Source organism: Bartonella alsatica (assembly GCF_013388295.1).
Classification (GTDB): Bacteria; Pseudomonadota; Alphaproteobacteria; order Rhizobiales; family Rhizobiaceae; genus Bartonella; species Bartonella alsatica.
Map to the genome: position 1 here is coordinate 346,030 of NZ_CP058235.1, position 115,343 is coordinate 461,372.

Here is a 115,343-nt window from a genome sequence, read left to right on the forward strand (position 1 = left end):
CCAAAGACAATACTAGCTATTATCACCATTCTCTCAATTAAACTTAAAAAACAATAATTTCTAGCGTGTGAGCGGCTTATAGTTGACACGCTTAAGATTGAGAGACTCTGCACCAAGACGAGAAACCTTATCAGCCTCATATTCGGCAAAGTTACCTTCAAACCATTCTACATGGCCATCACCTTCAAAAGCCAAAATATGCGTTGCTAACCGATCAAGAAACATACGATCGTGTGATATAATAACGGCACAACCAGCAAAATTTTCTAATGCTTCTTCCAACGCACCTAATGTTTCAGTATCAAGGTCATTTGTCGGTTCGTCAAGAAGAAGAATATTGCCTCCCTCCTTTAAAAGTTTAGCCAAATGTACGCGATTGCGCTGCCCTCCTGATAAATTTGCAACCTTCTGCTGTTGATCTGCACCCTTGAAATTAAATGCACCGCAATAAGCACGACTATTCATCTCATATTTACCCAACTTAATAATGTCATTTCCACCAGAAATTTCCTCCCAAACTGTTTTATCGCCCGCCAATGAATCACGACTCTGATCAACGTAACTCATCCGAGCTGTTTCACCGATACGTATTTGACCTGAATCTGGCTTCTCCTGCCCTATCAACATTTTAAACAAAGTAGACTTTCCCATACCATTGGCGCCAATAACTCCAACAATACCACCAGCAGGAAGCTTGAAAGAAAGAGAATCAATCAATACATGCTCGCCATATGCCTTAGAAAGATTATCAACTTCAATAACAACTTGTCCCAATCTTTCACCAATCGGTATAATGATTTGTGCTTCTCCAGGACGGCGTTCACATGCGCAGCGAACTAACTCATCATAAGCTTTAATCCGAGCTTTTGACTTTGCTTGCCGCCCTTTTGGACTAGAAGCTATCCATTCTTTCTCACGTAACAAAGCACGCTGGCGAGAAACCTCTTCACGTCCTTCCTGAGCCAAACGTTTGGCTTTCGCCTCCAAATAGGCAGAATAGTTTCCCTCATAAGGGATACCTTTACCGCGATCTAATTCTAAAATCCAACCTGTTACATTATCGAGAAAATAACGATCATGCGTAACCAAAAGCACCGCGCCGGGATATTCACGTAGATGTTTTTCAAGCCAAGCCGTAGTTTCCGCATCCAAATGGTTTGTTGGTTCATCCAAAAGTAATAAATCAGGTTTTGACAAAAGTAATTTACAAAGTGCAACACGCCGCTTCTCACCTCCTGAAAGCTTTATCACACTTTCATTGGCTGGCGGACAACCAAGAGCAACCATAGCCATGTCTACTTGACTTTCTAAATCCCAAAGGTTCTGACTATCAATAATATCTTGAAGTCGTGCACTTTCATCAGCTGTTTCCTCGCTATAATTCATCATCAACGTGTTATAACGCTCAACAATTGCCTGTTTATCCGCAACACCTTCCATCACATTGCCACGCACATCTTTGCTTGTATCAAGAAGAGGCTCTTGCGGCAAATAACCACAACGTGCTCCTTCAGAAAGCCATGCCTCTCCCGTATATTCCTTATCTAGTCCAGCCATAATACGTAAAATAGTTGATTTACCAGCACCATTTGGTCCTAAAATACCGATTTTAGCATCTGGATAAAAAGACAAATGAATATTGTCTAAAATTTTTTTATTGCCGTAAGTCTTGTTAAGTCCAGCCATATGATAAATAAATTGACGTGCCATAAATTTCCCTTTATATTTCATTACTTGAAGTGTGTTATTTTGTGCAGTATTTAAAGGTTAGGATTTTGAAAGAAATTCTTCAGCTTTTCTCTAAGCTGCGCGGCAGAAAGCGCAAATGCTATATTAAAAGCTTTCTGCTTTATATTGATATATTTTTTCTAATCTCACAAGCCCCACTACGGTTCTGAATGCAAAAAAATGCCCCTTCAAAGAGCAAAAAGCAAATCTTTTTAGCTGTACCTGAGACTTGCTATCAGACATCTTCTCTCTCTTCTATACCGCATACAACATTGTGTTCTTATCGTATTAAGCCAATTTATCAATGTAATATGATACTACCCAAAAAACCAATTCTCTATGCCCCGTCTTTTTTTGCTTTATGGGCTTTACATCATGCGGTAAAAAAACCCTTCCTTTTTTCATCAATTTTGTGTCATGGAAAACAATGGACTTCACCCCTCGCATTGTTGTGGCTCAAACTGTATTTACAAAACGACCGCCGTCTTATGGGCTCTGACGTACCAAGCTTGATGATCATGAAAGTTTTACGCCAACATGTAGCAATAAGTGACTACAGTGCTCTCCCCATTGGTACATGGTTGCATTTCGTGAAAAACTACAAAACAAATCGTAAAAACTTATCCCTCCCACTTTTTTGGCTTGATAATTACAAAAATAAGATCAATTTCCGCGAAATTATTTCAAAACTTCAAGATGAAATATAGCCTTTTCAAGATAGTATAAAAACTAAGAGTCTTCTATAGGAACATATGCATGGAAAAAAAAGCCTTAATCGTCATTGATGTTCAAAATGACTTCTTACCAGGTGGAGCACTTGCAGTGCCACAAAGCGATACCATTTTACCGGCTATCAATAATTTGATAGACCATTTTGATCATATCATTTTAACCCAAGATTGGCACCCCAGAAAACATTGTAGTTTTGCTTCTTCCTATCCTGAAAAAACACCTTATGATACAGTTGAACTTGACTATGGCACCCAAGTACTTTGGCCTGATCATTGCATACAAGGAACACACGGAGCAGAATTTCATACTTCTCTAAAAATTGAGAAGGTGCAACTCATCCTTAAAAAAGGCTATAATCAAAAAATTGATAGCTATTCCATCTTTTTTGAAAATGATCAAAAAACATCAACAGGCTTACAAGCGTATCTCAAAGAACGTGGTTTTACAAAGCTTTCTATGTGTGGCTTAGCAACCGATTTTTGTGTAGGATTTTCAGCACTTCACGCTGTCCAATGCGGCTTTAAAGTCAGCATTTTACTAAATGCTTGTGCTGGTATTGATCTAAACGGATCACTTAACACAATGCTTAAAACGATGAACGAATCAGGTATAAAGCTCTTAATGACTTCCTAAAACACCTCTTTCATCCTGTTCTTGCAACAAGATAACCCATGAAAACGTATTCGCGTATCTTTTTGAAATGTTTTCTATACACACACCTTACTCTAAAATGAGTAATCTTTTTCATTTATTACGAGAGCAACTTGAAAAGAATAAAGTTTATAGCACACAAAGCTCTCATCCAACTAAAAAAAGATGAATCCTCTTAGAAATTAACCCCTTGATCTTCTTGTATAACGTATAAAAAATTTTAATTTATTTAGACACAACATGTCTATCCGACTGGTGACGTTTAAAACGAAGAGAGGAGCAAAATGCCATTCCTATAATCCCCCCCCCTACAAGTCCTGTTAGCACTTCAGGAACCGATAGAATGGTTTGCAGATACATAATTATTGCAAGTACCAAAATCGCGTAAAAAGCACCATGCTCTAAATAACGATAATGCAACAATATCCCTGATTCGACCAATATAATTGTCATAGAACGAACGTAAAATGCACCTATCCCAAGACCAATTGCGATTATAAAAAGATTATGTGAGAAAGCAAAAGCCCCAACAACACCATCAAAAGAAAAACTGGCATCTAAAAATTCTAGATAAAGAAAAGCACCTATCCCCCCTTTGGTAACTGTAGTTAAAGTCGTTTTTGGAGTATCTAAAAGCAAACCAATGGCTTCCACAATTATAAACGCCAACAGCCCATAAAGGCTAGCAAATAAAAAAATCATTTTATCTTCTGTTATAATCTGCCCTGAAAAGAATAATATCAAAGTCAAAACAACAGCAATATCAATGCCAACAAGCGCCCCAAACTTTTGAGCTGGTTTCTCTATAAAAGTGAGCCAATGCACTTCTTTTGCAGGATCAAAAAAATACCTTAAACCAACCATCATGAGGAAAGTTCCTCCAAAAGCTGCAATTCCTACATGAGCATCCATTAAGATTGCGGTATATTGCTGTGGTTCCCATATAGCTAATTTTACCGCTGCAATTGGACTAATCCCAACAGCAACAGCAACTATCAATAACGGAAAAACAATCCGCATCCCAAATACAGCAATCAAAATACCCCATAGCAGAAAACGACGGCGCCATAACGGATCCATCTTTTCAAGAACACGAGCATTGATAATAGAATTATCAAAGGATAAAGAAATTTCTAAAATTCCTAAAACACAGCAAATAAAAAAATATTTAAGAATGCCTGTAACACTTCTCGTTTCAAACCAACCAATAGCTCCTCCCATAAAGACGCCAACAATTGTGAAAAAAAAAGCCCATCTAAAATAGCCCAACAAGGCCATGATCTTTCCTCAAAATTTATTTTCTAATATACTGCAGCACAAATCAAAAAATTGCATTTATTAAAATGCGAGAATAGATAGAATCCACACGGAGGATTTATCTGGAATTTTCTGCAAAAAAAACAAGAGAAGAACCGATAACTTTATTGTTTTTTATAAGATGAATACTAATCTTAAATAATATGCAATACAACAAATCAAAAATCACTCTCTATCCACTAAAATTAAAAAAAATAAAGCTATAAATATTGACATTACATCATGAGATATTAATACATAGTGTGCCTTTATCGGTCAAAGTCTATACCATGATGATTTACTGAGGGAGATAATTCGTGGCACGTCCTGAAACTGAATCAAAAACTATATTTGGAAAACGTTTACGTTATGTACGCCTTGCTTTAGGGGATCCATCACGTGAAGCACTAGCTAAAAGTTTTAGCATGACAAAAAACTCCATTGCTTTTTATGAGCGTGGGGAAAGGGAACCCAATCTTAGTGTCTTACAAACATACCGCACATTATACGGAGTCAATATTAATTGGCTCTTAACTGGTCAGGGAAAAATGTTTGACACTGAATATACGAAAGGTGATTTTGACTGGAACTATTTTATAAAAAAAATTGAGAAACTTGAAAAAATTCTTGCTAAAAGTGACCGTAACGAAAAACGAAATCAAGAAAAAATCGATAATTCTTATCAGAAATTGCAGAAATATTTATCAAAACAAGACCTGTCTAATAATAGTTTTAACTCAAAAGCAGCATCCTCTCTGATCGATATGAAAGCAAAAATGGCCAATTCCTATACTCTTAGCGTGTTCATTGATTTACTCATTCGTGGCGTATCGCAAAAAGAGATTATAGCTAAGCAATAAATATCCTTATCACACGAGGTAACAAAACAACTAAACTTTATCAGTACGGAAAGAAGTGTTCTTATTTTTTCCGTGCTGCTAGTCATTAATGTACCATATAAAATTTATTTATTAGTAAAACAATTAAAGATATCTATCCAATAATAATGAAAAGAATTTTTTTCTAATTTGGAATCGAATGAAGAGCATAGTTAAATTAAAAAAAACTAGTTTCATAGTATAAAATACTATTTGTAATTTATTGACAATAATATTTTCTTGTTACAAAATATATTTACCATAGAGATTATTGTTCAAAAAAATGAAAGGGAATATATTGACTACTTACTATAGAGACTTAGCTTACAGTCATATTAGTTGAGTATTTATCCTGTAAATTATCGGCTACTTTATGAGGTGGAAAGCATGTTTTTTGAAGTATTTCAAGGAGTTCATAATCAGTGGTATTGGCGTTTAATTTCAGAAGATGAACAAAAAATTGCTTTTTCTAGTAAGGGTTATCCAACAAAACAAGACATTTTGATGAATATCGAGCAGATAAAAGAAATTACGCATAAAGCTCTTATTAGAGAATTACAATTTTAACATCCTTTACCATTGAGACACAATTTCTTAATTTGAGATTGGAGTTATATCTGGAACTTCACACTACACTTCCATCACAAACAATAATAGAATGATTTCCTCTCAAAGCTAATTAAAATAAATTTTTTCTGATCTTGGCTAAACACACAAAAAAATTAAAATTTGTCTTAAATTTGGGTAAAGCATTCATTTGCGAAAAAAGCAGTAATAAACTTATCCAAGACAGTTTTCTTCTGTCTCATAAAGAGTGTAACATAAAAGAAATTAAAAAGTGAATAAGAACATGTATCAACAAAATGGATACGATGATTTCGTAAATAAAAACCTTTTTGATTAAACGCAAGAAAGCGTAGCACTATTCTACACTCAAATGGCAGATAGCCCTCATAATAGACAATCACAATACTGAAAAAAGATTTAAGATAAACAGAAAAAAATCAAAATAACAAAAGATACAGATCTCAAAGTTTCTCTAACTTCTTTATTTCATCGAATGGTGGGCCTGGAGGGACTCGAACCCCCAACCAAGCGGTTATGAGCCGCTGGCTCTAACCAATTGAGCTACAGGCCCCACATAGGCTGCTTTTCTCTAAACTAAAACGCCCTATGACACAAGAGCTGACTTGGATTATAACCCATCTTTTTCTCTTTTCTATCGTTTTTTTTTCTAATGCCCTAATTTCTTTACAAAAACTTTCAAAAATGAGAAAGTAGTAAATTGATAAATACAAAGGAATAGATATGACAAAAACAATTTTCCAACCGTTGAATCATTATAGAATTAAAATAGCTATTATGGCACTCGTACTGCTAGCTTGCTCACTTCCCATACACGCTAAAGAAAGCAAAACGAAAAATGCAACAATTACAGTCACTGCCACTGGCGAAAGCCAAGCAGCACCAGATATGGCAATTATTAATCTAGCAATTGTTACATATGACAAAACAGCCCAAAAAGCATTAACTGCTAATAATAAATCTATGAATGATATTGTAAATGCTTTTAAGAACAATGGCATTCAGACAAATGACTTACAAACATCAGGCTTATCCATTTACCAATCTAACCCCGATAAACATCACGAAAAAAAGAACAATGAGAAATTATATCATGTTACGAATTCTTTAACGGTGCGTATTCGTGACCTTGCCAATGCTGGTAAAATATTTGATCAAGCAATTGCGCTTGGAGTTAACTCAGTGAATGATATCACCTTTACCAACGCCGATATAAAACCTTTTTATCAAGAGGCACGTAAAAAAGCTATCGCTGAAGCCATTGAGAAAGCAGAAACTATAGCACAAGCAGCGAATTTAAAATTAGGGAAAATTATTGAAATCAATGAAAATGATGATGGCTATCATTCAAGGTCACACCTTAGAAGCAGAGCAGCATATGCAAGCAACGCAGATACAAATTTTTTAGGTGGTGAACTAAATTATAATGTTAGTGTTACCGTAGTATTTGCTATCGATTAAACTACGTAGTATTACCAATCACTGCATAAATGGTCTTATCACCGGCCTTCACAGAGAATACCGGTGATATGTTGGAGATAATCATCTTCAGATGATAATTCATCTTCATAAATTTCTATTTGTTCACGTGCAGAAAATTGTGTTTGATGTACCGTCTGACAATTTCCAGACACTAACGGATGCCACCATTGAAGGTCTTGTCCTTCATAAATTAGTCGATAGGCACAATTTTCTGGAAGCCAACGAGCTGTTTTAATCGTTGCAATATCCAACGATATACAGTCTGAAACAATTAATTTACGATGAACATAATCCCGACATCGGCAAGTCTTTGCATCTAAAAGACGACATGCTACACTGGTAGCATAGATATCACCAGTTTCATCATCTTGCACCTTATGCAAACAACAACGCCCACAGCCATCACAAAGACTCTCCCATTCAGAAATAGAAATTTCTTCTAATTTTTTTACTTTCCAAAAGGGAGCTTCTTCATTCATACAATCAATCTAACTTTTTCAAACAAGGAAATCTATCAAAAAGAAAAATAAACAAAATTTAATCTCTATAACTTCACACATTTTTTATCTATTTAAACACCATATATTCAGTACATTGCTTCAAGATATTTTTTAAAATCCAGCCTAATGAAAATGGAATATATCTAATGAAATTTTTCATACATCTACATGCAAATATAAGTAGCTTTTATGAATGCCTTCGCACAAAGAAAGCTTCCTTATGCTCATGAAAAAATCAACGGGCTTTATTAGACTTAAGAATCAAGAAAACTACGCAACTTTCGTGAACGACTGGGATGCTTTAACTTACGAAGCGCCTTTGCTTCAATCTGACGAATACGCTCGCGTGTAACTGAAAATTGTTGGCCAACTTCTTCCAGCGTGTGATCAGTATTCATCCCTATACCAAAACGCATCCGCAAAACGCGTTCTTCACGTGGTGTTAATGAAGCGAGCACGCGAGTTGTTGTATCACGCAGATTGGCTTGAATAGCCGCATCAATAGGCAATAATGCGTTCCTATCCTCAATAAAATCTCCTAAATGGGAATCATCCTCATCACCAACAGGTGTTTCAAGTGAAATCGGTTCCTTTGCAATTTTAAGCACTTTTCGCACTTTTTCTAGCGGCATAGAAAGTTTACTAGACAATTCCTCTGGCGTGGGTTCACGTCCAATTTCATGCAAAATCTGACGTGATGTGCGAACAATCTTATTAATTGTTTCAATCATATGAACAGGAATACGAATGGTACGAGCCTGATCAGCAATTGAGCGTGTAATTGCTTGACGAATCCACCATGTTGCATAAGTTGAAAACTTATATCCACGCCTATATTCAAACTTATCCACTGCCTTCATCAAACCGATATTGCCTTCTTGGATAAGATCAAGAAACTGCAGCCCGCGATTAGTATATTTTTTTGCAATTGAAATCACAAGACGTAAATTAGCTTCTACCATCTCTTTTTTAGCAATTGTTGATTCGCGCTCACCTTTCTGTACTTGTGTCACTATCCGACGAAATTCAGCAATCGAAATAGCTGTTTCTTGTGCAAGATTCTGTATTTCACTGCGTAAATTCTGAATTTCTTTAGCTTCACGCATCGAAAATTCTTTCCAACCGTGCCCCGACAAAGTTGCAATATAATTAATCCAATCTGCATCCAATTCACGACCTTGGTATTCTTTTAAAAAATCCTCATGATCAACACCATAATTATTTGCAATTCGCTTAAGCTTCCCCTCATTATGAATCAATCTCTTATTGATATCGTAAAGCTGTTCAACCAAGGATTCAATACGATTTTGATTCAAAGAAAGAGATTTCACGGCTTGAACCAATTCACTCTTTAATTGAATATATTTTTTCTTCTGAGAAGGCGAAAGAGCTCCCTCTCTACGCTCTGCCAAACTGCTTTCAACATGCTGATCTTGTAATTTTCGCAATTTTACATAAGTATCAGCAATAAAATCCAATGTTTCCATGACTTGAGGACAGAGTTCATTTTCCATTGCAGCAAGTGATAAATTAACGTCATCCTCCTCTTCCTCTTCCTCTTCAATGCCTATATCTCTGGCCATACACTCCAGATCAGACATGCTAGATGAAGATTTTGCCTCTTTTATTTTTTCAACTTCACTTCGTTCAATAACAGGAGCTTGCTTGGCTTCTGGACCAGCATAAGTCATTTCAAGATCGATAATCTCACGAAGAAGAATACGCTGTTCTTTCAATTCTTCACGCCAGATAATGAGAGCTTGAAAAGTTAAGGGGCTTTCACAAAGCCCTGCAATCATTGTCTCACGCCCTGCTTCAATACGCTTAGCAATGGCAATTTCACCTTCCCGCGAAAGCAGTTCAACAGCTCCCATTTCACGTAAATACATACGTACCGGATCATCAGTACGATCTATTACCTCACGCTTATTCGTTGTCGTTACAATTGCATGGCTAGAGGCCTCTACTAAATCGCCACCCTCTACCGTAACTTCTTCGTCATAATGTTCAGAATCGACTTCATCTTCATCATCCACGACATTAATACCCATCTCGGAGAGCATCACCAAGATATCTTCAATTTGTTCGGATGTAACCTCATCAGAAGGAAGAACTGCATTCAGTTCATCCATCGTCACGTAACCATTTTTTTTGGCAAGTTTAACCATTTTCTTGATGGCATCATCAGAAAAATCAAGAAGAGGACTATCCAAATTCACTTGGCTTGTTACTTCCATATTATCTTTCTGTTTAACCTTTGTTGCCATTCTATAACTCCACTTGATCACTACACAGCTTCCACGTGACCAGCTTTTTGCGTTCTCACTTAAGCGACTAATAGTTCCTCATAATATACCTCCTCTTAGAGGAAATTACTATTTGAAAGACTACATTTATATACACCCTTCATTCACACAAAAACGCGGGAAAACTCCAGAAGTTTCCCCGATACCTCTCAGCCTTTCTGAGATAATCTCTGTACCATATAGTAAGGACCAATTTCCCGCTTTTCCTTAAAATTTAGTCGCCATTCTTTATAAAAATTTCGTTCTACATAAACTTCTTCATACTAAGCCTTAGGTGACTGATTCGCATCAAAAAAGCGAATCATTTTATCGTATCTTGCTTATTCCCGTCTATTTTTTCATCCAACCGACTTCCAAATCCTTCAATTAATGCTTCCGTCGCTTGCATCTGCTCTATCTCACTTTTTATCTCACGAAGCAGATCAAAAACCTCACTCTTAGGATTTTCTATGAGTTGCTCTTCAATATCTTTTAATCTCTTATGTAGGTGGTATTCTTGAAGATGCAAGTAGACAGCCTGTTTTAATATAGCACGAGCATCTTCTATAGGAGCTCCAACAAAGACAGTACGCATACCAATATTTTGCACAAGACATCTCATACGCTCTAACAAAGCTTTGTGCCCTCTTCCTTCTAAGAGCTCAATCATTGTTTTTTTATCATGAAACTGCTGATTCCCAAGAATTTCCAACATGGTTTGATGCAAACATACCAATTGTGTGTTTTGTAATTCCAACACAGCAAGAACTTCAAAATTTTCATACCATAACTCAGGATAGTAAGCTAAAATCAATAAAATAACTGCTTCACGCAGAGGAATAGATTGAGACGAATTGCGCACTATGTCGGAATTTGCCAAAACAGAAAAAGATTGATTTTTAAATATTCTATTTTGGGAAAACTGATGATGGTATCCTGCAGATTTTTTTTTCGAAAAAAAAGGACGAAAAAAATCAAAAAGCCGTTTCTTTATATCCTGTAAATAATAACGACGTAGATCTTCATCCTTAATTGTAAAAATTTGCTGTTTCAGTTGTTTTTCCAGCGCCGCTCGCATCTCTGGAGTTTCAAAATTCTTTCCATAAGTAAAACGCCACCACAAAAGCTCAACCAATGAAATTGCTTTTTGCAAAAAAGAGGAAAAAAGTTGTGCACCACCAGCACGAATAATTTCATCTGGATCTTTACCTTGTGGCAACAAAACAAAACGAACAGATACCCCTGCCTTTAAAAGAGGCAACACACGATCAGAAATACGAAAAGCAGCCTTTAAACCAGCGTCATCTCCATCAAAACATAAAATGGGATCAGAATCTATCTGCCATAAAAGCCTAATTTGCGCTTCCGTTAATGCTGTCCCCAAAGATGCTACCACTCTCTCAAAACCAGCTTTAGTCAGCGCGATTACATCCATATAACCTTCAACCACAAGGAGTGAACGAACTTTTTCATCACTAACAGAGCGGCTATTTTTACGAGCAGCTGCTGCATTGTAAAGCATATCTCCTTTATGAAACAACACTGTTTCAGGGCTATTGAGATATTTTGCCGGTGTATCTTCCTCTAACGCACGCCCTCCAAAAGCCACAACACGACCGCGTAAATCTTCAATAGGAAATATGACACGATTTCTAAATCGATCATAGGAAGCAGCATTATTTTCACCCAATTTAAGAAGCCCACAATCTTCCATTTGTTTTATTGAAACCCCACGTGCGCTTAAAGCTTCTTTCAAAGCTGTACGTCTCATGGGAGCAAAGCCAATCCGAAAACGTTTTGCGATTTCTGGTGTTACACCACGCTCATCAAGATAACGACGCGCCTGGATACCTTCTCTATCATGCAAGCTATGTTGAAAAAAATCCGTAGCTATTTTCATAACATCATAAAGACTAGCTTTTTCCATTTGCCGTTTATGACTTTGTGAATCAAAAAGAGGTAACTTTATCCCCGCAAAATCAGCCAAACGCTCTACACTTTCTGAAAAGTGCAATCCATCAAGCTCACAAAGAAAAGTAAAAATATCGCCACTTACACCACAACCAAAGCAATAATAGCGGCCTTTATGATCATCACAATGAAAACTTGGAGTTTTTTCACCATGAAATGGGCAACAACACCAAAAATCTCCTCGCGAAGGCTTGCTTTTTTGAGGATCAAACACCACCCTTTGTCCAATAACTGTTGAAATTGGTAACCTGGTGCGAAGCTGATCAAGGAAATCAGGCGAAAAACGCATTATCTCTCACAGAGTTTTAAAATTCTTTTTTGCATATTTAACGACTTTAGAGCATAATTCCAATATTTCCTCTTAAGCGGTTAAAGATTTTACAGCCCGAACCGCATATCTTTCAGAAATGGAGAATGAAAAAGTGATCAAATTTCTTGTTCAATATCCACTGCTAGAATCTATTGTTTGGCTTATTATTCTTATCATCATTGCACTTTTAGTCAATTTTTTAGCACGACACTTCCTCTTTCACGGAGTAAAACGGCTTTCTTCTTTTCTTCCTAAAGCTACAACCATTGATATTGAACACACCATTCAATACACAGCTAATACTGTTTCAGCCTTTATTCTCTCAATCGGGATCAATGTTATTCCAACACTCCCTCATGATCTCAGCACTATTATATGCAATGTTGCGAACGCCTTCATTATTTTTTTTGTTGTTCTAGCCATCTCTTCTTTTCTTAATGTTATAAATACCCTTTATGAACAAAGACCAGCAGCACGATTAAAACCAATAAAAGGCTATATTCAAATCGCTAAAATTGCGCTTTTTACTGTAGCTGCAATTTTAATGGTAGCCACATTGATTGACCGCTCACCTCTTATTCTTTTATCCGGTCTTGGTGCAATGGCCGCTGTCCTTATGTTGATTTTTCAAGATACATTGCTTTCTCTTATTGCAGGTATCCAAATTTCATCCACCGATATGATACGTGTCGGCGATTGGATTCAAATCCCTAGCCTCGATGTAGATGGTGATGTCACTGAAATCGCGCTTCATACTGTTAAAGTACAAAATTTCGATAAAACAATCACTACCGTACCTATTCGTAAACTAGTGACTGATCCTTTTAAGAATTGGCGTGGAATGGAAGAAGCTGGTGGACGACGCATTAAACGATCCCTCTTCATTGACCAATCAAGTATCCGTTTTCACACAGAAAAAGAACAAGAATATCTTTCCCGATTTAATTTGTTAGAAAATTACTTCGCACAAAAAATACCAGAAATCAATGAATGGAATACACAATTAGATAAAAATCACGACGTATTAGCTAACACCCGCCGTTTAACCAACATTGGAACTTTCCGTGCTTATGTTTTTGCTTATCTAAAAAAGCATATCAACATCGAACAAAACATGACATTGATGGCACGACAATTACCTCCTACACCACATGGTTTACCCTTGGAAATCTATTGCTTCACCAATACAACTGTTTGGCTGGAATACGAACAAATTCAAGCTGATATTTTTGACCATCTTTATTCCATTCTTCCCAGTTTTGGTTTAAAGATTTTTCAAAATCCAAGTGGCTATGATTTTCGTCATGTATTAGAAGCGACAGAAAAGTAAAATTATAAGACTCAATTCGTCAATTTTTTAGATCAACCATATTTATAACAACAGAGAAAGAAAAAGTGTCATGAATGGTTCAGTGGTACTCCTTCATCTTGCAGGCGCTATTTCTTTACTTCTTTGGGCTACACGCATGGTGCGCACAGGCATTGAACGAGCCTATGGTGATAAGCTTAGATATAAAATGCGTCATTTCATTTCCAAACCATTGTTTGCTGTAAGTTTTGGACTTTTTTCAGCAATGATTTTACAAAGCTCTACAACAATAACGCTCCTTGTTGGTTCTTTTGTTGAGTCTGGTTTTGTCTCTGGATTAGCGGGACTCATGGCTGTACGTGGAGGAGAATTAGGATCAGCATTAGTTGTCAAAATTCTCTCCTATGATCTTACAATCGTTGTGCCACTCTGTCTTTTAATTGGTACTTGTATTTTCATGACAACTGAAAAACGTAATTGGCGTCAAATAGGACGTATTGTCATAGGTATTGGCCTTTTGATTTTATCTTTACAAATGATAAGCACAGCTACAGAACCTTTACGTGATAGCGCAATTTTACCTAGTATTATTCGTTATCTCTCAACCGATCCTGTTTCCACTTTTTTGCTAGCAGCTTCATTGACCTATCTTTTGCACTCATCCATTGCGGGAATCATTTTGCTGGTCAATTTTGCAAACTATAATCTTATCCATGCTCAACTATGTGTTGTCATGGTCCTTGGCGTTAATTTTGGTTCTTCTCTTATAGCACCACTTTTAACACGCAGCGCACCTCCTAATACTCGTCTCGTTCCCTTGGGAAATTTACTGATGCGTGGAGCCGGTTCAATCCTCGTCCTTATCTTATTTCTTTCCTTTCAACCACCAATCACATGGCTTGGTCATGAAGCCTCTGCTCAAGTTATTAACGCCCATATCATTTTCAATGTTTTCATTCTCCTTGCTGGAATCCCCCTCTCGAAATGGGTTTTAAAACTGACCACTAAAATTGTCCATACAAATACAAAAAAAACGCAAACTGATAAAATACTTAATTTATCTGATCAAACAGCTCTTGATGATAGCGTTCTTGAACGTCCAACTCTAGCACTTTCTAATGTCATGCGTGAAGTCATCCATATTTGTGATCTTGTAGATATCATGCTAGAAAAAATCATGGGACTTTATGAAAAACCTGACCCTGACATCATCTGTGAACTCAACCAGCTTAACACTATATTAGACAAAAAGCATATCGCAATCAAACTTTATCTCGCACGATTAGCCAGACAAAAATTGTCTGATGAAGAAGCCCTTCAAACCCAAGAACTTCTAGGAACTTGTATAAAATTAGATCAAGCAGGAGATATTATTATTCATAATATGCTTATGCTGGTTAAAAAGAAACAACAAAAGGGTATACAATTTAGCAACGACGAATGGAATGATCTCCTTCGTTTCCACTCCATTGTTCTCGCCAATGCGCATATCGCATTTAATGTTCTTGTCTCACATGACACACACACCGCGCATTTACTAGTGCAGAAAAAAGATCAGCTCCGAAATTTAGAGAAAGAGATGAGCTTAAAGCATTTTAAACGCCTTCGTGAAGGTGATCTTAAAAATGTAGAATCGTCTAGCCTTCATCTTGACACTGTACGCGATCTAAAACAGATTAACTCCCTTTTAACTTCAATGATCTACCCAATTTTAGAAGCACAAGGACTTCTCCAAAGTTCGCGCCTGCGCAATCCTTCTGAACAACAAACAGCTAAATCTTGACTTCGAAAATATTTGAATGATAAACGAATCATATAGACCACTAAATTGTGTATATTCAAATGTTCTGACTCAATAAATACTCTTGTAAAGGCTTTACTCCACAATATCATCATCAAGAAAAAAACGTACTATCAGAAACGCAAATACCTGTAGAATTGCAATAGATTGTATCAATGTTTGACTGTTTCAAGCTGCTCAACATTTTACAAAGCACTAAACAGAAATATTTTTTAACATCATTTCAAAAGCTATTGATATTGTATTAGCTGACTTCTTTTTAAATTTCTTGAGTATCTATTTGTTGCTTTGATTGTACATAACATTTTAGCTTTTTACAAAACTCTTAACAGGAATTAGCAAGAAATCTACTAATAAACACACTTTTATTCTCCCAAAGTACTTTGTAGAATTTTTTTCTTTTTACGTAAAATGATTGCTAACTTCAGAACTTTTTGATACTATAATAAAGAGTTATTATATTTTATTTATAGATATATACCTCACGTGTCCAATATACGTGTTAGTTGAGAAACAGAGAAACAAAAGTTGTAACGAAGTTTTCACCAGGAATATCCTCTTCTTAGGCAACAAAGCGAACCTTGACCTTTACAAAGCTTACTCTAGTTAGAACTAACAGTTTAGATTCAGGCAAAGGAGAATAGAATGGAAGACGCAAACATCGGCTGGATTGCAGCTATTATTATCGGTGGCCTTGCAGGATGTGCTGCACAGTGTCTTATGAAAAGCCAAACAGGAATGTTTCTAAACATTATTTTAGGGATTATTGGAGCAGCATTAGCCAGTTTTCTTTTTGGATTTTTAGGCGTGGGCTTTGCTGGGTGGTTTGGCTATCTTATTTCAGGTTTTATAGGAGCCTGCGTTCTTATATGGATAGGACAAAAAATTCGATCATAGAGCATTTTAAAATACCTGTTAGTGCTAAAAGAAAAAATCGAAATTTTCTGGTATAACTTTAAAAGTCGTAAAAAGGGGAATGATGGTTGAATGTTTAAATCACAATCTTTTTGCATCACCATCATTACATCATGAACCAAAAATAATGGTAAAAGCCTTTATAACTCACCACCTCCACTAATATACTCCAGCTTATTTATAGCATCAGGAACAGCGGTGTTATTTTAAGTTTAAATTGGCTTAATTTTTACCCTTTACATCAAATATCACTATTCTCAATATCTAATTAATAGCTCTTATTGCGCAAACACTTTACCGGTATTCAAAACTCTGATAAGAAACAAACTAACCGCAATTCAATCTTGCCCATCTCACGGGGACACTAATACAACCACTGTTTGTTATCATAAAAATAATAATGCTATTCCAAAGCTTTATCGCATAGCACTTAATTCCCTCACTCTTTACAAACAAGAGCGTCTTACCAGAAAAACGCACATACCCCTATTTTGTAGATAATAATAAAGAGTTCTCTCTAATATCATTAAAGTAAAAAATAGATATTACACAAATGATAGCTTACTCTGTCTTCTTTCAATTTCTTTGTCTTTATCTTCTAATTTTTATTAATTATGGATATTATTTTATCCATAACATGCTTTCATAGGACCTTTTTTATCAGCTCTCTATTAAATTTCCGGCCTAATATCTTCTTGCTTAAAATCTTGTTACCTTTGCATTTCTGCATTATAATTAGACACATTTTTTTATATCACTTAACACAACATACGGAATACGATTTTAGATGTGGAGTGCAATGACAGCTGATCCCCAAAATTCCATCTTACCGCCTCTAAAATGGCTATCTAACCAAGATCCTCCAGTACCAGAAAACATTCGTGATTGGCTCATGGAAGGAGGTTCAATGACGCTTCGATTAAAAAAACACTGTACGTGCATACGTGTTGAACCGCAACGTGAATGTTTTATTACACGGGATAAATTGCAAGAAGAAGCAGAGCATCTTCCCAAAACTACACGTTACTGGCTACGTGAAGTCATACTGATGGGAGATAATCAGCCTTGGCTTCTTGGACGCACTGTAATTCCACAAGAAACTCTCTTTGAACAAAACCAATCACTGATGCATTTGGGTACTATACCATTGGGACATTATTTATTTAACAGTGGTAAATTAACTCGCGATTACATTCACATAGGCCAACAAGGTGCTCTGTGGGCACGTCGTTCCCGTTTACGATTAACAAACAAACCATTGTTATTAACCGAACTGTTTTTAACAGCTTCACCGCTTTACACAACAAATTGTGCATAAATGGAGGTTGCTACACTCTTTTTACAATGCTTAACTTTTTGGTTTATATTGCTTTTTCAAGGTAAGAAAAATGGCTTTTTCGTCTTGTCTCAACAACATATTACGAATGAGGATTTATTTTCGAAATACTTTTTGAATCATCTCAACTCAAAAATGTTTCTACTTAAAAAAATACGTTAAAATCTCTCTTATTTCATCATAATAATTAGTGTATAATATAAACTTATCCTTGATCAGCTTTCAAGATATGCAGCATTTAAAAACATCTACATTTAAATTACCTGCAAAATAATAATCTCTTTTTTTAAATACAACAGCTCTGAATACAAAGAAACGCTCCGAAACATCCCTAAAGGCAACAACACATTCCTCTCTTCAAACTTTAAATGCGTATATCAAGCAGCTTTTTCTAAACACATTCCTCTAAAAGCTTTTGTAGAAAAATTAAAAACACTTATACACAATCCTTTTAATGGCACAAACACTGTGAACAAAAACAAGTGTATAAAAAAGAAGACTATCTTGTTTTCCTGTCAGGAAACAAAAAATACTAATTTGTTTACTCCAAAACACCTTTTCGTAATAACTTTTATAGAATTAAGTGTGCTATTAACATTTTCTTCATGCTTTTTGTACACTGGACAGACTACTAATAATAAAAATACTTTCAAATGCCCCGTGCAAATTTGTAAGATTCATTTACTGCACTTAACATCCCTCAAGCCATATCATAACCTTACCGATACAAGTAATCTCCCAGTTATTGTTTATACCAAAGCCTTACAAATCACCTATTCAATTTCTATCTCATCGAACTAATAAGGAAGGAATTCACAAATGACTCACATTTTCACTTATTTTTTCTATACCAATTCTAAGCAAAAAGACCTTTCATAAACGCGCCTCGACTTCTTACACTATTGAAGCACTTTAATGAAAACAAATAGTAACTAATGATTATACACTTCTAGAATTCCTCCACCACGATAAAAAATACCATAATCTCTAACCCTAGTATACATGAAACGAAGTGTAGTAGATTCCTACTACCCTGTAGCCTCAAAGAACTTGGAGCGTTATATCAATCCGGCACGCAACGTAAACTAACCTAAATTTATTTAAGCAGAAAAGGAACTTTTAATCAGTCTTTACAGATCTTACCAAACACGATAAAAAATAATCAATACACCTATATTAAAAAATCTCAAAACAGGACTTTACCTCTTTACAGAATGTACCTATACTTTTCATTTTAAGCGAAATATTGTAAAAATGATATACACAGTATTTGTTATGAGTTTGCTTTATACTGTTTAGAGAATGAATTGTGAACGCGTACTATGACACAAACTACCCCATCTCTTAATCCTTGGAGTATAAGCAAATCTACAGCTCTCTTAGTGTTAGCCGATGGAACAGTTATTGAAGGTAAAGGAGCAGGTGCTACAGGCGCTGCTGAAGCTGAAATATGTTTTAATACCGCCATGACAGGCTACGAAGAAATCCTTACTGATCCATCATATAAAAAACAAATCGTTAATTTCACTTTTCCTCACATCGGTAATGTAGGCACAAATAGTGAAGATATTGAAGATCTCACACCCCTCAATTGTCATGGAGCAGTTGGTGCTATTTTTAAAGCAGATATTACCCGTCCCTCCAATTACCGTGCAAATGAAAATCTTAATCAATGGCTTAAAACACGTAAAATCATTGCACTTTGTGGCATTGATACACGAGCATTAACCGCTCTTATTCGTGAACGAGGTGCACCCAACGCCATCATCGCCCATGATCCAAATGGAAACTTTGATATCAATACTCTGAAAAAACGCGCACAAAAATGCAGAGGCCTCATCAATCTTGATCTTGCAAAAGAAGTAACATCAAGGCAATTAGTAGAATGGAATGAAAAACCATGGATGTGGAATAAAGGTTACAGTACAAATGGCGCACGTAATTTTCATATTGTTGCAATTGACTATGGCATTAAGCGCAATATCCTGCGTCTTATGGCCGCGCACAGTGCACATATAACCATCGTACCAGCAGATACAACCGCAGAAGAAATTCTAGCAATGAATCCTGATGGTGTTTTTCTTTCCAATGGACCAGGAGATCCAGCAGCTACAGCTGATTATGCTGTTCCAACCATTAAAGCAATCATTGAAAGTAATATACCACTTTTTGGTATATGTCTTGGTCACCAACTTCTTGCTCTTGCAGTTGGAGCCAAAACCATAAAAATGCATCAAGGACACCATGGTGCCAACCATCCTGTTAAAGATTTTACCACCGGAAAAGTTGAAATTGTATCAATGAATCATGGATTTACTGTAGATACAACATCTCTGCCAAAACATGTTGAAGAAACACATATTTCCCTCTTTGATGGCTCAAATTGTGGTATTCAGATCATTGGAAAACCAGTTTTTTCTGTTCAATATCACCCTGAAGCTTCTCCCGGTCCACAAGATAGTCATTATCTATTTCAACGTTTTTGCAATCTTATTATGGATTATAAAAAAACAGCTTAATCGCATAGATTCCTTTCTTAAAGCTGTACACTTTTTACGCACCCCAATATTGCTTTTAAGAGCAAAATAGCCCACCCTAGTTATATAGCATGAAAAGCTATTTGCCTTTTAAAAACTGCCTTAGAAATAATATTTTTGCCATTTAGAAAAAACTAACGTACTCGTAAGGCAAAAATTATCGTTGCAATAACAAGCAGACAAAAGCCCCCTAAAAAAGGAGCACCAGAAAAATAGAACAACGCATCTTTATGATTAAACCATTCAAAGAGCAGTATATAAAAAATAGGACCAAATATTAAACTCAGTGCAATAACAGATGACATTGCTCCCTGCAATTCTCCTTGCACATTCACCGGCACTTGCGCTGAAGCAATAGCACGCATAGGCGCAAGAACAAGATACTCAAGCATTGTAAACGCAAAAACCACATAAACCATCCATCCTTGCGATGCAAATGCATAGCCAAGCATACCAAACAATGCAAATAGAAGCCCTACCATTGTAATACCCCAATCGCTCCATCTCTTAGAAAAATAAGGCAAAATGAGAGAAACCACAACAATCTGGCCTATTCCAAAAATACTATAAGACAAACCAATAGACAATGCATTCCAATCATAGCGTTCTTTAGCGATGAATGCCCAAATGCTTAACCATACAGATTCCGCCAACCAATAAAGAAAAAAAACTAATAGCACCCAAAGAACTGTTGGATATTGTCTAAGTTGCAAAAAGGTACCTAAAGGATTTGCACGTTTAATATCAAAATATCGTCTATTCCGCATAGGAAGAGTTTCTGGAAGCTTTACCCACGCAAAAATAAAGTTAAAGAATGAAAAACCGGTTGCAAAATAAAACGGAATACGTGGACCTAATTGACCTAAAAGACCGCCAATAAATGAGCCTAAAATAAACCCTAATCCGGATGCAAGTCCTAATAAAGCAAAATTGCGTGTACGTGTTCTATCATCCGATATATCAGCTAAATAAGCCGTACAGGTTACAAAACTAACTCCACTTACTCCTGACAAAAGACGTCCGATAAACAACATAGAATAGCACCATGCTATAGCACAGATGAGATTATCGATAGCAAAACTGATAATAGAGAGAAGCAAAATAGGACGACGGCCAAAACGGTCAGAAAGATTACCAATAATAGGAGCAAATAAAAATTGTACTACTGAATAAGCGACGAGTAATTTCCCTCTTTCCACAGAAGATGTACTAACATCTTTTCCAGTTAATTGAGCAAAATATTCTGGCAAAACAGGGCTAACAATTGCGATAGAAATAATGTCCAACAACAAAATAATAAAAACTAAAATAAGCCCACGATGAATGAATTTTAGATCAGGTTTTTGGTCGTTGATAGCATGCATATTACTTTCCTACTATCCTCTATACCTGCTATTAAGCAGCTATTAGGATACATTGTTTTCCCCCAATATGGTTAAAGAAAAAATCGTAAAAATACATAAATCCACACTTTGTCTGATACAGAATACTGCGTGTATTTTTGCAAAACACCATCACATTTCTAAACGATACTTCTCAATCAATTAAACAATTTGAAATTTCAGCATAACAATCCGATAAAAAATTTTACTCATACATAAAAAATTGTAAAATATAATAGACGAAAATAGCTATTTATAGCTTATCATATTTTAAAAGCATCATATATTAAGTATAATAAAAAACTTTATATAAAATATATTTTATATAATTCATCTATATTTTTACTTCACAATCATTTTACTTCATAATCATAGTAATTTACATTACAAAATAAACATATCATAGAATAAATATTTTTAATTCTGTAATTGTAGCAAATATTTACATAGTATGCAAGACGTTTAAACTTTTAAGATAATCATAGCAATATCTGTTTAGTTATGACTTGTTAGATGTTATTTATATGCTATCATCATCTCAATAACAATTTGGCTAGTACAGGAGAATATCACTTCTAATGATGATTAGCCAACGGATTATTTATTCAAAAATGGTGCATAAAATGCAAAAAATATTCCAATTCATTTTAATCTCAACATTGCTTACAGGATGTGATTTTCAGGATTCTGGAGCAAATAAAGACGTTCCAGCAAATAAAATGGAAACAAAACAAACAGAAAAAATAAACCTAGATCCATATACTTTAAATAAACTTACCACTCTTCTTGAAGAACGCTCAAAAGTTAATTACCATAATGTAGGAAAAATGATTAGCTTGCTATCTAAAGCTTTTCTAGGGACACCTTACAAAGCAAATATGTTGCAAGGCTCAGAAAATATACCAGAAAAACTGATAATTGACTTTAGAGGTTTAGATTGCTTTACTTATTTAGATTATGTTGAAGCCTTACGGAAATCAACATCACAAACAGAATTTATCAATAATCTCATACGAACGCGTTATGTTGATGGTAATGTTAATTTTTTAAATCGGAAGCATTTTTTTACCGATTGGGCTTATAAAGAATATAAACTTGCTGATGATATCACCGCACAAATCAGTTCCGATGCAGTGAACATTGAAAAATATCTCAATAAAAAAGCTGATGGTGGAAACTACCTTCCTGGACTACCGGTTGTTAAACGCAATATAACTTATATTCCAAGTAGCTTTATTAATGAAGAAGTTATAAACCGTTTACAATCCGGTGATTTGATTGGAATTTATACCAATCTCGCGGGGTTGGATGTAACTCATGTGGGCTTTTTTATCATAACAGATAATGGCCCAATGTTAAGACATGCTTCCTCACGAAAAGAAAATGAAAAAGTAATGGATTCCCCTTTTATGGATTATGTAGCAAAAACACCAGGAATTATTGTTTTAAGGATCTCTCAATAACTTATAGGGGGACAGAAATGTCCCCTACGTTATCAATATATATTCAAATAAGCACTTAAATTACCAAACTAAATATTCAAATTCGTATAATTTATTCAACTACAACATGTCTGTTTACATTTTTAATCACAGCACTCAATAAGCTTAGGCTAGATTGGTGTATTGCTAAAACAGCAAACTTAGTATCAATAATTCTTTTTTACCAATTAAACTATAATCAAGAAATAAAAAATTCTGTTCATGATTTTAATGAAATTAATTATTACAATCATCATGGAAAAAAGTGCAAAAGATTATAGTTAAAAATCTATCATGACAAATATAGAAACAATGACAAACACATTAGTATCCACTACTGCACATAAAAAATTCGACTTTACTCTATAAAATTCCATTTGCCTGTAAATAATTTTTATGCTCCTTCATTTATGGTAATCTTCAATATCCTGTCCTTGCTTTATAAATATCGTTGTCTTTAGTAAAAATCAGACTCTTGCACTCATAACTGAATAACTACATAAAGAAGATATTAATCTTAACTTCTATGAAAAAAAGCAGGGAAAAGACATTTTGATGCTTACTTTCTTTATCTATTAACCTATAGAATGATTTTGACTTCAAAGTTTAAATATTCTGCCTTCCGCAATTGCATACAAATGTTGCTATAGGAAAAAAACCATGCCGAAACGTACCGATATAAAATCTATTCTTATCATTGGAGCAGGACCTATCATTATTGGGCAAGCATGTGAATTTGACTATTCAGGTACACAAGCCTGTAAAGCATTAAAAGAAGAAGGTTATCGAATTATTCTGGTTAATTCCAATCCTGCTACTATTATGACAGATCCAGATTTAGCTGATGCAACTTATATTGAACCCATCACTCCTGATATAGTTGCACAAATCATTGCACATGAACGTCCTGACGCCCTCTTACCAACTATGGGAGGTCAAACGGCACTCAATACCGCTTTATCATTAAAGCGTATGGGAATTTTAGATCGCTATCATGTGGAAATGATAGGTGCAAATGCCGTTGCTATTGATAAAGCTGAAGATCGCGCCTTGTTTCGCAAAGCAATGGCAAAAATTGGTTTGGAAACACCACGTTCTATGTTAGCCAATGCAACCGAACTCAAAGAAAAAAATCGCCAACTACATGCAAAAACACGCGATGAACTTAAAGGTAAGCTTTCCGGTGATACACTTAACAAAGCACTGGAAAAACTTGAGCAAGATTGGCGTCATACAGAAGCAGATCGTAAACAACATTATATTGCACATGCTACTGCAAAAGCAGTTCAAGCCCTTGATATTATTGGACTTCCAGCCATTATTCGTCCTTCATTCACGCTTGGTGGAACAGGTGGCGGAATTGCTTACAATCGCTCTGAGTTTTATGAAATTATTGAACGTGGGCTTGAAGCTTCACCCACAACAGAAGTTTTAATTGAAGAAAGTGTTTTGGGGTGGAAAGAATATGAAATGGAAGTTATCCGAGATAAAAATGACAACTGTATTATCGTTTGTTCCATTGAAAACATTGATCCGATGGGTATCCACACAGGCGATTCCATCACTGTAGCTCCTGCCCTCACTTTAACTGATAAAGAATATCAACGTATGCGTAACGCTTCGATTGCTGTACTGCGTGAAATTGGCGTTGAAACTGGTGGATCCAATGTACAATTTGCCGTCAACCCTAAAAATGGCCGCCTCATTGTTATTGAAATGAATCCGCGCGTTTCCCGTTCTTCAGCGCTTGCATCAAAAGCCACAGGTTTCCCAATCGCTAAGGTAGCAGCTAAATTGGCAGTTGGCTATACACTTGATGAGTTAAAAAATGATATTACCGGTGGTGCAACACCAGCATCATTTGAGCCTTCTATTGATTATATTGTTACCAAAATTCCTCGTTTTTCCTTCGAAAAATTTCCTGATTCATCACATGTCTTAACAACTGCAATGAAATCTGTAGGAGAGGTCATGGCAATCGGTCGTACTTTTCAAGAATCATTGCAAAAAGCACTGCGTGGACTTGAAACGGGTCTTACCGGCCTTGATGAAATTGCGATCCCTGAACATGCTGAAGGCGATGAAAAAAGTTCTATACATTCTGCCATTGCTATACCAAGCCCTGATCGTTTGCGCTATATTGCCCAAGCAATGCGTATGGGCCTACCTTTAAACGAAATTCACCAAATCAGCAAAATCGATCTATGGTTCTTGGAACAAATAGCCTCCATTATTGAAATGGAACAGCACATCCACACTTATGGATTGCCCCAAGACTCAGACAATCTACGTATGTTAAAATCTATGGGCTTTTCGGATGCACGTTTAGCTACCCTTACAGGGAAAAAGCCCAATGATATTGCTTCTTTGCGTAAATCACTTAATGTTAGGCACGTTTTTAAACGAATTGATACTTGTGCAGCTGAATTTTCTTCACCTACAGCGTACATGTATTCAACATATGAGGTCCCCTTTGGAGGTATAGAACACTCGGAAGCACAAATTTCTGAACGCAAAAAAATTGCTATTTTAGGTAGCGGACCAAACCGTATCGGACAAGGTATTGAATTTGATTATTGTTGCTGCCATGCTGCCTTTGCATTGCGTGATTCAGGCTTTGAAACCATTATGATCAACTGTAATCCTGAAACAGTTTCAACCGACTATGACACATCTGATCGTCTTTATTTTGAATCTTTAACAACAGAAGATGTTTTAGCTATTTTAGAAACAGAACAGCAAAAAGGTGAATTGGTTGGAGTTATCGTCCAATTTGGTGGACAAACACCACTGAAATTGGCAAGCACACTAGAAAAACATAATATCCCCATCTTAGGCACTTCACCTGACGCCATTGATTTAGCAGAAGATAGAAATCGCTTTCAAAAACTGTTATTCGAACTTAACTTAACACAACCTCAAAACGATATTGCTCATTCAATAGAACAAGCAGGCCTCATTGCCTATAAATTAGGCTTTCCATTAGTTGTGCGTCCTTCTTATGTTTTAGGAGGACGAGCTATGCAAATTATCCGTGATGAACGCAGTTTACAAAATTATTTACTTGAAAGTATAATTGAACTGGTTCCAGAAGATATTAAAGCCCGTTATCCTAATGACAAAACGAAACAAATTAATACATTGCTTGGTCAGAATCCGCTTTTATTTGATACTTATCTAATAGAAGCCATTGAAGTTGATGTTGATTGTCTATGCGATGGAAAAGAAACACTAGTTGTTGGTATTATGGAACATGTTGAAGAAGCCGGTATCCACTCTGGCGATTCAGCATGTTCTTTGCCAGTACATACACTCTCACATAAAATAGTAGCTGAATTAGAGCGTCAAACCAAAGCATTAGCACAAGCGCTTCATGTTCGTGGCTTGATGAATGTACAATACGCCATTAAAGATAACACAATTTATGTCTTAGAGGTCAATCCCCGCGCTTCGCGTACTGTCCCATTTGTCGCAAAAACAATTGGCCTCCCCATTGCTAAAATAGCCGCACGTATTATGGTAGGAGAAACTCTCCACAGTGCTCTTCAAGCTTATAGTGGGTTACCATCTATACAACAAAAACAACATATTGCTGTCAAAGAAGCTGTCTTTCCTTTTGCTCGTTTTCCAGGTGTTGATACACTTCTTGGTCCAGAAATGCGTTCAACCGGTGAAGTTATGGGACTTGATTATGAATTTCCACTTGCTTTTGCAAAAGCCCAACTTGGAGCTGGTGTTGAGCTTCCAATGGAAGGGACTCTGTTTGTATCTGTGAGAGATGAAGACAAAAAACGTATCTTAAATCCCGTAAAATGTTTAGCCAAGCTTGGTTTTTCTATTTTAGCAACAGGTGGAACACAAAAATTTCTTTCCGAACATAACGTTAAGGCAGAAAAAATTAATAAAGTATTAGAAGGCCATCCCCATATTGAAGATGCTATTCGTAATCGACAAATTCAATTGATTTTTAATACAACAAACACTGCTAGCGCTATCTCTGATTCCAAATCATTACGCTATGCAGCACTCATGCAAAAAGTTCCCTATTATACAACAATAACTGGAGCTGAAGCCGTAACAGAAGCTATCAAAGCACTCAAAAAAAATAACCTTGAAGTGCGTTCTCTGCAAAGCTATTTTACTTGAATTTTTTGCATTGATCAAAACATACTTTCTTTAATATTCTCGCTTAACTACTTTTTTGTATAAAATACTAATTAAGGCTTGCTTTTTATTCTAAAGACTTTTATACGAAGCCTTATCGGACTTTCGGTTATGTAGCTTTCTTTCCTGTGCGACCTGCACTTCCAATGAAACTTCTCCCAGCTAAAATTTCGATCTAAAATTGTACTGAAAACTCTTGGATTTCAGTACGTGATATAATTATATATTCTAAGGAGTTTCCTATGTCTACAGGAACAGTCAAGTGGTTTAATACAACAAAAGGTTTTGGATTCATTCAGCCTAGTGATGGAAGTGCGGATGTATTTGTACACATATCCGCTGTTGAGCGCTCTGGTTTAAATAATCTTAATGAAGGACAAAAGGTTTCTTATGACGTTCTTCAAGATCGTCGTTCCGGAAAATTTGCCGCTGGAAATCTTGCAGCACTTTAATTTTTAAAATTCTGCTACATTTAATAAAAAATCTTCGCCTTCACAGGCGAGTTTTTTTTATTCTTTGTAAAAGTATAATCGATCTTTATAAAAACACTGACCTTCTAATATTCAATGAGTTAAGATGCCTTCTGCTTTTCTCCTTAAATCTTCCATAATCACTACAGACTGTCTCTCTTGTAAAATCACACAAAACAACAATACAGATTCTGTGTGCACCGCACCCTAAGCCGCAAAAACATTGAAGCATAATTCAAAATATCCCATAAAAGAAAAAGCTTTTTATTGAACCGCGAAAAAATACATTTAAATTGTTAAAGAAGCGTTTGATAGGATATTATCCTTTGTATACAATATGCTGATTTATAATAATAATTTATAATTTTATATTTAAATAATAAACTCGAATATCGTAAAATTTCTCACATCACCCCCCTCTTATATTGAAACAATCAAAATTATTCCCTTACACATCACAAACAGGGTTGCGTGTGGATAAAAATGATCTAAGAAAGGAGTAAAAATGCCTTTTATAGAACTATCCAGATGCAAGAGCTATTGCAACATTAGGAGCATGTAAAACATATTCATCAACAGTTACGCGGTATTTTTCTATTTGAGTGAGAAAGAATGACCGGAATGAGTAGAGACAAGAAGCTTCAACCATCAAAAATTCACTTTCATAATCCTTGGCAAATTCTTCTAAAACTTGATACTATCTACCTTGTCTCACATCAAAATACATAATATCTACGGATGCTATGCCACTTACTTGCAGAAAGAAGGAAATCTTACCATTAAGCTACTGTTTTTTAAAATAAATGCCTTCAACAAAACGACGAGAAAGACCCATGTCTTCACACCAACCTTAAAAGTTTTTCTCAATAATCCGTAAGCCCTTTACCAATATTTAGTCTCAATATTAAACTTCTCTGTAGTAACATTCCTGTTCCTATAAATGGAATATTACTCTTTATCCATCTTCATCACAAATCTTATTTAGGTATACAAAACCCAAGAATTTTCCTACAATTTTTTATTGCATACAACATAATCTCTTATAGAATGCTCTCAAAACAATAATTATTTGCTTATATTTATAAGGATTGAAATTATGGCTTTTATTGCCGACCGGCTCTCTCATATCAAACCTTCTGCAACAATTGCTGTTTCTCAAAAAGCACGTAATTTGAAAGCATTAGGGCGTGATATTATTGCGTTAAGTGCTGGAGAACCAGATTTTGATACACCCGACAATATCAAAAAAGCTGCCATTGAAGCTATTCGTCGCGGAGAAACTAAATATACTCCTATATCTGGCATTCCAGAATTGCGCCAAGCAATTTCTGAAAAATTTAAAAAAGAGAATAATCTTACCTATCAACCAGAACAAATTATTGTTGGTACCGGTGGCAAACAAATCCTTTTTAATGCATTGATGGCAACTTTAAATAAAGGAGATGAAGTCATTATCCCATCTCCTTATTGGGTCAGCTATCCAGAAATGGTTACCCTCAATGGTGGTACACCAGTTTTCGTAGAAACAAAAGCCGAATTTTCCTACAAGCTTCAACCGCAAGAGCTAGAAACTGCCATTACCTCAAAAACCAAGTGGTTTATCTTTAACTCTCCTTCAAATCCATCAGGTGCCGCTTATACGCATGACGAATTAAAAAAGCTAACAGATGTTTTAGTAGAACATCCTCATGTTTATATCCTCACCGATGATATATATGAGCATCTAACGTATAAAGGCTTTATCTTTGTCACTCCAGCAGAGATAGAGCCAAAGCTGTATGAGCGTACACTTACAATGAATGGTGTTTCTAAAGCCTATGCCATGACAGGTTGGCGAATCGGTTATGCAGGAGGCCCAAGAGAATTAATTAAAGCCATGGATATCATTCAGGGCCAGCAAACATCTGGTACAAGTTCTATCTCTCAATGGGCAGCTGTCGAAGCACTCAGTGGTCCACAAGACTTTATAGCTCAAAATAAAATTGTTTTCCAAAAACGCCGTGATCTCGTTGTTTCCATGTTAAACCAAGCTCCTGGCATTAACTGTCCAACACCAGAAGGCGCTTTCTACGTTTATCCTTCCTGTGCAGAACTTATCGGAAAAAAGACACCTGAAGGTAAAGTGATCGCTAATGACGAAGACTTTATAGTAGCACTTTTAGAAGCAGAATCAGTCGCTGTAGTCCATGGATCTGCTTTTGGACTTGGACCAGCTTTTCGTATTTCTTATGCAACCTCAGAAAAGTTACTTGAAGAAGCTTGCTCCCGTATTCAGCGCTTTTGTAATAGTTTACTTTAACATGCTACGATTGTCGATCGTTACAATTTTGTTGCCAATCAGCCTATTTGAGAAATTTTTAGGTGTTGGATTATAGCAAAAAATAAATGGGTTCTCGAGCGAATGTTTCGCAGGATACTGTCGAGAACAAACTCAAAAAATTAATTATCCCTCTCACGCAGGTGAAATACAAATAATTTTAAAAACGATATTTTTATAAAGTATACTTCTATCTCCTTTCTCACTCATTAAAAGTTGTATCGTTCGCTATTTTAACTCTATGATCAAAAATAATTCTTGTTGAATTTATTACTACCATCCAAAATACTTTTATGTGCTTATAAAGTGCACACTTTTTAACTAAATTTGTAATGTTAAAGAAGATTTGATACTTACAAATACCACGCTTCTCAAATAAATCTTTTTCTACTCTGAAAAGGTCATTATAATCCAAATATTCTTCAAGCTTCTCTTCACATCATGATACGTCTAAAAATGTTGGATATCCTTACAAAAATTTTGTTTTTTTATCATCTTCGCAGACATTAGCATTCTTAGATACAACACGAAAAACTTAAAAAAAAGCCGGACAAACGCCCGGCAAATTTGGAAAATTCTCAGAGATAAAATCAATCTGACGAATTTTCATAAGGGAACACTCAAGAAAATGCAATGGGAGGCAACATAATCAAGAGATAACCTTCTATCTCATTTTATAAGAAGAAGCACAATAAAGACTTAAGCGTATCTGCTATGCAATAAAGACATAGCTATTAAAAAGACCACTGACGAGCCTTTAAAAAAATATAATCTCGAAAAGCTTTCAGCTTTGCCAAATTCTTTAAAGCATAGGGATAACAAAAAAAAGTATCAAAGGAAGGAATATCAACTATTTCAGGGAAAAGGCGCACAAGTCGCTCATCGTTATTCACGATATAATCAGGAAGCACAGCAATACCAAGATCACGTATAATTGCATTCTTGATTGAAATAATATTATTGATTCGTAATACTGAAAGTCGTAAAGATCCATCACTTCTACCAGCTTTTTCCAACCAATTCAAACCAGTCAAATAAGCTGGAACTGGTTCCCCAAATGAAATAATGCGGTGTGCATCCAAGTCAGACAATGTTTCTGGTTTGCCATAATTTACAATATAATTTTCGGAAGCATAAACATGCATATGAATCGTAAATAATTTTCTTTGTATAAGATCAGGCTGCTGAGGTTGATGTAAACGAACAGCACAATCTGCGTGACGCATCGTCAGGTCCAGTTCTTTATCATCAAACAAGAGTTGAACACGTATATCTGGATAAAGACTAAGAAATTCAGGCATGCGTTCCACAAGCCAACCTGCCCCGACTCCAAAGGTCGATGTAACACGCAAATTCCCTGTTGGTTTTTCATAACTTTCACTTAATTGTGAGCGTGCACTCTCAAGCTTCATCAAAACATCATGCGTTGTACGATAAAGAATTTCACCCTGCTCTGTTAAGATTAACCCACGAGCATGACGCTGAAATAAGGACACACCAACATCCTGTTCTAAAGCTGATACTTGTCGTGAAATAGCCGATTGGGATAAATGAAGTTTTTGGGCCGCATGTGTAAAAGAACCTGCTTCTGCTGCAGCATGAAAAACCCTCAACTTATCCCAATCTAACGGTGACGTCACAATTGTACCTCTAATTTTCTTACTTTATTTAATAAATTTTACGCTTGAAGATCTAAAAAACGTTCTGCTTCTAACGCCGCCATACATCCTCTTCCTGCCGCAGTTATAGCTTGGCGGAATGTCTCATCTGTTACATCACCTGCAGCAAAAACACCAGCAATGCTTGTGGCTGTAGAATCTGGTGCTGTCCACAAGTAACCACCTCGCTTTTGTTTCAGCTGCCCTTCAAACAAAGAAACAGCAGGGTCATGCCCAATGGCAATAAATATTCCTTCGGCATTTACCTTAATTTCTTTATTGGTTTTTACATTTTTAAGACGTGCACCTGTCACGACAGCTCCTTTTGAATCTTGAGCTGGCAAACCAACAATTTCTTCGACCACATGATCCCAAAGAACACGTACATTATCACAAGCAAACAACCTATCTTGCAAAATTTTCTCCGCCCGAAAATAACCACGCCGATGAACTACACTTACACTCTTAGCCACATGCGATAAATAAAGAGCTTCCTCAACAGCTGTATTTCCTCCTCCTACAACAATGACATCCTTACCACGATAAAAAAAGCCATCACATGTAGCGCAAGCAGAAACCCCTCCCCCCATAAATGTCTGTTCACTTTCCAAGCCAAGCCAGCGAGCCTGCGCTCCCGTTGCAATAATTAGGGCATCACAACAATATTGCGTCCCTGAATCCCCATATAAGACAAAAGGATACTTCAATAAATCGGCCCTTGTAATACTATCATAGATAACTCTTGTGCCCATATTTTCAGCTTGTTTCGCCATTTGTTCCATTAACCATGGTCCTCGAATTGGATCAGAAAAACCTGGATAGTTTTCAACATCAGTTGTTATCGTTAATTGACCGCCCTGCTGCAAACCAGTAATCAAAACCGGATTGAGCATTGCTCTCGCCGCATAAATCGCCGCTGTATAACCAGCTGGACCAGAGCCAATAATAAGCAGACGTATATGCGATTGTGTCATAGAAGAGCCTTCACTTTTTCTTACTTAATTACTCTATAAATTATAACGAAATGCAGCCTTTAAAAAAACATTTTTCAACAGCCTAAGTTGTGGTGTATATGTAATTCTTTGCAAGTTTGATGAGAAAGTTCAATTTTTAATTCACCAAGGCATATTTAATATAGAGGTTAATCTATATCGTATAAAAAAAGAAACGTAAATTCTTATGAGCACAAAACCGTAAACAAAAATAGATTTAAAGATAGGAAACGGTCATTTTTCAATTTATTATCAATGTCTGTGCACGTTTTGCGTTAATCATGGGAGGAGCAATGCTTCTGCCCATTTTTGTTGGTTTGCATGACAATAACCACAATTGGGTAACATTTCTCTATTCTTTCACTATAACCACCATGTTAGCAACGCTGATTCTTTTAGCTACCAGGGGAGCTACTTGTCGTTTTTCAGCACGGCTTGGTTTTATGCTCACTGTTTGTCTTTGGCTAACAGGAAGCATTGTTGGCGCTTTACCTCTTTATCTTTCCCCTCTTCCAATTTCCCTAGCAGAAGCAATTTTTGAATCCGTCTCCGGTATTACAACCACAGGATCTACAGTACTTACTGGTCTTGACAATTTATCGCGAAGTATCTTGTTATGGCGTTCTATTATATGCTGGATTGGAGGCATTGGCTTTATCGGTTTAGCCTTATTGCTTTTGCCTTCACTGCGTGTTGGTGGAGTGCAACTTTTTCATATGGAATCATCAGATAAATCTGAAAAAATATTGCCCCGCATCAACCAAATTGCCAATGGAATTATCATAGCTTATGTTGGCTTAACATTAGCTTGTATGCTCTCCTATTTTGCTTCAGGCATGAACTTATTTGACGCGATTAATCACGCAATGAGCACAATAGCAACAGCTGGTTTCTCAACCCACGATGCCTCTTTTGGCCATTTTTCTGATAAACCAGCAATTTTAATCATTTCAACAATTTTCATGCTGCTTTCTGCACTACCCTTTGTGCTCTATGTTAAATTAGTTCTTCCTGGCCGCTCCAAACGTTTCATTGATTCGCAAGTAATCGTTTTTCTCTATATTGTTTTCCTTTTCAGCTTTGCTTTAGCAGCATGGCTACGATTTCATGATCACCGCGCTTTCCATTTGGTGTTTCTTGATGTCATTTTTCATCTTTCATCCATTATTAGCACCACTGGTTACAGCGCTGAAGATTATCAACTTTGGGGACCTTTTGCACTTGGTATTTTTTTCATTGTTTCTTTTACAGGTGGCTGTGCTGGTTCTACCTCTGGTGGAATGAAAATTAATCGCTTAATTATCCTTTGGCGTATTACACAAACAAATATAGAAAAACTCCTCTTTCCTAATGTCATTGTAAAAGCGCGCTATGACCATTCAAATATCTCGAACGACGTTGCTAAAGCAGTTTTATTTTTTGTATGTCTTTATATGTTCTGTCTTCTCATCGGCACTGCACTTTTGCTTACAACTGGTCTTGACTTTACTTCTGCTTTTACAGGCGTTTTAACTGCCCTTTCCAATATTGGTCCAGGTTTTGGAAACATTATCGGTCCTGCTGGCAATTTCTCTACAATCAATGATAATGCTTTATGGATTTTGAGCTTTCTAATGCTGGCTGGGCGTCTTGAAATTATAACTATATTCGTACTTTTTATCCCCGCTTTTTGGCGTGAACAATTTTAATGCATGACATTAATTGGATAATGATCAGAAATTAAAAGATAAACCATGTATGCATAAAATCTGATCTTAATTCAATTTATTGAAGAATCTTTAAAGAGCTTCAAACATTTAAATCATACAAGCAATATAAAGCCGGCATAAAATGAGAATTCTTATCTGCTTTTTTAGCGCTCCGACCATTTAAAATAGATGTAAGTACGAATTTTAAATGCCATTCAAGACCTTTTAAATCCATTAAAATCTTACAGCATTCTCATTTGTCAATTTCCCTTATTAAAAAGAGAACTACTTCACATAATATTCTAGTAGATTTTACCAATGGTCTCTGACTAAGAAAAAGCATAAAAAGTAAAAATATTTTTTCATTATGGTATATTTGATATGAATCTTTATTATTGAAATAATACATAATCATTCCCCCCTACAACAACCAAAACAGCTTGAACAACCCCGTCTCAAAAAAAAAGCACTACCGAAATAAAAACAATCTACCCCTTATCTGTACTTTACATCATTCTAAAAGCTACAATCTAGTTATTTTATCAAAGAGTTTTATAGTTATTGCATCACCTCAAAAATATACCTGTAATTGTATGAAATAATATTTGTATTATAAGCTGTTCACACAAAGTATTTATTCATTTAAACCTTTAAAGGTAGCGCACTCTTTCTACCTCTCAAGAAGAGATCTAATATATTTAAAGTATTTTTTCCGTAAACAATTCCTTATAAACACTTCCGATTGCTGCCGCCTCCTTTTCCAAAGGGAAATGGGTGCGAACATAAGCTAAAGCTTTTTCTCCTGCAGCCATTGTTTTTTCTAAATCAGCGAAATAATGCTCAATCGCTATCGTTAAAGCACCTCCATCTCCTGCTTTAACAACTGTTCCTGTTCCCTCCGCTACCAATTCTTTATATGCTCCTGCATCACTGGCTACAACAGCTGTCTGTGATGCCATTGCTTCCAAGGGAGTTAAACCAAAACCTTCTGTACGGGAAGGTGCTACATAAAGTAATAAACGGCGGTACCATAGAGGTGTATTAAGAACCTCACCAAGAAAAATAATACGATCACTCAAACCAGCTTCAGAAATCTTCCAGCGCAGTTTTTTTTCAAAACTATAATGTTGTGCTGTAGTACGACCAGCAATCAACGCTGTCCACTCAGGATATTGTGGCAATAATGCTATCATTGCATCCACAAACAAATCAGTGCCCTTTAAATAACGCACACGTCCAAAACACCCCACTGCATATTTTCCTGAAAGCCCAGATGAAGAAAAGCAATCATTAAGCGTTTTTGGAGGTGAAAAACGCCTAATATCTACCCCATGCATAATAACCTGATGAGGCACCTCTAAGTAAGTCCCTGTGCATGCACTGGTAGCAATAACTTTATCCATACGACGCAATAACCATTTAGTAAAAGGCTTATGGTGGCGTCGAGATGCTGATGTAAAGATGAGTTTTAGCTTCATCTGCAAAACATCGCGTAAAAAAACGCCACAAAGCATCTCAATATTACGCCGTGCATGCCAAATACGAAACGGTTTACCCTTCGGGCTTTTCCAAAGCCCGAAAAGATCCTTAAAGGTGAGAGCTGGCAAATTCTTTGGTAATCCAAATCCAAAAGTGGATATACACATTCCCTGCTTTCGCTGTAATGGAATAAGCTGAATAACCGTAGATGTCACTCCTGATAAACGCTTTTTAAAGTGAGGGGCAATAATCTCCGTTTCTTCCAAAGATACACGCATAACAATTTAGATGTATTGAACTTTAATAATTTCGTAATTATGCGCACCACCCGGTGCATTTACTTCAATTACATCCCCTTCTTGCTTACCAATGAGTGCACGTGCAATAGGCGAAGAAATGGAAATTTTACCAGTTTTTACATCAGCCTCTTGATCACCAACGATCTGATAAACCTTTTTTTCTTCAGTATCCTCATCTAAAAGCTTGATAGTGGCTCCGAATTTAATTTTATCGCCTGAAAGACGGGAAACATTAATAACTTCCGCCCGCGCAATATAATCTTCAAGCTCATTTATACGCCCCTCATTATGACTTTGTGCCTCTTTCGCGGCGTGATATTCAGCATTCTCTGATAGATCACCATGCGCACGCGCCTCAGAAATTGCTTCAATAATTCGTGGACGTTCCTTTTGTTGACGCCAACGTAACTCTTCTTTAAGACTCTCAAAACCAGCTGTAGTCATCGGAACTTTTTCCATAATCCGTCCCTTTCTGTTACCCGGAAGGTTCAATAAAATACAAAAAACGGCTTCCAAAAATCATTTCTGGAATCCGAAAACCACAATCTCCCTTATTATATAGTACAGCATTTTTGTTTTCCATATAAAAATAAAAAAGGAACCAAAGCATTCACTAATTATGTTTAAACTACCTAATATCTTGGCGTTTAAAATGCCAAACTTCGTTCTACCATTAAGAATTCTAAAGAAGTAAAGAATTGTATTTTTTTCTGTTTTACCATAATTTAGCACAAGGAGATCTTGTATGAAAAGAGAAGGAAGAAAAATTTCTAAAGGAATCCTCTACAGAAAAATGAAAAAGTTAGTAAATTTTTTTGTGTTTGGCCTTCTTTTTTTAGCTACAACAGTATCCAAAGCTGCGGATGCCTTTGTCACAAGAAATCTTAATTTTAGAACAGGACCAAGCACTCAGTATGCCCTTCGTGGTTTAATCCCCGCAGGAGAGTTAGTATTTGTTCAAACCTGTAAAGGAAACTGGTGCTCTATAAAATATAACAGCCAAACAGGTTGGGTATCATCTCGTTACCTCTCATTTAAAAATGGTAACGACCTTTATCACACATATACAATGTTTTTTGTAACAAATCACATGACATATAGTCACCCTCGATAAAGTCACGATGAATAGTATAACCAATACCCTATTAAACATTATCAAAGTGCAAAAAAAGCATACATGAAAAGTTACAAATGTCACCACACTCTCAACACCCAAAAAGCTCATTTCATATTCAAAATTTGATTAATGATCTATAAAATATTCAATCATCTGAAATAAAATTGCTCTGTAGCGTTCTTATCGTTATCGCGATTAAATTGTAAAACTTGGTATTTCCTTTAAAACCATAAGCACTTTTATATCAAAGGAAACAACAATGAAAAATGGTATGACAGCAACAGTAGAAGCTCTTTCTGCACTTATTGCCTCAGGCAATCCCCTTTTTAAAAACGGTGCATTATGGACACCCCACCGCCCTGTTCGTCCTGAAAAATCTGAAGGCGGTATTTCATTTCAACTCGCAACGCCTTTTGAACCAGCAGGTGATCAACCTAAAGCAATTAAAACTCTGGTTGAGGGAATTGAAAAGAATGAGCGTACACAAGTTCTCTTAGGTGTGACCGGTTCAGGAAAAACTTATACAATGGCTAAAATTATCGAAACACTACAGCGCCCAGCTTTAATTTTAGCACCAAATAAAACTCTAGCTGCACAACTTTACGGAGAATTTAAAAGCTTTTTCCCCTATAATGCTGTCGAATATTTTGTTTCTTATTACGACTATTATCAGCCAGAAGCCTATGTTGCACGCTCTGACACTTATATTGAAAAAGAATCCTCGATTAATGAACAAATCGACCGTATGCGCCATGCTGCGACTCGTGCTGTACTTGAACGTGACGACGTTATAATTGTTGCATCTGTGTCCTGCATTTACGGAATTGGCTCAGTAGAAACCTATACTGCTATGACTTTGCAAATAAAAAAAGGGGACACCATCAATCAACGGAAATTACTAGCTGACTTAGTCTCGCAACACTACTATCGACAGGATATTAACTTCATTCGTGGTTCTTTTCGTGTCCGCGGTGATACAATCGAAATTTTTCCTGCCCATCTTGAAGATCGTGCTTGGCGTATTTCACTCTTTGGTGATGAGGTAGAAACAATTACTGAATTTGATCCTCTCACAGGACAAAAAACGGGCGACCTTCAATTTATTAAAATCTACGCTAACTCACACTACGTAATACCGCGGCCAACATTAAATCAAGCCATGAAAGCTATTAAAATAGAACTCGTCCAACGCCTCAATGAATTGAACGCAGCTGGACGTCTTTTAGAGGCACAACGCTTAGAACAGCGTACAATTTTTGATTTAGAAATGTTAGAAACTACCGGCTCATGCGCTGGAATCGAAAATTATTCACGCTATTTAACGGGACGTAAACCTGGAGAACCACCACCAACACTGTTTGAATATATTCCATCTAATGCTCTCGTTTTTATTGATGAAAGCCATGTAACTATTCCCCAAATTGTTGGCATGTACCGAGGTGACTTTCGAAGAAAAGCAACTCTAGCAGAATATGGATTTCGCCTTCCATCCTGTATGGACAATCGTCCTTTACGCTTTGAAGAATGGGATGCTATGCGCCCGCAAACTATTGCTGTCTCTGCAACACCAGGACGCTGGGAAATAGAACAATCTCACGGCATTTTTGCCGAACAAATTATTCGCCCGACAGGACTTATTGATCCACAAACAGAAGTTCGCCCAGCTTCCAGCCAAGTCGATGATGTTTTAAACGAAATTCGTAAAACAATTCATAAAGGCTATCGTACATTGGTAACTGTCCTCACGAAACGTATGGCCGAGGATTTGACAGAATATCTTCACGAACAAGGTATCCGTGTACGCTATATGCATTCTGATATTGATACATTAGAACGCATCGAAATTCTTCGCGATTTACGACTCGGCACCTTTGATGTCTTAATCGGTATCAACTTACTACGAGAAGGCTTAGATATTCCAGAATGCGGCTTTGTTGCCATTCTAGATGCGGACAAAGAAGGTTTTTTGCGGTCTGAAACTTCACTCGTGCAGACAATTGGACGCGCTGCACGCAACGTAGATGGTCGCGTTATTCTTTATGCCGATACAATTACTGGCTCTATAGAACGCGCCTTACAGGAGACACAAAGACGTCGACAAAAACAAATAGCATATAATAAAGAACATCATATCACACCGACTAGTATCAAAAAAAATATCGACGATATTCTCAATTCAGGAGGAGAAAAATACCATACTCATACAAATGTTTTTGACATTATCAGGCAAAACAATATGGTTGGTAACAATTTAACACTCCATATTCAGCATCTTGAAAAATTAATGCGTGAAGCAGCAGCTGATCTTAACTTTGAAGAAGCTGCACGCCTTCGTGATGAAATCAAACAATTACAGAAAATAGAACTCGTAATTGCAGATGATTCCTTAAAACATCATAAAGAACAATCTATCCACGAGCCCATAATAAAATCAAATCTTTTTACCACATCAGATCTTGATCACGTAGAATCAGCCATAAATACTAGCATTTCGGAAAATCGAAAAGGAAAACAAAAATCTCGTAAAAACACTCCTAATCAAGCAATAATAAAACGAAAAAAACTCACCCAATAACGGAGCAAAAAAAACGGAGCAAAAAATCTCCAACCGTCCAAAATAATTTTTAGCTCTTCTAAAAAACTACTAAAGCTAAAAAGCAAATAGCATAGCCTTAAAATGGATAATCTCAAATATTAGAGATTCTCTAATTTATCTAAAACAATCTAAGAGAAAATATTTTTTTAAAAATACTTTAAATTTTGACTTTTCAAGAAATCGTGCTTTTTCAAACACGTTATAGAAAATCGCAAAAACTGTGAAAATACACTAATAACACTTCTAAACTCTAAACAAGCATAATAAATTGAAGAAAATGTTCCCTAAATATAAAAAAATTTCCCACATATGATTGTCTGCATACAGCAAAACCCTGATAACAAAGACTATCCAATCTTACAAAAAATAATCAAATAAGTATAATGTTCTATAGAACAAACAGATAAAATAAGACTCTATCATGATATCATAAGCCTATAATGACGAAAAGGAAGTCTTTTGTCATACAGATCAGGTATTGCAAAGAGAGAATCATTCAGAAAAGTTTATTCCCATGGTAAAAACGCGGCTATTAATATGCGCTTATAACTCAATCCGAACAGAGTATATTGTTGAAATTAAATTTTAATCACAATATTATTCCATAATTTTGTAGTATTTATTCAACTAAATAGCCCATGATGCGTTTCTATCAAAATAAAATCTAAAATCGTTCAGGCTCTATTCAGTTTGGTACGTATAAGATGTGAAAAATACGATTTATATAAGGAGTATCGCTATGCAAAAAGTGATCAGATTAGTGGTATTATTAGTAATATCAACTGCAACTGTTTTGATGCCACTAGGTACAACACTTGCCGATATAATTTCAACTCAGAAAGAATATATTAAGAGAGAAATAGATAGTATGAAGAAGAAAATGGAGACCGGTTTTTCTCCTCACAATTTTAGTATTCATTCTAATAATCATAGCTCCCATTCTATGCTCAGCACACATCACCCTTATTCTACTGAAGACTATCGCCATGTTAACCGTCAAAGCCGGAAACATAGTTATCATAATATTGAACGCAAGACACATCGCTATGTTGAGCGCAAAACGACCAAAACGACAACGCATCGCCATATCCATGAATATAGAGGAAATTCTGGAAACAGTGGTGATACTTTAGCAGCAAGTGTTCTTGGGCTCGCTGCGGGCGCAATTCTTGGTAATATTTTAAAGCAACCACAGCAACCACAAATTGTTTATCAAGTCCCACCACAAAACCGGGTAATCTATCAAGAAGTTCCGCAAAATAAAATGGTTTATCAAGTGCAGCAAACTATGGAATATCAGCCTACCAAGCAACCATGGACAACCGCTTGGCTTGAATATTGCACAAAAAAATACCGTTCATTCAACCCTAAAACAGGTACTTTTCGAGGTTATGACGGTTTAAATCACTTTTGTTATGCTCCGTTAAATTAACTTCTGTTGTACTCTATTAAACAAGTTTTAGGTAACCAAAAAAACACTTGAAAGTGTTTTTTTGGTTATATGTTGAGTTCTTGAAGAAAAGGATTACACTGACGCTCATAACCTAAGTAGCTTCCTGGTCCATGTCCACAAATAAAATGAACGTCATCGCCTAAAGGTAAAACTTTTTCTCGAATAGATTTCATCAATTCCTCATGGGAACAAAAAGGAAAGTCGGTACGTCCAATAGACCCACGAAAGAGTACATCACCCAATAAGGCAAAACGTTGTTTCTCATTGAAATAAATGACATGCCCAGGAGAATGGCCCGGTGTGTGAAAAACATTGAACACATGTCCAGCAAAATGAACACTATCACCATCTTTTAACCATTGGTCGGGAACACAAACACGCGCATCACTAATGCCGTAACTGTTTGCACTTTCTCTCACAGCATCCATCACAGGTTTATCATTGTGATGTGAACCAATAATTTTAACATTAAGTGCTTCTTTAGCTTGCATTGCAGCTCCCACATGATCAAAATGACCGTGTGTTATCCAAATAGCTTCAACGATAACACCCATCTGTCGGATCACTTCTTGAACGCGCAGCCAATCACCACCCGGATCAACTAAAACCCCCACTTTTTGTTCATTATCAAAAAGCAAAGTGCAATTTTGTAGAAAAGGTGTAACCGGAATAATATGTGTACTAAAATTACCCATGATATTCTTTTCAAAGTAAAATTCCAACCTTATAAAGAAGCATTTTCTTCTTTATAGAGTAAAATAGCCTGCTCGACAGCTTTATGCAACTTATGTAAACTTGAATTTTATAAAAATAAATTTTTTCAAGGTTTTGAAGAATGACCGATCACGTTCAAGTTTTGTGTGACGGTGCACCTCACCTTCTTGTGATTGATGATGATACCCGTATTCGCAATCTTTTATTTCAATTTCTCATTAAAAATGGATTTCGTGTTACAATTTCTGCTAATGCTGATGAAGCAAAATGGCAATTTTCAAGCTTAGATTTTGATCTTCTTATCATTGATATCATGATGCCTGGGCAAAATGGTATTGATCTCACCTACTCACTTCGTCAAACAAGAGATATTCCTATCCTTATGCTCACAGCTTTGTCAGAAATAGACAATCGCATTCACGGTTTAGAAGCAGGCGCTGATGACTATCTCACTAAACCTTTTGCCCCTCGTGAGCTTCTCCTTCGTATTAAGGCCATTTTACGTCGTGGTTTTCCAGTAAACCAACCTAAAATCGAGCAAATTGTTTTTGGACCATATATTTTTTCTATTGCACAGCGCAAACTTAAGAAAAAAGGAGAAATTATTAAATTGACAGATAAAGAACAAAAAATGATGGTTATTTTTGCCGAAAATGCAGGAGATATAATTCCACGTCATAAACTTGCAATGGATAATAAAAATATCAGTGAACGTGCCATTGATGTACAAATCAATCGCCTTCGCCATAAGATCGAAAAAAATCCAGCACTTCCTATATGGCTCCAAACCGTGCGAGGAATAGGTTATAAACTTTCAATTGAAAATTGAATAAGCATAGTATGATCAAATCCTCAAAAAAGCTGATCCGATGGTTGACAAAGAAGATGCCTAAATGGCTTTATGCCCGCTCTTTGATCATCATTATGCTCCTATGGTCCTCCTGAAAACAGTAATCGGCTACGTCTTTATGGAACGCCATTGGCAAATGGTTACCGAGCGTCTTTCAACCGCTGTTGTCCATGATATTTCAGCTATTATTGATATCATTGAAACATATCCGCAACAAGATAACTATGAAGATATCAAGCGTATTGCACAACAACGTATGGGATTAAACATTGCTATTCTGCCTCCTACTCCTCTTCCTCCTCCAGGACCAAAACCATTTTTTGCAATTCTTGATTATTTCCTAAGTGAAGAAATCACCCGCCAAATTAATCGCCCCTTTTGGATTGATACAGTAGGTGATTCTAACCTTGTCGAAATCCGCATCCACCTTGGTCACAATATCTTACGCGTTTTCGCACTGCGTAGCCAAGCCTATGCTTCTAACACTACTATTTTTTAAGCTGGATGGTAGGAACAGCTCTTGTTTTATTACTGATAGCAATTTACTTCCTACGCAACCAAATTAAACCAATTCAACAATTGGCTGAAGCAGCAGAAAGTTTTGAACGCGGTCGTCCTTTACCAGAAGGATTTTAACCACAAGGAGCTGACGAAATCCGTCGTGCTGGCATCGCTTTTTTACACATGCGTGAACGTATTGAACGTCAAATCGAACAACGCACCATGATGCTCTCAGGCGTAAGCCATGATTTAAGAACCATCCTTACCCGATTTAAACTTCAGCTAGCATTAGCAAATACTAACTGTGATGGTCCCCTTGAGCAAGATGTTCGTGATATGCAAAATATGTTAGAAGACTATCTTGCATTTGCTCGTGACGAGGGTAATGAAAATGTTAAAATCTTTGATTTAAATGCTCTTATGCAAAAATTCTCCGCCGATGCTCATCTTCACAAACGTCAATTTTCCTACACCATCGAAGGCCCAACAGAAATACAAGCACGTCCCCGTGCCTTCACCCGCCTGGTAAGTAATCTTGTGACAAATGCATTTCGTTACGCCAACACCGTAAAACTGACAGCCATATCTCAACAAGAATCTTTTATAATGACTATTGATGATGATGGACCTGGCATTGATAAAAACATGCGTACTGAAGTATTTAAACCGTTCTTTAAACTTGATAAAGCACGAAATTAAGACGCTAGTGGAACCGGTCTTGGCCTTTCTATTGCTCAAGATATAGCACGTAGCCATGGAGGTAATATTCAATTAGATGATAGTCCTCTAGGCGGCTTGCGTGCCATTATGATATCCCCCTATGAACAAAACTTCACAAACCGTCTCTAAAAAACGCTCAACAAATTTTTGTCATTTAAGCATTCCCTACAGTTTCAAACAAAGTATATTGTAATGCCTTGTAGGCACTTTCTCCACGCCAAGCAACCATCTGAAATGCAACATAATGGCTTTCACAGACTTTCAGCGCATGTGTCAACAACGTTTCAACTTGTATATGAGATGGATGCACCCCTCCAGCCAAAAGAAGCCCTTGCCTATAAATAACTGAATTATTCCCTCGCCAATAATCAAAATGTCCGAGTAACAATTTTTCATTAATTGCCAGCAACAAGCGATGCATTTCTGCTGTTTGAGCATTCTCAATAGAAAGATCAAATGCACAAGCTAAATGAAGTGCCTCCTGCTCTTCCATCCATGAAAAAGCAAGGTGGTAATTTGCCCGTTTTCCTTCTACACAAACTCTAATTTCATCTTGTGCATCCCGCTCAAACGACCAATCATATTTACAAGCAATCTGTTCGATAAAGTCAACAGGATGCTCTTCCCTTTCTGTGGCGCTAAATGCAAGCCTCATTATAATCCTCAATCATATTAAAACATTATCAACAGAACATAAACCACCCTCACTGTAACAACATTTTGCTACAATCAAAGCTTTTACACCAAACAAATACACATTAAAAACATCGACAGCACACAAGTACCCAGAACACAATCATGCTTCCTGTGGTAGCTTGATAATCATAAAAAGAATCACCAAGCTTTTTCAGTGTATTGATACAATTTCACAACACCAGCCCCCTGATTCAAAAAAAGTATTTTTTTACAAAAAACAACTCAAAAATAAGCGGATACTCTGCTCTAACAGATTCAAGATTAAGCATTTTTTAGTTTCATACATCACGTGGAAAAATTGGGGATATTTTTCTAAAATTTTCTTTTTCATAGAATTTATAGAAACTTTTTTACTTCTTTCGTGTCTGCATTTTTTCTAAATCATCAAAACGCTTTTTTAAATCAGCATTTTCGGCATGAACCTTTAGTACCATATCCTTAAAAGTTTCAAATTCTTCGCGTGAAACAAGATCAAGTTTATTTGCTATCCTTTCAGCTTGCAAACGAAAAGCCATTCCAGCTTCACGTCGTATACCTTGTGCAACATCAACAGCATCTGTTGCTAATTTTGCTAATTCATCAAGAATACGGTTTGATCCATTACGCATAACGTTTTTCCTTAAATTTTAATCATTGACATATGCATTATAGCGTATTTTCATAACATTTAGATACTGTATTTGTTCCTTTTACTCTATAGATTTTACCTATTGTACAGATTTTGCCATGCAGATTTTATTTTAAACCTTTTACACTTTTTTACCATCATAAAGTTCCAGTACTAGAATCTAGTGGAAACTTACCACTCTCCAGGCTTGACCATTGTGCATACATCTGTCATTTCTAACTATCATGTAATTAATGTAAAATGCCTAACTCATGAATGATTTTTCTTGTCCAACCATTGCTTTTCCATCTTTTCTCGATCCTGTAATTGTCCGTTTAGGTCCCGTCTCTCTCCATTGGTACGGACTTGGTTACGTGGTGGGCATTCTTTTTGCCTGGTGGTACGCACAAAAATTATTAAAAAAACAATCCCTATGGCATACAAATCACCCACCCATGAATAAAGAAAAAATAGGGGATTTTGTTGTTTGGTCTACCATCAGTATCGTTGTTGGTGGTCGTTTAGGACAAGTGCTCATATGGGATCCTATTTATTATTTTAGCCATCCAAGTGCTATCATCGCAGTATGGAATGGAGGAATGTCTTTTCATGGTGGGCTCATTGGCATCACTATTGCAATGATTTGGTTTTCCTATAAAAATGACATCAACATACGAGCAATGTTTGATCTAATTGCTGCCGGTGCTCCCATTGGTATTGGTATTGTACGAATATGCAACTTCATTAATCAAGAATTATGGGGAAATGTTACCACACAACCTTGGGCCGTTTGCTTTCCCCAAGATCCCCGATATCTACCACGCCATCCGAGCCAACTTTACGAAGCGTTCATGGAAGGATTTCTTCTCTTTGTCATCTTATTCATTCTTATTTTTTCTTTCAAAGCATTAAAACGCTCCGGCATTGTAGCAGGAACGTTTATTATAGGCTATGTAATAGCACGCAGTATTTCAGAAATTTATCGTGCTCCTCAAGAAGATCCAGAATGGTTTTCTAACCTTTTTCACTCCACTGGATTTACCTATGGCATGGCTTTATCTCTTCCCATGCTTTTTTTTGGTTTTTATCTCCTTTTCCAAGCCTTTAGACATCAATCTGTAAAATAATGGCTAGTCTTAAAGAAAAAATTAAAGAGATTATTGCACTCAATGGACCAATCACTGTCAGCCAGTATATGGCGTTGGCACTCACTGACCCTCAATTTGGCTATTATCAAACGCAAACTCCCTTTGGGCGTGCTGGTGATTTCATAACAGCGCCTGAAATAAGCCAATTATTTGGAGAGATAATTGGTATTTGGATTCTTGCAAACTGGAAAACCCATGGTTGTCCTTACCCTTTTATTCTTGCTGAAATAGGTCCAGGACGTGGCACTTTGATGAATGATATTTTGCGTACCATTCAAAAATTATCCACCACAGCATTTAATGCCGCTGAAATTTTTCTTATTGAAATAAGTCAAAAGCTCGCAAAAGAACAAGAAAAATGTCTTTCACCTTATCAGAAACAAATCCATAGCATTGAAAATTTTAATCAAATCCCTTCAAAACCTCTCATTTTAATAGCCAATGAGCTTTTAGACACACTCCCCATCAATCAATATATTAAAATCGATGGAGAATGGATGGAACGTCGCATTACAGTAAATCAAAATGGAGATTTCACCTTTATTGCTACTCCACATAAACTTCTCTCTTCTTTCTTACAATCCTATTGTTCTGAAATACCAGATGGGACAATTTTTGAACATGCACCCTCACGGTATCAATTAATGCAACAAATCAGCAACCGCTTAATACAAGTAAAAGGTTCTGCTTTGCTTATCGATTATGGTGCTTCTAATCTTGCATTTGGCGACACACTACAAGCACTCTCTAAACACAAATTCCGCGATATTTTTGATGCTCCCGGTGAACATGATTTAACTTCACATGTTGGTTTTTCATTTTTAAAAAAAATAGCTCTTGAACAAGGCTGCTTTGTTAAAATTCTAGAACAAGGAGAATTCCTTTTAAAAATGGGTTTGCTAGAACGTGCAAGACAGCTTGCAGCTAACAAAAGTGCGACATTGCAAGAAAAAATTTTCCAAGATATCGAACGACTAACCAGTCCAGATCATATGGGCACATTGTTTAAGGTTTTGCATGTGAGTGATAAAAATATACCTCTTCCCCCCTCATTTTGACCATCAATAATAACAATAAAACGATAAATATGAGTACTTCACACACTATTCTCATTTCGAAAATAACCAAGGAACTTTTATGAAGCCTATCCCTAAACTCATTCTTGCAAAAAATCTTTCTGCTTTAGATATTTATGGGGTAAAACATGGCTTTTTTACACGACACAATGCTTTTTTTAAAAGTCTTTACCAAAGCCTTAATATTGACCAAAGTTCAAATTACCAACCTAAGGATATTGCACAAAATCGCATTTTGATCGCCGATTATTTTAACGTTGAAGTGCAAAATTTAGTTACTGTCAATCAAATACATTCTTGTGAAGTTGTTGTGATTAATCAACCTTTTATTGATGAACCTCCTAAAGCTGATGCTCTCGTTACAACGACAAAAGATCTAGCAATCGGCGTTCTTACAGCAGATTGTGGACCAATTCTGTTTGCTGATCCACAAGCAGGTGTCATCGCCGCAACACATGCAGGCTGGCGGGGAAGCTTAAATGGAATTATAGAAAAAACAATTTCTGTTATGGAAAAACAAGGAGCCAAAAGACAATCAATAACAGCTGCCCTTGGACCTTGTATTGGTCCTTGCCACTACGAAGTAACAAGCGAATTTTACAACCAATTTATTGATTACAATAGTAAATTCCAAAAATATTTTCTAAAAACAGATAAAATAAATCACTTTCACTTTAATCTATGGGCTTTTATTATGAATCAACTAAAAGAAGCAGGAGTCCATGCTTCTTGTGTAGAGCTTTGCACCTATCAAGATGAACAGCGCTTTTTCTCCTATCGCCGTGCGATACACCACAACGTACCCGATTACGGACGACAAATCTCTGCTATTCTACTGGAAAATAAAAAATGAGTATCTTTTTTTTTCTAAAAAGAAATACCGAAACTACACTAAAAATTTTTTTCTAAATGAAACAATAAGCCATCTTATACTATTTTTTAGCAAAAAATGATCTCTTAACACGCAAAACATGAAAGTTTTAGCTATTATTGTTTTGAATATTCAGTAGTGAAGACTAAACATAAATTTAACATAGCTCGCCTTATAATAAAAAACTTTGCTCTAAAAGTAATAAAATTTTGGAAAAAGAAAAAACAAAATTCTTACCTCTTTAACAATGATAAATAAAATTGTAATGCTTTTGTAATTGGTTCCTTGGAATCTTGTAACAAGAAATTAAAAACTGTATCATATTTTACCATGAAGACTCAGAGGTTCTATCATGAAGCTTTTCTGCGGCAATTCTAATCCACGCCTTGCTGAAGATGTTACAAATTATTTAAATATCCCCTTAGGCAAAGCAACTGTGAAACGCTTTGCTGATCAAGAGATTTTCGTAGAATTACATGAAAATGTACGCGGACAAGATGTGTTTGTTTTACAATCTTCGTCCTATCCCGCAAACGATCATTTAATGGAATTACTCATCATGATTGACGCTCTCCGTCGTTCTTCGGCGCGTCGTATCACAGCTGTTATACCCTATTTTGGTTACGCCCGCCAAGATCGTAAGCCCGGACCACGGACCCCTATTTCTGCAAAACTCGTTGCTAATCTGATTACTGAAGCAGGAGCCCATCGTGTTTTAACATTAGATCTTCATGCAGGACAAATTCAAGGTTTTTTTGATATTCCAACGGATAATCTTTATGCTGTCCCGGTTATTTCTCGAGATGTCAAAATGCATTATTCTCTTGAAAATGTTATTGTTATTTCTCCTGATGTCGGTGGTGTGGTACGTGCACGCTCCCTAGCCAAGCGCCTAAACAGTTTGCTTGCTATTGTTGATAAACGTCGCGAACGTCCCGGTGAATCAGAAGTGATGAATATCATTGGAAATGTATCTGGAAAAGATTGTCTTTTGCTTGATGATATTGTTGATTCAGGTGGTACACTATGCAATGCAGCAAGCGCTTTACTGAAACACGGTGCCAATAGCGTTACAGCTTACATCACACACGGTGTTCTTTCCGGAAATGCTATCGAACGCATCACTAACTCAGAAATGAAAGAATTGGTTATTACGGATTCAATTATGCCAACCGAAGAAATTGAAAAGGCGCATAATATTCGTGTTTTGCCAATTGCCGACCTCATTGGAGAAGCAATTGCAAGAACAGCAGCAGAACAATCTGTCTCAAGTTTATTCGGTTAAATTAGCTCTTGGAATTTCCTGGTGCTGTTTCCACCCCAAGATCAGGGAGAGCTATAATGCACTGACCACTAAAATGTGTATGAACAATGACAAGTCCACGCTCTTCAAAATAGGTTAAAAGTTAGCGTGCACAACTCTAAAGAATGAGTTCCATAAAAACGCGCTAAAATGCATCCAATGGACGAGGTTGTCCTTTCAAAGCAGCCTGTGCCACATTCAAAAAATACCTTGTACATCATCTTCCAAACTTTCCAATATATAAAAAATGCGTTTCCAGCTTTCACTGAGAGCAATTTTTCATCAACATCAGCCTGAGCAATAGCCAATTTACGCCGAAATTGCGAAAGGTTTAAAAGATCTCCTGATATACCATGAATACGACAACGAACCCCAAAATCTTGATCAAATACTGTCATAGAACAATAAAAAGCTTCAGGATCATCAAGAATCTCCCGAATAACACATTCTACCTGGGTATCACGATTACCAACAGAAACTTCAGGAAATAAGCTTTTTTTCTTCTAGAAACTCTTTTTTATATACAACCTCTTTTAACATTCTATGAATTGATTTTTCTCTCACTAATTCTCGTGATTGTTTAAATGAAATTAAAATTTCCTCTGGTGAAACAGTAAAAACAAGTTCTTTTACATCAGCTCGCTCTGTTGGAAGAGGCATTAATTTAGGACTAGAAGAACGCGCCATTGTTTCAACAGAATCAATTATGATCCGTAAAGAACGCCTTGATAAAGCAGATCCTAGAGCTATAAGATGCCTGCGCTCAAGATCTCTAAACATTTCCGCCCGGCGACGCTCCATTCCCAAAAGATCAGTCGCGCACATCATATCAATATCTAAAAAAGTTCGCTCTATTAAAAAATTTGATGCTTTAGGAGCTACGTTTTTAGCAAGCTTAGTCAAACGTTGTGTGACAATAATACAATAATACTAACAAGACCACGTTTGCGCCCTCAACACATAAAATTAGCCATAGCACTAAATGAAATTTTATCCGCTTCATTAGAAACTTCTCCTGCCGCAGCTGGAGTAAACAATTGTGCTTCATCGACAACAACAAGCATGAGATACCAATAATCACGCTTCACATCAAACAATGCACCAAGAAAAACACCCATAGCACGCATCTGTTGTTCAATACCCAAACCTTCAAGATTAAACACCACCGAAACACAATGTTGCCAAATTCGATGAGCAATATGCGTCAGTTCTAGTTCGCTATGTTGAGCTTCAACAACAACATGACCGAATTTATCTGCCAAAGTTACAAAATCACCCTCTGAATCAATCACACAATGTTGTACCCATGAAGTACTTTATTCAAGAAGATGTTGAAAAAGATGTAACTTTCCTAAACCAAAATTGTCTTGCACAAGAAACGTGTCACCAATAATTCTTCCAAATCAACGAATGCTGATACGGATTTATGCAAAGCATTACGTTTTGCTATCTCACCCAAGGCGATCTCAACCTTCATAATATCTCCAGTATTTGCTTTTGAATATATCGGCTGTTATTTATTCACCAAATAAACTATATTCCCTTTCTTAACGCTAGAAATCATCGATTTTTCCCACAACTCTTGCATCTGCAAATGGTTTGAATTATAGAACAGACTTCTGCGTGGACACCCTTGGAGGCAACGCAGAATGGAGCAGTCGCTGCTGAACAGCGTATATCTTCATATTAATGCAAAAACTGTTGTTGGTTTTTGATAGATCTCCAATTATGTAAAAGGACTTAAATTATGAGCAAAAGCTACACTCTTAAGGCCGAAATACGTGAGCGGGTTGGTAAGGGGTCCTCCCGTGAACTTCGCCGTAACGGTCTCATTCCTGCTGTCATTTATGGTGAAAAACAACCACCTTTGGCAATCACAGTTCCCTATAAAGAGATTTTCTATAAAATTCACGCTGGTGGCTTTCGTACCACCACAGCAACCATCACAATTGGCAAAGAAAAAATTATGGTTTTACCAAAAGATTACCAATTAGACCCCGTGCGTGATTTTCCCTTACATGTAGATTTCTTACGTATTTCAGCGAAATCCGTTGTAGAAGTGAATATCCCTGTACACTTCCTCAATGAAGATACAGCTCCCGGACTCAAGAAGGGAGGCGTCCTCAATATTGTCCGTCACGAAATTGAATGTACCGCTCCAGCGAATGCTATCCCTGAAGCAATTGAAATTGATCTCTCCAGCTACTCTATTGGTGATTCTATCCATATTTCAGCGGTTCAACTGCCAAAGGATGTTACTCCAGTCATCCAAGATCGAGACTTTACCATTGCAACCATCGCAGCTCCTGCAGGCATGGATATCAGTGATGAGACTTCCGAACAAAATAATGACGAAAACAACGAAAAAAATTAATAATTTCGAACAGGCGGGAAAAATTCCCGCCCTAACTTATGAAACATTTACTAACCTATACAATTTTTTTGAAAGCGTGCATGTGGCTTATTGCTGGTCTTGGAAATCCTGGTTCAAAATATCAAAATAATCGCCATAATATCGGTTTCATGGCTATCGATGCTATTTATCAGTCCTTATCTTTTTCTCCATGGTCGAAAAAATTTCAAGCTGAAATCTCCAATGGCCTCATAAATGATGAAAAAACTTTTCTTATAAAACCACAAACTTTCATGAATTTCTCCGGCCAAGCTATTGGTGAAGTCTTGCGATTTTATAAATTAGATGTGAAGAATTTGATTATCATTTATGATGAGCTAGACTTACCACCAGGAAAAGTACGTGTAAAAATCGGTGGAGGAAATAATGGACATAATGGTATAAAATCTATCGATGCCCATTGCGGTATTGAATATTACCGTGTACGTTTAGGAATTGGACGACCTAATTCGAAGGAGTTTGTTCACCAGCACGTTCTAGGAGATTTTACAAAATCCGATCAAGAATGGTTACCTCTTGTCTTAAAGGCACTTGCAAAAAACATTGCTCTCCTTCTAAAGGGTGACAAGTGTTCTTTTATAAATGAAATCTCACAAGAAATAAAAAATAAAAAAGCTCGCGATAACAACTCTTTTCTCTAGGACACAAATAAATCATGCTGCTTTGTGCAACTCTTGTGTATAATACTTTCTTTTGAGAAGAAGATAATTGAATAGCAAATCTCAAATTATCAAATGGTGCTCTCCAAACTCACCCTCATTGGAATTTTAAAAACATTTAGATTAAGAGTAAACTGCAGCGGATCATACATATTAAATCGTTGACTAAAACCTAAATACACCTCCATTACTTTATAACACCGCCACACACAAACCAACAAGAACACAATCATAAAAATCAATAATATCTTAATTAAAATGTCTTGTATTCCTTGAATTAGAAAAATTCACTTGAATTAATGGTTGATTGCAGTGGATCATAAGCATTGGATTTTTGACTTAGAACACGAAATGTACTTGCATTATCTTGCAACACCACCACACGCGAACCAATAGGAACACGATCATAAAGATCAATAATATCTTGATTAAGTAAACGAATACACCCACTTGAAATGGCACGACCAATTGACCACGACTCATGTGAACCATGAATGCGAAAAAGTGTATCCTGCCCATTTTTGAAAAGATAAAGTGCCCGTGCACCCAATGGATTTTCGGGACCTGGTGGCATTCCTTGTCCCAAATGACCATAACGTTCTGGTTCACGAGCCATCATTGCCGCCGTAGGAGCCCAATTCGGCCATCGGCGCTTGCGTTGCACAACTCCTTCACCTTCAAACGCTAATCCTTCCTTACCAACCCCAATACCGTAACGCAAAGCTTCTCCATTTTCACCAATAAGGTAAAGAAAACACTGCTGCATATCTATAACCAATGTCCCAGGTTTATAAGATGTATAATAAATCACTCTTTGGCGCCAAAATTTTGGATCAATTGTCGAAAGATCAATAGCAGGCAATAAATAGGGCTCATTTGTTACAGGACCATACAAGGCCTGTATTTCTGCTGGAACATGCCAAGTTTGTTGAGAAGAAACAAACGACATATCTGACTGGCGCGTAGCACATCCAACCAAAGCCAAAGGTGCAGCAATTAAAAAAGAACGACGAGACAACACTCTTTTATTTTCTCCGATTAAATCTTCATGCAGATCTGCATACTATGAAAAACTTAGCACATTATTAACGTTAATTTAAAATTCCCTTACCATTTAAGGTGGAAGCCTTTTAAAAATGATAAAAAAGGCAACATTTTCTCTAGCATAAACTTTTTTCCATCTTACAGCAACAGAAGACTATACCTCTCCTCAAAATATGCTATAAAATCGTCAAAGAAGTGTTATTTTAACCATAAAATCAATAGAAAAGAAAGACTCTCATGGGTTTTAAATGTGGTATTGTGGGATTACCTAATGTTGGTAAATCCACCCTTTTTAATGCATTAACAAAAACAGCCACGGCACAAGCCGCCAATTATCCTTTTTGCACAATCGAGCCCAATACCGGTGAAGTTGCTGTTCCAGATTTGCGTATGGAAAAAATTGCATCTATCGCTGGTTCGAAAGAAATAATTCCTACACGCATCAGTTTTGTTGACATTGCCGGACTTGTACGTGGCGCTTCAAAAGGTGAAGGCTTAGGCAATAAATTCTTAGCCAACATCCGTGAAGTTGATGCTATTATTCATGTTTTACGTTGTTTTCAAGATGAAGATATCTCCCATGTAGAAGGACGCATTGACCCTATTTCTGATGCCATAACTGTTGAAACAGAACTTATGCTTGCAGATCTCGAAAGTCTTGAGCGACGCATTGTACAAATCCGTAAACGTGCAACCGGAAAAGATAAAGAAGCTCTCACAATTCTTCCTGTTATGGAAACAGCATTAAACTTACTGAACAAAGGAAATCCTGCTCGATTATTGCTCAAAGACATCTCTCCCGATGAACACCGTATTCTTGAGAATTTAAATCTTTTAACTTCCAAACCCGTTCTTTATGTTTGCAATGTTAGCGAAAGCGATGCTGCCCATGGAAATAGCTTGACTCAAACAGTTGAAAAAATGGCAATAGAGAAAAGCGCTCAAAGCATTATCATTTCTGCTTCTATCGAAGCTGAAATCGCCCAACTTAATGAAACAGAAGCCTCAGAATATCTTAATACTTTAGAGCTCTTTGAACCGAGTCTAAACCGGCTCATTCGCGCTGGTTACTCTTTGCTTGACCTCATTACTTATTTCACCTGTGGTCCTAAGGAAACACGAGCGTGGACAATCATGCGTGGCACTAAAGCCCCTCAAGCAGCTGGCGTTATCCATTCAGATTTTGAACGTGGTTTTATTCGTGCCCAAACTATAAGCTACGAGGATTATATTGCTTTAGGTGGTGAAAACGGCGCAAAAGAAGCAGGAAAAGCCCGTGATGAAGGTAAAGAATACGTTGTGCAAGATGGTGACATCATGTTGTTTAAGCATAATACCTAATATGCGCTTCGTCTTAATATTTTACACCTATTAAGAAAATAAAAAATACCTTTTATTATAAATAAAATATTATTTTATCAAGCTTTAGATATAAAACTCTCATCCCCCTCTACAATATAACAGGAATTAAGTATCCTGTTTGACATCCAAGTTTTTTTCTTTCAAACAAATCAAAATTGTTAAAAAATTTTCTATCCTCATCACAATCATTAAAATTTGACCTAAATTTACCTTTGAGTTCTCTCAAAAAACTGAAACAGCTTCTTACACAAAATTTTTGTAAAAATTCTTCAAAATGTTCTGCTTAAAAAACAGCACTCTCATATATTATTGATAGCGCTGTTTTTTCTATTAAAAAATGGAAATACAAAATTAACGTGCCCAACGTCCTTCGTATTTAAATGTTGGAGCTTCCTTTAAAGAATCCTTTGTTGCATTGGTAACAAGTTTCCACTTACCATAATCATTTGTCATCTGAATTACTTCTGGAGAAACGACTACATAACTCTCCCCTATACCAAGGAAACCACCAACAGCAATTACAAACCCCGCAATGTTATTGTCACGCAAAATAATATCTTTTACTTCCCCAATATTTTCATTCTCTAAATTGTATACATTTGCACCAATAAGGCTTGAAGCAACAAAATCCGTTGCTAAAGGTGTAACATAACGCACAGACTTATCTGACCCCACCTGTACGATTCCCATAGAAGAAATCATTTCAGATTTAGAAGGTTCTGCGAAAGACTGAGCATAAGTACTAGAAGCCATTAAAACTGATACAAGAGTAGTATACGCAATTTTTTTCATTTTAACATCTCCGTTTTTACTTTGCTTTTACTTTATAAAGTCTCAATGCATCATAAACAGATTTGTTCCCTAAACTATCTATACTATTTAAATATCAATGTCCTAACCTTTTCTCTTGTTCAGTCTTTCATCCTCTCCTTCAATTTTTCTTCTAAACCTCACCAGATACGGACTTTTAAAATATAAACAAACCGTCCTAAATGATTAAAAAATAACATGAAAACTGATTTTTTGAGTTTCCATATGAGAATCAGCAGCCCAAATCAAAAAAGCAGAAACATCGTACGCATAATGTTCAACTGTTTCTGGAGTCCCATTCTATAAGAAACAATACTTCTCAACGGAAGCACCTAAAAAATTACCCGCAATAAAAGATTACAGCAATAACCACCAGCAATCTTTGTATTGCCTTGTGCCTTCTGATATCCCATTAAAAGAACTGTAATATAATCCGGACCAACAGTATTATAACGCTCAATATACCAGGAATAACAGTAAAAAACGGCAAAAATATAACGCGTGCACGTGCCATCAATGACAAATCCAGTAGATAAGCGCCATTAAAAATAAATCCTGCTTCTTCTTCATTAGCAAAAGGAGAAGGGAAAAAAGTATCTATTGCAATCCCAGCGCGTTTAAAAAACTTCCCTTCCCGATTAGGAGCATCACTCATTTCATATTGCCCGGCAAAAGCCTTAATCTGTTTCTGATCATAACCAAGAGCCTTTAGGTCGTAAAAAGGCACATATTTTACGTGGCAACTGGCACAAACCTGTTTATAAATCTTTAATCCACGCTACAACTGCGCTTTATCATAAACCCCGATGGCGCTGAAAAGCTCCATTGCTGTTTTTAGGAGTGATAAAGGAAAAGAAACAAACTCCCCTTCCTTATCAGAAACATTACTAACCACATTCTGAAAAAAACTATCACTGCTATAATAACCAACGCAATAAAAGCATTTACCATAATTTATTTTTTTGTTTCATATCTTCAGTAATTGAAAGAAGAAAGAGGATGACTTTTTTCAAAAATAAATAGGAACGGCGAAACAATCAGAAAGATATAAAATAATAAACCGTAGCTAATTGCGTCCATAAAAGAGTGCTGCTACTTATTTCCCTTGAACTCAGCCAACCAAGAAAAATAACATCACTAATTAATGCCTAAAAGAAAATTTTATAAACAGACTGATATCTTGCGGAACATATTTTAGAATGATCTAACCATGGAACAAAAATTAAAACGAAAAGCGTACCAGCTAATAGCCCCGTTAATGAAAACGCTCCAATATTAAAAGTTATAGCACGCAGCATCGCATAAAAAGGCAAAAACACCATTCCGGTAACACATGAAGAGGCGTTTCTAAAGGATCAGCAACGCTATAATTTTCAGCTTGTCTCATATAATCTGGCATATAAAACAAAAATCAAGCAAAAAAGATCAGAAAAATAATGATAGAAAACATCAAAACGATTTAATGTCGGTTGTCCTAAGCTATAACCACAAAAAATGTCTCATGCAACACGCTCCCATCAAAAGAATCGCTTTTAAAAGATCAGAAACCGCTGAAACTACAGAAACAGACATCATCCCCCTCAAACCAGCTCATAACCAAAAACGCTATTACCATCATGGTGATACAAACGCAAATGTCCGTAACCCATACAATTTCGTACATATTTTTATAAAAACCATAATAAAATACACGCGCTAAATGAATATAAACAGCGATAAAAAAGAGCGAGAATCTCATAAAATGCCATGAACGAAGAGCTAGCGAAACTGCCCTTCATACCTAAATCGTTCACCCGTTTTAAAAACAAAATGAACATCTGGCACATAATACATAAACAATATAATACCAGTCAAAAGCTGTAATAAAATTATAACAGTTAAAATACCGCCAAATGTATAAAAATAATTAAAATTACGCAGAACAGGAAAAATAACAAATGTATTGTTAAAAAAACAGTGAAGAGGTAAACGTTTATCAAACCAACGAGCATAAAGCGCTTCTAGGAAAATAAAGAGGAAACCTAGTCATCACTTTATCCTATTTTAGCAAAGTATCAGAAAAGAACCGATAAGGTGAAATGGCTAGATTATAGTTAGAGGATTCTGAGTGCACTCTTCCAGCTGTATCATAGACAGCTCCATGACATGGATACAATCATCCACCAAATCTATCTAATTGGCCAAGTGTTACACAGCCTAGATGCGTACAAAGATTAATGATAATAAGCCAACTATTACGTCCCTCACCTGCTAAACGCGCAAAATTGGTCTCTTCTTTATCTTCAATATTAGGATTGTCAGCCTATCGATCTTTAAGAATATTCAATTTGGTAGTATGAGCTTCAGCGATTTCTTTTGCGGTGCGGTTACGAATAACAATAGGCTATCCACACCACTTAACCGTCGCTGACATGCTTTCTTCAATATCAGAAAGATCAATCTTAACAGAAGAATCTGTCAAAACATCCTCATCCCAATGCAGCTGACAGATAAAAGGCCACGCAATAGCGCCACCATAGCCACAACCCCTGTAAAACCTATTACCAAAAACAGAAAATCCCGCCTTGCCTACTTATTTATTATCTTAACTAAAGAGTGACTCCCCAATACAATTTTCACCATACCCTCGCTTATTACATAATCTTCGAGCATTCAGTTCCCTAAATCATAAAAAACACTCTAAACAAGATTTCTTATCATTTATGTGATCTACTCTCTTCTTATCTTTTCTCTCTGAACTCATTTACAAAAAATAATAGCATCCTCCTGCTACTAGCTCTCTTTAAATATTCTTTCATTTTTCTATTATTTCCATTCTCAGGCTGAAGTTTTTCTATTCAATCTGCAAGTACAGCTTCAAAATAGGATTATATCATTAAATATATTTTCTCTTGCTTCATCACTTATTGCGAATCCCCCCCAATTTATTGTACTCAAATCATATTGCAATATTTCAGTATCTAACCAATTTACTCAACACCGAAATCTTCGGCCGTTAAGAAACGATTTACACAAAGCGCTTCCAGACACCAAGCCCTACAAACAAGGTTAAATTTTGCATTCAATCTGCTTTAACCTTTCATCAAAATCATGAAATCTATACCATAGTTGACGCTGTTCAAGAAGCGATAAATGCAGATTTTATAATCAACACGACCTCACTAATCATCCTTATCAACCATCAACATCTCACTTTGTTACAAGAACTTTGCAAACAAAATAATCCTGAATACTCTTTGTGTTAAAACCTGTTCTCGTAATAACCAACAACTGTTTCAAAACTCATTGGTTAATTATCATCTTTTACGAATTATACTTTGCTCATCTTTATAATAAACTCGGATATATAATTTTTCCCCCAAAATCCGGAATAAATAACAGCCAAACGCGAAAATCATGTACTCCTCAATTATATTCTTCGAATAAGCTATAGAACTTCTTTACAAACACAAAAGAAAAATCATACTATATAAAATATGACACTTCATATTGCACTTTTTCAACCTGATATTGCTGGTAATACTGGAACCATTTTGCGTCTTAGTGCCTGTTTTGCTTTACATGTTCACATTATTGAACCTGCCGGTTTTAATCTGTCGGATCGCAACCTCAAACGAGCAAGTTTGGATTACCTCGAATATACCTCACTAGAACGACATATTGATTGGCAACATTTTGTAAGCTCCATGAGATATTTTAAGCGTCGTCTTTTGCTTTTGACCACAAAAGCAGAAACATCCTATACGCAAATATGCTATCAAAAAAACGATGTTTTACTTTTTGGTCGTGAATCAGCAGGAGTTCCCGATTATGTTCATAAAGCTGTTGACTACGCATTAAAAATTCCCATTCAGCCACATACGCGCTCTTTAAATCTTGCAATGAGTGTGGCCATAACAACAGGAGAAGCACTTCGCCAAATTGGTTATAATCAAAGGAAAGAAGCTTTATAAAGAAACTACAAAAAATCAGTAATGGATTCAGTATTTTGGCTAAAATATCTATATTCTACGTAGAGTCAACGCTTTTCAAAAGAGTAAAATCGCCACAATTCTCTAAAATTTTATAATGTCATTAAAACCTATATTTCTCAATTATGCTTCCGAAATAATCTTTTAAATTGCTTTACAAATCATCAAAAAAAATTGAATGAGCGTTGGGCATAATACTTCATCACACTATTTATGCTACCAATAACCACCTTGTATAAAACAAACAGCTATAAACAATTTTACTAAAAAAATAAGAAAAGCGTCTTTATAAAAATCCACATTATAAATCAACTTTTTCCAATAAGGCATTACGATCCATTAAAAATTGGCTTTCAATCCATATCATTTCAAGCTCTTTAAGCTTTTTTCCCAAAAGAACCCCTTTAGAAAAACCTTTTCTCATTAAATCCTTACCATTAACAGGAAAAGACGGAATCTGCCATTTTTGAGCAAGCTGATAAAGCCTGACATAATCTTCTGCTTTTTGTAAATTCTCACTTTTCTCCAGAGCACCAACATATGATGAAGCCACAGACAAAGATAATTGATCTAATACCGGCTGTCGACCATGAAAATAAATCAGTTTTTGCACAAAATAATCTGAACATTTTGAATTAATCATTTCCAACTCTGCCCATCCTTTTAACCGCACTGTTTCCTTATGAGATAAACGTAAGCGCTGCGCCATTTCATGAAGACGTACAGTATCAGGTGGGAGAAGGCTTTCTAATCGTAACAAGGGATCAACTTTCCAACCAAGAATCTGTTCTGTTTTCACCAATGCATGTATCGCATCAATGCCCCACTTTTCTGTTTCAGGAAAAATGCGTGTCAAAATTCCACTTTGACGCATCCATAAAAGAGCACGCGTTGGATCTAAAGCTGCGAGCAGTTTTTTCATTTCTCCCCAAATGCGCTCAGATGAAAGCTTGTTCAGACCATCTTTTAAACAAACACATGCTTTTAATCCTTGTACATCAGGTCGTCCTGCCCCATACCAAGCAAAAAAGCGAAAAAAACGCAAAATACGTAAATAATCTTCACGAATACGATTTTCTGCAATACCAATAAAACGTATTGTCTGGCTAGCAATATCATTCAAGCCCCCGACATCATCATAAAGACGTCCAGCAGCATCACAATAAAGTGCATTAATAGTAAAATCTCGCCGCTCAGCATCTTTTTTCCAATCACGACCAAAAACCACTTTTGCGTGACGACCATCCGTTTCAATATCAGAGCGAAGCGTTGTTACCTCATAAGAACATGACTGAGTCACTACAGTAACTGTACCAAAAGCAACACCTGTCGGAATAGCTTTAAACCCCACTTCTTCTACGCGCACTATAACCTGTTGCGGTAAACAAGTTGTAGCAATATCAATATCGCTAATAGGCTTCTCTAACAATTGATTGCGCACTGCCCCCCCCACAATACGTGCCTCTTCACCACCCATAGATAAAACGCGAAGAAGTGTTTGGATTTCACTATGCTGCAACCACTCAACCTGTTCAAAATTCTGTCTTATATTCACTCTTTAAACCTTCAAAAATTATCCTTTTTGTCTCAAACAAATATCTGCATGAGAACAATATTTCTAATATACTCTCTTCCAAACACAACACACCTCTTGGTACCAAAGAAATTACTCTGTACGTATGAATATAAAAAAACAACATATTACACTTCTCTTCTTCTCATTTTCTGTTACAAATCATAAAATGTCCATTATCATACAGAGAAAGTTACTAATTTTACGACAAATGCCTTAAGGAAAAAATATGAATCAATATGATACGTCATCTAATTCTATTAAAAAGGCCAATATCGATCATAAAGCGCAAAGAATTATTGATGATATTGATACAACACACAAAGAATTGAATATACTACAACAAGAAATTGACAAAGTTATCTTTGGGCAAAATCATATTATTGAATATGCTTTAATAGCTATCTTTGCTGGTGGACACGCTCTTCTTGTTGGTGCCCCAGGACTTGCTAAAACGCGTCTTGTTGAAACTTTGGGAACAGTATTGGGGCTTGATGAAAAACGCATTCAATTTACCCCCGATTTAATGCCATCAGATATTATCGGTTCTGAAATTATGGACTCTGACAAAAATGGTAAACGTTCTTTCCGCTACGTCCAAGGTCCAATTTTTACTCAACTCCTCATGGCTGATGAAATTAATCGTGCCTCTCCGCGCACACAATCAGCTCTATTACAAGCCATGCAAGAATATCATGTTACTGTTGCTGGTATTCGTTATGATTTGCCTCAACCTTTTCATGTTCTTGCAACCCAAAATCCTCTCGAGCAAGAAGGAACTTATCCACTTCCTGAAGCACAATTAGATCGCTTTTTGATGCAAATTGATATTGATTATCCTGATCTTACCACAGAACGACGTATCATTTTAGAAACTACAAGAGAGAAAAACCAAAAAACAAAACCGATCTTGTCAACCAAAAAACTGCAAAAAATTCAAAAGCTTGTTCGTCAAATGCCACTCTCAGAAAATGTTATAGAAGCCATTTTAAAGATTGTACGTTCAGCTCGCCCTGATAAAGGAAACATTCTTGCAAATACTTATATTGCTTGGGGACCTGGTCCACGAGCATCACAAGCACTTTCACTTTGTGTCCGCGCCCGTGCCCTTTATCATGGACGTTTAGCCCCCTCGCTTGATGATATTGAAGCATTAGCTCATCCCGTACTACAACACCGCATGGCACTTAATTTTTCTGCACGTACTGAAGGTATAACTGTAAAAGATATTATCAATGATCTTATGAAGGGCATTTTTTAAATGGCCATTGGCAAAAAAGTCTTTAAAAAGTCTCCCATGTCACTTGCTGCTAAGCTGCATGAAGATACCACTCGAATGCCATATTTTCTTTTACAAGCACATCGGATCGCTAACACACTAATAACTGGATGGCATGGACAATATAAACGGGGGAACGGAGAAAATTTTTGGCAATTTCGCCCTTATGTGGAAGGAGAATCTATTACACGCATTGACTGGCGTCGCTCAGCGCGTGATGAACACACTTACCTACGTGAACACGAATGGCAAACAACACAAACAGTCTGGCTTTGGCCTGATCAAAGTGCATCTATGCATTACTGTTCGCGCTTTTCCAAAATCTCTAAAGGTGATCATGCCATCATTCTTACTCTTGCATTGGCATCACTTCTTGCACACAGCGGCGAACATATTGCTATCCCCAACTTAATGCCCCCTACAATGACAACCAATGTACTAGAACGTATGGCACTAGCTTTAGCAAATCACCAAAATGAAAATTCATTTCCAAACTTTTCAACTGTTACGCATTTTTCACATGTTATTATAATAAGTGACTTTCTCGATGATCTTGAAAAGATTATCCAACATCTAACCATTTTATCCACAAAACAGGTCACTGCTCATCTAATTGAAATTGTTGATCCCGCAGAAGAAAATTTTCCTTACAAAGGTCGTACAGAATTTTTTGACCCTGAAACAAAAGAAAAGTATATTTTCGGAAAAGTAGAAAGGCTTCGCGAAAACTACTGCAAGCTATATCAAGAAAGACGACAAGAACTAGCAAATTTTTGCTCACGCCAAGAATGGACCTATCACGTGAGTATAACAAATCAGCCTTTCACAAAAACCATTTTGCATCTTGCAAACAAAATGGGGGCTTCTCTATCTCACAGTAGGAGGTTGCGTTGAGTTTTGCTGCTCCTTTATTATTATTAGGGCTTTTATCCTTACCAATCATTTGGTGGTTGTTACGAATAACACCTCCATCCCCAAGTAAAGAACTATTTCCTCCTTCACGATTCCTTCCAAAACCAACCAATCAGCAAGAAACTACAAACTACACACCTTGGTGGTTATTGTTATTACGATTAACTCTAGCAGCACTTATTATCATCGCTTTGGCGCAGCCCATTTGGAATCAAAAACCAATTGCACTCTCTCAATCTCAACCTCTCGCAATCATTATTGATAATGGATGGGCATCAACGAAAGAGTGGAAGAAGCGTATTTCTGTCGCTGAAACCCTTCTTGCACAAGCAGAAAAATATCAAAAAGATGTTTATTTCCTTGCGACAGCTGAAAATGATGTCTCCAATATAGGTCCCCTGCCTGCAAAGACTATAAAACAACATTTAATGTATCTGCAACCTCGCCCCTGGTCTGTCAATCGTATGCATGCACTCAAAAAACTGATTGAAATAACCAAAGGTGAACCTCTTGATATTGCTTACTTAAGCGATGGATTACAAACAAATGATGATGACCAAATTTTCACTTTAATTGAAAAGTTAAAACCCAAAACTTTCTTATGGTATTTAACTGACATTTCTGACTTAATCGCTATAACAGCCATAGAAAACAACAATGGAAATATGGCAGCACGTGTCATCCGTTCAACAACACACGGCAAACTTCAAGCCACTTTAAACCTTTACGATGCAAATAATCAACTTCTTGGCCATTTTACAACAAACTTCCTTGAAGGAGAAGCAACAACGCTTGTTCCTTTTAATGTGCCTCTTGAACTCCGTAATGACATTGCTTGGATAAAAATCAACAACCAACCCCATGCTGCTGCTACCTTCCTAGTGGGTAGCCGTAATAAAGTGAGTCGCGTTGCTCTCCTCTCGCCCAATACCAATGAAATGGTACAACCTCTGCTCTCTCCATTTTACTATATTATAAAAGCATTACAAGACCATACACAGCTTATTACTGCTGACGGGAGAGAGCTTTCTATTGATATTGATCACCTGCTTAAACAAAATCCTTCTGTTTTCATTATAGGTGATATTGTCAATATGTCAGAAGAAGTCGAAAAAAAGCTATCTGAGTTCGTAAATAAAGGTGGAACACTCATTCGCTTTGCAGGAGAAAACTTAAGTGCTGCTGAACACTCTGATAGTCTCCTTCCAGTATCACTGCATTCTGGTAAACGTTTGCTTGGAAGTATTATGTCTTGGACAAAACCGCAAAAACTTGCACCATTTGCAAAAAACAGCTTATTCTTTGATCTTCCTTTTCCAGAAGATGTTACTGTCTCACGTCAAATTTTAGCAGAACCTAGCCCAGACCTTTTTGAAAAAACGTGGCTCAGTCTTTCTGATGGAACACCTCTTATTACAGCAACTGAACGTGGAAAAGGAACTCTCATCCTTATTCATATCGCTCCTGATCCCACATGGTCAAACCTCCCTTTATCTGGCTTCTTTGCACAAATGTTACAAAAACTGATCACATTAAGTGCCTATAAAGACACAAATCTAACACACATAAAAAAAGGGACAACAATACAAAATCCCTGGCGAACAATAACCGCCGACGGACAATTACAAATACCTCCTTCTTATGTTGTTCCACTAATCCTTGGTCCTCAAGATACACCCACGCCCTCTTATCTTACTCCTCCTGGGCTTTACGGTGTAAAAAATAATTTTTATGCACTTAATCTTTTAAATCATTCATCGCACTTGATGAAACAAACGTCATTGCCACCTTCCTTAAGCGAGCGTCCTTTATCTTACGACACAAAAGAAAAATATCTCATTGGTCCACTTTTAGGATTAGCCATCTTATTATTCGCTTTTGATAATTTTCTTGTTTTATGGATAGGAGGCGCTTTTTTTCTTAACCGACAGCGCAATATGCTTCTTTTTCTCCCCCTTACAATATGTCTCATTGCCTTTTTTTCACATATACTGACAGTTCATGCACAAGATATAGAAAATCATAACGAAACCATAATACAAGCAGCTGGAGCGGCACATCTTGCTTACGTTGTAACTCATAACCATGAAATTGATACAACAAGTAAGAGTGGTTTAGAAGCACTGAGTCAATTTATCGCAGAACGTACAATGCTCTCGCCTGGCTCCGTAATAGCGCTTGATCTCGATAAAGATGAACTTGCCTTCTATCCTCTTATTTATTGGCCAATTGATGCTAACAGTCCTTTACCAACACAAAAGAGTCTTGAAAAAATAAATAGTTTTATGAAACACGGAGGCACAATTTTATTTGATACGCGTGATCAGATAAGTACCAACCTTAATCTTAAAGGAACAGCCACCCCAGCTACACAAAGATTACGGGCGATCTTAAAGGGATTAAGCATACCTACCATTGAACCAGCTTCAAATGATCATGTTATTGCGCGTTCTTTTTATATTATGCCAGATTTTCCAGGTCTCTACCGTGGTTCACCTTTGTGGGTTGAATCATCATCAACAAATAAAAAAAACAAAAGTTCTCTTATCTCCGGTGATAATGTAAGTTCTCTTCTGATCACTGCGAATAACTTTGCCGGTGCTTGGGCATTAGATGAAAAAGGCATGTGGAAATACCCACTTATTCCCAACGATCCGATGCAACGTCTATGGTCATTTCGTGCAGGATTAAATATTGTTATATATGTGCTTACAGGAAATTATAAAGCTGATCAGGTTCATGTCCCAGCACTTTTAGAACGCTTTAAAAGAGAAAGAAGGCAATGATACCATTCTTCACTTTTCAGCCTCTCTTACCTCTCTTTTGGATTCTCGTATTAGGAGGGATATCCGCCCTTTTTGTCATTATTGGCCTCGTTACCCAACGTCAAGGATCTTTATTGCGTCTTATAGCATTGACTTCACTCATCCTTGCTTTGCTTAATCCAATGATCATAAAAGAACAACGAGAACCACTTAAAAGCACGGTAGGCATTATCATTGATCGCAGCAAAAGCCAAACATTTGGCACACGTACAAATGATAGTGATAAAGCACAAGAGCAATTAATCCGTGTATTAGCACATTATCCACAATTTGAACCACGTTTTATTGAAGCTGGAAAACTTTCTGATAATCAATATGCACCCTCAACGAATTTGTTTCATGCTTTAAGACAAGCTATATCTGATGTTCCACCATCCTGTTATGCGGGCACAATTTTTATCACGGATGGTCAAGTGCATGATATTCCTCCATTCTCTGATCTTCACTATAAAGCGCCTATCAATGCTCTTATAACAGGAAGATTAGATGAATTTGACCGCCAAATTAAAATCATCTCTCCTCCCCGCTTTGCCCTTGTTAATAAACCACAAATGCTCTCTATTTTGGTAGAAGACAAAGGACAACCCCAAAAATTTCTACCAACGCAAGCAAATATTACTATAAGCGTCAATGGACAAGAAGTTGGCCATTATTCTGTAACCCCTGGTATAATTTTTCAAACTGAAATTACCCTTCCGCACGCTGAAAAAAACATCGTTCAAGTTACCACTGATGCACACAAAGGCGAATTGAGCTTTGAAAATAACCGCGCCGTAACGATTATTGAAGGAATCAGAGAAAATTTACGTGTTCTTCTTATTTCAGGTGCACCTTACAATGGTGAACGGACATGGCGTGACCTTTTGAAAGGTGACTCTAATATTGATCTTGTTCATTTTACTATTTTGCGTCCTCCCAACAAAGCAGATAATACGCCATTAAACCAATTATCACTTGTAGTTTTTCCTACAAGAAAGCTCTTTGTTGAAGAGATTGGTAATTTTGATCTCATCATCCTTGATGGCTACCAACATTCTGCAGTTCTGCCATTAATCTATTATGATTATATCGCTCAATATGTACAAAAGGGTGGTGCATTGCTGATAGTGACAGGACCGGAATTTACTCAACAAAACTCACTTGCAAAAACACCTCTAATAAGTATCCTACCCGCACTACCTAATGGTGTTGTTATTCAAAAACCATTTCGCCCCCAATTAACCAAAGAAGGTGAACGTCATCCTGTTACAAGAGGTCTTACAACACCTACTTATCCAACCTCTCAATGGGGACAATGGCTCCGACAAATTGCCATTCAAAACATATATAAAGGCACTGCTCTCATGAAAGGAGCCGATGAACAACCTCTTTTACTTCTTTCCCATTTTGGTAAAGGACGTGTAGGTATGTTGCTTTCCGACCAAAGTTGGCTTTGGGCACGAGGTTTCGAGGGTGGAGGCCCTTATGCGGCTCTGTATCGTCGAATTGCCCATTGGCTTATGAAAGAACCCGAGCTTGAAGAGGAAAAATTAAGCGCTACCAACAACCATCATAGTTTAACGATTCGCCGCCAAACGCTCAAAGATCATCCAGAACCAGCCGAAATAACTTTTCCCTCTGGGAAAAAAGAAAAAGTCAACCTTACAAAAGAGAAAGAAGGCATTTTTACAGCAGTTATTAACACTGATGAAATAGGAATTTTTACTATCCAAAATGGCGATTTAACAGCACTTTCTTCTATAGGGATGCTAGATAATCTTGAATTATATGATGTCATTTCAACGAAAGAAAAGCTAACCTCCATCAGTACACACACGGGTGGACATGTCACGCGTCTATATGTCGACAAAAAAGGAAGCATTGAGCTTCCTCCACTCAAGCTGATTCGACCACAAACAGGCCACAGACCTCCCCTTACTCCTTCAATTGTTCTGAAAGAAGCAACGCAGACCCGTTTAACTAATTCTTCCTATTTTTCAATCTTTTCTGGTTTCTTTGCACTACTTTCTTGCCTTTTCCTGTTGAGCAGCCTGTGGTATCGTGAAAGCCGTTAAAAGATTTTGAGTATGTTATGGCATAATTTCAGAATGCAGCTTACCCTTCAGAAAAATACATACCAAGAAGATAAAGGTAATATAGAGTATTATTCCCTTTTTAACCTTCAAAAACCAATGAAACAGGAATTTCCTAAAAGCTTTGCTTACATTTTCAACAAATTGTTTTTTCATTTCACAATTTTTTCTTGCCTCAAAAATGTACCGGCTTGTCTTATATTATTTTTATTGCCTAAATCGTTTTCAACGCTATGCTAACGCCTATGTTTTACCTTGCCCATATATCAGATATACATCTTGCACCACTACCACAACCTTCTTTATTTGAACTCTGTGGGAAGCGCCTTACCGGCTATCTTAATTGGCAAAAAAAACGTAAGAGCCAAATGGCAACAAACGTTTTAGAAATTTTAATGGATAACTTAAAAAAGACAAATCCTGACCATCTTGTAATTTCTGGTGATATTGTCAACCTTGCTCTCGATAAAGAATTTGAACAGGCACATAATTGGTTGCTTAACCAAGGTGAGCCTCAAAATATCTCTTTAATATTTGGCAATCATGACGCCTATGTCCGTGGAGCATTCCAAAAAGCATGTACTTTCCTTCAACCTTGGATCAAAGGTGATGTCCCTCAAGAATCTTCTCTCCCCTTTCCTTATATGCGCATCCGCAATAATGTAGCTATTATAGGTGCCTCTTCGGCTATTGCAACACCACCTTTTCAAGCTTCTGGTTATTTTGGCAAAAAGCAAGCACAAGCTTTATCACAGCTTTTAAACGAAGCAGCAGCACGCAATCTCTTTCGTGTCGTCATGATACATCATCCTCCTTTTCATCATACAACCTCTTGGCTTGAAAAATTATGGGGTATAGAGCGTTTTTTAAACGTTATCAAACATCACGGCTGTGAACTCGTTCTTCACGGGCATACTCACCTACCCACATTGAATATCATTAAAGGAAAAATGGGAAAAATTCCTATTGTTGGTGTTACTTCTGCTTCGCAAGCTTTTGGTAATAAAAAACCACCCGCAAGCTTTAACTTATTTACTATTGAAGGCTTTCGCGACCAATGGCATTGCCAATTGCAACGTTATAGTCTTATCAATCAAAAAAATGAAATAGCGTGTATTGAAACAATTAATCTTTAAACACTTTCGAAGAATAACCTCAAAGTTTCAAAAACAAATAAAAAACGAAAATATCTTTTGGTACGTAACTCTTTAAATAATTATTTTGTCTCCTCCCCAGCCAAAAGAAGAAAGATCCTTAACCACCTATTTGATAACAGAGTGGTTTCTCAAGCGCGTCTCATCCACTGATCACTTACGTGATTCACTCCACAAACTCACTGGGTAAGTTCTACTATAAATATTTCATTCAACTTTACTTTTCTACGCTTGGTCAAAGAAAAAGAAAACTAAAAATAAATATTAACAACCATTATATTTTAAACGTATATGAATGTGTCTTATATTATCAATCTGAAGTAGAATATTTTATGGTACTATAGATAATTGAGAAAAATCTCTTTATATAAAAGGAATTACTGTTGTACCTGAAGGCAATTTAGCCTCATCTTCAGGTTCAACATGAATAGAAATACGTACATTATCAAATTCTTTTTGAATAACACTTTCAATTTTATCACAAATCTGATGTGCTTCTCCTACCGACATTACAGCTGGTACGACCAAATGAAACTCTATAAAAGTAACTCTACCAGCAACACGGGTAAGCAAATCATGTACTTCAAGAGCACCCTGTGCATTTGCAGAAATAAGCTCACGAATCCGCATAGTTTCATTCAATTCAACACCAACATCCATTAATCCTTGAACGGCGCTTCTAATCACCTTCCAGCCCTGCAAAAGAATATTAACAGCAACAATTATCGCTAAAATCGGATCTAAAATACCCCATCCCCCTACAAAACCAGCAATTAAACCAATTAAAATAGCAAGCGAAGTAAAAACATCTGTTATGAAATGCATTCCATCAGCTTTAAGAGCCGGTGAACGGTGAATTTTCCCCTGTTGAATCAGGACCCAACCCCACAAATAATTTATGACACATGCAACAAGATGAATAACGAACCAGATTCCAGGTGTCTGCAATACTTTAATGGTTGAAAGAGCCATCCACGCTTCTCTTAAAATGACAATTGCTGCAATAATAATTAGGATTCCTTCAAAAATCGCAGAAAAATACTCAGCTTTATGATGTCCAAAAGGATGATCATAATCCGCCGGTTTCATACTTACTTTAACAGCCCACCATGCTACCAATGTAGCAAGTATATTGACGCTTGATTCCAATGCATCAGAATAAAGTGCAACCGAATCAGTGATGTGATATGCCCAATATTTCAAAGAAAAAACGACACAAGCAACAAAAATAGAGTACAAGGTTAAGCTTTGTATATTGATTTTTACAATCATAACTACGCCCTCTCCTCTACTTAATAAGGAATAACGCTTTCAATTCATACATCCTATAATACTTTTGATATGTCGCCAATATTTTCTCAATACCACAAAAGCTTCCCCTATAATAAACGGCTCTCATAGCTCCTCATTGTTATTCCAACAATCAGACTAAACGAATAGAGTAATAGCAGATATGACTCAAACAAGAAAAATAACTTTCTAAAAAAACAAACCTGTTATCCTCATTATAAAAAATTTCTGAAGAATTTAACGCTGCTACGAAGCTATGATCAAAAAAACTTATTCTTTTTTTTCAAACGTATCATACTTCCGTAACTTAATCTTTTTATGAGCTTGAAAGTCGTCAATTATCAGCAAAATTGTACACAACAAAAAAGATCGCTTAACATCCCATTGCAATCTTATACCTTAACTGTATCAAAAATATAACTGCTAAAACAACTCGAAAACTATTTCCCAAAAAAAGAATCTGGGCATTGGGGACCCAGATTCTTTTCCCTTAGAGATTAAGGGTATGCAGAGCTTAGGAAATAGCGGGGACCTAAGCCCATGCACCCGATACGAAAACAAAACGCATTGAACCGCATTCGGTACTTGCACTATATACCTATGGTTGTATATTGTCAACATAAATTCTACCATAAGTTTTAAAATAATAAAATCTCTTGTCTCTCTCTTCAAAATGAAGCAAATATTTAACATCTAGCAATTAAGAAAAAACACTAAAAATCCTGTATGCGTTTGAAGCGAACTACATTCTATGAAACTGATGATCCACGTCTGAAGGACTATCATATAGCCGTGAAAAAGATCTTATTGGACAATAACATCAATTTATCGCTAAAGATAAAGTAATACTAATAGTATTGCTGCCTTCAAAAAATCTGCTTTTTTACTGCTTATGATGACATCATCACACTTTATTAATTTTATAGCCCTTAAGGAAAACACAACTTACATACCCCCCCCTCTTTATTGTATCTTTAAAAAGTTATGGATAATCACCGGTCTTCATGTGCATCGTGGTATATACGGGATCGATAAACTCAAACGGTATTGTCATTATAAAAATTTTTACAAAATTCATCAAAAGATCTTTGATTCTAGTTTTATGTGGTACCTTTAACAATGATAATATGGAAGTCATTTTTCGCAACACAGCTGCTCTTTCCAATAATAGCATTCTCGTTGACAAATCTCATGTAATCCATTTTACCGTAAATCGCGATGCAGATTTTCAACTTTATGCGCTTTCTCTCTCTGCTCCATATATTCTCAAGCAAGCAAAAATAATAAAAAGGACAGCACTTATTTTAGAAATAGAAGTTGATGATTTGTTATTCCATATATTACAAAAATCAAAAATCTCATATATCTCGATTTCTCATAGCTTCGACAGCTTTAATGTTGCCACAATATCAGGTATTACACCCGTCCATTTTAGCGATTTTGATAAACCCCACTAAAATTAATAATACGAATGTTCTAAAAACTTTATATGAATATATCATATTATTTTAAGAAGCTATTGTTTTAAGTCCAGAAGTAACGTCAGCTTTTGTTTCCAGATTGCACAAAACGCGCTTCAACATCACCTCAGTATCAGCAGTACGTTCTGAATGGATTACAAACCCACCCCCAAGAACACGTGCCTCAACGTCATTTCTATCATAAAGAACACAAGCTTGCCCTGGTGCTACACCGTTTTCACGTTCCAACAAATCAACAGAAAAAACACCCTCCTGATAATGCAAGCGAGCAAGATGAGGGGAACACGTTGAACGAACTTTTACAGCAACCTCAACTCCATCAAGAGGAAAATTATCCAACGACTCATCACCAAGCCAATTTACATCACGCAGAAAAAGTTTACGTGTTTCTAACATCTCACGCGGTCCAACAATAACACGAGCATTTTCTACATCGAGATAAACCACATAAAGCGCTTCCCCTGTTGCCACACCAATACCACGACGTTGACCAACAGTATAATTAACAATTCCCGAGTGTTTTCCTAAAACCTGTCCATTAATATGCACAATAACTCCAGGATTTGCGGCTTCTGGACGCAATTTTGTGATAACATCAGAATATTTGCCTTGCGGAACAAAACAAATATCTTGGCTATCATGCTTATTGGCAACAACAAAACCCATTTCTGCTGCTATTTCACGAACACGTGCTTTCGGAAAATCACCAAGTGGAAAACGCAAATAATCAATCTGCTCTTGTGTCGTTGCAAAAAGAAAATAACTCTGATCACGATCACTATCAAGAGGACGGAAAAGCGCCCGATGCACACCATGGGGACGTGAACGAATATAATGACCTGTTGCTAAAGCATCTGCACCCAATTCGCGTGCGGTTGCTAATAAATCAGCAAATTTAACAGTCTGATTGCACGCCACACATGGCACAGGCGTCTCCCCGTGTGCATAACTTTCTGCAAAAGGATCAATCACAGTTTCGCGAAATCGTTTTTCATAATTAAGAACATAATGAGGTATCCCTAACGTCTCTGCTACGCGGCGAGCATCTTCAATATCTTGTCCAGCACAACACGCTCCTACCCGGTGTGTTGCAGCACCATGATCATAAAGCTGCAACGTAATTCCAATGACATTATATCCTTCCCTTTTCAAAAGGCCTGCAACAACTGATGAATCAACACCTCCCGACATTGCTACAACGATACGGCAATCCTCAGGTTGTCCTGGCAAATCAAGACTGTTCAAAAACATATATTTATACTCTACTTAATATGTATCCATTCGTTAATGTTCTTATGCACGCCGTTTATTGCTCTTTATGCTATTCATCATTTTCTTATATTGTTTTTTTACCTTTTCCACAACACACAGTATTATTTTCTTAAAAGAAGCCAAAAATAAAGCACTATGAAAATTCTGTCTACTTTTCTTTTAAACTAACAAAAATCCCAATAAACTATTACTTGTTTCACTTTGTGTCCTATTTTTCGCATATTGGCTTATTTTATTAATTTTTTCTTTCAGTATGATTAGCTCTTTTTTAAATTTCATATTTTATAAACGCATCCAATTCCTGATTAAAAGTAATAATGATGCAATGACGAATTTGATAAAAACACAAATGAAATATGTTATTGGACCGGATGGAAGTCCACTTACAATTGCCGATCTACCACCCAAAACAACAAAGCGTTGGGTGATCCGTCGTAAAGCTGAAGTTGTTGCAGCTGTTAAAGGTGGATTGTTAAGTCTTGATGAGGCGTGTCAACGCTATACTTTAACCGTAGAAGAATTTCTTTCATGGCAAAGTTTGATCAATGAACACGGTTTAGCTGGATTAAGAATCACTAGAACCCAACATTACAGGCACTAATCCAGTGTTAATGATTTGATAACGGCTCAAATATTTTTAAAACAGCCAAATTTTATCAAGTTTGGCTGTTTTTTGTATTTTCAGCACAGAAATACCTTAAAGTATTGTTCTTCAAACTTAGCTCTTATTACCCAGTCATTGAATTAGATTGAATTAAAACATCCTCACCATTTGCTGATGCTTTTTTCTCTTGTACTTTAAATAGCTGTGCGCGTTGCAACTCTACATTGATTTCATGAAGAGTAACCTCAGCACTTGTTTTTTGAAGCTGCAAATCACGAATCGAATTTAGAAGATTATCGCGTCTCTGCCGCGCTGCACGAGCAAAAGCAGAATACGCAAAATGGTGAACATCATTATTGCCAGATTTACGTTCTTCGTCAATAATTTGCGCTTCCAATTCTAACACCATTCGCTCAAACTCTGCAATCATCATCTCAAGCTGTGCAATTTCACGACGCTTCCCACGCATTTGAAACATCCTCAATTGCACTATACTTTCCCGTGGCTTCATACTCACTACTCCTTGATTAGGCCAGCTCAAAATTTACATTTGCACTCTTAATTGTTAACTACAATTTCTCTGACAAAAACAGTCAACTTTTTAATTTGAAACTATAATTTTTTGCTTTATCTTTAAAGCACCTACAAATATAATATGCTTTAAAAAGAAATAATCATTTCTTCACTTTTCACCTCCATTATAGAATAAAGAGATTTAAAGCACAGTAAACAAAACTTAAAATTACAAAAAAGCAATTAAAGTAATATATTATAAGTTTTTTTAAGTTCAATTTTAGTAAAAAAGTTCTTTATTTTTTCATTATATAAAAAAATATGCGATTTTTCTAAAATAATTTTCTAACCTCTTTCAAAAATAAAAATATTTTGTTAACCACTATGATAGATAGTGGGGAATTCAGTGGTGATTGTTACGCGTACTGCTGAAAATTTGTAAACACTTTCATTATTAAGTGTTTGATTTCATGAATTGTTTTTATCAACAGTGGTTTTACCAGCTGTTAAAATAAAAATGCTTCTTTTGATTCGTTAAGGAGCAAAGTGAGGGATCTAAAATGCGCGTATTATTAATTGAAGATGATAAAGCAACGACTCAGAGCATTGAACTCATGCTAAAGTCAGCAAACTTTAATGTTTATATCACTGATCTAGGTGAAGAAGGGGTGGATTTAGGAAAGCTTTATGATTACGATATCATTTTGCTTGATTTGAATCTGCCTGATATGTCAGGTTATGATGTCCTGCGAACTCTAAGATTGGCAAAAATAAAAACCCCTGTCCTTATTCTCTCCGGTATGAATGCCATTGAAGATAAGGTACGTGGTTTTGGTTTTGGTGCTGATGATTATATGACTAAACCTTTCCATAAGGATGAGCTTATTGCGCGTATTCATGCAGTTGTTCGCCGCTCGAAAGGGCATGCGCAATCAGTTATTGTTACGGGTGATCTCACTGTTAATCTTGACACAAAAACAGTCGAAGTTGCTGGCCATCCTGTTCATTTAACTGGTAAAGAGTATCAGATGCTAGAACTTCTTTCTTTGCGCAAAGGTACTACACTCACCAAAGAAATGTTTCTCAATCATCTTTACGGTGGAATGGATGAACCAGAGCTTAAAATTATCGATGTTTTTATTTGTAAACTACGGAAGAAATTGGAAACTGTCTCTTCTCGTGTAAACTACATCGATACAGTTTGGGGGCGAGGTTATGTGTTACGTGATCCAGTTGAAGAAAACGTACGTAAAACCGCTTAAGCAATGAAAATGCACATTGTAAAATCTCGGAGTGTAGCGGGCCGGGATTTTTTCTCTGTTACAATAAAAGGCTCGCACACACAAAAAAATTTTTGTATATAGCGAATTTTTAAAGCTTTAAAAATCTCAACTTTCCCATTTACGAATGCAATCTCATTGCTCCTGGATACAATCCAAGCGATATTTTTCAAATACGACTTAAGAACTTCTATCTTATTCAGAGTCTCTTCACACTTTCCAAAATAATACAATTGTCAGTTTCATCGATATCTATTTTCATATCTGTCATCTGAGCAAGTAGCATTGTGTAATAAAATTGGATGACATGAGCATCGATAAGTTCTTCCTTAATATCCCCCTTATATAACGCAATAAAATGAGAAGGAATACGTAAAGTTTTACCCAAAATTTCAAATCGAAAAGAACGTTTGTTTTCATCCTGCATAATCATAACAGTGATTTCTCCCCCACGAGAAACTGTTGCATTTGCAACCAATAACAAATTAAGCAAAAATTTAACTTCATTCTTTGGTAAAAGCAGAGCAGGAGCTTGCCATTTTAAAATTGCTTTTTCTTCCTTCATATATTGTTGAGCCACCTGCTCAGCAGAACGTATATCCATTTTTTCCGCATTTGCACCTGCAAAGCCAAAAGCCAATCGCGCAAATTGTAAACGTGCAGAAGCACTAGCGACGGACCAACGCACCAATTGCAAAGCATCTTCTTCAGCTCCTCCCTCATCATAGAGCTCCATAGCATTTTGAATAGCACCAACAGGTGAAATCAAATCATGGCAAAGACGGCTACAAAGCAAAGCAGCAAGATCCGTAGGCTTCAAAGAAACAGCTAATGTCATAATTATTGAGAACTCCCAGACTTAAAAACAAGATTTTTTTTAAAATAAAATTCTTAACATCCAATACATATACATATAAGAAACTTAAAAAATACGCGGAAATTTTTTCCGAAACAAATTCAAGAATTTAAATAACCTTACATCTTATTTTTTATTTGAATAGAATGAAAATCCTAATATTATCTTTTTGTTTATAACTAATAAAAGGAAAAAACTCTATGGCTCTCTCTCTTCTAACACACTGGTACAAAAGCACTGTATCTGTAATCTTCCTTTTATTCGTCATCATAAATACTGCTAATGCCCAACTCAAACCAATACAACAAAACGAACCTTATTATTCGCTGCAAGAAATTATCGATTCCGGTCATATTTTTTTTGGAAAAACTACCGGCGGTATAGCAGCAGCAATTCAAAATATCTTTTCACAATACGGTTATCCAAATGCCTATATTTTAGGGGAAGAAGCTTCTGGAGCCTTTTTCGCTGGATTAACCTATGGCGAAGGAGAGATTTTTACAAAAATTTACGGTCAGCAGAAAGTTTTTTGGCAAGGTCCTTCTGTAGGATGGGATTTTGGTGGCCAAGGTTCCCGTTTAATGATTTTAGTTTACGATCTTAATAATATAAATAATTTATGGGGACGCTATGGTGGTATTTCAGGTTCGGCCTATTTAATTGCAGGTGTTGGTTTTCATGTCCTGAAACGTCACAATGTCTTATTAGTTCCGATACGGACAGGTATTGGGGCACGCCTCGGCATCAATGTAGGATATTTAAAATTAACACCCAAACCAACATGGAACCCATTTTAAACAAAATCTTATTAAGAAAGAGGATTTATGCTTATCCAATCATTTCTTTTTTTCATTCTTGGAGTTGCCTCCACTTCCTGGTTACTGGTACTGTTTTCCCCTGTCATTTGGCGTAGAGCTATTCATTTTGCGCATAAATATGTTTCTGCACAAATTCCATTATCACTCACTGAAATACAAGCAAACTACGATTTTCTCTGTGCACAACATGCTGTGGTACTAGCACACAATGAACAAAAATATGAATTTTTACAAAAAAAATATGCGCAACAGAAAATACAACTTAGCCAAGTAACAGAACAGCTTTATCGATCATGTCTTCCTACACAAAATGCATCTTCCTTCCAAAAAGAAGCTACTGCAACAAAACAAAATCCTGACACAACAAACTCTTTCATAATGGAAATTAAAAATATGCGTAAAAAAATCGCACATTATCAAAAACATTTACAAAAAATTCAAATCAATGAGCTTGACACCGTAGCAAACCACCAACTCCTGGATGAACTGCGTGAAGAGACACAGGAATTAGCAGCAACCTTAGCTGCTCAAATAGCGCTACAAGAAGGTAAAACATCTCCCATCAACACATTGATCCAAAATTCTAAAAGCAAAAATGATCTAGCATCACGTATTCGTGAAAAAATAACCTGCACTAAAAAAACACCTCTTACATAAGTTGTTTTTAAAACGACCTAAGGAAACATCTGAATTGATAAATGTTAACTATATCCCCTGTGATTGAAATATTTTCGTTATCATCTTGAGATGAAAAATATAAAATATGCCTTTATATATAAGCGACTATTACTAATAGTATAACTATTAATTTTGGCTATGTTTTTAATTACAAATCAAAAAATATCTCCAAAATATAACTAAAATAAAGCCCTCTATTAAATAACTTTAAAGATAAAATATTTTCTCAAAAATGATAAAAATCTTTTATTCGCTGGATAATTATATCCTGATCATTTTGTGTCAAATAAGGATGCATCGGTAAACTTAAAACACAATTCCCTAAAGACTCAGAGACAGAAAGGGAATCTTTTACATAAGGGAAATGTTTATAAGCGGGCTGTTGATGCAATGGGGTTTTGTAATAAACCATGGTAGGAATAGAGTTTTTCTGTAAATAATCCTTTAATTTGTCACGCTCTTCTACCTTAAGAGTATATTGGGCATAGGCACAACGAACATTTTCTCCCACTTCTGGAACTGTAACAATATCTTTTAACTCATTAGAATAATATTGAGCAATTGCCCTACGCCTTTCCATTTCTTCTTCAAAGATCACAAACTTTTCTAACAAAATTGCAGCTTGAATAGTATCTAAACGTGAATTCATACCGATACGCACATTGTCATATTGTGTTTCACCCTTACCATGAAAGAGAATAGAACGTAAAATTTTTGCCAAATGATCATCATTGGTCATCATAGCGCCTCCATCGCCATAACAGCCCAATGGTTTTGCAGGATAAAAACTTGTCGCAGCCACTTCACCAAAAGCCCCACACATAATATTACCGCTTTTTCCTCCCATTGATTGAGCAGCATCTTCAATAAGAACAAGATTTTCCTTTGCTGCGACTTTAGCAAGTTGCGCATAATCAGCAGGAAGTCCAAACAAATCAACAGCAATAATTGCTTTTGGTTTAAGGCGTCCCTCTTTTTTAATCATTTCGATCGCTTCACAAAGCTTTTCGCTATCAATATTGAATGTATCGGGCAAAACATCAACAAAAACAGGTTCAGCTCCCACCAATGCAACCACTTCAGCAGTAGCGGAAAATGTAAAGCTAGGACAAAAAACAGCATCACCTAGACCAATATTTTTAGCCATAAGAGGCATCTTCAATGCATCCGTTCCATTGGCGCAAGCGACCACATGTTTAACACCAAGATAATCCGCCAATCGTTCTTCAAATTCTGTTACTTTTGGCCCCAAAACATACTTACCACTGGCGATCACATGCGCAATTGCAGAATTAATTTTGTCTTCAATACGCGCACGCTGCGCTCCAAGGTCAATGAATTGCATATTAACTCCATTGATTACCACAATAATGCAAAACGCTACTTGTCTCTTTTATCTATGATAATTGATACGAGCAGCAGTTAAAATCCGTAAAACAGCAATAGCATCATCACCATTTGTGCGAGGCAATTGACGCGTTTCAATACAATGAAGGAAATGCTGCAATTCACAAGTAAGTGGCAAATCTTCACAAACATCAATGTAATTTAACTCATCAGTGCTAAAAGCCCATTCTTTATTCTCCTTCCAAACAGTAAAACGGTGCAACGCCAATTTACGGCTCCATGGTTCCATATCATCAAAAACGAGCATAGCTTTTGTTCCAACAACCGTTAAACGCCTTTCACGATAAGGACTAAGACGTGAAGTAAAAAGATGGCTACGTACACCATTTGGAAAAGTCATATGAATATGGGCAAAATCAGAACAATAATCAATGACAGCAGCCCCTTCACTCCGAATTTCAGAAGGTTCACATCCTGTCAAAGCCAAAATCATTGAGAGATCATGAGGAGCAAGATCCCATAAAGCATCACTTTGCGTATGAAATTTTCCGAAGCCTAGCCGATGAGAATAAATATAACGCACATCCCCCAATTCTCCCTTTTCCACCAACTCATACATTTTTTCAAAAGCAGGATGAAACCGTAAAATATGGCCTACCATCAAAATCCGTTCATATTGTCTAGCAATTTGCACTTGATGTTCAGCATCTGAAACATTCAAAGCTATTGGTTTTTCAACAAGGACATCTTTACCATTTTTTATAGCCCGCAACACATTTTCTGTATGAAATTGTGGAGGTAACGCTAAAACCAGTGCATCAACCTCTTTATAAGTAAAAAGATTATCAGGCGCGATAACATCAACGCCATACATATTTGCAAAACTTGCAGCGCGAGCACTATCAATATCAGAAACTGCTGCTAAAGCTCCAAGATTTTGGAGTGTTCGTATATGATTTCCACCCCAATAACCGCATCCTAAAACCGCTACCTGTGGCACCATTTTTATGCCTCACCCTACTCATCATATAAAAAATTATATTTTACTATACTCCATATCGAGGATAAAATAGAAAGACAAGAGAAAAGCTTAAAAACGATGCTTGACATCTTATTATTCTACCTTTTATATCCGCAAAAAATAGATAAGTTGCAATTATATTTTTTATTTTGGCGGAGTAGCTCAGTAGGTTAGAGCAGAGGAATCATAATCCTTGTGTCGGGGGTTCAAATCCCTCCTCCGCTACCGTTTTATTTTATTATAGCTTGACTGTAGCTTGCCAGCAGGTTTTGTATATTTTGACACTAGGTTTTGTAACAATTTATTTTTTTTCAAAGGATTTTTAAGGGGTTCTCAAGGGGTCTTCAAAGATCTTTCAAAGGGTATTTAAATCCTCTTTTATGATCTGTTCCTAACAGCCTCTATTCTTCACTGCTTTCTTTTCCCTTGTTTGGAGCTTCGAGTATAATTTCTGTGGTGTATCCGCTTTGCTTCTCATAGCAGTGGGTGACAGTGGAAGCTTTCCATGAACCATTGATTTCGCCCCGAAACCCTTGAAGAAGCAGAGGTTGATCCGCCATGATTTCTGGACGACCCGCAAGGATCAAAGAACCACTGCCCACAGCACGACACAACCTATCCGACTCGGAAGCAGCAGCAGCTTGTGCTTCCTCCTCACAAGTGTAACAAGTGCGCAGACGGTGCACGGGACCGCTAAACCCATTGACCAAATCAACAGCCCAAGAGGAATATCTGTAACCATCATAATAAAAGCTTGAAATGATTTAATGATACCTATGTCAATAAGGGTTAAGCCTTTTTCAAGCATATAAATACAACAAAAGCGCCTATTAAAATCCTTATACTGTTAAACAAAAAACCAAACGCTAATATACTCTTCATTTATTCACCAACAACACGAACAAAGCAATGAATACATCAACTTCCTTAAAGTAATCAGTATACCACTTTATAAAATGTATAAATCCAAGAGCTTATATTTTATTACAAATATAGCAATAGCCGCTGTATTGATATTAATTAATTTTATATTTGTAAAAATCAATAAATAATGTTTTTTATATTACTTCAATTACTTATTCATAATCTATTTAAAATTGCTATCCAATAATATTTACTATCAATAAATTCATAATCACAATGAATTATATATTATAATTTTATTATAATGATCATAATAATAAAATTATAATATTAAAAATATTATGTATTTTATAAATATTTATTATTAATATTTACAATAAAATTAAAATAAGATATTCGTACGTAAAGTTATTTACATCTAAAAATGCTTATCCTTCTTATAAGCGGGGAGCTTTTAATAATTATAAGGAGAATAAATATTATGCATAAAAAATATCTTTCATTATATAAAGTTGCTACAGTTATGATGCTATCTAGCATCCCTTTTAACGCACATGCTTTTCCCACCCTTTCAGCTAAAAATGGAGAAAATATAACAGGCACCGCAAACGCAACTTATGATAAAATTTTAGTAATAGGCTCGGGTACAATCCATGGTAAAGATTTAAAAGTAGAAGGACCTTTGACTAGATGGACAGAAACGATTAGAGAAGAGAATGGTCAAGAAACAATAATTGAACATACTAGGTTGCGTGGAATCGGTGTAGAAGCATCTGCTCCTGAGAGCCAAATTTATTTAGAAAATGTAGATATTCAACGCGTGACAATTGGCCTCGATCTAACAAACTATAGCATAATCAAAATAACGAAAGGAACCATAAACGCCGGACAAAATAGTGATAGAGAAATCGCTGGCATAAAAATCAATAATCATAGTATTGCTGAGTTAAACGACATAACAGTTGATGTAATAAACGGACCAGGAGCTCAAATAACAAACGGATCTGTATTAAATATCGCTGGTGGTTCTATAACGTCTTTTAAAAGTGGTATCTCCTTTGTTAGCAGTGCGGAAAAAAACAAGCTGCAAAATGTGACAATTAATACCAAAGAAAATGGGATAATGACTGATGCAAGCACAGTTACTTTGAAAAATGTAACCGTTGAGAACGCACAAAAGGGTATATATGCAGATAATAATTCTCAAATAATAGTATCGGCTGGCTCATTCCAAGGAAAAGACCTTAAAATAGGATTATATGCAGGAAATGGCAGCAGCATTATTTTAGAAGATGGAGTTACAATTCTCTCTACTCAAAATGCAATACAAGCAGAAAAAGCGAAATCTAAAATTACAATGACCGGAGGAGTTTTGACAACAACTGGGACACAAGCTGCAGCCTATGCAAAATCCAGTGGACAAATTAACCTTACAAATGTTGTTGTAAACGCTAAAGGTAATGGACTCCTAGCAGACGATCAAGAAGCAAAAATTAAGATGACAGGAGGAACTTTGACGACAACTGGGATAGAAGCCGCAGCCTATGCAAAATCCAGTGGACAAATTAACCTTATAAATGTTGTTGTGAATGCTGAAGGTAATGGGCTGAAGGTGCAAGGTAATCAATCAAAGATCATACTAAAAGACTCAAAAGTCTTTTCCGATCTTTTATTAGTAAGTGCGGTTGATACAAAATCCCCTGGAATATCCTTCGTGACTGCAGAGAACTCTGTTCTAGAAGGTAGTGCTAAGATTTTAGCAAATGACTCCGATAAAATTAATCAAACATCTCTTAGTCTGATCAACGGTACAACATGGCTTTTAAAGATTAGTACACAAGAAAAAGATAATGCAGGCAATCTGCTTGATATTACCAAAAGATCACATTCTGAAGTTTCTGTGCTTAATCTTGATAATAGCTCTATAATTTTTGATTCACCAACGGAAGCTCATTATCAAACATTGCATATAGGAGCTGGCAAACCAGATACTGCAGCAGTCTACAATGCAACAAGAAACGCAAAAATTTACTTCAATACTGAATGGAACAATGGCACTACAATAAAAAACCAAAAAACCGATCGCCTTCTTATTCATGGTGATGTATTAGGCACCACAACAGTTTATTTTCAAAACCGTTTAGAAAAAGAAATTGTACAAGCAGAAAATTCAGGTCCTCTAAATACACTCGGTATCTCGCTGATTCAAGTTTCTGGAAAAGCAAATAAAAACTCTTTCAAACTAAAAAATGGCTATATCGCAATAAAAGGTTTGCCTTATAAATATACGCTTACAGCCTATGGAAGCGAAGCAGACTATGGCCAAGCTAATGCTAACCAAAATTTATTGGGGAGTGGTAACAATTTTTGGGATTTTCGCTTACAAAATGCATTCTTGGATCCCAATTTAAGAGTGAAAGCAGTTCTCCCACAAGTGCCTAGCTATTTTGTTATGCCAAATGCTCTCTTCTATACTGGTTTGATCGATATAGTTAAGCAGAATACACTGTTAGCTAATATGAGAACTTCTATCTTTAGAAAAGAAAAAAAGAACAGCTTCTTCTTATACACCTATGGAAGCACAGGAACCTTATTCTCTGAGAGAGCTCCTCGTAAATATGGTTATAGTGGGGCAAATTTTGGCTATACAGCTCTACAAGGAGGTGCTACCTTAGCAGAATTGGAAGAGCATAATATCACAACACATTTCGGTCTTGTAGGAACCTATGGACAGCTATCCTTCACCCCAAAAGATATGAAAGACGCCGGAAAGAGTATACTAGACAAGTGGTCACTCACAGCCTATAATAGTATGCAGCATAAAAACGGTTTCTATTTTGATACGCTTTTATCCTATGAAATCTTAAAAGGAGATATCACTAACGCCATTATTGGCAAAACTGCAAAATTGAAAAATGCAAAGATGTTGAGTATCTCCACCACTGTTGGCAAACAATTTGTAACCATTATTCAAGGAGTAACATTCGAACCACAAGCGCAAATTGCCTATCAACATTTGATGTTTGATACTCTTGCAGATGCCGACGGCTTTAAAGTTGATATGAACAATCCTCATCAATGGATGATTCGTGTTGGCGGGCGCGCAACCAAAACTTTTTCTATCACTGAAAACAGCCGTTCTATTTCCTTCTATGGAAAAGTAAATATGATCAAAACTATGGGCGATAATGAAGCAATATATATTGATAAGGATTATCCACTTGATCCTATGGGCTCTTTTCTTGAAGGCGGTGTTGGTATCAGTGCAAAATTATCACAAAATGTTTCGCTCCATGGCGATATCAGTTATCAACAAAAGCTTCAAAAAACTGGGATAACTGGGACAAATTTTTCAGGAGGAATACGCTATCAATTTTAAGACAAAACTGTAGAAATAAGCGCATTATATTCCATTCATTTCAATTAAAAGGTAGCACAACATGCTGCCTTTCCGATTTATAAAATATGTTTTTCTTTCTTTCAAAAAATAGCTTGTTTCAAAAGAACAAACCTAGCATTTCCCGATAAAAAACAAGACTTAAAATTATAAAAAAATGAGAACAAATCAAAGACAATAAAACTATATAATAATATAATCAGAGTTTTTTCCGAATAATACGGTATTATTACATAAAAATCTGTTTCTTCTTACAAACCTATAAAAAAAATAATATCAAATAAATGATATGTTCTATGGGTTAGCTTATGATTTACGATATAATAGAGCTAATAGGATAAAAATATTATAGTTAAAATTTTTTTAGCAAATTTATACTGACAAAATCCTACAATATAAAAAAAAACAAAAACTCCACGTTACAATAATGCTGCTGAATATCTCTAGAATCTCTAAAAGCTTAAAATAGAAAAAACTTTCTTTTTTCCTCTATAAAACTATCACACTCTCTCTTCTCTGTGAACAATAGGCTCAATACTGGCTTCAAAAAATATCTTTGTATAGTCATGCTGAGCGTGTAAATTACGCAAATCATCATTGCTGAGCTCTTCAAGAATAATCCCTTTATGCATAATTCCAACGCGTTCACAGATGTGTGCAACAACAGCGAGATCGTGAGATACCATTAAATAAGTAAGGTTTTTTTTCTCTCGTAATGATTTCAACAAATTTAAAATTTCAGCCTGTACAGACACATCTAATGCAGATGTTGGCTCATCGAGTAGCAAAACCTCTGGCTCAATAATCAAAGCACGTGCAAGAGCAATACGCTGACGTTGCCCTCCAGACAATTCATGAGGATAACGATAAAGAAATGAAGAATTTAAGCCAACAGAATTTAAAGTATCAAGCACTCGCTCCTTTGGATTATCCATACCATGAATTTTAAGCGACTCAGAAAGAACAGTATAGACCATCTTTCTTGGATGAAGCGAAGCATAAGGATCTTGAAAAACCATTTGAATACGGCGTAAAAAATGCTTATCCCTTTTTTTTGCTACTTCTTCTCCATCAAAAATAAAACATCCATTATAATCTCGAATAAGCCCAACCAATGTATTTAAAATGGTTGATTTTCCACAACCTGATTCACCAATCAAACCATAAGCTTCACCACGCTTAATATGAAAGTTGACATTTTTTACAACATTTACTGCTTTGTGCCCATGCCCAAAGGTTACAGATAAATTAGAAACATCAAATATACTCTTATAATTGGTCACGTGATAACTCCTTCAATACCATTAACAATTGTCGGATTATGTAACCAATTAGGATCGCGTTCAGGAACAGCTAAAATATCAACAGGATTATCAAGCCGTGGCAAACTCGCTAGCAAAGCTTTAGTATAAGGATGACAAGCGTGAGACAAATCACATGCAGGCAATTCTTCTAACACACGACCTGCATACATAACCAAAACACGATCACAAAAATCAGCAATCATATTCAAATCATGACTAATAAAAATAAGACCCGTTCCAGATCTGGTCACAAGCTCATCCAACACTGATAAAACCTGACGCCTTACTGTAATATCAAGCGCAGATGTTGGTTCATCAGCAATAATTAAATCAGGTTTCGGAATGAGCATCATGGCAATCATTACACGCTGCCCCATTCCCCCTGATATTTCATGAGGAAATAATCGCATTACATGTTCTGGATCACGAATATGAACAGATTCCAACATAGAAATTGTCCGCTCCCACGCATTAGCTTTTGAAACACGATAATGGATACGATAAGCTTCCATAATCTGTTCCCCAATCCGTATTAACGGATTAAGTGAATATTTGGGATCCTGTAGAATCATTGAAATACGCTTACCCCGGATAGTTCGCATCTGAGATTCACTTGCATTCAATAAATCAATACCATCAAAGCGCATCTTTTTAGCTTTGATAATTGCTGATCTTGGACTCAATCTGAGTATCGCACGCCCAGTCATTGATTTTCCAGATCCAGATTCGCCAACAATTCCAATTTTTTCTTTTCCCACAGAAAAGCTAACGCCGCGCACAACTTCTGCAATGCCACGCGTTGTAGGAAAAGAAATACATAAATCTTCTATCTCTAATAATTTTTTAATCATTGCGTGGATCCAATACATCACGAAGTCCATCACCCAGCAGATTAAAAGCAAGACTTACTAACAATATTGCACATCCTGGTATCACCGCTAACCACCAATTTGTCATCATAAATTCACGGCCTGTCGAAAGCATTGCTCCCCATTCAGGACTTGGAAGTTGAGCTCCCAATCCTAAAAAACCAAGACCAGCAGCTGTTAGAATAATACCAGACATATCTAATGTTAACCGTACCACTACTGAAGGAATACACATAGGTACGACATGGAACAAAATAATCCGCCAAGTAGATGCTCCTTGCAAACGAACTGCTGAGACGTAATCAGTTGAACGTATAGTCAAAGTTTCAGCACGTGCCAAACGTGCTATTGGTGGCCACGCTGCAATTGAAATTGCAATAGATGCATTCTCAATACCTGCCCCCAACGCCGCTGAAAAAGCAAGAGCTAAAATCAAAGCTGGAAAAGCAAGAAAAATATCAACAATACGCATAAGGACGGTATCAACCCATCCCCCTATATAGCCAGATACAGTCCCCACAATTAGCCCTATCGGTCCCACAATAATTGTAGTGAGAAAAACAATATAAAGCGTAATACGCGCTCCAAAAATGAGGCGACTAAAAATATCACGCCCTAATTCATCTGTCCCAAAATAATGCAACATAGATGGGGGCTGCAATCGATGAGTAAGATCATTGCTGATAAAATCATCGGTAGCAATCCAAGGAGCAAAAATTGCACACAAAATAATAACAAAAATAATAATCAGACCAAACAAAGCCGAAAAATTACGAGAAAATTTGAGCAATGCATGATAAATTCTTTGTACGTTCGCTTGAAAGAGTGACTGTGGAACAGATTCATTTAACCAACGACCCACAAAAAATGACGATTTCGGTTTATAATGATTAACTATTGTCATATTCAACGTGTCCTTGGATCAAAGATTCGATAAAGTAAATCAGAAAATAAATTAATAGCAACAAAGAGAAAACCTACAAGCAAAGTACATCCAACAACAGCATTCATATCTCCAGCCAAAAGAGCATTCGTTAAATAATGCCCAAAGCCAGGCCAAGCAAAAACGGTCTCCGTTAATACAGCACCTTCTAATAAAAAAGCATATGAAAGCGCAACAACAGTGATAATCTGAACAGCGGCATTACGAAATGCATGCCCCCAAACTGTACGCGCCAATGATAGTCCCTTCACACGCGCAGTAATGATATATTCCTGATTTAGTTGTTCAACCATAAATCCACGAGTCATACGACTAATATAAGCCATTGCACCAAATGCTAAGATTAAAGCAGGCATAATAATATGACCAAAGACATTCCTAAAAGCTTCCCACTGTCCTTGACGGGCAGTATCCCAAAGAAAAAATCCTGTTTTGGGTTCAAAAGAATATTCATAAATAAAATCAATACGTCCTGGACCTCTGATCCAGCCAAGCTTGGCATAAAATATTAATAATGCCATTAACCCAAGCCAAAACGTTGGAGTAGAATAACTCAAAAGTGTAAAAACACGAACAAAATAATCAATAAATGAATCGCGATACATTGCTGCAAAAACACCAAATGGAATGCCAAGACTTGTGCCAATCACAATAGCAACTGTAGCAAGCTCTAATGTTGCAGGAAATACGCGCATAATATCTTCCAAGACAGGACGCCCTGAGGTTAAAGCATCTCCAAAGTCAAACAAAAATACATTGCAAAGATAACTCCAGTACTGGACAATCAGCGGCTTATCAAGACCTAGCTTATGAAACATTACATCATAAGCTTCCTGACTAATATTATCACCAAGGATAGCAAGAACGGGATCTAAAGGAAGCAGATGACCAATAAAAAAAGTAATAGTCACCAAACCAAGCAACGTAATAAAAACTGAAATGAGAAACTTCAATACCTTGAAAAAAAAGCCCCATACAAACATTTTTTTGTGCTTCTGCGATACTACTCTTTCAGCGTCTGAAAATGACAAAATCATTATATTTCCCCCCTTCACAGCTACCAAACATAAAGCTAATATCCTTTTTACACAATCAAGCAACCGCTAATCAAGCATGTTCTACAATCTTTCTTTATAACATGCCCGTTTTTATTTTTCTGCATCATTGTAGTAAAGTCTAAAACTATTCCAAATCCATTTTTTTACTGCAGGCCCCATACCAACAGTATAATATGTCTGAAATAAATAAACCATAGGACCATGTTCAAACACATAATGCTGTAAAGCACGATATTGCAAAATACGCTTATTTTGATCTTGCTCAAACAAAGCATCCATCACCATTTTATTGATATTTTCATCATAATATCCAGCGCGCCAAGCTAAATACATATTGTGCTTTTTTGTAAATGTTGGATCAGGATTAAAAACATGATTTAATGAAGCGGGATGCCCATCAGGATCAGCACTCCCCCACCCCATAATAGCAGTGTCATAATTTCCACTACGCACACGGCTCAACAATTGATTTTGTGCCATTTTTTCAATTGTAAGCTTAACACCAATTTCGCGCGCATTGGTTTGAATAGACTGTGCAATAGGTGACATATAACTAAGGCTACCAACTAAAAGATTAGCTTTAAAACCATTAGGATAACCAGCCTCACTGATCAACTGTTTTGCTTTTTTCAAATCTAATTTAAAAGGCACCCCCTCTTTTTCATCCAAAGCACCCGGAATTCCTAGTGACATATAACTTGCACGTGGAATTGCAATACCCTTTAAAACAGTTCTTCCAAGACCTTCGTAATCAACCAAATAACGAAATGCCAATCTTACTTTTTCGTTAGCAAAAATTGTATTTTTATTGTTCAGTGATAGATAAATAATCTGCGGTCTCAGAACACGGTTAATTTTGACCGATCCACCCTGTCTTTCAATATCTAAAACATCCTCTGAAGAAAGATCACGTGCTATATCTACATCACCTTTTTCCAAAAGAAGCCTCTGACTTGCTGAATCTGCTACGTGTTGCACAATAATTTTCTTAATTTTAGGCAAATCCCCCCAATAATGTTGGGTCGCCTCTAATACAACTTTTTCTCCTGGAAACCAGCGCACCAATTTATAAGGTCCAACACAAGCCGAATGCGTTGCTAAATATTTATTACCCATATCACCGTCAATACTATTTGCTTCAACTGTTTGCCTATCAAGCAAAGCAGAAGCATAGGATTGCCCAATAACAGTTAATATAAGCTGGATAGGATAGGGTTTATCTAATTTTAGTTGTAAAGTTTTATCATCAAGAGCCTGAATATTTGTTTCGACATTATTTTTGGTAAATCCGTAGTCTCTTAAAGATTGAGCATAGCTTAATCCTAATTTAACAATCCGTTTCATCGACCATACTAGATCGTGCGCTGTCGCCACCCTTCCATCATCAAACTTTAAATCATCACGAAGATGAAAAACAATCCTTTTTCCGTTATCTAAAACATCCCAAGATTGTGCCATAGCAGGACGAATTTTTGTGGGATCATGCTTGTCATATTGTACTAACGCGCTACAAATATTCATCAATAGCTCACTCGTTACAACCTCAACTGATTGAGCAGGATCAAAACTGCTAATTGAATCAATATTCCATGCCATGACCAATGTATCTTTAGGTGATGCACTTAAGACTGATGATAGAGATCCATTTAAAAAACAAATTGTACTTAACAAAACACAAAAGTTTTTTAACATTCCCTTTTTCCCCATTTTATCATTATCCTTCGCATTTTAATTTATCTTTTTAACACAAAGTATTTCTGTCTTCTCTCTTAAGCAGAGTAACATTATCAGCTTTACTAATCAAAAATCTAATCTTTCACTCAGCACCCCATAATCGAAATGCACAACCTCCAAACCACTATAAACAGAGAGCTCAAAATATCACCTCTCATATTTATAAATACCGCTCCCTTTATAAATTAATCATAATCATATTGTATAAAAAGCTCCCTGCGATTTCATACCTTAAACTTCAAAACAACTGTATACAGGAGGAGTATTTTTTATTATCTACATTATAATCAATCACGTTCTTTTGGTATTTTATAGTATTTAATACCGTTTATTTTTCGATTGCACTATAAAAAATACGTGGCGCACTATTCCAAACCCATTTTTTAACATCAGGTGTCATAGCGACAACACTATATTTCTGAAAGATAAAAGCATAAGGCCCTTTTTGCATAAGTTCACGCTGCAAATCAGCATACATTTGCACCCGTTTTTGTGGATCTTTTTGAAATAACGCATCTTCAACTTTCTGATTCATCTTTGTATCCAAATATCCATGCTGCCAACTCGGATAAGCCGTATTTTTAGCCTCAAACCGATTATCAGGGTTATAAATAAGGCGTGAAGCCATTGTATGAGGATCCGCAGAATCATTATTCCATCCAACAAAAATCGTATCAAAAGCGCGTGCATAAAGCTTTGAAAACAACTGCGTACCTGCCAAACGTTCAATTTTAAGGTGCACATCCACTTTTGCTGCATTATCTTGAAGTGACTGAGCAATTGACAAAGCATAAGGAGAATTCCCCACCAAAAAATTAACCTTAAACCCTTTAGAATAACCTGCTTCCGTTAAAAGCTGCTTTGCTTTTTTTAGATCAAGCTTAAAGGGCTGCCCTTCCTTTTCATCCAAAGCACCAAGATTACCAAGAGGAATAAAGCTTGCACGTGGAATACCAACACCTTTAAGAAAAGTCTTTCCAAGTCCTTCATAATCAATCAGATAACGCATAGCCAAACGCACTTTTTCATTGGCAAAAATAGGATTCGTCATATTGAACCCCCAATACATCATAGATGGCTCTAACACTTTTTCAATCTTAATATCGGTCGTAGCTTGGAGATCAGCTAGATCCTCTGGAGTCAAATTACGTGCAACATCAATATCATGCTTTTGCAATAATAATCGTTGCGTTCCTGGCTCAGCAACATGGCGAATTAAAATTTTCTTAAGCTTAGGTAGCTCTCCCCAATAGTTGGAACTCGCGCGTAATAAAATAGCTTCTCCAGGACGCCAGCTATTTATCTGATAAGGGCCCACACAAGCAGCATGACTAGCCAAATACCGATTTCCCATATCACCATCTTTTTCGTGTTTCATAATTGTTTCACGATCAAGCAAAGCAGTAGCACGACTAGCAACAATGTTATTGAGAATAAGTTCTACTGGATAAGGCTTATCAAATTTCATTACCACTGTTTTTTCATCTGGCGCCTGAAAAGCTTCATCAACATTTTGTTCTGTAACACCATATTCATTAAATATTGCCGCATTGGCCATCTTCAATTTAACAACCCGCTTCATACCCCAAACAAGATCATTGGCATTAGCTGGCCGACCATCATTAAACTTCAAACCATCGCGCAAATGAAAAGTAATCTTTGTACTCTGATCATCACTTGAAACATCCCAACTCTTTGCCAAAGAAGGAACTATTTTAGCTGGATCATCTGTGGCAGTACTGACCAAATTATCACAAACATTAATGATAACTTCAGCTCCATAAACATCATTGAGTTGCGCAGGATCAAATGTACTGATTGCATCGAGATTCCAAGCCATCACCAGGGTATCAGCAGGTGTTTTTGCTGAAATTTGTTGCACAAACATCCCCATAGTAATAACAGCAGAAACAAAAAAACTGCTACTTTTCAATATCTCTCTTTTCAAATTCATAAACTTTTCCTTTTAAATATTATTTATCGATTAATTATTTTGAAATGATACAATAAACTGAATAAAAAAACTTTTTCACGAGTAAAAACAAAATTTATCATCCCTTCCCCCTTAAAAAGATATGGCTGCTATAAATCCTTCCCAATTTCGATGTTCATTATTGCTTCACACACACCAAAACTAGACATTAAACCACACACCACATCAACCATTTTTCTAACGGTAAATTTTAGGGATTTAACTAAGCAATAGAGCAAATATAAAACTGTTTGATCTTAAATATATTCCCAAAAAATGGAATACACACATAGCAAAACCGCTTCCCAGAAAAGAAAGCTATCAGATAATAAAGCATAATACAAGCATCTTGACCCATTAACAATCAATTATCTATAGCATCATTTTGCTCTGTATTGCATACACAAGCATTTGCTAACAGGATACTATATAAATATTAAATATACTAATCGTCGTACATTCAAAAACCTGTAACAAATATATTTTCTTAAACTTTTAAAAATAGAACAATGCAATAATGAAACTATACACAAACACTTTATCTTTATAAATAAGCATGAATTATATAAATAAAATGTCCTTTATTTACTTCTTATAAATTCTGTATAATTAACTATAAATAAATATAACTCAAAACCGATGATATCAATTGTATTCATAATGATGTCAGAATTAAAAAAATTTAGAAACTATTCCTGAAAAATTGCTCACTAGATTTTCTTTACCTTTTTTGAAAACACATTACTGTTTTTGTTAAAATTAGTACTTCATCACCCACTATGCACAGAAACGATGATCCAATGACAGCGAGCATATTAAAAGCTCAAAAGACAATACTATAATCTTTTACTGTCCTACTGAACAACATCTCCTTATGCAAAAGATCTTTGCAATCTTATCGACAAAAACATCCTTCAAGATGGTCATTAACAATCCCTACGGATTGCATAAAAGCATAACAAATTGTCGGACCAACAAATGTCCAACCACGTTTCTTCAAGTCCTTAGAAAGACGAAGAGAAGCAGGTGTTACGGGATTAGCCAACAGTGTTTGAAAATCTATCTTTTTATAACGCTCCGACTGTGGTGGTTGAAAAGACCAAAAATAGTGAGATAAACTCCCCCACTCTCGTATAATTTCCTGTGCTCTCAGTGCATTATTAAGTACCGATCGAATTTTTCCTTGATGACGAACAATGCCTTTATTCTGCATCAACATTTGCACTTTTACTTCGTCATAATGACTAATTTTTTCAAAATCAAAATGATCGAATGCACTTCGAAAAGAAGAGATTTTTTTTAAAATTGTGAGCCAAGAAAGTCCTGCTTGAAAACCTTCAAGACAAATTTTTTCAAACAAACGAGTATCCTCAAAAACAGGCTTGCCCCATTCGTTATCATGATAAGCACAATAAAGCGGATCATTTCCTGCCCATGAACAACGAAGTTTTCCATCCGCTCCTAAGAGCAGTCCCTCATAAAGCACTACATTGACCGTATTAAAAGAGTGTTCCTTGCTCATCTTTTTGCGGTTTTATTTGCTTGTGTTTTAAATGTTTACCGAAAGCAGACTTCTGTGTTACAACGCTGATATCACCATCAAAAAAGCGTAAATTTACGTGTCCTGTTTCAGGAAACTGCACCGACCGCTTAATGAGCTTATTATCTTGCTCTAAAGCCAAAACAAAGCCACGTTCTAAAATATTTTGATATGAAGTGCTTTTTAAAAGCCTAAATGCAACCTCTACCTGACTACGTCGGATTTCCACATTACGCACAAAAGCACGATAAAGACGCATTGTATATTCCTTCGTACTGCGTTGTGCTTTTTCAGTATTCAATAAACGCGGTGCAAGACGGATACCAAGCGCATGGAAATAAAAACGTTTTTTATCATAGCTCACACAAAGAGCACGCTGTAATCGGCTTGAAATTTCATCAAAACTACGCCGTGGTAAAGCAAAAAATTGATCGACAGTTGGAAGCCCACGTATAATAGCGCGCAATTTTTGTTGATGAAAATCAAAATAACGCACTAGCCCTTTACGTAAACGCGCACCAAGTGATGCAACGTACACTTCGAGGTCAAGCTTGACGGGCACAGCCTTCTCTGCTGCGCCTGTGGGAGTTGGAGCACGCCAATCAGCAACATAATCAATCAAAGTCCAATCTGTTTCATGCCCAACAGCAGAGATAACTGGAAGAGCAGATGCAGAAACAGCACGAACAACAGCTTCATCATTAAATCCCCACAAATCTTCCAAACTTCCTCCTCCCCGTGCAACAATAATAAGCTCAGGTTTTGGAATAAGACCTCCTAAAGGAAGCGCATTAAAACCCTCAACAGCAGCAGCTACTTCCTGCCCACAAGTTTCCCCCTGAACACGTACAGGCCAAACCAAAATATGCAATGGAAAACGATCTGATATACGATGAATAATATCGCGAATAACAGCACCTGTTGGTGATGTCACAACACCTATAATTCGAGGCATATAAGGCAAAGGTTTCTTCTTGGCTTCATCAAATAAACCTTCATCCGCAAGCTTTTTTTTGCGATTTTCTAGAAGAGACATTAAAGCTCCAACCCCTGTTGGTTCAAGTCCTTCAATAATAATCTGATATTTTGAAGACCCTGGATAAGTTGTCAGTTTACCGACAGCAACAACTTCCATTCCTTCTTCAGGAGGAAATCTGAGTTTTTCCATAATGCCACGCCAAATAACAGCTTCCAATCGCGCCTTATCATCTTTTAAGGCAAAATAAGCATGACCTGAAGCGTGAATACCGCGGTAACCTGATATCTCCCCACGTACCCGCACATAATCAAATTTCTCTTCAACAACGCGCTTTAAAATCCTTGCTATTTCAGAAACACTGAATTCTGCTACATTCGTTATACCTGTTTTTTCACCAAACAAACTTACCATTTTTCACTTCTTTACGCCCGTTTTTATGGATATTTTTGAAACAACGCATCTTTAATTTTCTGATTTATATTTTCCTCCCAAAACCTATAGCACCAATCAGATTAGCCTACATTTTAAACCTCAAATCGATTATCAGGTGTAAATAAAGCATAAAGCCATTGTATGGAATTTGCAGAGCCATTATTCTATCCGAAAGGTTATATCAACGGAAGTTAAGATATTCAATCTTAACATCCACACAAATACATTTTTAATGAAGAAGCGTTTTGAAATTACTTCACGCACAATATATCAATCCATTACCGATGAACTTCAACGTTTTGCGAAATTCTTACACTATATGCAAAATGTCAAAGATATTATGATCACGTTCTTTATTATATTTTACAACATTTAATATCCTCTTATTTTTCGATTGCACTATAAAAGATACGTGGTGCACTATTCCAAACCCATTTTTTGACATCAGGTGTCATAGCGACAATATTATATGCCTGATAAATAAAAGCATAAGGTCCTTTTTGCATAAATTCACGCTGCAAATCAGCATATATTTGCGCCCGTTTCTGTGGATCTTTTTGAAACAACGCCTCTTTAACCTTTTTATTCATATCTCCATCCAAATACCCATGGCACCAACTAGGATAGCCTGTATTCTTAGCCTCAAACCGATTATCAGGGTTATAAATAAGGCGTGAAGCCATTGTATAGGGATCCGCAGAATCATTATTCCATCCTATAAAAATTGTATCAAAGGTGCGCGCGTAAAGCTTTGAAAATAACTGCGTACCTATAAAATGCTCAATCTTAAAGCGCACTCCGACCTTTTTCGCATTATCTTGGATAGCCTGAGCAATAGGCAAAGCAAAAGGATAAGGAGATTTTCCTGCAAAAATATTGGCCTCAAAACCGTTCGGATAACCTGCTTCCGTTAAAAGCTGCTTTGCTTTTTTTAGATCAAGCTTAAAGGGCTGCCCTTCCTTTTCATCCAAAGCGCCAAAATTACCAAGAGGAATAAAGCTTGCACGTGGAATACCAACATCTTTAAGAAGAGTTTTTCCAAGTCCTTCATAATCAATAAGATAACGCATCGCCAAACGCACTTTTTCATTGGCAAAAATAGGATTCGTCGTGTTAAATCCCCATATTATCACGGATGGAGCTAATACTTTTTCAACCTTAATATCGGTCGTAGCTTGGAGATCAGCTAGATCCTCTGGAGTCAAATTACGTGCAACATCAATATCATGCTTTTGCAATAATAATCGTTGCGTTCCTGGCTCGGCAATATGACGAATTAAAATTTTCTTAAGCTTAGGTAGCTCTCCCCAATAGTTGGAACTCGCGCGTAATAAAATAGCTTCTCCAGGACGCCAGCTATTTATCTGATAAGGGCCAACACAAGCAGCATGACTAGCCAAATACCGATTTCCCATATCACCATCTTTTTCGTGTTTCATAATTGTCTCACGATCAAGCAAAGCAGCAGTGCGATTAGTCGAAATATTGCTAAGAATAAGCTCTGCTGGATAAGGCTTATCAAATTTCATCACCACTGTTTTTTCATCTGGCGCCTGAAAAGCCTCATTAACATTTTGTTCTGTGACACCATATTCATTAAATGTCGCTGCGTTAGACATCTTCAATTTGACAACCCGTCTCATACCCCAAACAAGATCATTAGCGTTAGCTGGTCGACCATCATTAAACTTCAAATCATCGCGCAAATGAAAAGTAATCTTTGTACTCTGTTCATCACTTGAAATATCCCAACTCTTTGCCAAAGAAGGAACTATTTTAGTTGCATCATCTCTAGCAGAAATAACCAAGTTGTCACAAACGTTGACAACAATTTCAGTTCCATAACGATCATTAAGCTGTGCAGGATCAAATGTACTTATTGCATCGAGATTCCAGGCCATCACCAGAGTATCAGCAGGTGTTTTTGCTGAAACTTGTTGCACAAACACCCCCATAGCAATAATAGCAGAAACAAAAAAACTGCTACCTTTTAATATCTTTCTTTTCAAATTCATAGACTTTTCCTTTTAAAGTTTATTGTATAAATTTCCCATGCAATAATAATGTGCAAAAATAAGAAGATCGGACCTTAGAACCATACCTCTTAAAGGAAGAGCACTAAAATCTTCAATAGCAGTAACCATAGGTCCCCTCCTGAACACGTATAGGCTAAATCAAATATGTAACGGAAAACAATCTGATATACGATGAAAGATACCATGAATGACATCACCTGTTGATGATGTCAAAAAGCTTATAATGTAGGGGATATATCAGACTAGGCTTTCTTCTTCAAATTTTCTCTTGCGATTTTCTAAAAATAACCATCCCCCTCCCCAATCGGATTGGTTCAAAAGCCTCAATTACAATTTAATATTTTGATAATCTTAGACAAGTGTGGTTGCTAACAATGGCCACTTCTATCCTTTTTCAGAAAGAAATTTGAGCTTTTCCATAACTTCACACCAAATAACACCTCCCCAGCATACCCTATCACCTTTTGAAAGAAAGATAGCAATCTGAAATATAAGTACTACAGAAATCTAATGTTTTTCACACTGCTGCATATAATCAACTTTTTTCACTAACATAGTTTAAAGCTCGCCGCTCTTTCAGAAACATTAAATTCTACTCCATTTATTGTACTTGTTTTTTCAACAAATAAATTTACTTTTTAGCATTTTTTCATATAAATTGAAATATACAATCTCAATACCTATTTTATCGAGATGAATAATTCCTCTCTAAAATAGGATATCTTGAAATTACATTCCATACACAACATATTGGTCTATTATGGAATCCTCAACGTACTAAAAAATTTTTATCGCTATACAAAACGTTGAGATGCTATTAAAATCTCCCACGAATTCCCAGAAACTAAAAGGATGTTCACCAAGTTAATGAAAGGAATACTATGAAAATATCTCGAAAAATGCCAACCGAACACGAACGCGTTTCAGAAACCAGCACAGAGGTTACACCAGTATTACAAGGTGGTAAACTCGAAAGAGAAGTAAGAAAAAATAACAAAAAGAACGTTACTTCTTCTTTATGATGGCAACTCTATTGTATTATGCAACGAGAGCGTAACATATTCAAAAGTGTAAAAAATGAACCAAAAGAAAAAGTTATCCAATTCTTTTCACACATTCCTTGGAGGAACATTAGGGAGTGTTACCCTAAAGTTGCTCATTCTTTCATTCCTCGTTGGCATTGTAATGAACTTTCTTGGATGGACACCTGGAAGTTTTATACAGAAAATGATAAAATTTTTTAAATCTCTCTGGGAAACAGGATTTATAACTCTCGCAAACCTCTCTTATGTAACCATGATGGGAGCTATCATTGTTGTGCCTATTTTTCTTATCCTACGCCTCATTCATAAAAAATAAATACCTTAGCATTTCCTTTTCACTAGTCTTTTCGAAAAATCAAACGACATAAGAAGCCTGTACTAATAGCTATAATCACTGCAAAAATACCATATAATAAACTATACTTGTGAGCTGCATGAAAAATTGTATAAGCAATATGTGCTTTAACAATTTCAAGAGTCGTGGTTGCACTGTCAATAAATTGCCCATTGCGAAAAAGATAAGCACGGACCTGATAATGTCCAACAGGGGTATTTGCCGGCAAACGAAAATGCGCTGTGAAAAGTGCACCAGAACCAAAACGAACACCACCTACTTCTTCATGATAAAGATTTTTGGCTTTTTGTAATTTTATAAGTTCCTCACGAAAAATTTGTATTTTCTCCTGATCTTGTTCATCCGACTGCAATAACAAATACGATAGTCCTAGCCCTAAGCGTTTATAATCTTCAACGCTTGTAATATCATCAATCTCACGCGTCGTGACCATAGAATAAAAAAGAGGAGCATTTTTAAAAATAAGAGAATCTGCATTAACCCAAACACCAGCACTACGTTTTTTTTCTCGCATAACCATCGGCCGAGCTTGTCCTTCCAAGCTAACAATAATATCATAAAGGTTTTGTCGAGAATATAATGGATTAATATTTTCTAAAACACCAGCAATATAAAGATCATGACCGTCAAAATTTGTATCAATCGTGATTGTATTCGTTGTTACAATAACTTGAATAGTTTCATGATCAATTGAATCAATGAATGCAGCTTTCGTGCCAACATGTGCCCACATAGAAAAAGAAACAACACAAAAGCAACCTGTAATGATGCATAAAGAAAATAATCTACCCATTTTTATCTCATAAAATATACAAAGAGAAAAGATTATCAGGGCGTATAAATAATTGAAAAGCAAGACGCATACATACAATCAACACTAAAAATGCAAGAGCCATACGCAATTGTTCTGCTTTTAACTTCCGTCCAGCCCGAGTTCCATATTGTGCCCCAATACTGCCCCCAAGCATTAGCAAAAAAGCCAAAACGATATCAACGGACTGATTAGTCATACTTTGCAAAACTGTGGTAAAAGAAGATACAAACGTAATCTGAAAAAGTGAAGTCCCAATCACCACACTGGTTGGAACTCGTAGAAGATAAATCAATGCTGGTATCATAAAGAATCCCCCACCAATTCCCATAATCGAAGACAACAATCCAACAATTAAACCAATCGCTAAAACTGGAATAATGCTAACATATATCATAGATGTCCGAAAACGCATTTTTAATGGCAACCGATGGATCCAATTATGCCTACCAGCAAGGGATATATTGACTTTTTGTGCCTTGCGCTGACGCAGCATATTGCGCCAACTTTCAATAATCATCAAACTTCCAATACTTCCAAGAAGGATCACATAAAGAAGTGAGATCATTAAATCTAATTGTCCCAATTTTTTCAGAACAGAAAAAATCTGAATCCCGATTAAAGAACCAATGCCACCTCCAATCGCTAAAAGAATACCAAGTTTGATATCAAGAGTACGTCTTCTAAAATGTGTAATTGTCCCAGTCACAGATGAAGCAATCATCTGATTAGCCCCTGTTCCCACAGCAATAGCAGGAGGAATATTATAAAAAATCAATAACGGTGTGATAAGAAAACCACCACCAATCCCAAAAAGACCTGAAAAAAAACCAGCAACAACTCCCATACCAATCAAGATCAGCATGTTAAGCGACATTTCAGCAATTGGTAAATAAATACTCACTTACAGAACCTTTAAGATAATTTGAATTTTTAGATAATTCGAGAGCTTTTCTCCAATAAGTCTTTGTCACGTATTAAAAGGATAGTTTTAGATGCCACACATACCTTTATAAAATCACTAATGCGCAATACATCTCATGTCACCTAAATTTAACATCAAAATTAAAAAAATGAATTTCTCTTAAAAAGCCATAAAAACATAACGTTATAGCTGCCATAAATGCAATAATTAAAAAACACCAAAAAATTTTTTTAATAGAAGAACGTAAAAAAAAGACAGTTCTCTGAGATTTCTTTAAGGAAGGAGAGCAATCATCCTCAATACAACATCTAGATGCTTGAATATCAGAGCACCTTTCTTCTATTGTAGAATGTCCTACAATTTCCTCAGCTTCCTTTGCAAAAGGCTTTATGACATCAGGTGAAGAGCTTTTACTCCCTTGTTGTAACATATTTTCAAAATTTGTTGGGTTTGGTGTTATGCTGTTTTGTTTTGAACAGTCTGATACTTTTTGGAGCAATAAGCGTTCTTGATTTCCCTCACCTGTCATATCAGCAAGCTTCTGTACAACAGAATCAAGCGATTTTGAACGAGACACACACCGTGTTATTGTTGCTTCTTCTAAGTTTTTTTTTTCGCTATGCAAACTCTGAATAAGCGTTTTAATCTGCTCTAAATATTCAAAAAGCTTTTTTTCTTTTTGGCGACGTATATAATGCTCAGCCAAAATTGCTCGACTAATGTCATCCAAATAAGATTTAAAACTCTCTTCCACAAAACTTTGTGATGTCGAATAACGGGATGAATGCTTCATCTGCATTTGTGCATAAACAGAGCGTAATTTTTTAGCAATATCCGACATCGTGACTTCAGTTGACATGTCTTCCCTCTCTTTTTGCTCAACAACAAAAAAAGAAGGTTTTTTTTGTTCAACCTGCTTTACAGTATGGCTCTTCGTATTCAAAAACGCTACCCCTCATTGTATTTATAAACGCTATGCTTCATTAATTTTCTGCAAAGAATCGCACAAGTAATAAGAAAGTGTGCTTTATTTTAGTAAATAGAGCTTTAAGAATTTCTAAAAATATCTAAATGAATGATTTTCGATTTTCATATTCTCAAGATATTAATTGAGAAAGCACTACTCCCTTTTGCTTTTTTACACTCTTTCCATTACATACCTATTGCTCATTTTAAACTGCGTATACGGAACGAAAAAAGGACATCTTCATTTTGCTATCTTAATATCATTGACCATTCTGTATCCTTTTTTATTTTAAGTTCTTTTAAAACTGTTTTACAAACTATGACAGAAGCATTCACTTGAAATGAAAGCTCATTTTTTTTACTTTTATTCAAAGGAAGATGACTATTATTTATTTAAAGTACACAGAAAACAAAATAGAGATGAATAATCAAGCATAAGCAAACTTGAGAAAGCTTAGATAATGAGAAAATCAATTATGAGTAAACTTCCATTCTAAACAATTTGGTTTCTTCTTATTATTACTATAAGCTTGTACTCATACAAACGAAGAGGATCATCATGAAGATAATTGTCGCTGTCAAACGTGTTATTGATTATAACATCAAGATACGCGTCAAATCTGATAGCACAGGCGTTGATCTGTCTCATGTAAAGATGTCTATGAACCCTTTTGATGAAATCGCTGTAGAAGAAGCAATCCGCCAAAAAGAATCCGGAAAAATTTCAGAAGTTGTTCTTGTTTCAATTGGACCAGAGGCAGCACAAGAAACCTTACGAACAGGGCTTGCAATGGGAGCTGATCGTGCACTCCTTATAACAACAGAACAAACTCTTGACCCTCTAGCAATTGCTAAGATTCTCAAAGTCATTATTCATGAAGAAAAACCAGATATGGTCTTTTTGGGAAAACAAGCCATTGACGACGATAGCAATCAAACCGGCCAAATGCTAGCAGCTCTTCTTGGTTGGGGACAAGCAACTTTTACCTCAAGTCTAAACATAGAAAATGGGCACGCAACTGTTATCCGCGAAGTAGATAATGGTACCCAAACCCTTTCCCTTCCCCTCCCTATAGTCATGACTGCTGACCTACGATTAAACGAACCGCGTTATATTTCTTTGCCCAACATTATGAAAGCAAAAAAGAAAACCATTGAACAAAAAGCTCTCGCTGACCTTGGCGTAGATACACAAGCGCGCTTCACAGTTCTTAGCGTTGAAGAACCAAAACCCCGTCAATCCGGTATCAAAATGGCTAATGTAGCAGAGCTGGTTAATGCGCTAAAACAAATAAATTGCATTTAATGTTCGACAACTAATGGATCAAAAATAACACTGTATAAAAAGGTAAAACTTATGGCAATTCTTTTATTAGCCGAACATAACGTAGAAGAAACTGCAAAAGCACTAACAGCTGCTCGAGCAATCAGTAACAATATTGATATTTTAGTTTGTGGAAACAAGATTCAAACAATCGCCGAAAATAGCGCGAAACTCTCTGGTGTACGACAAATTCTTGTCGCTGAAGCTGATTATTTAGCACATCAACTCGCTGAACCTATGGCTAATACAATTGTCAAATTAGCGAATGATTATGATGTAATCATGGCTGCCTCTACCAGTACCGGCAAAAATGTAATGCCACGTGTGGCTGCTCTTCTTGATCTTATACAAATTTCAGACATTATTGCTGTTATTGCACCCGATACCTTCAAACGACCAATTTATGCAGGGAATGCACTCGAAACTATACGTACCCATGATCGTCAAAAAGTTATAACAGTTCGTACAGCCTCTTTCACACCATCACTCTTCCAAAATAACACTGCTCCCATTAAAACAATAACACCAGCTCCTAATCCAAATCTTTCTTCTTTTATAAAAGAAGAAACCAACAAAAGTGATCGTCCCAATCTTACCTCAGCCCGTGTTATTATATCAGGAGGACGTGGTCTCGGTTCACAAGAACAATTTATGGCACTCCTTCTCCCCCTTGCAAACAAGCTAGAAGCAGCTTTAGGTGCAAGCCGTGCAGCAGTTGATGCCGGCTATGCCCCTAATGATTGGCAAATTGGACAAACAGGAAAAGTCGTTGCTCCTGAACTTTATATAGCCGTTGGCATTTCCGGTGCAATCCAGCATTTAGCCGGTATAATGGATGCAAAAGTTATCGTAGCCATTAATAAAGACCCAGAAGCTCCCATCATGCAAATTGCTGATTATGCCCTTGTAGGCGATCTTCACCAGATTATTCCAGAGCTAAAGAAAGCTTTATAAACTATGAATACACCCCTGCATTATCAACGTGAAACTATGGAATTTGACAGAGTGATTGCCGAAGCGGGATTTACAGAACTCTTCTCTATACAGATTGCCGACGATGTCCGTGTAATTGATCTTTACCAAATTATTCCAAAGTCGGAGAAAACTTTATAAACCATGAATACACCTCAGCAATATCACCGCGAAAGTATGGAATTTGACATAGTAATTGTAGGAGCAGGACCTGCAGGACTTTCTGCCGCAATTCGTCTAAAACAGATCAACCCCGAACTTTCTGTCATAATCGTTGAAAAAGGCACTGAAGTTGGTGCACATATTCTGTCTGGTGCAATCGTTGATCCTATTGGCATTGATACACTCTTACCAGAATGGAGAAACGAACATGATCATCCCTTCAAAACACCTGTCACCAAGGATCAATTTTTTTTCCTAAAGCCCAAACGAGCTACAGCATTTCCTAATATTCTTCGCCCAAAAATCTTATCAAATAATGGATGCTATATTGTTTCACTCGGTGATGTTTGCCGTTGGCTAAGTAAAAAAGCCGAAGCACTCGGTGTCGAAATTTATCCTGGTTTTTCGATAACGGAAACTATCCAGAACGATCATGGAGCCATCATTGGTGTTCTCACAAGTGATATGGGCCTTAACAAAGATGGAAGTCCTGGAAAAAATTATATTCCTGGCATAGCTTTATTAGCTAAATATACTCTGATTGCGGAAGGAGCACGTGGCTCTCTTGCTAAACAGCTGATACAGAAATTTGATCTTAGCAAAAACCGTGAACCGCAAAAGTTTGGTCTCGGTCTCAAAGAGCTTTGGGAAGTTGATCCCAAAAAACATAAACTTGGTTTAGTTCAACATTTCACCGGTTGGCCCTTAGACGATAATACTGGTGGCGGTGGTTTTCTGTATCACCAAGAAAATAATTTAATTTCTGTTGGTTTTGTTGTACACTTAGATTATAAAAATCCTTATCTTTCTCCCTTCGAAGAATTTCAACGTTTTAAAACACACCCTAAACTCTGTGAGATTTTCAAAGGTGCAAAACGCCTTTCCTATGGTGCACGCGCCATAAGCGAAGGTGGTTGGCAATCTGTACCAAAACTTACTTTTCCTGGAGGAGCACTTATTGGCTGTTCTGCTGGTTTTGTCAATGTCCCACGTATCAAAGGATCACACAATGCCATCTTATCTGGCATATTAGCAGCGGATAAAATCGTTACAGCTCTCGCACAAGGTCGCGCCCACGATGAAGTCAAAGCAATCGAAGAACATTGGCGCAAAGGCCCTATTGGCAAAGATCTTTATCAAGTCCGCAATGCCAAACCACTTTGGACAAAATACGGCACAAAATACGGAATAAAGATTGCCGGCTTTGATATATGGTGGCAACAACTGTTTGGATTTTCTTTATTCAAAACACTATCTCATGGAAAAGCAGATTATGAATATCTTGAGCCAGCAGAAAAATTTCAACCCATTGCTTACCCAAAACCAGATGGTATTATAACCTTTGATCGCCTCTCCAGTATCGCACTTTCTAATACGCACCATGAAGAAAACCAACCTTGCCATTTAAAAATAGCCTCATTAGAAAAACAAAAAAACATCGAATATGCAATCTATGGAGGACCTTCCACACGCTACTGCCCTGCTGCTGTTTACGAATGGCTAGGACATAATGGCTGCGAAACTTATGTTATCAACGCTTCAAACTGCATACATTGCAAAACCTGCGATATCAAGGACCCGAACCAAAATATCAATTGGACCTGTCCACAAGGTAATGATGGACCACTTTATCTCAATATGTAATTATTATTCCTATTACTAAAATCAGAATTCCATCCAATACCTTCAATGCACAAGTTCTTTCACAACGTGAACCTATTCCATTATCACTCTATACTAGAATACTTTCACACTAGCATATCATTTTTCTCATCAGATATTTTATAAGATCCTGTTATTAATTTTTTTATCTATCAAGAACAAAACAATAACTAAAATATTCTGATCATTCTTGCTATAAAAAAACAAACTATCGCCTACCTTCACTATTTTTTTAATTCGGCGTTACAATCTTCAAGAACATTCACAGCAATAATTCTTTAAAGAGTAGCGATTGTATAATGCTCCACGCTTTTGTTTTTATCGTTCTTTTCTTCACTAAATACAACACGCCTCTGCACAGCTCATTTACCAACTGTTTTTTAAAAGACATTTAAACATAATCCAAGCTCATATCACAGAGTACCCAATAAAAGATATAAAGCAAAATTCACTGAACATAACTATTTATTTACATTTATGAAAGTACAAGACAGCAGTGTCATCCTATCTTCTCAACTCAAAAATTGCATCTATTTTTACACTTAAGTAGTTTATAAGAAGCAATTTTTCCCCTCACTAAACGATTTTTTTTACACACATTAATACCCTCTTGTAACTATACAAGCCAAATGTTTTTTGATTCATGATAAGAGAAATTGAAATAAAAAAATCTTTCTTCCCTCAAGCTGCACACAGCAAATTATCTTTATAAATCAATTTATTCTTGTAGGAAAATCCTGAATATTAATCTTCATACCTTTTAAATATGTATAGCAGCCAATTTTGTAGATCTGGATTCATGCAACACTAAACAAGCACATAATATCACTCTTATGAGATCAGAAAAAAATCTTGATCCAGCATTTTAATGTGTAAATGGAGCATTTATTTTTTGCAAAGTAGTCTCAAGAGCTGTAGTTAAAGCACTTCTCCCCCCTTGACAAGAAAAACAGTTCGACAAAAGCTCATTTGTTCCCCCTTTGGTGGAAAACTCTTTCTCAAGCCGTGCAAAATCAAGAGAAACAGGACAATCACTTGCTATAATTTTGCGCATTTCATCCGTAAGATTTCCAAACATCATGGCAAGAAAATTTGCTGATTGCTGCTTCTTTAACCCCTGTGTTATAAACCATCGATGTGCTGTTTCTATAAAATTAAAATAAACCCCCATAAGCGAACCAGCAGTCATGAAAAGATTAAACTGTTCTTCCGCATCCAACACCACTGTACCACCCAAAGCATCAAATAGTCTACGTAAAAATGGATGATCAGGATAAATTGGTGTCAAATTTTTACATTCTGCCACAAAAGGAAGCGGAACAGCACGATAAACTTTATGGTTGATCCATTCTTCAACTTCTGCTGCTTTTGCCATGGCAAGCACAGAAACCACAAGCTGTTCTGGATGAAAACGAAGAGAACGCAAGACCTCTTCTGCAATTTGGTTGGGCAAGCAAAGAAAAATACAATCACTAACATCTAACAATCTTTGATTGTTTTCAGCAATTATAACCTTACTATAATTGTGCGAAAGGCGCTCTGCTATTTGCACATTACGAGGTGAAATAACAACAGAAGGAATATCAAAAGCGCTTATCATTAAACCTTCAACCATTGAAGCACTGATTTTACCCGTTCCTAAAAAACCAATTTTCATTTCTAAACCTCGGACTCATAATTTCAAAGGAAGCTCAACCAACGCTTTATCATTTTAACTAACATAAACACTAATTGAGGAAGCAACACATAACATAGCAAAAATAATCAATCCCAAATAGACTTTGGGCTTATCAAAAAGAACTGCAAAAGCAGAAAACCAACCAACAATAGCACTCGCTAATGCAAATAAAAAACCTGGTTTATTCATGAGTACAATATGTATTGCCATTAAACCACCAATAATCAACGCTCCAAAAACAATCAATAAACCCGTCGCAAACTTTTCATAATCGTCCATATTTCACTCCTTATAGCACTTATATTGTTACGCATTTTTCTAACCAATATGTATATGAAACAAAGTCTTTTCCATCTACCATGGTTACAACAGTATAGAAACTCTTATTTATCAGATGTAAAAAATGCCGGAATATGCTGCGGCCAACGCCAAGGCAAAATTGCGATTAAATCAAAGCGTACACACAAAATAGCACGATCTTTTTGCCGTGCTAACCAAATATCAGCTGCTGACTCGATGCGCTTCTCATTTACCCGAGAAACTGCGGCCATTGCTTCAGCTAATGTTGAACGCGCTTTTACCTCAACAATTAAAACAAGATTTCCACGCCGTGCAATTAAATCAATTTCACCACACTTTGTTCTAAAACGAATTTCAGCAATGTGAAATCCTTTGAGTCGCAACCACCAAGCAGCCCATTTTTCTGCACGAACACCTCGATAAAAAGACTTTTGCCTGTGCTTTTTTTGCATAAGCTCATGCACCCTTTAAAAAATTCAACCGTTGAAAAAGTTCTTGCTTTTTTAAACCTGTCTTTTTTACAGCCAAAGCAGCTGCCTTAGAAGCAGAATGGACACCAGCCAATTCTAATAATATTTCATCAATTTCTTGCTCATTCATCACTTCCAAAGAGGGAAGTGCTTGTCCAACAAGTACAACAATTTCTCCACGAATATGTACCTGTTTTCTATAACTTTCCAATAAATTACCTAAATTGGAAACATTGACTGTTTCAAATTTTTTTGTTAATTCACGACAGATTGCAGCAGGGCGATCAGCAGAAAAGAAAGAAACCATATCCTGTAAAGTCTCAACAAGACGATGCGGCGATTCATAAAAAACCAAAGTCGCAGGAATAGTTTTTAATTGTTCTAACCTCTTTTGCCGTTGTATCTTACGTGCACTCAAAAAACCTGCAAAGAAGAAACTATCTGTAGGAAGCCCCGTCGTGACAAGAGCAGCTAAAAGAGCTGATGCACCAGGGATCGGAACGATTTTATAATTAGCTTTGCGTGCTTCTTCTACCAAACGAAATCCAGGATCAGAAATCAACGGTGTTCCAGCATCTGATACAAGTGCTACAGTTTTATTTTCTGCCAAAGCTGCTAATAACTTCGGTCCAGCCTTTTGTACATTATATTCGTGATAAAGAAAGGTTTTTTTCTCAATACCATAGCGTTCCAACAAAACACGTGTCACCCGCGTATCTTCACACGCTAATATATCAACTCCTGCAAGCACTTGCAAAGCACGAAGCGTGATATCTGCAAGATTTCCAATAGGCGTTGCTACAAGATAAAGCCCTGGCTCTATAACAGGTGCAGAATAAGCATGTGCACCTATAAAATATGCTTTTTCACGCATGTTTTTCTCATATCCAAATAACTTCTCTCCACCAGCTCTAAACACGGTGTTGCTCATAATCAAAGCTATATCTACTACAATTTTCTTTCCCGGCACGAAAAGATTAAGCGCTTAAACCAACTTTGCACCACAATAAAGCGGCTTTCCTCAATATCTAACGCCTTTCTTGGCATTATAATTCGTTTTGATCATCATTATTACTTCCAGGAGAATAAATCTTGGCATACCAATATCATGCCTAATAATCTCCCATAAAAGCTGCACTGCAAAAGCCAAAGAAACAATTGTCCTATTCCTACTTTCCCACTTATTTTACTCTTTGAAGGTTAAGTTTTCCAGACCATTCTTACAACCCGCATTTTTAAAAATAACCTCATCTATCAGTTTCAATACGACCACCTCCCAAAAACATACATCGTTACTTTTAGCAACATTAACAACTGGTTAGGTCATCGTTGAAAAGCACAAACGTACTATATCAGATTCCCCTTTGCAAAATTCCAAAAAATCTTTGCAAGCCTATAATTAATATCCAGGAACTTTATATAGAAAATACTTTTTTACAGTTGAACGAACAACAATTTATATTATGAACAGCTTAAAATATACTAATATTTTCTTTAAATTGGCTATTTTAAAACCACCTTTTGGAAAACCTTCTACAGTTTATAAAATTTTTCCTAAACTTGTTCTCATTTTCTATATAATTTTTCTTAATGTGAAGTCCAATATCTCTTTTGCTCCACCTTATTGAGTTTCTTTATACAGTTTAGGATATCCCCCTTTACATCATCCAATCAGATGATCGATTTTGCGTTTATTTAACCTTTGGAACATCTCATCTAACAATAAGGTACACACACTGAAAATACCAATAAAACAGGCTTTTTATCTTTTAAATTATTGTCTTTTAGCAGACTCTATTAAAAAATGTAAATTTAAAAGAATTTGTTTTTTATCTGATCCACAATCGAACGATAAAGCTTAGCATACTCCTCATCAGGCTTAGCAATAAAGATTGGCACGCCATCATCTGAAGAAGATCGTAAGGCTCCATCAAGCGGCACTTCTGCTAAGAGAGGAATCCCTCGGCGTTCGGCTTCTACACGCGTACCACCATAACCAAAAATATCGTAACGCTTCCGCGTATCAGGAGCAATAAAATAACTCATATTCTCAATAAATCCTAAAATGGGAACATCAACTTTCATGAACATTTCTATCGCTTTACGCGCGTCAACCAAAGCAAGATCCTGCGGAGTAGAAACAATCAACGCCCCCGTTAAATGCACCTGTTGAGCAAGCGTTAATTGTGCATCCCCTGTACCCGGCGGCATATCAACCACCAAAATATCCAGAGTCCCCCATAAAACATCTCTTAACAATTGCGTCACGGCCGCCATTACCATAGGACCACGCCATACCACAGGCTTTTCCTCCTCAATCAAAAATCCCATCGACATTAATTTAAGGCCAAATTTTTCAAGAGGTCGAAACTTTTTCCCATCAACGAGCTGTGGTTTTTGGTTAACAAGTCCTGTCAAACGGGGTAAAGATGGACCATAGATATCCGCATCCATCAAACCTATTTTGAAACCAGAATCTTGTAAAGCTAAAGCGATATTTATCGCCATTGTGGATTTGCCTACTCCCCCCTTTCCAGAAGCGACCGCAATCACATGCCGCACACCTTCTATGGGCATTTTCGCAGGCAATCCATTTAATTTCCGTTTTTGTGCAGAAAAAACTGTATCTCTACGCATCTGAGAAAATATTTTCGTTTTTTTTTCTGCTGTAAGCGTGATAACAACAGATTCAACCCCATCCATAGCTCCCACAATTTCCTCAGCAGTACGACGCAATGCTTCCCATTCTTGCATACGTCCATCCGGAACTGTAATGGAAAAAAAAACTTTTCCATGAACAATTAATATTTCTGAAAGAAGCCCCAATGAAATAATATTGCCTTCAGAATCCGGTACTTTGACTTTATATAACACATTGCGGATATCTTCACTTGTGATAGGATTCACACTTTTTCCTCTCTATACAAATGTCCCCCAATATAGCGATAAAGACCCTAAAACTTCAACTTAACCACCTGAAATTTCGCACTTTGTTAAAAACTATATTATCAAAGTATAAACATCTTATAACTTATCTCTTTTAAAAGACAAAACCAATCTCAAATAAAAAAACTCATGCGTTAATCTTATATAAAATCCCATTAAATATGTTTTTTGTACAATCACGTCATGAATTTTATAAGCCACGTTAACAGCTAAAACTGAACAAACTTCTTATAAAACAAGTATGCTTTACTACAATCATCCAATAACAAACCACCATTCTTTCTTACTCCTTGAATACATTTTGAGCATTCAATTGCACTATACAAAGAAATAACTGCAAATCGAGAGATTGTAACCAACAATTATTCTCCCTAAATTTTTAAGTATCAGGAATAAAATATACATTGATCATAGAATTTTGATATTTTTTTAAGAGAGAGAAAATAATCTAAGATTGACTTTTTTTATGTTTTTCCTTATGGATTGGCGATTGTATAATAAGATAAGATTGTTCATAGTACATAATTGCCATAGAATTAAGAAGGGCCGCGTTTGGCGGTATAGAAATGAATGAAACGTACTTACCAACCCTCTAAACTTGTTCGTAAACGCCGCCATGGGTTTCGTGCACGTATGGCAACAGCTGGTGGTCGTAAAGTAATCGCCGCAAGACGTGCTCGTGGACGTAAGCGTTTATCTGCTTAACTGTTCAAATTTTCACAACAGTTGGATATTACCCATCAGTTCTTTGTTGTGGAACTTTCGTTGTAAACCTTTGATGCCTGCAAAAGCAGGCATTTAATAAAATTGCAAAACGCTTTTTATGAAAAAAAAATATCCATGCCGCATTCGCAAGAGAGCAGATTTTTTAGCTGTACGCACAGGAGAAAAACGACGTGGTCCTTTATTTTTGCTCGAAGTTAAATCTCACGAACCAACAGCAGAAATAAAATCTCCTCTTGTTGCGCGTGTAGGCTTCACGGTTACACGTAAAAATGGCAATGCTGTCAAACGCAATCGCATTAAAAGACGTCTGCGTGAAGCAGTAAGAGTAGGCTTAACAAATAGCATGGAAGCAGGAACAGACTATGTCATTGTAGCACGTCCTGATGCGCTTTATGCGCCTTTCACATCTTTGATCAGTGAATTAAAGCAACGAATAAAACCAAAAATAAAACATCAGCAACGGCAACAGGGTAATACGATAGGGTAATACGAATGGAATATAACCGCAATTTCTTTATGGCCATTGGATTGTCTTTCATAGTGCTTATTGCATGGCAATTTCTTTACGTTGCTCCCAAACAAACTGAATTACAAAGACAACAGATAATAGCACAGCAATTATCAAAACAGCAGTCAGCACTTTCCACACCTACTACAAACTTTTCTGACTCTGCATCAATGCACGGATCAGCTTCTATAAACAATCATGAAATGACTCCCGAGAGTCGGAATGCAGTGTTAGCCAAAACAAACCGAATTGCTATCAAAACTAGTGAACTTGAAGGTTCCATTAATCTCGTTGGCGCACAGTTTGATGATCTTCTACTCAAAAAATATCGTCTGACAGTAGATAAGAAATCACCGGAAATCGCCTTGCTAAACCCTAAGGGCTTCACAATGACCTACCTTGCTGAATTTGGTTTCACAAGTTCGTCTTTGCCAAAAAATGCCTTACCACAATCCGATACACAATGGCAAATAGAGGGTAATAATACGGTACTGACCCCTTCAACACCTGTCACCTTAATTTATAATAACGGACAAGGACAAATTTTCCGCCGTATCCTTTCTGTTGATGATCACTACATGTTTACCATTGAGGACTCTATCCACAATGAAGGGGATAAACCGATATATCTCTCATCCTATGCACGCGTCGCACGTGCAGCTCCACCAGAACATACAAATGCAACCTATTTACTTCATGAAGGCATGATAGGAATCGCAGGTGATTCACTCAAAACTGAGAAATACAAAACCCTAGCTGAACTTGATCCAAATCCTGATAATGGTCAAAAAAGTATAACTTTCTCTAAAGTGACAGGAGGTTGGATTGGTATTACTGATAAATATTGGGCTGTAGCAGTCATCCCCCCACAAGATAAAGAATATACAAGCCGCTTTATTTATTTTGATCGTCTGCAAACACATTATCAGTCCGACTTACTAGGTACACTTTTAACGATTGCCCCCAACGAAACAAAAACCGTTACAAATCGTCTTTTTGCCGGTGCAAAACAAGTTGAAATTATTAATTATTATCAAAATGACCTAAAGATTAAAAAATTTGCTCTTTTAATCGATTGGGGTTGGTTCGATTTCATAACCAAGCCAATGTTTTCTCTCATTGATATTCTTTATAAGCAAACAGGCAATTTTGGTATCGCCATTCTTCTTGTTACAGTGCTCCTAAAAACGCTTCTCTTCCCTTTGGCGAATAAGTCCTACAAATCTATGGCACGCATGAAGCTTATCCAACCAATGTTGTTGGAAATAAAAGAAAAATATCCAGATGACCGAACTAAACAACAACAAGCAATAATAGAACTGTATAAAACCCAAAAAATCAATCCTCTTGCAGGCTGCTGGCCAATGTTGGTTCAATTTCCAATTTTCTTTGCTCTTTATAAAGTGCTGTATATTACCATCGAAATGCGTCATGCACCTTTCTTTGGTTGGATTAAAGATTTAGCAGCACCCGATCCAACCTCTGTTTTTAACCTGTTTGGCTTCTTACCGTACACAGCTCCAACATTTCTTATGATTGGTGCATGGCCGTTGATTATGGGTATAACGATGTTTTTACAAATGCGTATGAATCCAACACCTCAAGACCAAACACAAGCAATGATCTTTGCGTGGATGCCGGTCATCTTTACTTGTATGCTCGCCTCCTTCCCTGTTGGTCTTGTTATCTATTGGGCCTGGAACAATATATTATCAATGATCCAGCAAAGTATCATGATGAAACGTCAAGGAGTAAAAATTGAGCTTTTCGACAATCTGAAAGCTATGTGGAGAAGATCATCCAAAAAAGAAGTGCATGAATGACAAGAGATTCTTCCCTTTCCGGAATTTTTTCTCGTAATTGGATTTTTATTCGTGGTGTACCAGCAATAAGCTTTCTTCCACCCGAAGGACCACCGGAAATCGCATTTGTAGGACGTTCCAACGTTGGGAAATCATCTTTAATCAATGCACTGGTCCAACAAAAAAACTTAGCGCGTATCTCAAATACACCAGGACGTACTCAAGAACTTAATTTCTTTATACCCGATGGTTTCAGTGGACAACCAGGAGATCTACCCCCTATAGCACTGATAGATATGCCAGGTTACGGTTTCGCTGAAGCTCCTAAAAATTTGGTTGATACATGGACAAATTTGATTTTTAGCTACTTACGAGGGCGTACGACACTTAAACGTGTCTATATATTGATTGATTCACGCCATGGAATTAAAAA

The 115,343-nt window shown here is 36.5% G+C and carries 90 protein-coding genes, 2 tRNA genes and 6 pseudogenes (1 of these 98 running past the window's edge); 50 read left to right on the forward strand and 48 right to left on the reverse strand.

Annotation, left to right across the window (positions count from 1 at the left end; translation table 11 throughout):
• Positions 1-60 precede the first annotated feature (60 nt).
• The gene (gene ettA, locus HWV54_RS01485) at positions 61-1,710 is read right to left on the reverse strand and encodes an energy-dependent translational throttle protein EttA (RefSeq protein ID WP_005864884.1); all 1,650 of its coding nucleotides are present in this window, start codon (positions 1,708-1,710) and stop codon (positions 61-63) included.
• A gap of 188 nt (positions 1,711-1,898) precedes the next feature.
• On the opposite strand from ettA, the gene HWV54_RS01490 reads away from it, so the two are divergent.
• Both HWV54_RS01490 and pncA read left to right on the forward strand, forming a co-directional pair.
• Complete coding sequence (locus HWV54_RS01490; RefSeq protein ID WP_005864882.1) at positions 1,899-2,435, forward strand: hypothetical protein; 537 nt, start codon at positions 1,899-1,901, stop codon at positions 2,433-2,435.
• A gap of 49 nt (positions 2,436-2,484) precedes the next feature.
• Positions 2,485-3,093, forward strand: coding sequence for a bifunctional nicotinamidase/pyrazinamidase (pncA, locus tag HWV54_RS01495; protein WP_005864881.1), 609 nt, complete (start codon positions 2,485-2,487; stop codon positions 3,091-3,093).
• Between the two features lie 243 nt (positions 3,094-3,336).
• Here the strand turns inward: pncA and HWV54_RS01500 are convergent, their stop codons facing one another.
• Positions 3,337-4,389, reverse strand: a complete 1,053-nt coding sequence (locus HWV54_RS01500) for a DUF475 domain-containing protein (RefSeq protein ID WP_005864879.1) — start codon at positions 4,387-4,389, stop codon at positions 3,337-3,339.
• A gap of 335 nt (positions 4,390-4,724) precedes the next feature.
• Between HWV54_RS01500 and HWV54_RS01505 the strand changes: the two genes are divergently transcribed.
• Both HWV54_RS01505 and HWV54_RS01510 read left to right on the forward strand, forming a co-directional pair.
• Positions 4,725-5,267, forward strand: coding sequence for a helix-turn-helix domain-containing protein (locus HWV54_RS01505; protein ID WP_005864876.1), 543 nt, complete (start codon positions 4,725-4,727; stop codon positions 5,265-5,267).
• A 405-nt stretch (positions 5,268-5,672) separates the two neighbouring features.
• A complete protein-coding gene (locus HWV54_RS01510) occupies positions 5,673-5,852 on the forward strand; it encodes a YegP family protein (RefSeq protein ID WP_005864874.1) in 180 nt (59 codons plus the stop codon).
• 494 nt (positions 5,853-6,346) lie between these two features.
• On the opposite strand, the gene HWV54_RS01515 is transcribed toward HWV54_RS01510, so the two are convergent.
• Positions 6,347-6,423, reverse strand: a tRNA-Ile gene (locus HWV54_RS01515).
• 170 nt (positions 6,424-6,593) lie between these two features.
• On the opposite strand from HWV54_RS01515, the gene HWV54_RS01520 reads away from it, so the two are divergent.
• Positions 6,594-7,331 (forward strand): SIMPL domain-containing protein, encoded by a 738-nt coding sequence (locus HWV54_RS01520; protein WP_005864872.1) that lies wholly within the window; start codon positions 6,594-6,596, stop codon positions 7,329-7,331.
• Positions 7,332-7,369: 38 nt separating this feature from the next.
• Here the strand turns inward: HWV54_RS01520 and HWV54_RS01525 are convergent, their stop codons facing one another.
• The 3 genes from HWV54_RS01525 to dnaG all read right to left on the reverse strand — a co-directional run bounded on the left by HWV54_RS01525 (position 7,370) and on the right by dnaG (position 12,397).
• Complete coding sequence (locus HWV54_RS01525; RefSeq protein WP_005864870.1) at positions 7,370-7,831, reverse strand: YcgN family cysteine cluster protein; 462 nt, start codon at positions 7,829-7,831, stop codon at positions 7,370-7,372.
• Positions 7,832-8,106: 275 nt separating this feature from the next.
• Positions 8,107-10,119, reverse strand: coding sequence for an RNA polymerase sigma factor RpoD (gene rpoD, locus HWV54_RS01530; RefSeq protein WP_005864868.1), 2,013 nt, complete (start codon positions 10,117-10,119; stop codon positions 8,107-8,109).
• Positions 10,120-10,459: 340 nt separating this feature from the next.
• Positions 10,460-12,397 carry a DNA primase gene (dnaG, locus tag HWV54_RS01535; protein ID WP_005864866.1) on the reverse strand — a complete coding sequence of 646 codons (1,938 nt, stop codon included), beginning with the start codon at positions 12,395-12,397 and terminating at the stop codon, positions 10,460-10,462.
• 133 nt (positions 12,398-12,530) lie between these two features.
• Between dnaG and HWV54_RS01540 the strand changes: the two genes are divergently transcribed.
• From HWV54_RS01540 to carA, 5 genes are all read left to right on the forward strand, one after another.
• On the forward strand, positions 12,531-13,748 hold the full coding sequence (locus HWV54_RS01540; protein ID WP_005864864.1) for a mechanosensitive ion channel family protein: 1,218 nt from the start codon (positions 12,531-12,533) through the stop codon (positions 13,746-13,748).
• 70 nt (positions 13,749-13,818) lie between these two features.
• A complete protein-coding gene (locus tag HWV54_RS01545; protein WP_005864862.1) occupies positions 13,819-15,510 on the forward strand; it encodes a Na/Pi cotransporter family protein in 1,692 nt (563 codons plus the stop codon).
• Positions 15,511-16,173: 663 nt separating this feature from the next.
• Positions 16,174-16,425 carry a GlsB/YeaQ/YmgE family stress response membrane protein gene (locus tag HWV54_RS01550; protein WP_005864861.1) on the forward strand — a complete coding sequence of 84 codons (252 nt, stop codon included), beginning with the start codon at positions 16,174-16,176 and terminating at the stop codon, positions 16,423-16,425.
• Between the two features lie 817 nt (positions 16,426-17,242).
• Positions 17,243-17,761 (forward strand): chorismate lyase, encoded by a 519-nt coding sequence (gene ubiC, locus HWV54_RS01555; RefSeq protein ID WP_005864859.1) that lies wholly within the window; start codon positions 17,243-17,245, stop codon positions 17,759-17,761.
• 1,340 nt (positions 17,762-19,101) lie between these two features.
• On the forward strand, positions 19,102-20,298 hold the full coding sequence (gene carA / locus HWV54_RS01560) for a glutamine-hydrolyzing carbamoyl-phosphate synthase small subunit (RefSeq protein WP_005864857.1): 1,197 nt from the start codon (positions 19,102-19,104) through the stop codon (positions 20,296-20,298).
• A gap of 152 nt (positions 20,299-20,450) precedes the next feature.
• On the opposite strand, the gene HWV54_RS01565 is transcribed toward carA, so the two are convergent.
• Positions 20,451-21,680 carry a tetracycline resistance MFS efflux pump gene (locus HWV54_RS01565; RefSeq protein ID WP_005864855.1) on the reverse strand — a complete coding sequence of 410 codons (1,230 nt, stop codon included), beginning with the start codon at positions 21,678-21,680 and terminating at the stop codon, positions 20,451-20,453.
• Positions 21,681-22,321: 641 nt separating this feature from the next.
• On the opposite strand from HWV54_RS01565, the gene HWV54_RS01570 reads away from it, so the two are divergent.
• From HWV54_RS01570 to HWV54_RS01585, 4 genes are all read left to right on the forward strand, one after another.
• The gene (locus HWV54_RS01570; RefSeq protein WP_040296439.1) at positions 22,322-23,161 is read left to right on the forward strand and encodes a DUF1460 domain-containing protein; all 840 of its coding nucleotides are present in this window, start codon (positions 22,322-22,324) and stop codon (positions 23,159-23,161) included.
• Between the two features lie 678 nt (positions 23,162-23,839).
• Positions 23,840-27,325 (forward strand): carbamoyl-phosphate synthase large subunit, encoded by a 3,486-nt coding sequence (gene carB, locus HWV54_RS01575; protein WP_005864851.1) that lies wholly within the window; start codon positions 23,840-23,842, stop codon positions 27,323-27,325.
• A 260-nt stretch (positions 27,326-27,585) separates the two neighbouring features.
• A complete protein-coding gene (locus tag HWV54_RS01580) occupies positions 27,586-27,795 on the forward strand; it encodes a cold-shock protein (RefSeq protein WP_005864850.1) in 210 nt (69 codons plus the stop codon).
• Positions 27,796-28,909: 1,114 nt separating this feature from the next.
• Entirely contained in the window at positions 28,910-30,112 is a 1,203-nt protein-coding gene (locus tag HWV54_RS01585; RefSeq protein WP_005864845.1) for a pyridoxal phosphate-dependent aminotransferase, read from the forward strand.
• Positions 30,113-30,864: 752 nt separating this feature from the next.
• Here HWV54_RS01585 and HWV54_RS01590 read toward each other — a convergent pair.
• Entirely contained in the window at positions 30,865-31,770 is a 906-nt protein-coding gene (locus tag HWV54_RS01590) for a LysR family transcriptional regulator (RefSeq protein ID WP_005864843.1), read from the reverse strand.
• 38 nt (positions 31,771-31,808) lie between these two features.
• Positions 31,809-32,762, reverse strand: a complete 954-nt coding sequence (trxB, locus tag HWV54_RS01595; RefSeq protein WP_005864841.1) for a thioredoxin-disulfide reductase — start codon at positions 32,760-32,762, stop codon at positions 31,809-31,811.
• A 311-nt stretch (positions 32,763-33,073) separates the two neighbouring features.
• Between trxB and HWV54_RS01600 the strand changes: the two genes are divergently transcribed.
• Complete coding sequence (locus HWV54_RS01600; protein ID WP_005864839.1) at positions 33,074-34,468, forward strand: TrkH family potassium uptake protein; 1,395 nt, start codon at positions 33,074-33,076, stop codon at positions 34,466-34,468.
• Positions 34,469-35,166: 698 nt separating this feature from the next.
• On the opposite strand, the gene HWV54_RS01605 is transcribed toward HWV54_RS01600, so the two are convergent.
• Positions 35,167-36,225 carry a glycosyltransferase family 4 protein gene (locus tag HWV54_RS01605; RefSeq protein WP_005864837.1) on the reverse strand — a complete coding sequence of 353 codons (1,059 nt, stop codon included), beginning with the start codon at positions 36,223-36,225 and terminating at the stop codon, positions 35,167-35,169.
• A 6-nt stretch (positions 36,226-36,231) separates the two neighbouring features.
• Positions 36,232-36,705 carry a transcription elongation factor GreA gene (greA, locus tag HWV54_RS01610; RefSeq protein WP_005864836.1) on the reverse strand — a complete coding sequence of 158 codons (474 nt, stop codon included), beginning with the start codon at positions 36,703-36,705 and terminating at the stop codon, positions 36,232-36,234.
• Positions 36,706-36,991: 286 nt separating this feature from the next.
• Here greA and HWV54_RS01615 point away from each other — a divergent pair, with 286 nt between their 5' ends.
• The 3 genes from HWV54_RS01615 to HWV54_RS01625 all read left to right on the forward strand — a co-directional run bounded on the left by HWV54_RS01615 (position 36,992) and on the right by HWV54_RS01625 (position 41,391).
• A complete protein-coding gene (locus HWV54_RS01615; protein WP_005864835.1) occupies positions 36,992-37,360 on the forward strand; it encodes an SH3 domain-containing protein in 369 nt (122 codons plus the stop codon).
• 262 nt (positions 37,361-37,622) lie between these two features.
• Positions 37,623-39,938, forward strand: a complete 2,316-nt coding sequence (gene uvrB / locus HWV54_RS01620) for an excinuclease ABC subunit UvrB (RefSeq protein WP_005864831.1) — start codon at positions 37,623-37,625, stop codon at positions 39,936-39,938.
• 760 nt (positions 39,939-40,698) lie between these two features.
• A complete protein-coding gene (locus HWV54_RS01625) occupies positions 40,699-41,391 on the forward strand; it encodes a BA14K family protein (protein ID WP_005864830.1) in 693 nt (230 codons plus the stop codon).
• A gap of 65 nt (positions 41,392-41,456) precedes the next feature.
• Here HWV54_RS01625 and HWV54_RS01630 read toward each other — a convergent pair whose 3' ends face one another.
• The gene (locus HWV54_RS01630) at positions 41,457-42,107 is read right to left on the reverse strand and encodes an MBL fold metallo-hydrolase (protein ID WP_005864827.1); all 651 of its coding nucleotides are present in this window, start codon (positions 42,105-42,107) and stop codon (positions 41,457-41,459) included.
• Between the two features lie 140 nt (positions 42,108-42,247).
• Between HWV54_RS01630 and HWV54_RS01635 the strand changes: the two genes are divergently transcribed.
• Both HWV54_RS01635 and HWV54_RS01640 read left to right on the forward strand, forming a co-directional pair.
• Entirely contained in the window at positions 42,248-42,955 is a 708-nt protein-coding gene (locus tag HWV54_RS01635; protein ID WP_005864825.1) for a response regulator, read from the forward strand.
• An 11-nt stretch (positions 42,956-42,966) separates the two neighbouring features.
• Positions 42,967-44,326: pseudogene (locus HWV54_RS01640) on the forward strand (ATP-binding protein).
• Positions 44,327-44,351: 25 nt separating this feature from the next.
• Here HWV54_RS01640 and HWV54_RS01645 read toward each other — a convergent pair.
• Both HWV54_RS01645 and HWV54_RS01650 read right to left on the reverse strand, forming a co-directional pair.
• The gene (locus HWV54_RS01645; RefSeq protein WP_005864819.1) at positions 44,352-44,852 is read right to left on the reverse strand and encodes a type III secretion system chaperone family protein; all 501 of its coding nucleotides are present in this window, start codon (positions 44,850-44,852) and stop codon (positions 44,352-44,354) included.
• A gap of 391 nt (positions 44,853-45,243) precedes the next feature.
• On the reverse strand, positions 45,244-45,501 hold the full coding sequence (locus tag HWV54_RS01650) for an accessory factor UbiK family protein (RefSeq protein WP_005864818.1): 258 nt from the start codon (positions 45,499-45,501) through the stop codon (positions 45,244-45,246).
• A gap of 271 nt (positions 45,502-45,772) precedes the next feature.
• Between HWV54_RS01650 and lgt the strand changes: the two genes are divergently transcribed.
• The 4 genes from lgt to HWV54_RS01670 all read left to right on the forward strand — a co-directional run bounded on the left by lgt (position 45,773) and on the right by HWV54_RS01670 (position 49,880).
• Complete coding sequence (gene lgt / locus HWV54_RS01655) at positions 45,773-46,627, forward strand: prolipoprotein diacylglyceryl transferase (protein WP_005864816.1); 855 nt, start codon at positions 45,773-45,775, stop codon at positions 46,625-46,627.
• Complete coding sequence (locus HWV54_RS01660; protein WP_005864814.1) at positions 46,627-47,706, forward strand: class I SAM-dependent methyltransferase; 1,080 nt, start codon at positions 46,627-46,629, stop codon at positions 47,704-47,706. Before lgt ends, HWV54_RS01660 begins: the two co-directional genes overlap by 1 nt.
• Before the next feature lie 79 nt (positions 47,707-47,785).
• Positions 47,786-48,577, forward strand: coding sequence for a peptidoglycan editing factor PgeF (gene pgeF, locus HWV54_RS01665; RefSeq protein WP_005864812.1), 792 nt, complete (start codon positions 47,786-47,788; stop codon positions 48,575-48,577).
• Positions 48,578-48,947: 370 nt separating this feature from the next.
• Positions 48,948-49,880 (forward strand): ribose-phosphate pyrophosphokinase, encoded by a 933-nt coding sequence (locus HWV54_RS01670; RefSeq protein WP_005864810.1) that lies wholly within the window; start codon positions 48,948-48,950, stop codon positions 49,878-49,880.
• Position 49,881: 1 nt separating this feature from the next.
• Here HWV54_RS01670 and HWV54_RS01675 read toward each other — a convergent pair.
• Positions 49,882-51,375: pseudogene (locus HWV54_RS01675) on the reverse strand (ATP-binding protein).
• A 270-nt stretch (positions 51,376-51,645) separates the two neighbouring features.
• Between HWV54_RS01675 and HWV54_RS01680 the strand changes: the two are divergent.
• Together HWV54_RS01680 and pth are read left to right on the forward strand one after the other, a co-directional pair.
• Positions 51,646-52,272: a 50S ribosomal protein L25/general stress protein Ctc gene (locus HWV54_RS01680; RefSeq protein ID WP_005864801.1), complete on the forward strand. Its 627-nt coding sequence runs from the start codon at positions 51,646-51,648 to the stop codon at positions 52,270-52,272.
• An 80-nt stretch (positions 52,273-52,352) separates the two neighbouring features.
• Entirely contained in the window at positions 52,353-52,952 is a 600-nt protein-coding gene (gene pth / locus HWV54_RS01685) for an aminoacyl-tRNA hydrolase (protein WP_040296365.1), read from the forward strand.
• A 295-nt stretch (positions 52,953-53,247) separates the two neighbouring features.
• Here the strand turns inward: pth and HWV54_RS01690 are convergent, their stop codons facing one another.
• Complete coding sequence (locus HWV54_RS01690; RefSeq protein WP_005864798.1) at positions 53,248-53,991, reverse strand: L,D-transpeptidase; 744 nt, start codon at positions 53,989-53,991, stop codon at positions 53,248-53,250.
• A gap of 260 nt (positions 53,992-54,251) precedes the next feature.
• Here HWV54_RS01690 and ychF point away from each other — a divergent pair, with 260 nt between their 5' ends.
• The gene (gene ychF / locus HWV54_RS01695) at positions 54,252-55,355 is read left to right on the forward strand and encodes a redox-regulated ATPase YchF (protein WP_005864796.1); all 1,104 of its coding nucleotides are present in this window, start codon (positions 54,252-54,254) and stop codon (positions 55,353-55,355) included.
• A 372-nt stretch (positions 55,356-55,727) separates the two neighbouring features.
• Here ychF and HWV54_RS01700 read toward each other — a convergent pair whose 3' ends face one another.
• The 6 genes and pseudogenes from HWV54_RS01700 to petA all read right to left on the reverse strand — a co-directional run bounded on the left by HWV54_RS01700 (position 55,728) and on the right by petA (position 58,739).
• Entirely contained in the window at positions 55,728-56,168 is a 441-nt protein-coding gene (locus HWV54_RS01700) for a PRC-barrel domain-containing protein (RefSeq protein WP_005864794.1), read from the reverse strand.
• Positions 56,169-56,326: 158 nt separating this feature from the next.
• A pseudogene (locus HWV54_RS07225) lies at positions 56,327-57,137 on the reverse strand (cytochrome c1).
• 197 nt (positions 57,138-57,334) lie between these two features.
• Positions 57,335-57,508: a hypothetical protein gene (locus HWV54_RS06865; protein ID WP_343037802.1), complete on the reverse strand. Its 174-nt coding sequence runs from the start codon at positions 57,506-57,508 to the stop codon at positions 57,335-57,337.
• Positions 57,509-57,726: 218 nt separating this feature from the next.
• Positions 57,727-57,924 carry a cytochrome b N-terminal domain-containing protein gene (locus HWV54_RS07130; protein WP_280641471.1) on the reverse strand — a complete coding sequence of 66 codons (198 nt, stop codon included), beginning with the start codon at positions 57,922-57,924 and terminating at the stop codon, positions 57,727-57,729.
• Between the two features lie 20 nt (positions 57,925-57,944).
• Positions 57,945-58,196, reverse strand: coding sequence for a hypothetical protein (locus HWV54_RS07195; RefSeq protein WP_343037803.1), 252 nt, complete (start codon positions 58,194-58,196; stop codon positions 57,945-57,947).
• A 28-nt stretch (positions 58,197-58,224) separates the two neighbouring features.
• Positions 58,225-58,739: pseudogene (gene petA / locus HWV54_RS01715) on the reverse strand (ubiquinol-cytochrome c reductase iron-sulfur subunit).
• Positions 58,740-59,662: 923 nt separating this feature from the next.
• On the opposite strand from petA, the gene HWV54_RS01720 reads away from it, so the two are divergent.
• Positions 59,663-60,139 carry a tRNA (cytidine(34)-2'-O)-methyltransferase gene (locus tag HWV54_RS01720; protein WP_005864790.1) on the forward strand — a complete coding sequence of 159 codons (477 nt, stop codon included), beginning with the start codon at positions 59,663-59,665 and terminating at the stop codon, positions 60,137-60,139.
• A gap of 319 nt (positions 60,140-60,458) precedes the next feature.
• Here HWV54_RS01720 and HWV54_RS01725 read toward each other — a convergent pair whose 3' ends face one another.
• On the reverse strand, positions 60,459-61,712 hold the full coding sequence (locus tag HWV54_RS01725) for a CCA tRNA nucleotidyltransferase (protein WP_005864787.1): 1,254 nt from the start codon (positions 61,710-61,712) through the stop codon (positions 60,459-60,461).
• A gap of 247 nt (positions 61,713-61,959) precedes the next feature.
• Here HWV54_RS01725 and HWV54_RS01730 point away from each other — a divergent pair, with 247 nt between their 5' ends.
• The 5 genes from HWV54_RS01730 (at position 61,960) to HWV54_RS01750 (ending at position 69,954) form a co-directional block, all read left to right on the forward strand.
• Positions 61,960-62,991 (forward strand): AAA family ATPase, encoded by a 1,032-nt coding sequence (locus HWV54_RS01730; RefSeq protein WP_005864785.1) that lies wholly within the window; start codon positions 61,960-61,962, stop codon positions 62,989-62,991.
• Entirely contained in the window at positions 62,992-63,903 is a 912-nt protein-coding gene (locus HWV54_RS01735) for a DUF58 domain-containing protein (RefSeq protein ID WP_005864783.1), read from the forward strand. It abuts the gene before it with no gap.
• Positions 63,900-66,707 (forward strand): DUF4159 domain-containing protein, encoded by a 2,808-nt coding sequence (locus HWV54_RS01740; protein WP_005864782.1) that lies wholly within the window; start codon positions 63,900-63,902, stop codon positions 66,705-66,707. Before HWV54_RS01735 ends, HWV54_RS01740 begins: the two co-directional genes overlap by 4 nt.
• A complete protein-coding gene (locus HWV54_RS01745; protein WP_005864780.1) occupies positions 66,704-68,800 on the forward strand; it encodes a glutamine amidotransferase in 2,097 nt (698 codons plus the stop codon). Before HWV54_RS01740 ends, HWV54_RS01745 begins: the two co-directional genes overlap by 4 nt.
• Positions 68,801-69,051: 251 nt before the next feature.
• Positions 69,052-69,954 (forward strand): metallophosphoesterase family protein, encoded by a 903-nt coding sequence (locus HWV54_RS01750; RefSeq protein WP_005864778.1) that lies wholly within the window; start codon positions 69,052-69,054, stop codon positions 69,952-69,954.
• Between the two features lie 381 nt (positions 69,955-70,335).
• On the opposite strand, the gene HWV54_RS01755 is transcribed toward HWV54_RS01750, so the two are convergent.
• A complete protein-coding gene (locus HWV54_RS01755; RefSeq protein ID WP_005864776.1) occupies positions 70,336-71,244 on the reverse strand; it encodes a cation diffusion facilitator family transporter in 909 nt (302 codons plus the stop codon).
• 1,145 nt (positions 71,245-72,389) lie between these two features.
• Here HWV54_RS01755 and HWV54_RS06875 point away from each other — a divergent pair.
• Entirely contained in the window at positions 72,390-72,719 is a 330-nt protein-coding gene (locus HWV54_RS06875) for a hypothetical protein (protein WP_051011389.1), read from the forward strand.
• Between the two features lie 51 nt (positions 72,720-72,770).
• Here HWV54_RS06875 and mnmA read toward each other — a convergent pair whose 3' ends face one another.
• Positions 72,771-73,994: a tRNA 2-thiouridine(34) synthase MnmA gene (gene mnmA, locus HWV54_RS01765; RefSeq protein WP_005864773.1), complete on the reverse strand. Its 1,224-nt coding sequence runs from the start codon at positions 73,992-73,994 to the stop codon at positions 72,771-72,773.
• Between the two features lie 346 nt (positions 73,995-74,340).
• On the opposite strand from mnmA, the gene sciP reads away from it, so the two are divergent.
• Positions 74,341-74,616 carry a CtrA inhibitor SciP gene (gene sciP / locus HWV54_RS01770; protein ID WP_040296363.1) on the forward strand — a complete coding sequence of 92 codons (276 nt, stop codon included), beginning with the start codon at positions 74,341-74,343 and terminating at the stop codon, positions 74,614-74,616.
• A gap of 127 nt (positions 74,617-74,743) precedes the next feature.
• Here the strand turns inward: sciP and HWV54_RS01775 are convergent, their stop codons facing one another.
• The gene (locus HWV54_RS01775; protein WP_005864770.1) at positions 74,744-75,130 is read right to left on the reverse strand and encodes a hypothetical protein; all 387 of its coding nucleotides are present in this window, start codon (positions 75,128-75,130) and stop codon (positions 74,744-74,746) included.
• A 562-nt stretch (positions 75,131-75,692) separates the two neighbouring features.
• On the opposite strand from HWV54_RS01775, the gene ctrA reads away from it, so the two are divergent.
• Complete coding sequence (ctrA, locus tag HWV54_RS01780) at positions 75,693-76,394, forward strand: response regulator transcription factor CtrA (RefSeq protein ID WP_005864769.1); 702 nt, start codon at positions 75,693-75,695, stop codon at positions 76,392-76,394.
• Between the two features lie 217 nt (positions 76,395-76,611).
• Here ctrA and chpT read toward each other — a convergent pair whose 3' ends face one another.
• Positions 76,612-77,250, reverse strand: coding sequence for a histidine phosphotransferase ChpT (gene chpT, locus HWV54_RS01785; RefSeq protein WP_005864768.1), 639 nt, complete (start codon positions 77,248-77,250; stop codon positions 76,612-76,614).
• A gap of 218 nt (positions 77,251-77,468) precedes the next feature.
• Between chpT and HWV54_RS01790 the strand changes: the two genes are divergently transcribed.
• On the forward strand, positions 77,469-78,065 hold the full coding sequence (locus tag HWV54_RS01790) for a DUF1134 domain-containing protein (protein ID WP_005864767.1): 597 nt from the start codon (positions 77,469-77,471) through the stop codon (positions 78,063-78,065).
• A gap of 27 nt (positions 78,066-78,092) precedes the next feature.
• A complete protein-coding gene (locus tag HWV54_RS01795) occupies positions 78,093-78,743 on the forward strand; it encodes a hypothetical protein (protein ID WP_005864765.1) in 651 nt (216 codons plus the stop codon).
• 247 nt (positions 78,744-78,990) lie between these two features.
• Here the strand turns inward: HWV54_RS01795 and HWV54_RS01800 are convergent, their stop codons facing one another.
• On the reverse strand, positions 78,991-80,109 hold the full coding sequence (locus HWV54_RS01800) for a DegT/DnrJ/EryC1/StrS family aminotransferase (RefSeq protein ID WP_005864763.1): 1,119 nt from the start codon (positions 80,107-80,109) through the stop codon (positions 78,991-78,993).
• 48 nt (positions 80,110-80,157) lie between these two features.
• A complete protein-coding gene (locus HWV54_RS01805) occupies positions 80,158-81,114 on the reverse strand; it encodes a Gfo/Idh/MocA family protein (protein WP_005864761.1) in 957 nt (318 codons plus the stop codon).
• A 169-nt stretch (positions 81,115-81,283) separates the two neighbouring features.
• On the opposite strand from HWV54_RS01805, the gene HWV54_RS01810 reads away from it, so the two are divergent.
• A tRNA-Met gene (locus HWV54_RS01810) sits at positions 81,284-81,357 on the forward strand.
• 176 nt (positions 81,358-81,533) lie between these two features.
• Here HWV54_RS01810 and HWV54_RS01815 read toward each other — a convergent pair.
• Both HWV54_RS01815 and HWV54_RS07200 read right to left on the reverse strand, forming a co-directional pair.
• Positions 81,534-81,833 (reverse strand): annotated as a pseudogene (locus HWV54_RS01815) (late control protein); the annotation flags it as partial.
• Positions 81,834-81,850: 17 nt separating this feature from the next.
• Positions 81,851-82,014: pseudogene (locus HWV54_RS07200) on the reverse strand (MFS transporter); the annotation flags it as partial.
• A gap of 463 nt (positions 82,015-82,477) precedes the next feature.
• Here HWV54_RS07200 and HWV54_RS01820 point away from each other — a divergent pair.
• Positions 82,478-85,375, forward strand: a complete 2,898-nt coding sequence (locus HWV54_RS01820; RefSeq protein WP_005864760.1) for an autotransporter family protein — start codon at positions 82,478-82,480, stop codon at positions 85,373-85,375.
• 518 nt (positions 85,376-85,893) lie between these two features.
• Here HWV54_RS01820 and HWV54_RS01825 read toward each other — a convergent pair.
• The 9 genes from HWV54_RS01825 to HWV54_RS01865 all read right to left on the reverse strand — a co-directional run bounded on the left by HWV54_RS01825 (position 85,894) and on the right by HWV54_RS01865 (position 98,239).
• Positions 85,894-86,676: an ABC transporter ATP-binding protein gene (locus HWV54_RS01825; RefSeq protein ID WP_005864758.1), complete on the reverse strand. Its 783-nt coding sequence runs from the start codon at positions 86,674-86,676 to the stop codon at positions 85,894-85,896.
• Positions 86,673-87,548 (reverse strand): ABC transporter ATP-binding protein, encoded by an 876-nt coding sequence (locus HWV54_RS01830; RefSeq protein WP_005864756.1) that lies wholly within the window; start codon positions 87,546-87,548, stop codon positions 86,673-86,675. Before HWV54_RS01830 ends, HWV54_RS01825 begins: the two co-directional genes overlap by 4 nt.
• Positions 87,541-88,470, reverse strand: coding sequence for an ABC transporter permease (locus HWV54_RS01835; RefSeq protein ID WP_005864754.1), 930 nt, complete (start codon positions 88,468-88,470; stop codon positions 87,541-87,543). The genes HWV54_RS01830 and HWV54_RS01835 overlap by 8 nt, the downstream gene beginning before the upstream one ends.
• A gap of 2 nt (positions 88,471-88,472) precedes the next feature.
• Complete coding sequence (locus HWV54_RS01840) at positions 88,473-89,546, reverse strand: ABC transporter permease (RefSeq protein WP_005864753.1); 1,074 nt, start codon at positions 89,544-89,546, stop codon at positions 88,473-88,475.
• 111 nt (positions 89,547-89,657) lie between these two features.
• Positions 89,658-91,274: an ABC transporter substrate-binding protein gene (locus tag HWV54_RS01845; RefSeq protein WP_005864751.1), complete on the reverse strand. Its 1,617-nt coding sequence runs from the start codon at positions 91,272-91,274 to the stop codon at positions 89,658-89,660.
• Between the two features lie 355 nt (positions 91,275-91,629).
• A complete protein-coding gene (locus HWV54_RS01850; RefSeq protein ID WP_176953548.1) occupies positions 91,630-93,255 on the reverse strand; it encodes an ABC transporter substrate-binding protein in 1,626 nt (541 codons plus the stop codon).
• A 913-nt stretch (positions 93,256-94,168) separates the two neighbouring features.
• The gene (locus HWV54_RS01855) at positions 94,169-94,795 is read right to left on the reverse strand and encodes a DNA-3-methyladenine glycosylase I (RefSeq protein ID WP_005864746.1); all 627 of its coding nucleotides are present in this window, start codon (positions 94,793-94,795) and stop codon (positions 94,169-94,171) included.
• Positions 94,773-96,203 carry an exodeoxyribonuclease VII large subunit gene (xseA, locus tag HWV54_RS01860; RefSeq protein WP_005864744.1) on the reverse strand — a complete coding sequence of 477 codons (1,431 nt, stop codon included), beginning with the start codon at positions 96,201-96,203 and terminating at the stop codon, positions 94,773-94,775. The genes HWV54_RS01855 and xseA overlap by 23 nt, the downstream gene beginning before the upstream one ends.
• Positions 96,204-96,607: 404 nt before the next feature.
• Entirely contained in the window at positions 96,608-98,239 is a 1,632-nt protein-coding gene (locus HWV54_RS01865) for an ABC transporter substrate-binding protein (protein WP_176953549.1), read from the reverse strand.
• A gap of 902 nt (positions 98,240-99,141) precedes the next feature.
• Between HWV54_RS01865 and HWV54_RS01870 the strand changes: the two genes are divergently transcribed.
• Positions 99,142-99,282, forward strand: coding sequence for a hypothetical protein (locus tag HWV54_RS01870; RefSeq protein WP_005864736.1), 141 nt, complete (start codon positions 99,142-99,144; stop codon positions 99,280-99,282).
• Positions 99,283-99,337: 55 nt separating this feature from the next.
• Entirely contained in the window at positions 99,338-99,619 is a 282-nt protein-coding gene (locus tag HWV54_RS01875; protein WP_005864734.1) for a DUF6460 domain-containing protein, read from the forward strand.
• A gap of 22 nt (positions 99,620-99,641) precedes the next feature.
• Here the strand turns inward: HWV54_RS01875 and HWV54_RS01880 are convergent, their stop codons facing one another.
• The 3 genes from HWV54_RS01880 to HWV54_RS01890 all read right to left on the reverse strand — a co-directional run bounded on the left by HWV54_RS01880 (position 99,642) and on the right by HWV54_RS01890 (position 102,337).
• A complete protein-coding gene (locus HWV54_RS01880; RefSeq protein WP_005864732.1) occupies positions 99,642-100,451 on the reverse strand; it encodes a TIGR02186 family protein in 810 nt (269 codons plus the stop codon).
• A 7-nt stretch (positions 100,452-100,458) separates the two neighbouring features.
• Positions 100,459-101,373: a sulfite exporter TauE/SafE family protein gene (locus tag HWV54_RS01885; protein WP_005864730.1), complete on the reverse strand. Its 915-nt coding sequence runs from the start codon at positions 101,371-101,373 to the stop codon at positions 100,459-100,461.
• 139 nt (positions 101,374-101,512) lie between these two features.
• Complete coding sequence (locus tag HWV54_RS01890) at positions 101,513-102,337, reverse strand: hypothetical protein (RefSeq protein WP_005864728.1); 825 nt, start codon at positions 102,335-102,337, stop codon at positions 101,513-101,515.
• A gap of 582 nt (positions 102,338-102,919) precedes the next feature.
• Here HWV54_RS01890 and HWV54_RS01895 point away from each other — a divergent pair.
• The 4 genes from HWV54_RS01895 to HWV54_RS01910 are packed head-to-tail and all read left to right on the forward strand — an operon-like array spanning position 102,920 to position 106,462.
• Positions 102,920-103,666, forward strand: coding sequence for an electron transfer flavoprotein subunit beta/FixA family protein (locus tag HWV54_RS01895; RefSeq protein WP_005864726.1), 747 nt, complete (start codon positions 102,920-102,922; stop codon positions 103,664-103,666).
• A gap of 51 nt (positions 103,667-103,717) precedes the next feature.
• On the forward strand, positions 103,718-104,638 hold the full coding sequence (locus HWV54_RS01900; protein WP_005864724.1) for an electron transfer flavoprotein subunit alpha/FixB family protein: 921 nt from the start codon (positions 103,718-103,720) through the stop codon (positions 104,636-104,638).
• 3 nt (positions 104,639-104,641) lie between these two features.
• The gene (locus HWV54_RS01905) at positions 104,642-104,797 is read left to right on the forward strand and encodes a hypothetical protein (RefSeq protein ID WP_005864722.1); all 156 of its coding nucleotides are present in this window, start codon (positions 104,642-104,644) and stop codon (positions 104,795-104,797) included.
• Positions 104,798-104,800: 3 nt separating this feature from the next.
• Positions 104,801-106,462, forward strand: coding sequence for an electron transfer flavoprotein-ubiquinone oxidoreductase (locus HWV54_RS01910; RefSeq protein WP_005864720.1), 1,662 nt, complete (start codon positions 104,801-104,803; stop codon positions 106,460-106,462).
• Between the two features lie 883 nt (positions 106,463-107,345).
• Here the strand turns inward: HWV54_RS01910 and HWV54_RS01915 are convergent.
• The 5 genes from HWV54_RS01915 to HWV54_RS01935 all read right to left on the reverse strand — a co-directional run bounded on the left by HWV54_RS01915 (position 107,346) and on the right by HWV54_RS01935 (position 111,835).
• The gene (locus tag HWV54_RS01915) at positions 107,346-108,137 is read right to left on the reverse strand and encodes a pyrroline-5-carboxylate reductase (protein WP_005864718.1); all 792 of its coding nucleotides are present in this window, start codon (positions 108,135-108,137) and stop codon (positions 107,346-107,348) included.
• A 54-nt stretch (positions 108,138-108,191) separates the two neighbouring features.
• Positions 108,192-108,437, reverse strand: a complete 246-nt coding sequence (locus tag HWV54_RS01920; protein WP_005864716.1) for a hypothetical protein — start codon at positions 108,435-108,437, stop codon at positions 108,192-108,194.
• Between the two features lie 104 nt (positions 108,438-108,541).
• Positions 108,542-108,910 (reverse strand): YraN family protein, encoded by a 369-nt coding sequence (locus HWV54_RS01925; protein ID WP_005864714.1) that lies wholly within the window; start codon positions 108,908-108,910, stop codon positions 108,542-108,544.
• A 4-nt stretch (positions 108,911-108,914) separates the two neighbouring features.
• Positions 108,915-109,802, reverse strand: coding sequence for a 16S rRNA (cytidine(1402)-2'-O)-methyltransferase (gene rsmI / locus HWV54_RS01930; RefSeq protein ID WP_005864712.1), 888 nt, complete (start codon positions 109,800-109,802; stop codon positions 108,915-108,917).
• Positions 109,803-110,740: 938 nt separating this feature from the next.
• On the reverse strand, positions 110,741-111,835 hold the full coding sequence (locus HWV54_RS01935) for an Mrp/NBP35 family ATP-binding protein (RefSeq protein ID WP_005864711.1): 1,095 nt from the start codon (positions 111,833-111,835) through the stop codon (positions 110,741-110,743).
• Positions 111,836-112,444: 609 nt separating this feature from the next.
• Here HWV54_RS01935 and rpmH point away from each other — a divergent pair.
• The 4 genes from rpmH to yihA form a co-directional block, all read left to right on the forward strand.
• On the forward strand, positions 112,445-112,579 hold the full coding sequence (rpmH, locus tag HWV54_RS01940) for a 50S ribosomal protein L34 (RefSeq protein ID WP_005864709.1): 135 nt from the start codon (positions 112,445-112,447) through the stop codon (positions 112,577-112,579).
• 118 nt (positions 112,580-112,697) lie between these two features.
• Positions 112,698-113,087: a ribonuclease P protein component gene (gene rnpA, locus HWV54_RS01945; protein ID WP_005864707.1), complete on the forward strand. Its 390-nt coding sequence runs from the start codon at positions 112,698-112,700 to the stop codon at positions 113,085-113,087.
• A 5-nt stretch (positions 113,088-113,092) separates the two neighbouring features.
• Complete coding sequence (yidC, locus tag HWV54_RS01950; RefSeq protein ID WP_005864706.1) at positions 113,093-114,931, forward strand: membrane protein insertase YidC; 1,839 nt, start codon at positions 113,093-113,095, stop codon at positions 114,929-114,931.
• On the forward strand, positions 114,928-115,343 hold the 5' portion of the coding sequence (yihA, locus tag HWV54_RS01955) for a ribosome biogenesis GTP-binding protein YihA/YsxC (protein WP_005864703.1). It continues 232 nt past the right edge of the window; only the first 416 of its 648 coding nucleotides appear in the window; the start codon lies at positions 114,928-114,930; the stop codon falls past the right edge of the window. Before yidC ends, yihA begins: the two co-directional genes overlap by 4 nt.

Excerpts from the sequence above, each read along its gene's own strand:
- HWV54_RS01850 (WP_176953548.1), bottom strand. The coding sequence starts at position 93,255 with ATGAATTTGAAAAGAGAGATATTGAAAAGTAGCAGTTTTTTTGTTTCT.
- HWV54_RS01820 (WP_005864760.1), top strand. The coding sequence starts at position 82,478 with ATGCATAAAAAATATCTTTCATTATATAAAGTTGCTACAGTTATGATG.
- HWV54_RS06875 (WP_051011389.1), top strand. The coding sequence starts at position 72,390 with ATGGAAGTCATTTTTCGCAACACAGCTGCTCTTTCCAATAATAGCATT.
- HWV54_RS01800 (WP_005864763.1), bottom strand. The coding sequence starts at position 80,109 with ATGCAATTCATTGACCTTGGAGCGCAGCGTGCGCGTATTGAAGACAAA.
- ychF (WP_005864796.1), top strand. The coding sequence starts at position 54,252 with ATGGGTTTTAAATGTGGTATTGTGGGATTACCTAATGTTGGTAAATCC.
- HWV54_RS01680 (WP_005864801.1), top strand. The coding sequence starts at position 51,646 with ATGAGCAAAAGCTACACTCTTAAGGCCGAAATACGTGAGCGGGTTGGT.
- trxB (WP_005864841.1), bottom strand. The coding sequence starts at position 32,762 with ATGACACAATCGCATATACGTCTGCTTATTATTGGCTCTGGTCCAGCT.
- HWV54_RS01840 (WP_005864753.1), bottom strand. The coding sequence starts at position 89,546 with ATGATTTTGTCATTTTCAGACGCTGAAAGAGTAGTATCGCAGAAGCAC.
- HWV54_RS01900 (WP_005864724.1), top strand. The coding sequence starts at position 103,718 with ATGGCAATTCTTTTATTAGCCGAACATAACGTAGAAGAAACTGCAAAA.
- HWV54_RS01905 (WP_005864722.1), top strand. The coding sequence starts at position 104,642 with ATGAATACACCCCTGCATTATCAACGTGAAACTATGGAATTTGACAGA.
- HWV54_RS01580 (WP_005864850.1), top strand. The coding sequence starts at position 27,586 with ATGTCTACAGGAACAGTCAAGTGGTTTAATACAACAAAAGGTTTTGGA.
- HWV54_RS01835 (WP_005864754.1), bottom strand. The coding sequence starts at position 88,470 with ATGACAATAGTTAATCATTATAAACCGAAATCGTCATTTTTTGTGGGT.
- HWV54_RS01660 (WP_005864814.1), top strand. The coding sequence starts at position 46,627 with ATGGCTAGTCTTAAAGAAAAAATTAAAGAGATTATTGCACTCAATGGA.
- HWV54_RS01805 (WP_005864761.1), bottom strand. The coding sequence starts at position 81,114 with ATGGTGCCACAGGTAGCGGTTTTAGGATGCGGTTATTGGGGTGGAAAT.
- HWV54_RS07130 (WP_280641471.1), bottom strand. The coding sequence starts at position 57,924 with ATGAGATTCTCGCTCTTTTTTATCGCTGTTTATATTCATTTAGCGCGT.
- HWV54_RS01585 (WP_005864845.1), top strand. The coding sequence starts at position 28,910 with ATGGCTTTTATTGCCGACCGGCTCTCTCATATCAAACCTTCTGCAACA.
- sciP (WP_040296363.1), top strand. The coding sequence starts at position 74,341 with ATGACGAATTTGATAAAAACACAAATGAAATATGTTATTGGACCGGAT.
- HWV54_RS01570 (WP_040296439.1), top strand. The coding sequence starts at position 22,322 with ATGCAAAAAATATTCCAATTCATTTTAATCTCAACATTGCTTACAGGA.
- HWV54_RS01735 (WP_005864783.1), top strand. The coding sequence starts at position 62,992 with ATGGCCATTGGCAAAAAAGTCTTTAAAAAGTCTCCCATGTCACTTGCT.
- HWV54_RS01635 (WP_005864825.1), top strand. The coding sequence starts at position 42,248 with ATGACCGATCACGTTCAAGTTTTGTGTGACGGTGCACCTCACCTTCTT.
- greA (WP_005864836.1), bottom strand. The coding sequence starts at position 36,705 with ATGGAAAAAGTTCCGATGACTACAGCTGGTTTTGAGAGTCTTAAAGAA.
- HWV54_RS01920 (WP_005864716.1), bottom strand. The coding sequence starts at position 108,437 with ATGGACGATTATGAAAAGTTTGCGACGGGTTTATTGATTGTTTTTGGA.
- HWV54_RS01795 (WP_005864765.1), top strand. The coding sequence starts at position 78,093 with ATGCTTATCCAATCATTTCTTTTTTTCATTCTTGGAGTTGCCTCCACT.
- HWV54_RS01880 (WP_005864732.1), bottom strand. The coding sequence starts at position 100,451 with ATGGGTAGATTATTTTCTTTATGCATCATTACAGGTTGCTTTTGTGTT.
- HWV54_RS01915 (WP_005864718.1), bottom strand. The coding sequence starts at position 108,137 with ATGAAAATTGGTTTTTTAGGAACGGGTAAAATCAGTGCTTCAATGGTT.
- HWV54_RS01875 (WP_005864734.1), top strand. The coding sequence starts at position 99,338 with ATGAACCAAAAGAAAAAGTTATCCAATTCTTTTCACACATTCCTTGGA.
- chpT (WP_005864768.1), bottom strand. The coding sequence starts at position 77,250 with ATGACATTAGCTGTTTCTTTGAAGCCTACGGATCTTGCTGCTTTGCTT.
- HWV54_RS01625 (WP_005864830.1), top strand. The coding sequence starts at position 40,699 with ATGCAAAAAGTGATCAGATTAGTGGTATTATTAGTAATATCAACTGCA.
- HWV54_RS01650 (WP_005864818.1), bottom strand. The coding sequence starts at position 45,501 with ATGCGTAATGGATCAAACCGTATTCTTGATGAATTAGCAAAATTAGCA.
- rpmH (WP_005864709.1), top strand. The coding sequence starts at position 112,445 with ATGAAACGTACTTACCAACCCTCTAAACTTGTTCGTAAACGCCGCCAT.
- HWV54_RS01745 (WP_005864780.1), top strand. The coding sequence starts at position 66,704 with ATGATACCATTCTTCACTTTTCAGCCTCTCTTACCTCTCTTTTGGATT.
- HWV54_RS01870 (WP_005864736.1), top strand. The coding sequence starts at position 99,142 with ATGAAAATATCTCGAAAAATGCCAACCGAACACGAACGCGTTTCAGAA.
- pgeF (WP_005864812.1), top strand. The coding sequence starts at position 47,786 with ATGAAGCCTATCCCTAAACTCATTCTTGCAAAAAATCTTTCTGCTTTA.
- yidC (WP_005864706.1), top strand. The coding sequence starts at position 113,093 with ATGGAATATAACCGCAATTTCTTTATGGCCATTGGATTGTCTTTCATA.
- HWV54_RS01855 (WP_005864746.1), bottom strand. The coding sequence starts at position 94,795 with ATGAGCAAGGAACACTCTTTTAATACGGTCAATGTAGTGCTTTATGAG.
- HWV54_RS01700 (WP_005864794.1), bottom strand. The coding sequence starts at position 56,168 with ATGAAAAAAATTGCGTATACTACTCTTGTATCAGTTTTAATGGCTTCT.
- rsmI (WP_005864712.1), bottom strand. The coding sequence starts at position 109,802 with ATGCGTGAAAAAGCATATTTTATAGGTGCACATGCTTATTCTGCACCT.
- carA (WP_005864857.1), top strand. The coding sequence starts at position 19,102 with ATGACACAAACTACCCCATCTCTTAATCCTTGGAGTATAAGCAAATCT.
- HWV54_RS01830 (WP_005864756.1), bottom strand. The coding sequence starts at position 87,548 with ATGATTAAAAAATTATTAGAGATAGAAGATTTATGTATTTCTTTTCCT.
- HWV54_RS01750 (WP_005864778.1), top strand. The coding sequence starts at position 69,052 with ATGCTAACGCCTATGTTTTACCTTGCCCATATATCAGATATACATCTT.
- ctrA (WP_005864769.1), top strand. The coding sequence starts at position 75,693 with ATGCGCGTATTATTAATTGAAGATGATAAAGCAACGACTCAGAGCATT.
- HWV54_RS01630 (WP_005864827.1), bottom strand. The coding sequence starts at position 42,107 with ATGGGTAATTTTAGTACACATATTATTCCGGTTACACCTTTTCTACAA.
- HWV54_RS01670 (WP_005864810.1), top strand. The coding sequence starts at position 48,948 with ATGAAGCTTTTCTGCGGCAATTCTAATCCACGCCTTGCTGAAGATGTT.
- ubiC (WP_005864859.1), top strand. The coding sequence starts at position 17,243 with ATGACAGCTGATCCCCAAAATTCCATCTTACCGCCTCTAAAATGGCTA.
- HWV54_RS01615 (WP_005864835.1), top strand. The coding sequence starts at position 36,992 with ATGAAAAGAGAAGGAAGAAAAATTTCTAAAGGAATCCTCTACAGAAAA.
- HWV54_RS01730 (WP_005864785.1), top strand. The coding sequence starts at position 61,960 with ATGAATCAATATGATACGTCATCTAATTCTATTAAAAAGGCCAATATC.
- HWV54_RS01600 (WP_005864839.1), top strand. The coding sequence starts at position 33,074 with ATGCTTCTGCCCATTTTTGTTGGTTTGCATGACAATAACCACAATTGG.
- HWV54_RS01845 (WP_005864751.1), bottom strand. The coding sequence starts at position 91,274 with ATGGGGAAAAAGGGAATGTTAAAAAACTTTTGTGTTTTGTTAAGTACA.
- HWV54_RS01720 (WP_005864790.1), top strand. The coding sequence starts at position 59,663 with ATGACACTTCATATTGCACTTTTTCAACCTGATATTGCTGGTAATACT.
- HWV54_RS01790 (WP_005864767.1), top strand. The coding sequence starts at position 77,469 with ATGGCTCTCTCTCTTCTAACACACTGGTACAAAAGCACTGTATCTGTA.
- pncA (WP_005864881.1), top strand. The coding sequence starts at position 2,485 with ATGGAAAAAAAAGCCTTAATCGTCATTGATGTTCAAAATGACTTCTTA.
- HWV54_RS01565 (WP_005864855.1), bottom strand. The coding sequence starts at position 21,680 with ATGCATGCTATCAACGACCAAAAACCTGATCTAAAATTCATTCATCGT.
- HWV54_RS01500 (WP_005864879.1), bottom strand. The coding sequence starts at position 4,389 with ATGGCCTTGTTGGGCTATTTTAGATGGGCTTTTTTTTTCACAATTGTT.
- HWV54_RS01490 (WP_005864882.1), top strand. The coding sequence starts at position 1,899 with ATGCAAAAAAATGCCCCTTCAAAGAGCAAAAAGCAAATCTTTTTAGCT.
- HWV54_RS01925 (WP_005864714.1), bottom strand. The coding sequence starts at position 108,910 with ATGCAAAAAAAGCACAGGCAAAAGTCTTTTTATCGAGGTGTTCGTGCA.
- HWV54_RS01525 (WP_005864870.1), bottom strand. The coding sequence starts at position 7,831 with ATGAATGAAGAAGCTCCCTTTTGGAAAGTAAAAAAATTAGAAGAAATT.
- HWV54_RS06865 (WP_343037802.1), bottom strand. The coding sequence starts at position 57,508 with ATGGTGTTTTTGCCTTTTTATGCGATGCTGCGTGCTATAACTTTTAAT.
- pth (WP_040296365.1), top strand. The coding sequence starts at position 52,353 with ATGTGGCTTATTGCTGGTCTTGGAAATCCTGGTTCAAAATATCAAAAT.
- mnmA (WP_005864773.1), bottom strand. The coding sequence starts at position 73,994 with ATGTTTTTGAACAGTCTTGATTTGCCAGGACAACCTGAGGATTGCCGT.
- HWV54_RS01645 (WP_005864819.1), bottom strand. The coding sequence starts at position 44,852 with ATGAGGCTTGCATTTAGCGCCACAGAAAGGGAAGAGCATCCTGTTGAC.
- HWV54_RS01755 (WP_005864776.1), bottom strand. The coding sequence starts at position 71,244 with ATGATTGTAAAAATCAATATACAAAGCTTAACCTTGTACTCTATTTTT.
- ettA (WP_005864884.1), bottom strand. The coding sequence starts at position 1,710 with ATGGCACGTCAATTTATTTATCATATGGCTGGACTTAACAAGACTTAC.
- HWV54_RS01545 (WP_005864862.1), top strand. The coding sequence starts at position 13,819 with ATGAATGGTTCAGTGGTACTCCTTCATCTTGCAGGCGCTATTTCTTTA.
- uvrB (WP_005864831.1), top strand. The coding sequence starts at position 37,623 with ATGAAAAATGGTATGACAGCAACAGTAGAAGCTCTTTCTGCACTTATT.
- HWV54_RS01520 (WP_005864872.1), top strand. The coding sequence starts at position 6,594 with ATGACAAAAACAATTTTCCAACCGTTGAATCATTATAGAATTAAAATA.
- rnpA (WP_005864707.1), top strand. The coding sequence starts at position 112,698 with ATGAAAAAAAAATATCCATGCCGCATTCGCAAGAGAGCAGATTTTTTA.
- dnaG (WP_005864866.1), bottom strand. The coding sequence starts at position 12,397 with ATGCGTTTTTCGCCTGATTTCCTTGATCAGCTTCGCACCAGGTTACCA.
- rpoD (WP_005864868.1), bottom strand. The coding sequence starts at position 10,119 with ATGGCAACAAAGGTTAAACAGAAAGATAATATGGAAGTAACAAGCCAA.
- HWV54_RS01865 (WP_176953549.1), bottom strand. The coding sequence starts at position 98,239 with ATGAATTTGAAAAGAAAGATATTAAAAGGTAGCAGTTTTTTTGTTTCT.
- HWV54_RS01910 (WP_005864720.1), top strand. The coding sequence starts at position 104,801 with ATGAATACACCTCAGCAATATCACCGCGAAAGTATGGAATTTGACATA.
- HWV54_RS01895 (WP_005864726.1), top strand. The coding sequence starts at position 102,920 with ATGAAGATAATTGTCGCTGTCAAACGTGTTATTGATTATAACATCAAG.
- lgt (WP_005864816.1), top strand. The coding sequence starts at position 45,773 with ATGAATGATTTTTCTTGTCCAACCATTGCTTTTCCATCTTTTCTCGAT.
- xseA (WP_005864744.1), bottom strand. The coding sequence starts at position 96,203 with ATGGTAAGTTTGTTTGGTGAAAAAACAGGTATAACGAATGTAGCAGAA.
- HWV54_RS01510 (WP_005864874.1), top strand. The coding sequence starts at position 5,673 with ATGTTTTTTGAAGTATTTCAAGGAGTTCATAATCAGTGGTATTGGCGT.
- HWV54_RS01550 (WP_005864861.1), top strand. The coding sequence starts at position 16,174 with ATGGAAGACGCAAACATCGGCTGGATTGCAGCTATTATTATCGGTGGC.
- HWV54_RS01775 (WP_005864770.1), bottom strand. The coding sequence starts at position 75,130 with ATGAAGCCACGGGAAAGTATAGTGCAATTGAGGATGTTTCAAATGCGT.
- carB (WP_005864851.1), top strand. The coding sequence starts at position 23,840 with ATGCCGAAACGTACCGATATAAAATCTATTCTTATCATTGGAGCAGGA.
- HWV54_RS01605 (WP_005864837.1), bottom strand. The coding sequence starts at position 36,225 with ATGCGTGTATCTTTGGAAGAAACGGAGATTATTGCCCCTCACTTTAAA.